This is a genomic window from Kitasatospora sp. NPDC086801 (assembly GCF_044745805.1).
In the GTDB taxonomy this organism is placed as follows: domain Bacteria; phylum Actinomycetota; class Actinomycetes; order Streptomycetales; family Streptomycetaceae; genus Kitasatospora.
Genome location: NZ_JBIVAX010000002.1, coordinates 238,382 through 352,394 on the forward strand (window position 1 = coordinate 238,382; position 114,013 = coordinate 352,394).

Annotated in this window: 102 protein-coding genes and 3 tRNA genes (1 of these 105 only partly in view); 34 read left to right on the forward strand and 71 right to left on the reverse strand. The window is 72.6% G+C overall.

The genetic code is table 11. The features are described from left to right. Positions 1 to 239: 239 nt before the first annotated feature. From dusB to ACIPLC_RS04465, 4 genes are all read right to left on the reverse strand, one after another. The gene (dusB, locus tag ACIPLC_RS04450; protein WP_400470996.1) at positions 240 to 1,409 is read right to left on the reverse strand and encodes a tRNA dihydrouridine synthase DusB; all 1,170 of its coding nucleotides are present in this window, start codon (positions 1,407 to 1,409) and stop codon (positions 240 to 242) included. Between the two features lie 77 nt (positions 1,410 to 1,486). Next, positions 1,487 to 2,275, reverse strand: coding sequence for a DUF4097 family beta strand repeat-containing protein (locus tag ACIPLC_RS04455; protein ID WP_400470998.1), 789 nt, complete (start codon positions 2,273 to 2,275; stop codon positions 1,487 to 1,489). Positions 2,276 to 2,277: 2 nt separating this feature from the next. Then, on the reverse strand, positions 2,278 to 2,922 hold the full coding sequence (locus tag ACIPLC_RS04460) for a response regulator (RefSeq protein WP_400471000.1): 645 nt from the start codon (positions 2,920 to 2,922) through the stop codon (positions 2,278 to 2,280). Next, positions 2,910 to 4,136: a histidine kinase gene (locus tag ACIPLC_RS04465; protein WP_400471002.1), complete on the reverse strand. Its 1,227-nt coding sequence runs from the start codon at positions 4,134 to 4,136 to the stop codon at positions 2,910 to 2,912. Before ACIPLC_RS04465 ends, ACIPLC_RS04460 begins: the two co-directional genes overlap by 13 nt. A gap of 135 nt (positions 4,137 to 4,271) precedes the next feature. On the opposite strand from ACIPLC_RS04465, the gene ACIPLC_RS04470 reads away from it, so the two are divergent. Further along, on the forward strand, positions 4,272 to 4,895 hold the full coding sequence (locus ACIPLC_RS04470; protein ID WP_400471004.1) for a hypothetical protein: 624 nt from the start codon (positions 4,272 to 4,274) through the stop codon (positions 4,893 to 4,895). Beyond that, positions 4,892 to 5,278 carry a hypothetical protein gene (locus tag ACIPLC_RS04475; protein ID WP_400471005.1) on the forward strand — a complete coding sequence of 129 codons (387 nt, stop codon included), beginning with the start codon at positions 4,892 to 4,894 and terminating at the stop codon, positions 5,276 to 5,278. The genes ACIPLC_RS04470 and ACIPLC_RS04475 overlap by 4 nt, the downstream gene beginning before the upstream one ends. Here the strand turns inward: ACIPLC_RS04475 and ACIPLC_RS04480 are convergent. Next, the gene (locus ACIPLC_RS04480) at positions 5,275 to 6,186 is read right to left on the reverse strand and encodes a helix-turn-helix transcriptional regulator (protein ID WP_400471007.1); all 912 of its coding nucleotides are present in this window, start codon (positions 6,184 to 6,186) and stop codon (positions 5,275 to 5,277) included. The genes ACIPLC_RS04475 and ACIPLC_RS04480 overlap by 4 nt on opposite strands. Before the next feature lie 102 nt (positions 6,187 to 6,288). Between ACIPLC_RS04480 and ACIPLC_RS04485 the strand changes: the two genes are divergently transcribed. Beyond that, positions 6,289 to 7,746, forward strand: a complete 1,458-nt coding sequence (locus tag ACIPLC_RS04485) for an MFS transporter (protein ID WP_400471009.1) — start codon at positions 6,289 to 6,291, stop codon at positions 7,744 to 7,746. Between the two features lie 214 nt (positions 7,747 to 7,960). Here the strand turns inward: ACIPLC_RS04485 and ACIPLC_RS04490 are convergent, their stop codons facing one another. Then, positions 7,961 to 8,551 (reverse strand): alpha/beta hydrolase, encoded by a 591-nt coding sequence (locus tag ACIPLC_RS04490; RefSeq protein ID WP_400471011.1) that lies wholly within the window; start codon positions 8,549 to 8,551, stop codon positions 7,961 to 7,963. Between the two features lie 25 nt (positions 8,552 to 8,576). Next, the gene (locus ACIPLC_RS04495; RefSeq protein WP_400471013.1) at positions 8,577 to 9,527 is read right to left on the reverse strand and encodes a phosphatidylinositol-specific phospholipase C; all 951 of its coding nucleotides are present in this window, start codon (positions 9,525 to 9,527) and stop codon (positions 8,577 to 8,579) included. 206 nt (positions 9,528 to 9,733) lie between these two features. Between ACIPLC_RS04495 and ACIPLC_RS04500 the strand changes: the two genes are divergently transcribed. Beyond that, positions 9,734 to 9,967 carry a hypothetical protein gene (locus ACIPLC_RS04500; protein WP_363620314.1) on the forward strand — a complete coding sequence of 78 codons (234 nt, stop codon included), beginning with the start codon at positions 9,734 to 9,736 and terminating at the stop codon, positions 9,965 to 9,967. Positions 9,968 to 9,970: 3 nt separating this feature from the next. Here ACIPLC_RS04500 and ACIPLC_RS04505 read toward each other — a convergent pair whose 3' ends face one another. From ACIPLC_RS04505 to ACIPLC_RS04515, 3 genes are all read right to left on the reverse strand, one after another. Further along, the gene (locus tag ACIPLC_RS04505) at positions 9,971 to 10,438 is read right to left on the reverse strand and encodes an NUDIX domain-containing protein (RefSeq protein ID WP_363620312.1); all 468 of its coding nucleotides are present in this window, start codon (positions 10,436 to 10,438) and stop codon (positions 9,971 to 9,973) included. Beyond that, complete coding sequence (locus tag ACIPLC_RS04510) at positions 10,425 to 10,880, reverse strand: DUF5919 domain-containing protein (RefSeq protein ID WP_400471015.1); 456 nt, start codon at positions 10,878 to 10,880, stop codon at positions 10,425 to 10,427. Before ACIPLC_RS04510 ends, ACIPLC_RS04505 begins: the two co-directional genes overlap by 14 nt. An 85-nt stretch (positions 10,881 to 10,965) precedes the next feature. After that, positions 10,966 to 11,325, reverse strand: coding sequence for a helix-turn-helix domain-containing protein (locus ACIPLC_RS04515; RefSeq protein WP_400471016.1), 360 nt, complete (start codon positions 11,323 to 11,325; stop codon positions 10,966 to 10,968). 61 nt (positions 11,326 to 11,386) lie between these two features. Here ACIPLC_RS04515 and ACIPLC_RS04520 point away from each other — a divergent pair, with 61 nt between their 5' ends. From ACIPLC_RS04520 to ACIPLC_RS04545, 6 genes are all read left to right on the forward strand, one after another. Further along, positions 11,387 to 11,764, forward strand: coding sequence for a hypothetical protein (locus ACIPLC_RS04520; protein WP_400471018.1), 378 nt, complete (start codon positions 11,387 to 11,389; stop codon positions 11,762 to 11,764). Beyond that, on the forward strand, positions 11,761 to 12,186 hold the full coding sequence (locus ACIPLC_RS04525) for a hypothetical protein (RefSeq protein WP_400471020.1): 426 nt from the start codon (positions 11,761 to 11,763) through the stop codon (positions 12,184 to 12,186). The genes ACIPLC_RS04520 and ACIPLC_RS04525 overlap by 4 nt, the downstream gene beginning before the upstream one ends. Beyond that, positions 12,183 to 13,253 (forward strand): methyltransferase, encoded by a 1,071-nt coding sequence (locus ACIPLC_RS04530; protein ID WP_400471022.1) that lies wholly within the window; start codon positions 12,183 to 12,185, stop codon positions 13,251 to 13,253. The genes ACIPLC_RS04525 and ACIPLC_RS04530 overlap by 4 nt, the downstream gene beginning before the upstream one ends. Before the next feature lie 107 nt (positions 13,254 to 13,360). Then, positions 13,361 to 14,062: a hypothetical protein gene (locus tag ACIPLC_RS04535; protein WP_400471024.1), complete on the forward strand. Its 702-nt coding sequence runs from the start codon at positions 13,361 to 13,363 to the stop codon at positions 14,060 to 14,062. A gap of 59 nt (positions 14,063 to 14,121) precedes the next feature. Next, a complete protein-coding gene (locus ACIPLC_RS04540) occupies positions 14,122 to 14,700 on the forward strand; it encodes an NADAR family protein (protein ID WP_400471026.1) in 579 nt (192 codons plus the stop codon). A 172-nt stretch (positions 14,701 to 14,872) separates the two neighbouring features. Continuing rightward, complete coding sequence (locus ACIPLC_RS04545) at positions 14,873 to 15,946, forward strand: hypothetical protein (protein WP_400471027.1); 1,074 nt, start codon at positions 14,873 to 14,875, stop codon at positions 15,944 to 15,946. Between the two features lie 102 nt (positions 15,947 to 16,048). On the opposite strand, the gene ACIPLC_RS04550 is transcribed toward ACIPLC_RS04545, so the two are convergent. Next, positions 16,049 to 17,431, reverse strand: a complete 1,383-nt coding sequence (locus ACIPLC_RS04550; protein ID WP_400471028.1) for a glycine--tRNA ligase — start codon at positions 17,429 to 17,431, stop codon at positions 16,049 to 16,051. Between the two features lie 191 nt (positions 17,432 to 17,622). On the opposite strand from ACIPLC_RS04550, the gene ACIPLC_RS04555 reads away from it, so the two are divergent. From ACIPLC_RS04555 to ACIPLC_RS04570, 4 genes are read left to right on the forward strand one after another with little or no spacing between them, the layout of a single operon-like run. Further along, the gene (locus ACIPLC_RS04555; RefSeq protein ID WP_400471030.1) at positions 17,623 to 18,600 is read left to right on the forward strand and encodes a metal ABC transporter substrate-binding protein; all 978 of its coding nucleotides are present in this window, start codon (positions 17,623 to 17,625) and stop codon (positions 18,598 to 18,600) included. Between the two features lie 17 nt (positions 18,601 to 18,617). Continuing rightward, positions 18,618 to 19,382, forward strand: a complete 765-nt coding sequence (locus tag ACIPLC_RS04560; protein WP_400471032.1) for a metal ABC transporter ATP-binding protein — start codon at positions 18,618 to 18,620, stop codon at positions 19,380 to 19,382. Next, positions 19,379 to 20,386, forward strand: a complete 1,008-nt coding sequence (locus ACIPLC_RS04565; RefSeq protein WP_400471034.1) for a metal ABC transporter permease — start codon at positions 19,379 to 19,381, stop codon at positions 20,384 to 20,386. Before ACIPLC_RS04560 ends, ACIPLC_RS04565 begins: the two co-directional genes overlap by 4 nt. 35 nt (positions 20,387 to 20,421) lie before the next feature. Continuing rightward, entirely contained in the window at positions 20,422 to 20,832 is a 411-nt protein-coding gene (locus tag ACIPLC_RS04570; protein WP_350878206.1) for a Fur family transcriptional regulator, read from the forward strand. 67 nt (positions 20,833 to 20,899) lie between these two features. Here the strand turns inward: ACIPLC_RS04570 and ACIPLC_RS04575 are convergent, their stop codons facing one another. The 4 genes from ACIPLC_RS04575 to leuA all read right to left on the reverse strand — a co-directional run bounded on the left by ACIPLC_RS04575 (position 20,900) and on the right by leuA (position 25,370). Beyond that, positions 20,900 to 21,739: an isoprenyl transferase gene (locus tag ACIPLC_RS04575; protein ID WP_400471036.1), complete on the reverse strand. Its 840-nt coding sequence runs from the start codon at positions 21,737 to 21,739 to the stop codon at positions 20,900 to 20,902. Between the two features lie 4 nt (positions 21,740 to 21,743). Next, a complete protein-coding gene (gene recO, locus ACIPLC_RS04580; RefSeq protein ID WP_400471038.1) occupies positions 21,744 to 22,490 on the reverse strand; it encodes a DNA repair protein RecO in 747 nt (248 codons plus the stop codon). 180 nt (positions 22,491 to 22,670) lie between these two features. Next, positions 22,671 to 23,213 carry a TerB family tellurite resistance protein gene (locus ACIPLC_RS04585; RefSeq protein WP_400471040.1) on the reverse strand — a complete coding sequence of 181 codons (543 nt, stop codon included), beginning with the start codon at positions 23,211 to 23,213 and terminating at the stop codon, positions 22,671 to 22,673. Between the two features lie 360 nt (positions 23,214 to 23,573). Then, on the reverse strand, positions 23,574 to 25,370 hold the full coding sequence (gene leuA / locus ACIPLC_RS04590; RefSeq protein WP_400471042.1) for a 2-isopropylmalate synthase: 1,797 nt from the start codon (positions 25,368 to 25,370) through the stop codon (positions 23,574 to 23,576). Positions 25,371 to 25,699: 329 nt separating this feature from the next. On the opposite strand from leuA, the gene ACIPLC_RS04595 reads away from it, so the two are divergent. After that, the gene (locus ACIPLC_RS04595; RefSeq protein ID WP_400471044.1) at positions 25,700 to 26,722 is read left to right on the forward strand and encodes a M4 family metallopeptidase; all 1,023 of its coding nucleotides are present in this window, start codon (positions 25,700 to 25,702) and stop codon (positions 26,720 to 26,722) included. Positions 26,723 to 26,852: 130 nt separating this feature from the next. Beyond that, positions 26,853 to 27,119 carry a protealysin inhibitor emfourin gene (locus ACIPLC_RS04600; protein ID WP_400471046.1) on the forward strand — a complete coding sequence of 89 codons (267 nt, stop codon included), beginning with the start codon at positions 26,853 to 26,855 and terminating at the stop codon, positions 27,117 to 27,119. A gap of 85 nt (positions 27,120 to 27,204) precedes the next feature. Here the strand turns inward: ACIPLC_RS04600 and era are convergent, their stop codons facing one another. From era to hrcA, 14 genes are all read right to left on the reverse strand, one after another. Further along, the gene (gene era / locus ACIPLC_RS04605) at positions 27,205 to 28,134 is read right to left on the reverse strand and encodes a GTPase Era (RefSeq protein ID WP_280676990.1); all 930 of its coding nucleotides are present in this window, start codon (positions 28,132 to 28,134) and stop codon (positions 27,205 to 27,207) included. Positions 28,135 to 28,193: 59 nt separating this feature from the next. Then, on the reverse strand, positions 28,194 to 28,352 hold the full coding sequence (locus tag ACIPLC_RS04610) for a hypothetical protein (protein WP_400471047.1): 159 nt from the start codon (positions 28,350 to 28,352) through the stop codon (positions 28,194 to 28,196). Positions 28,353 to 28,491: 139 nt separating this feature from the next. Continuing rightward, the gene (locus ACIPLC_RS04615) at positions 28,492 to 28,845 is read right to left on the reverse strand and encodes a cytidine deaminase (RefSeq protein WP_400471049.1); all 354 of its coding nucleotides are present in this window, start codon (positions 28,843 to 28,845) and stop codon (positions 28,492 to 28,494) included. 31 nt (positions 28,846 to 28,876) lie between these two features. Further along, complete coding sequence (locus tag ACIPLC_RS04620) at positions 28,877 to 29,422, reverse strand: DUF4383 domain-containing protein (protein WP_400471051.1); 546 nt, start codon at positions 29,420 to 29,422, stop codon at positions 28,877 to 28,879. Between the two features lie 44 nt (positions 29,423 to 29,466). Then, entirely contained in the window at positions 29,467 to 29,703 is a 237-nt protein-coding gene (locus ACIPLC_RS04625) for a hypothetical protein (protein ID WP_400471052.1), read from the reverse strand. A gap of 33 nt (positions 29,704 to 29,736) precedes the next feature. Then, a complete protein-coding gene (locus ACIPLC_RS04630; protein ID WP_400471054.1) occupies positions 29,737 to 31,062 on the reverse strand; it encodes a hemolysin family protein in 1,326 nt (441 codons plus the stop codon). A gap of 19 nt (positions 31,063 to 31,081) precedes the next feature. Beyond that, positions 31,082 to 31,576, reverse strand: a complete 495-nt coding sequence (gene ybeY, locus ACIPLC_RS04635; RefSeq protein WP_400471056.1) for an rRNA maturation RNase YbeY — start codon at positions 31,574 to 31,576, stop codon at positions 31,082 to 31,084. Between the two features lie 14 nt (positions 31,577 to 31,590). Then, entirely contained in the window at positions 31,591 to 32,709 is a 1,119-nt protein-coding gene (locus tag ACIPLC_RS04640; RefSeq protein ID WP_400332356.1) for a PhoH family protein, read from the reverse strand. Positions 32,710 to 32,885: 176 nt separating this feature from the next. Then, positions 32,886 to 33,809 carry a ribonuclease Z gene (locus ACIPLC_RS04645; protein WP_400471058.1) on the reverse strand — a complete coding sequence of 308 codons (924 nt, stop codon included), beginning with the start codon at positions 33,807 to 33,809 and terminating at the stop codon, positions 32,886 to 32,888. Positions 33,810 to 33,814: 5 nt separating this feature from the next. Further along, entirely contained in the window at positions 33,815 to 34,168 is a 354-nt protein-coding gene (locus tag ACIPLC_RS04650) for a histidine triad nucleotide-binding protein (protein ID WP_400471060.1), read from the reverse strand. Positions 34,169 to 34,287: 119 nt separating this feature from the next. Then, positions 34,288 to 37,536, reverse strand: coding sequence for a PDZ domain-containing protein (locus ACIPLC_RS04655; protein WP_400471061.1), 3,249 nt, complete (start codon positions 37,534 to 37,536; stop codon positions 34,288 to 34,290). A gap of 93 nt (positions 37,537 to 37,629) precedes the next feature. After that, positions 37,630 to 38,379, reverse strand: coding sequence for a 16S rRNA (uracil(1498)-N(3))-methyltransferase (locus ACIPLC_RS04660; RefSeq protein WP_400471063.1), 750 nt, complete (start codon positions 38,377 to 38,379; stop codon positions 37,630 to 37,632). Positions 38,380 to 38,554: 175 nt separating this feature from the next. After that, a complete protein-coding gene (dnaJ, locus tag ACIPLC_RS04665; RefSeq protein WP_400471064.1) occupies positions 38,555 to 39,694 on the reverse strand; it encodes a molecular chaperone DnaJ in 1,140 nt (379 codons plus the stop codon). Between the two features lie 75 nt (positions 39,695 to 39,769). Continuing rightward, the gene (hrcA, locus tag ACIPLC_RS04670) at positions 39,770 to 40,804 is read right to left on the reverse strand and encodes a heat-inducible transcriptional repressor HrcA (RefSeq protein ID WP_400471066.1); all 1,035 of its coding nucleotides are present in this window, start codon (positions 40,802 to 40,804) and stop codon (positions 39,770 to 39,772) included. Positions 40,805 to 41,067: 263 nt separating this feature from the next. On the opposite strand from hrcA, the gene htpX reads away from it, so the two are divergent. The 3 genes from htpX (at position 41,068) to ACIPLC_RS04685 (ending at position 43,519) form a co-directional block, all read left to right on the forward strand. Continuing rightward, on the forward strand, positions 41,068 to 41,988 hold the full coding sequence (gene htpX / locus ACIPLC_RS04675; RefSeq protein WP_400471068.1) for a zinc metalloprotease HtpX: 921 nt from the start codon (positions 41,068 to 41,070) through the stop codon (positions 41,986 to 41,988). A gap of 94 nt (positions 41,989 to 42,082) precedes the next feature. Beyond that, positions 42,083 to 42,667, forward strand: a complete 585-nt coding sequence (locus tag ACIPLC_RS04680) for a hypothetical protein (protein WP_400471070.1) — start codon at positions 42,083 to 42,085, stop codon at positions 42,665 to 42,667. A 24-nt stretch (positions 42,668 to 42,691) separates the two neighbouring features. After that, entirely contained in the window at positions 42,692 to 43,519 is an 828-nt protein-coding gene (locus ACIPLC_RS04685; RefSeq protein ID WP_400471072.1) for a DUF3097 domain-containing protein, read from the forward strand. A 6-nt stretch (positions 43,520 to 43,525) separates the two neighbouring features. Here ACIPLC_RS04685 and ACIPLC_RS04690 read toward each other — a convergent pair whose 3' ends face one another. Genes ACIPLC_RS04690 through ACIPLC_RS04700 form a run of 3 tightly spaced genes read right to left on the reverse strand, consistent with a single transcriptional unit; the run spans position 43,526 to position 47,392 of the window. Further along, complete coding sequence (locus tag ACIPLC_RS04690) at positions 43,526 to 44,083, reverse strand: Uma2 family endonuclease (protein ID WP_363588260.1); 558 nt, start codon at positions 44,081 to 44,083, stop codon at positions 43,526 to 43,528. Between the two features lie 41 nt (positions 44,084 to 44,124). Further along, complete coding sequence (gene hemW, locus ACIPLC_RS04695) at positions 44,125 to 45,354, reverse strand: radical SAM family heme chaperone HemW (RefSeq protein WP_400471074.1); 1,230 nt, start codon at positions 45,352 to 45,354, stop codon at positions 44,125 to 44,127. A 58-nt stretch (positions 45,355 to 45,412) separates the two neighbouring features. Further along, entirely contained in the window at positions 45,413 to 47,392 is a 1,980-nt protein-coding gene (locus ACIPLC_RS04700) for an AMP-dependent synthetase/ligase (protein ID WP_400471076.1), read from the reverse strand. 357 nt (positions 47,393 to 47,749) lie between these two features. Here ACIPLC_RS04700 and ACIPLC_RS04705 point away from each other — a divergent pair, with 357 nt between their 5' ends. Both ACIPLC_RS04705 and ACIPLC_RS04710 read left to right on the forward strand, forming a co-directional pair. After that, a complete protein-coding gene (locus ACIPLC_RS04705; RefSeq protein WP_400471077.1) occupies positions 47,750 to 49,483 on the forward strand; it encodes an ABC transporter ATP-binding protein in 1,734 nt (577 codons plus the stop codon). Positions 49,484 to 49,686: 203 nt separating this feature from the next. Next, on the forward strand, positions 49,687 to 51,585 hold the full coding sequence (locus tag ACIPLC_RS04710) for an ABC transporter ATP-binding protein (protein WP_400471243.1): 1,899 nt from the start codon (positions 49,687 to 49,689) through the stop codon (positions 51,583 to 51,585). Positions 51,586 to 51,741: 156 nt separating this feature from the next. Here ACIPLC_RS04710 and lepA read toward each other — a convergent pair whose 3' ends face one another. Then, a complete protein-coding gene (gene lepA, locus ACIPLC_RS04715; RefSeq protein ID WP_400471079.1) occupies positions 51,742 to 53,610 on the reverse strand; it encodes a translation elongation factor 4 in 1,869 nt (622 codons plus the stop codon). A 188-nt stretch (positions 53,611 to 53,798) separates the two neighbouring features. Here lepA and ACIPLC_RS04720 point away from each other — a divergent pair, with 188 nt between their 5' ends. The 3 genes from ACIPLC_RS04720 to ACIPLC_RS04730 all read left to right on the forward strand — a co-directional run bounded on the left by ACIPLC_RS04720 (position 53,799) and on the right by ACIPLC_RS04730 (position 55,759). Next, positions 53,799 to 54,104 carry an antibiotic biosynthesis monooxygenase family protein gene (locus tag ACIPLC_RS04720; protein ID WP_400471081.1) on the forward strand — a complete coding sequence of 102 codons (306 nt, stop codon included), beginning with the start codon at positions 53,799 to 53,801 and terminating at the stop codon, positions 54,102 to 54,104. Positions 54,105 to 54,367: 263 nt separating this feature from the next. Further along, positions 54,368 to 54,637: a 30S ribosomal protein S20 gene (gene rpsT / locus ACIPLC_RS04725; RefSeq protein ID WP_400471083.1), complete on the forward strand. Its 270-nt coding sequence runs from the start codon at positions 54,368 to 54,370 to the stop codon at positions 54,635 to 54,637. Positions 54,638 to 55,063: 426 nt separating this feature from the next. Next, entirely contained in the window at positions 55,064 to 55,759 is a 696-nt protein-coding gene (locus ACIPLC_RS04730; protein ID WP_400471085.1) for a hypothetical protein, read from the forward strand. A 180-nt stretch (positions 55,760 to 55,939) separates the two neighbouring features. Here the strand turns inward: ACIPLC_RS04730 and holA are convergent, their stop codons facing one another. Then, entirely contained in the window at positions 55,940 to 56,938 is a 999-nt protein-coding gene (gene holA, locus ACIPLC_RS04735) for a DNA polymerase III subunit delta (RefSeq protein WP_400471087.1), read from the reverse strand. A 151-nt stretch (positions 56,939 to 57,089) separates the two neighbouring features. Here holA and ACIPLC_RS04740 point away from each other — a divergent pair, with 151 nt between their 5' ends. Continuing rightward, positions 57,090 to 57,383: a hypothetical protein gene (locus ACIPLC_RS04740; protein WP_400471089.1), complete on the forward strand. Its 294-nt coding sequence runs from the start codon at positions 57,090 to 57,092 to the stop codon at positions 57,381 to 57,383. Positions 57,384 to 57,664: 281 nt separating this feature from the next. Next, positions 57,665 to 58,402, forward strand: a complete 738-nt coding sequence (locus ACIPLC_RS04745) for a chitinase (protein WP_400471091.1) — start codon at positions 57,665 to 57,667, stop codon at positions 58,400 to 58,402. A 213-nt stretch (positions 58,403 to 58,615) separates the two neighbouring features. Here ACIPLC_RS04745 and ACIPLC_RS04750 read toward each other — a convergent pair whose 3' ends face one another. From ACIPLC_RS04750 to ACIPLC_RS04820, 15 genes are all read right to left on the reverse strand, one after another. Then, positions 58,616 to 61,240: a ComEC/Rec2 family competence protein gene (locus ACIPLC_RS04750; RefSeq protein WP_400471093.1), complete on the reverse strand. Its 2,625-nt coding sequence runs from the start codon at positions 61,238 to 61,240 to the stop codon at positions 58,616 to 58,618. A gap of 105 nt (positions 61,241 to 61,345) precedes the next feature. Next, positions 61,346 to 62,350, reverse strand: coding sequence for a ComEA family DNA-binding protein (locus ACIPLC_RS04755; RefSeq protein ID WP_400471095.1), 1,005 nt, complete (start codon positions 62,348 to 62,350; stop codon positions 61,346 to 61,348). A gap of 177 nt (positions 62,351 to 62,527) precedes the next feature. After that, complete coding sequence (locus ACIPLC_RS04760) at positions 62,528 to 63,373, reverse strand: DegV family protein (protein ID WP_400471096.1); 846 nt, start codon at positions 63,371 to 63,373, stop codon at positions 62,528 to 62,530. Between the two features lie 174 nt (positions 63,374 to 63,547). Further along, complete coding sequence (locus ACIPLC_RS04765) at positions 63,548 to 64,339, reverse strand: hypothetical protein (protein WP_400471098.1); 792 nt, start codon at positions 64,337 to 64,339, stop codon at positions 63,548 to 63,550. Positions 64,340 to 64,690: 351 nt separating this feature from the next. Then, positions 64,691 to 67,573, reverse strand: coding sequence for a leucine--tRNA ligase (gene leuS, locus ACIPLC_RS04770; protein WP_400471100.1), 2,883 nt, complete (start codon positions 67,571 to 67,573; stop codon positions 64,691 to 64,693). A 376-nt stretch (positions 67,574 to 67,949) separates the two neighbouring features. Beyond that, complete coding sequence (locus ACIPLC_RS04775) at positions 67,950 to 69,254, reverse strand: hypothetical protein (RefSeq protein WP_400471101.1); 1,305 nt, start codon at positions 69,252 to 69,254, stop codon at positions 67,950 to 67,952. 97 nt (positions 69,255 to 69,351) lie between these two features. Beyond that, positions 69,352 to 69,424: transfer RNA gene (locus ACIPLC_RS04780), tRNA-Ala, on the reverse strand. Positions 69,425 to 69,789: 365 nt separating this feature from the next. Beyond that, positions 69,790 to 69,862: transfer RNA gene (locus ACIPLC_RS04785), tRNA-Ala, on the reverse strand. 43 nt (positions 69,863 to 69,905) lie between these two features. Next, a tRNA-Ala gene (locus ACIPLC_RS04790) sits at positions 69,906 to 69,978 on the reverse strand. Positions 69,979 to 70,153: 175 nt separating this feature from the next. Beyond that, positions 70,154 to 70,801, reverse strand: coding sequence for a histidine phosphatase family protein (locus tag ACIPLC_RS04795; RefSeq protein ID WP_400471245.1), 648 nt, complete (start codon positions 70,799 to 70,801; stop codon positions 70,154 to 70,156). Next, on the reverse strand, positions 70,798 to 71,256 hold the full coding sequence (rsfS, locus tag ACIPLC_RS04800; RefSeq protein ID WP_400471103.1) for a ribosome silencing factor: 459 nt from the start codon (positions 71,254 to 71,256) through the stop codon (positions 70,798 to 70,800). The genes ACIPLC_RS04795 and rsfS overlap by 4 nt, the downstream gene beginning before the upstream one ends. Before the next feature lie 129 nt (positions 71,257 to 71,385). After that, positions 71,386 to 73,251 carry an LCP family protein gene (locus ACIPLC_RS04805; protein ID WP_400471105.1) on the reverse strand — a complete coding sequence of 622 codons (1,866 nt, stop codon included), beginning with the start codon at positions 73,249 to 73,251 and terminating at the stop codon, positions 71,386 to 71,388. A gap of 12 nt (positions 73,252 to 73,263) precedes the next feature. Continuing rightward, the gene (gene nadD / locus ACIPLC_RS04810; RefSeq protein ID WP_400471107.1) at positions 73,264 to 73,896 is read right to left on the reverse strand and encodes a nicotinate-nucleotide adenylyltransferase; all 633 of its coding nucleotides are present in this window, start codon (positions 73,894 to 73,896) and stop codon (positions 73,264 to 73,266) included. A gap of 124 nt (positions 73,897 to 74,020) precedes the next feature. Further along, a complete protein-coding gene (locus ACIPLC_RS04815; protein ID WP_400471109.1) occupies positions 74,021 to 74,176 on the reverse strand; it encodes a hypothetical protein in 156 nt (51 codons plus the stop codon). 151 nt (positions 74,177 to 74,327) lie between these two features. After that, positions 74,328 to 74,474, reverse strand: a complete 147-nt coding sequence (locus ACIPLC_RS04820) for a hypothetical protein (protein WP_400471111.1) — start codon at positions 74,472 to 74,474, stop codon at positions 74,328 to 74,330. A gap of 248 nt (positions 74,475 to 74,722) precedes the next feature. Here ACIPLC_RS04820 and ACIPLC_RS04825 point away from each other — a divergent pair, with 248 nt between their 5' ends. Continuing rightward, positions 74,723 to 75,817: a M48 family metallopeptidase gene (locus ACIPLC_RS04825; protein WP_400471113.1), complete on the forward strand. Its 1,095-nt coding sequence runs from the start codon at positions 74,723 to 74,725 to the stop codon at positions 75,815 to 75,817. Positions 75,818 to 75,884: 67 nt separating this feature from the next. On the opposite strand, the gene ACIPLC_RS04830 is transcribed toward ACIPLC_RS04825, so the two are convergent. Continuing rightward, complete coding sequence (locus tag ACIPLC_RS04830) at positions 75,885 to 77,291, reverse strand: DUF2079 domain-containing protein (protein ID WP_400471115.1); 1,407 nt, start codon at positions 77,289 to 77,291, stop codon at positions 75,885 to 75,887. A gap of 129 nt (positions 77,292 to 77,420) precedes the next feature. Between ACIPLC_RS04830 and ACIPLC_RS04835 the strand changes: the two genes are divergently transcribed. Continuing rightward, positions 77,421 to 78,098 carry a response regulator transcription factor gene (locus ACIPLC_RS04835; RefSeq protein WP_400471117.1) on the forward strand — a complete coding sequence of 226 codons (678 nt, stop codon included), beginning with the start codon at positions 77,421 to 77,423 and terminating at the stop codon, positions 78,096 to 78,098. Further along, a complete protein-coding gene (locus tag ACIPLC_RS04840; RefSeq protein ID WP_400471119.1) occupies positions 78,088 to 79,668 on the forward strand; it encodes a sensor histidine kinase in 1,581 nt (526 codons plus the stop codon). Before ACIPLC_RS04835 ends, ACIPLC_RS04840 begins: the two co-directional genes overlap by 11 nt. Before the next feature lie 6 nt (positions 79,669 to 79,674). Here the strand turns inward: ACIPLC_RS04840 and ACIPLC_RS04845 are convergent, their stop codons facing one another. From ACIPLC_RS04845 to ACIPLC_RS04895, 11 genes are all read right to left on the reverse strand, one after another. Further along, a complete protein-coding gene (locus tag ACIPLC_RS04845; protein WP_400471121.1) occupies positions 79,675 to 80,733 on the reverse strand; it encodes a hypothetical protein in 1,059 nt (352 codons plus the stop codon). A gap of 116 nt (positions 80,734 to 80,849) precedes the next feature. Beyond that, positions 80,850 to 81,428 carry a hypothetical protein gene (locus tag ACIPLC_RS04850; RefSeq protein WP_400471123.1) on the reverse strand — a complete coding sequence of 193 codons (579 nt, stop codon included), beginning with the start codon at positions 81,426 to 81,428 and terminating at the stop codon, positions 80,850 to 80,852. A gap of 121 nt (positions 81,429 to 81,549) precedes the next feature. Next, complete coding sequence (locus ACIPLC_RS04855) at positions 81,550 to 82,872, reverse strand: glutamate-5-semialdehyde dehydrogenase (RefSeq protein ID WP_400471125.1); 1,323 nt, start codon at positions 82,870 to 82,872, stop codon at positions 81,550 to 81,552. Between the two features lie 158 nt (positions 82,873 to 83,030). Continuing rightward, entirely contained in the window at positions 83,031 to 83,555 is a 525-nt protein-coding gene (locus ACIPLC_RS04860; protein WP_400471127.1) for a hypothetical protein, read from the reverse strand. A 168-nt stretch (positions 83,556 to 83,723) separates the two neighbouring features. Next, the gene (gene proB / locus ACIPLC_RS04865) at positions 83,724 to 84,860 is read right to left on the reverse strand and encodes a glutamate 5-kinase (protein WP_400471129.1); all 1,137 of its coding nucleotides are present in this window, start codon (positions 84,858 to 84,860) and stop codon (positions 83,724 to 83,726) included. A 400-nt stretch (positions 84,861 to 85,260) separates the two neighbouring features. Beyond that, entirely contained in the window at positions 85,261 to 86,742 is a 1,482-nt protein-coding gene (gene obgE / locus ACIPLC_RS04870; protein WP_400471131.1) for a GTPase ObgE, read from the reverse strand. Between the two features lie 100 nt (positions 86,743 to 86,842). Further along, positions 86,843 to 87,100, reverse strand: a complete 258-nt coding sequence (gene rpmA / locus ACIPLC_RS04875) for a 50S ribosomal protein L27 (RefSeq protein ID WP_344342406.1) — start codon at positions 87,098 to 87,100, stop codon at positions 86,843 to 86,845. 14 nt (positions 87,101 to 87,114) lie between these two features. After that, positions 87,115 to 87,432, reverse strand: coding sequence for a 50S ribosomal protein L21 (rplU, locus tag ACIPLC_RS04880; RefSeq protein WP_188307842.1), 318 nt, complete (start codon positions 87,430 to 87,432; stop codon positions 87,115 to 87,117). 233 nt (positions 87,433 to 87,665) lie between these two features. After that, a complete protein-coding gene (locus tag ACIPLC_RS04885) occupies positions 87,666 to 91,289 on the reverse strand; it encodes a ribonuclease E/G (protein ID WP_400471134.1) in 3,624 nt (1,207 codons plus the stop codon). 431 nt (positions 91,290 to 91,720) lie between these two features. Then, positions 91,721 to 92,482, reverse strand: a complete 762-nt coding sequence (locus tag ACIPLC_RS04890) for a TIGR03936 family radical SAM-associated protein (protein ID WP_400471136.1) — start codon at positions 92,480 to 92,482, stop codon at positions 91,721 to 91,723. 219 nt (positions 92,483 to 92,701) lie between these two features. After that, positions 92,702 to 94,630 (reverse strand): TIGR03960 family B12-binding radical SAM protein, encoded by a 1,929-nt coding sequence (locus ACIPLC_RS04895; protein ID WP_400471138.1) that lies wholly within the window; start codon positions 94,628 to 94,630, stop codon positions 92,702 to 92,704. A 449-nt stretch (positions 94,631 to 95,079) separates the two neighbouring features. On the opposite strand from ACIPLC_RS04895, the gene ACIPLC_RS04900 reads away from it, so the two are divergent. Beyond that, positions 95,080 to 96,372 carry a M14 family zinc carboxypeptidase gene (locus ACIPLC_RS04900; RefSeq protein WP_400471140.1) on the forward strand — a complete coding sequence of 431 codons (1,293 nt, stop codon included), beginning with the start codon at positions 95,080 to 95,082 and terminating at the stop codon, positions 96,370 to 96,372. Between the two features lie 128 nt (positions 96,373 to 96,500). Here ACIPLC_RS04900 and rodA read toward each other — a convergent pair whose 3' ends face one another. The 8 genes from rodA to ACIPLC_RS04940 form a co-directional block, all read right to left on the reverse strand. Next, positions 96,501 to 97,700 carry a rod shape-determining protein RodA gene (gene rodA, locus ACIPLC_RS04905; RefSeq protein WP_400471142.1) on the reverse strand — a complete coding sequence of 400 codons (1,200 nt, stop codon included), beginning with the start codon at positions 97,698 to 97,700 and terminating at the stop codon, positions 96,501 to 96,503. Next, on the reverse strand, positions 97,697 to 100,057 hold the full coding sequence (gene mrdA / locus ACIPLC_RS04910) for a penicillin-binding protein 2 (protein ID WP_400471144.1): 2,361 nt from the start codon (positions 100,055 to 100,057) through the stop codon (positions 97,697 to 97,699). Before mrdA ends, rodA begins: the two co-directional genes overlap by 4 nt. 69 nt (positions 100,058 to 100,126) lie before the next feature. Next, on the reverse strand, positions 100,127 to 100,765 hold the full coding sequence (gene mreD, locus ACIPLC_RS04915) for a rod shape-determining protein MreD (protein ID WP_400471146.1): 639 nt from the start codon (positions 100,763 to 100,765) through the stop codon (positions 100,127 to 100,129). Positions 100,766 to 100,768: 3 nt separating this feature from the next. Further along, entirely contained in the window at positions 100,769 to 101,719 is a 951-nt protein-coding gene (gene mreC / locus ACIPLC_RS04920) for a rod shape-determining protein MreC (RefSeq protein ID WP_400471147.1), read from the reverse strand. A 95-nt stretch (positions 101,720 to 101,814) separates the two neighbouring features. Further along, positions 101,815 to 102,840: a rod shape-determining protein gene (locus tag ACIPLC_RS04925; RefSeq protein ID WP_400471247.1), complete on the reverse strand. Its 1,026-nt coding sequence runs from the start codon at positions 102,838 to 102,840 to the stop codon at positions 101,815 to 101,817. A 318-nt stretch (positions 102,841 to 103,158) separates the two neighbouring features. Next, positions 103,159 to 103,572: a nucleoside-diphosphate kinase gene (gene ndk / locus ACIPLC_RS04930; RefSeq protein ID WP_400471149.1), complete on the reverse strand. Its 414-nt coding sequence runs from the start codon at positions 103,570 to 103,572 to the stop codon at positions 103,159 to 103,161. A 109-nt stretch (positions 103,573 to 103,681) separates the two neighbouring features. Continuing rightward, complete coding sequence (locus ACIPLC_RS04935; protein WP_400471151.1) at positions 103,682 to 104,032, reverse strand: DUF4233 domain-containing protein; 351 nt, start codon at positions 104,030 to 104,032, stop codon at positions 103,682 to 103,684. 1 nt (position 104,033) lies between these two features. Further along, positions 104,034 to 105,425 carry a bifunctional folylpolyglutamate synthase/dihydrofolate synthase gene (locus ACIPLC_RS04940; RefSeq protein WP_400471153.1) on the reverse strand — a complete coding sequence of 464 codons (1,392 nt, stop codon included), beginning with the start codon at positions 105,423 to 105,425 and terminating at the stop codon, positions 104,034 to 104,036. A 174-nt stretch (positions 105,426 to 105,599) separates the two neighbouring features. Between ACIPLC_RS04940 and ACIPLC_RS04945 the strand changes: the two genes are divergently transcribed. The 3 genes from ACIPLC_RS04945 (at position 105,600) to ACIPLC_RS04955 (ending at position 110,059) form a co-directional block, all read left to right on the forward strand. Then, positions 105,600 to 107,033 carry a glycosyltransferase gene (locus tag ACIPLC_RS04945; RefSeq protein ID WP_400471155.1) on the forward strand — a complete coding sequence of 478 codons (1,434 nt, stop codon included), beginning with the start codon at positions 105,600 to 105,602 and terminating at the stop codon, positions 107,031 to 107,033. A 125-nt stretch (positions 107,034 to 107,158) separates the two neighbouring features. Continuing rightward, positions 107,159 to 108,349 carry a non-hydrolyzing UDP-N-acetylglucosamine 2-epimerase gene (gene wecB / locus ACIPLC_RS04950; protein ID WP_400471157.1) on the forward strand — a complete coding sequence of 397 codons (1,191 nt, stop codon included), beginning with the start codon at positions 107,159 to 107,161 and terminating at the stop codon, positions 108,347 to 108,349. 171 nt (positions 108,350 to 108,520) lie between these two features. Then, positions 108,521 to 110,059, forward strand: a complete 1,539-nt coding sequence (locus ACIPLC_RS04955) for a chitinase (protein WP_400471158.1) — start codon at positions 108,521 to 108,523, stop codon at positions 110,057 to 110,059. Between the two features lie 18 nt (positions 110,060 to 110,077). Here the strand turns inward: ACIPLC_RS04955 and ACIPLC_RS04960 are convergent, their stop codons facing one another. Beyond that, entirely contained in the window at positions 110,078 to 110,599 is a 522-nt protein-coding gene (locus tag ACIPLC_RS04960) for a hypothetical protein (RefSeq protein ID WP_400471160.1), read from the reverse strand. Between the two features lie 316 nt (positions 110,600 to 110,915). After that, positions 110,916 to 113,555, reverse strand: a complete 2,640-nt coding sequence (locus ACIPLC_RS04965; protein WP_400471162.1) for a valine--tRNA ligase — start codon at positions 113,553 to 113,555, stop codon at positions 110,916 to 110,918. A gap of 184 nt (positions 113,556 to 113,739) precedes the next feature. Between ACIPLC_RS04965 and ACIPLC_RS04970 the strand changes: the two genes are divergently transcribed. After that, positions 113,740 to 114,013, forward strand: partial view of a hypothetical protein gene (locus ACIPLC_RS04970; RefSeq protein ID WP_400471163.1) — the start only. The gene runs 578 nt beyond the window's last position; the window shows 274 of its 852 coding nt (coding positions 1-274); the start codon lies at positions 113,740 to 113,742; the stop codon falls past the right edge of the window.

Sequence of the window (114,013 nt, forward strand, 5' to 3'; positions counted from 1 at the left end):
GACCTGTCCATTTCGTCCACTGACCCACCATCAGACTCCACCGCATGTGGCAAGCGTCACCAGCGCATCTCACCGGTCGAACGTAGCCCGCCTCAGCCGATCGTCGCACTCCGTCCAGAAATGTGCCCGTTCCGTGACGTCCGACCGCCGAAAAGGAGCCCTCCTGTCCAGATTGGACAAGAGGGCTGGGACCGAGTGGCAGTGAGCCCGAGAGGGCCGATTTCGCCGCTATGGACAGATCACCCGCCAGAGGTGTCCGATTCGGCGTCCATGCCCGGTCGGGCACAGTCGTACGGATCGTCCAACCAGCCCTCGGGCAGAACCACCCGGTTGTTGCCGGCAGTACGCCCGCGCGGGCCGTCCGCGCCGGCCGGCCAGGGCTGGGACTGCTCCACCAGGGCGAGGGTTTCGGCCAGCTCGACCAGGGAGGAGGAGTTGGCGAGCTTCACCCGCAGCTCCGAGCCGACAGAGAAGCCCTTGGTGTACCAGGCGACGTGCTTGCGGAAGTCGATCACGCCGCGCGCCTCGTCCCCGATCCACTCGCCGAGCAGCTGCGCGTGCCGCACCATCGCCCGCGCCACGTAGCCGAAGTCCGGACGGGCGTAGTCGACCTCGCCCTCGAAGATCGAGACCAGGTCCCTGAACAGCCACGGCCGGCCCAGGCAGCCGCGGCCCACCACGACCCCGTCGCAGCCGGTCTCCCGCATCATCCGCAGCGCGTCGTCCGCCGACCAGATGTCCCCGTTGCCCAGCACCGGGACGTGCGCCGGAACGGACTCGCGCAGCCGGGCGATCGCCGACCAGTCGGCCGTCCCGCCGTAGTGCTGGGCGGCGGTGCGCCCGTGCAGGGCGATCGCGGCCACACCCTCCTCGGCGCCGATCCGACCGGCGTCCAGGTAGGTGAGGTGGTCGTCGTCGATGCCCTTGCGCATCTTCATGGTGACCGGCAGCTCACCCGCGTTGGCCACGGCCTCGCGCAGGATCTCGCGCAGCAGGTTGCGCTTGTACGGCAGCGCGGAGCCGCCGCCCTTGCGGGTCACCTTGGGGACGGGGCAGCCGAAGTTGAGGTCGATGTGGTCGGCCAGGCCCTCGTCCGCGATCATCCGGGCGGCCTTGCCGACCGTCACCGGGTCCACGCCGTACAGCTGGATCGAGCGCGGCTTCTCGCTGGCGTCGAACTTGATCAGCTGCATGGTCTTGGCGTTGCGCTCGACCAGGGCCCGGGTGGTGATCATCTCGGAGACGTACAGGCCCTTGCCGCCGCTCTGCTCGCGGCAGAGCGTGCGGAACGGCGCGTTGGTGATGCCGGCCATCGGCGCCAGCACGACGGGCGGCCACACCTGGATCGGGCCGATGTCCAGCGGCGCGAACTCGGCGTCGGGCGCGGTGGGTGCGGGCGTGGCTGTCATGCGCGGCTGACCTCGGGGCAGGGGATCGGGACTCTCCATTGTCCCCCACCCGGGTCACCGGCCGTCTCCGGGAGTTCCTAGCCCGCCTCGACCGTGATCGAGCCCGAGGTGACCGAGCCGTGGATCCGGTTCGGGCTGGCGGAATCCGCCAGGCTCGGGTCGACGTGGCGGCTGCCGCTGCCGACGTCGCCGCTGAAGCCGTAGCGGGAGTCCCGCGGCAGGGTCAGCTTCACCGAGCCGGACGTGCTCCTGGTGTCCACCGCCCGCGGCGCCTTGGAGAAGGCGAGGTCGACCGACCCCGAGGTGGTCTCCGTGTCCACGCGCTCCGAGCTCAGATCGGTGCCCTGCACCATCCCGGAGGTGACGTGCGCGTACACCTCCCCGGACGTGCCGATCAGGTTCAGCGCGCCCGAGGTGAGGTCCATCCGGACGGCGCCGCTCAGGCCCCGCACCTCGACGCTGCCCGAGCTCAGCTGCCCCGACACGTCGGTGCCGGCCGGCACCTCCAGTTCGATCTGGGCGCCGCAGCCGAAGTCGGCGAACGGCAGGATCTGCCGGCACTCCATGCCGACCGTGAGCACGTCGCCGTCGAAGGTGGTCGACACCGAGGGCTTGCGCACCATCCAGTCCAGGTTCTGCCGGACCACCACATGGCCGTCCCGGCCCGCCCTGACCCGCACCGAGGCGCTGCCGGTGTCCAGCCGGAGTTTGTGGATGGTCACGTTGTACGGCTGCGTCGAGGTCGTCCGCTGCTGCACCACCATCGCCCAGGTCTGCAGCCCGCCGCCGATCATCACGATCGCGAGCGCGAGCGTCCCGGTGGTCCACCAGGCCTTCCGCCCCCATGCCTTCGTCGGTCCGTCCATGGCTACCCGACCTCCAGGAACCGCAGCACCGCCAGCACCCGGCGGTGGCTGTCCTCGGCCGGCGGCAGGTCGAGCTTGGTGAGGATCGAGTTGATGTGCTTGGCCACCGCGCTGTCGCTGACCACCAGGGCGGCCGCGATCGCGGCGTTGGAACGGCCCTCCGCCATCAGGCCGAGCACGTCCCGCTCGCGCGGGGTCAGCTTCTCCAGCGGGTCCCGGTGGCGGCGCACCAGCAGCTGGGCCACCACCTCCGGGTCCAGCGCGGTGCCGCCCGCGGCGACCCGCTGCAGCGCCTCCACGAAGTCGTCCACGTTGGCCACCCGCTGCTTGAGCAGGTAGCCGACGCCGCTGGTGTTGGTGGCCAGCAGGTCCGCGGCGTAGCGCTCCTCCACGTGCTGGGAGAGCAGCAGCACGGCGACCTCCGGCCACTGCTGGCGGATCATCAGTGCCGCCTTCACGCCCTCGTCGGTGAAGCCCGGGGGCATCCGGACGTCCGCGACGACCACCTTCGGGCGGTGCTCCTCGACGGCGGCCAGCAGCTCGGTGGCGTCCCCGACGGCGGCCACGACCTCGAAGCCCACCGCCTCCAGGACCTTGACCAGGCCGACCCTCAGCAGGACCGAGTCCTCGGCGATCACAGCGCGCACGGCAACTCCACGGTGATGGTGGTGGGGCCCCCGAGGGGGCTGAGAACGGACAGCGTGCCGTCGACCGAGGCGGCGCGCTTGCGCAGACCGGTCAGCCCGGTGCCGCGCGAGGCGTCCGCCCCGCCGACGCCGTCGTCGCTGATGACCAGGCGCAGCCGGCCGCCGGCCGTCCGCACCGAGAGGTCGACCCGCTGGGCGCGGGCGTGCTTGGCCACGTTGGTCAGGGCCTCGGAGACGGTGAAGTAGGCGACCGCCTCGACGGTCGGGGCGACCGGCTCGGCGAGGTCGACGTCCAGGCGCACCGGCAGCGGGGCGCGGGCGGCGATGCCGGACAGCGCCGCGTCCAGGCCGCGGTCCTCCAGGACCGCCGGGTGCAGGCCGCGGACCAGGTCGCGCAGCTCGTCGATGGCCGCCTGCGCCTCCTCGTGCGCGTCCACGATCACCTGCATGACCTCGGGCGGGACGTCCTTGAGGGTGCGCCGGGCCAGGCCCAGGTTCATCGCGAGGGAGGTGAGGCGCTGCTGGGCGCCGTCGTGCAGGTCGCGCTCGATCCGGCGGCGCTCGGCGTCCACCGTGTCGACCAGCCCGGCCCGGCTCTCGGCGATCTCCTCGACCCGCCGCTCCAGCGCCTCCGCCCGGTTGGGGCCGAGCAGCAGCTGCGCCGTGCGCACCTCCAGCCAGGCCGCCAGCGCCGCCAGCCAGGGCATCACGGCCAGCAGCAGCACCCCGGCGACCGTGATCGCGACATCCAGCCCGGCCAGCTCCGAGCGCAGCGTGCTGCCGACGGGCATCAGCCAGACCCAGCCGTACACGCTGGCCATCACCACGCCGGCGCCCCAGGCGTACAGCACCACCAGCGCGCCCGCCGCCAGCAGCGGGCCGGCCAGCAGGTGGTGGACGGCCTGGCGCCAGGTCAGGCCCAGCAGCAGCCGGCCCGGCAGCCAGGCCCAGGGCTCGCCGGGGCGCGGCGGCGGCACCTCCACCCCGCGCAGGACCCGCAGCCGGCCGCGCTGGGCGGCGGTGAGCGGGCGCGTGCAGATGAGGACCAGGGCCGTCATCGGGAAGAGCAGCTTGGACTCGGTGACGGCCAGCCAGACCGGCAGGGCCATCGGGAGGCCGGCGGCTATGAAACGGGTGTCCCGCCAGGCCTCGGGCGACCACGGGGGGCGCCGAAGGCTCCTGACGAGCGCTCGGCGCAACGTGGTGGAGGGCATGACCGACAGCGTAGGGCGCGATGATCAACGGCCGCCATGAAGGGGGGCTCACGGTCGGGGTGTATCTAGGTACACCCCGGATTCGGAGCACGGCACCACCGACAGCGGCCCATGATCGACGGGAAGCTTGACGGCATGACGAGCACCGCATCGCACTCCGCCACCCCGCCGCACCGGCGGCCCGTCCCCGGGAGCCACGGGGGTGTTCCCGGGGACGCGCTCCGCCGGACGGCGGGGCCGGAGGGGGCGCTGCCGGTCGGGGCCGGGCCCTGGTCGGTCCGCAGCCTGGTCGGCCGCCGTGGCCGCGCCGCGCTGGAGGTGTACCAGGACGGCGAGTTGGCCGATGTCCTGGTCGCCGCCAGGCTCACCCCGCAGCTGCTGCGCGGTGCTCGTCGCAGCCCGGCCGGCGGGCGGGCGTCCCACGTGCTCGCCTGGGGCCGGCTGGCGGCCGACGGCAGCGTGCCCAGGGTGGCGTTCACCGTCAGGCGGCTGGCCCGGCCGTTCCGGTCCGCCGAGTCGCTCCGGTCCGTGCGGCCGTTCCGGTTCGCCGGGTCGCTCCGGTCCGCCGGGTCGCTCCGGTTCGAGCGGCCGGCGGTCGCCGGCGAGGTGGTCACGGTCGCCGGGCGGTTCTGGCTCGCCTGGGCCGAAGGCCCGTACGCCGGGGTGCTGGTCCGGCACCCCGGCGGGGACACCACCGAGCGGCAGCCGCTGGAGCGGGTGCGGCGCCGGGGCGAGGTCGCGGCCGGAGGGGCGGCATGAGCACCGCCGTCCTCGCCGGCCGCCCGGCCGCCGCCCTCGTCCTGCCCGCCCGTTTCGAGCGGGTGCCGGTCACGGCCGCCGTCGCACTGCTGCCCTGGCTCGCGGTCCTCGCCGCCTGCCACGAGACTCCGTGGGTCGTGCTCGACCTGCTGGAGTTCTCCGCGCTGCTCTCGCTCGACGCCCTGCTGCGCCGGCGCAGCGCCGCCGCCTGCTGGGCCGGCGGCGCGGTGGCCCTGCTGCTCGCGGGGGACGCGCTGGCCGACATCGCCTGCGCCGGCCCGGGCCACGCGGTGCTCGCCGCCCTGGTGATGGCGCTCTGCGTCGAACTGCCGCTCGCGGTGGTGTGCGTGCTGCTCGGGCGTGCCGTCCTCGCCCCCCGTTAGAAGCCGTCGGGCAGGCGGTTCATCAGCTCGCGGGTCTCCTCGTCCAGCGGGGTGTAGGTGATCATCCTCGTCCCGAGTCGGGGGCCGAGCCAGAAGTTGGTGTACTCGCAGCGCAGCAGTCCGACGCCCGGCACCTGGAACCGCTTGATCCCGTTGCCCGGCCGCATCACCTCGTGCCGCTGCCAGACCTCCGCGAAGTCCGGCGAGGCCTTGAGCAGCCGGGCCAGCAGTGCCTTCCAGGCGGGCTCCGCACTGTGGTCGGCCATCGCGGCGCGGAACCGGGCCACCATGCCGAGGCGTTCGGTCCGGTAGTCGATCAGCACCTCGCGGAACCGCGAGGGGGTGAACGCCAGCCACATCAAGTTGCGGTCCCCGGGCGGAAGTTCGTTGAGGTCGCCGACGATCGCGGTGTACTGGGCGTTGTACGCGAGCACGTCGTAGCGGGCGTTGACCGCCGCGGCCGGGTACGGCGACATCTGCTCCAGCACCAGTCGCACGCTCTGGGTGACCGAAGGGCACTCCTTCACCGGCGCCGGATCCTCCGCGCCGGCCAGGGTGAACAGGTGCGCGCGCTCGCTCGGGTCCAGCAGCAGGGCGCGGGAGACCGCGTCCAGCACCTGGGTGGACACCTGGATGTCCCGCCCCTGCTCCAACCACGTGTACCAGGTCACCCCGACGGCGGCGAGCTGCGCGACCTCCTCGCGGCGCAGCCCCGGCGTGCGGCGGCGGCCGGTCGGGGGCAGGCCCACCTGCTCGGGTGCGATCCGCTCGCGGCGGCTGCGCAGGAAGGCCGCCAGGTCGTACCGGCGGGCGTCGTCGGGGGTGGTCCGGGCTTGCGCGACCGGGGCCGTCCGGGCTTGCGCGGCCCGGGTGGTGCGGGCTTGCGCGGCCGAGGTGGTGAGGCTCATGGTTCCTAGCATGCGCCAGCCCGGAGCCTGTTGCCAGGTACTTCTTATACCTGGATAACCACACTCTGGTACCAGGGTACGGCCAGGCGGATCGTAGGACCCGTGACCCAACAACTCGCCGTCGCCCCCGACCCGGTCCGCGCCGCCACCACCCCCGGCGCCGCAGCCGCCGCCGACACCCCCTCCCTCGGCACCGCCGGGCTGGTCACCGTCCTGCTCGGGGCCTTCCTGCCGATGCTCGACTTCTTCATCGTCAACGTCGCCCTGCCCACCATCGACCACGACCTGGCCGCCGGGCCCGCCGTCCTCGAACTCGTCGCCGCCGGCTACGGCATCGCCTTCGCCGTCCTGCTCGTCCTCGGCGGGCGCCTCGGTGACATCTTCGGCCGCCGCCGGCTCTTCGTCGTCGGCGCCGCCACCTTCGCCCTCACCTCGCTCGCCTGCGGCCTCGCCCCCGGCGCCTGGACCCTGGTCGCCGCCCGCGCCGCCCAGGGCGCCTCCGCCGCGCTGCTGATCCCGCAGGTCCTCGGCACCATCACCGCCGCCACCGACGGCGCCCGGCGCGGCCGCGCCCTCAGCATCTACGGCGCCGTCGGCGGCATCTCCGTGGTGATCGGGCAGGTGCTCGGCGGCATGCTCGTCGCCGCCGACCTGTTCGGCACCGGCTGGCGCTCCGTCTTCCTGCTCAACGTGCCGTTCGCGCTGTTCGCCCTGGTCCTCGCCGTCCGCTACGTCCCGGAGAGCCGGGCCACCCAGGCCGCCCGCGTCGACGTGCCCGGCACCGTCCTGCTCACCGCCTCGCTGCTCGCCCTGCTCGTCCCGCTGATGGAGGGCCGCGCCGCCGGCTGGCCGCTCTGGTCCTGGGTGCTGCTCGGGCTGTTTCCCGTCCTCGCCGCCGCCTTCGTCCTGGTCGAACGCCGGGCGGAGCAGCGCGGCGCCACCCCGCTGGTGCCGCCGTCCCTGCTGCGCATCCCCGAGATGCGGCGCGGCCTCGGCATCGCACTGCCCTACTTCAGCGGCTTCGGCGGCTTCATGTTCGTCATCGCCGTCGCCCTCCAGCAGGGCCTGCACCTCGGCCCGGTCGCGGCCGGCTGGGCGCTCGTCCCGATGGCCGTCGGCTACTTCACCGCCTCGCTCTCCGGCCCCCGGCTGATCGGCCGCTACGGCAGCCGGGTGCTGAGCGCCGGCGCCGTCATCCAGGCCACCGGCCTGGCCACCCTCGCCGTCACCGTCCTCGCCGACTGGTCGCACTTCTCCCCGCTGCGGATGGCGCCCGGCGTCGCCCTCGCCGGCATCGGGCAGGGTCTGATCGGCACTCCGCTGTTCCGCGTCGTCCTCTCCAAGGTGCCCGCCACCCGGGCCGGCGTCGGCAGCGGCGTCCTGGCCACCAGCCAGCAGTCCAGCCTCGCCCTCGGCGTCGCCACCCTCGGCACCCTCTACCTGTCGCTCTCCCCCAGCCTCGGCATGGACCGCGCCCTCGCCCTCTGCCTGGGCCTCCAGCTCATCGGCTCCTTCGTCATCCTGTACCTGACCACCCGCCTCCCCCGCTCCATCGGCTGAGCCCGCCCGGGTCACGGGCCACGGCGACGGCGACGGCCTCGCGATCGACACCCGACCGCGGGGCCGCCGCCACGTCGCGCCAAGGTCCTGCACCGCCCGGACACCGGCGGACCTGCCCTCACCTGCGACACCCGCACCACCGACGCCGAAGAGCAACCCGCCGCCTGGGCCGCCCACCCCGGTTCGGCGTCCGCCGACCGCCTCCGGGCGCTCTCTAGACGTCGAGCGAGCCGACGAAGCGGTCCAGCCTCGAGACGACCTGCCGCAGCACCCCGGCCGACCCCACGGGATCATCCGCCAGCTCAAGGGCGTGATCCGCCGAGGGCACCTCCAGGACCTCGTGCCCCACCGACTCGGCGACCTGTCGATCCCACAGCTTGTCGGCGCTCCCACCGACCAGGAGCGTCGGCGCTTCGGATCGGCGGAGCGAGCGGGCCACCTGGTCGAGGGTCAGGACGGGGGTCAGCCAGGCCGCCGCCATCCTCCGATCGGCTGCGATGCCACAGGCGAGCGAGCCCAAGGACTTGCCGACGAGAAGACGGCAGGCCCCCTCCTCGGCGGCGACGGCCTGGCCGACCTGCCGCTCGACCCAGGCGATCCGGTCGTCCACGGTGAGCCCGGGGAAGTCGTCCGGCACCTGCCACCACAACTCCTGCACCGTCCATCCGTGGTGGAGGAGCACGGCACGGGCAAAGTGGAGCAGCGGCCTCGCGGGCGAGTACCCGACCCCGGGGACGACGAGTGCGACGCGGTCGGGGTCGCCGTCGAAGCGGGTGGGGCCGGCGAAGGGCAGGGAAGCAGGCATGACGGCAGGCTACCCAGCGGCCCGGTCAGCGGCCGATGAAATTCTTGTCGATGAGCAGTTGCAGGACGTCGGTGTGGAAGTCGGGGAAGTCCATCGGGACGATGCCGAAGTGGGCGGGCTGCTGGCGGCGGGCGTTCAGGTAGTCGCGGACGGGGGGCATGATGGCGGCCGCGTTGACCTTGGGCCAGCCGCCGTTGGCGTAGCTCGTGAAGTTCACGTACATCCGCGGGGAGCCCTGGTCGAGGAAGGCATGGTCGAACCAGTCGACGACGGCCTGGGACTTGGCGGCGAGGCTGATGCCCTGGAAGGTGTCCTGGGTCGCGAACCAGGTGTTGGTGCCGCTGGACCACTGGATGACGGACCACGGGTTGCCGAAGTCGGCGGCGAGGACGATCCGGCCACGGGCCTGGCCGAGGGTGGGCCACGAGGGGTTCGTCCAGAACAGGCCCCGGTAGCCGAGGTCGTCCAGGTAGTGGTTGATCCGGCGCTGGAACTCGGTGTCGTCGAGCCGGTTCCCGCCCGCGTACTCGTTCCTGACCCGCATGACCAGGCCCTCGCGCGGGTTGGCGGCGAGGAAGGCGCGGCACTGGTCGAGGACGTCCTGGAGACGGACGTACTGGTAGTTGTCACTGTGGTAGATGCCGAGTTCGTCGGCGGTCCCGGCGAGTCCGTTGCAGCGGATGTCGAGGAAGCGGATGCCGCGCTGGAGTTGCCCGGGCACGCCCCAGTTCTGGGTGTGGGACCACTCGGTGCCGTGCATCGGGTCGGTGCAGCAGGAGTCGTGGGTGCCGGGGATGGTCAGGGCGGTCAGCGGCGTGGCGTCGTCCAGGGCGCTCATCCAGGAGGACGGGCTGACGGTGGCGGCGGGTGCCGCCGCTGCTGCTGCCGCCGCGTCCGGGCTGAACGCGGCGGCGGCCAGGAGGGCGCCGCCGGCACCGGCTCCCCAGCGCAGGACGTCACGACGGGTGGGGCTCATACGGACTCCTCACATCGACATCTGGAAGGGGGAGTTGTCATGCCCCCTCCCCGATCTGCTCGATGGGACGGGCCCCGAAACCCGTGGCGCGCGGCACGAGAAGTCGGTCTGGTCGACTTCTCGTGCGGCGGGTCAGGTGGAACTGACCCTTCCGTGGAGATGGTTCGTCATGGGACGATCCAGGACCGGGGGAAAGGTGAGACCTCATGACCTTCGTCATCGCGTTCCTGGTCTCACTCGTGGCCGCCATCATCGGCACGACCGTCCTCCTGGGCCGCCGAGAGCGGGCCCGCAGCGGCCACTCGGACGACACCGAGGGGCTGCTGATCGAACACCAGCGAACCGCGCACGCCGCCCAACTGCGCGGGACCTACTCCAGCCAGGCCGTCCACCACGGCACCGGACTGATCAGCGACGACCTGCACAAGCACTACTCCTAGGCCTCAGCGCACGACGGGGGTGCGGCCGCTGCGCCAGTCGGCGAGGCGCTTGCGGATGCTCGGCACCATGGGCAGGCCGTCGGCATCGGCTGGGGAGAACCAGCCGACCTCGAACGACTCGCCGGAGACTCGGAGTTCGCCACCCAGCGGCTCACCGAGCAAGCAAATGGAGAACTCCTGCCGCACCTCGCCGTCGTCATAGGCGAAAACATGGCCAGGGTCGGTGTAGGTGCCCACAATGCCGGTGATGACGACGTCGATACCGGTCTCCTCACGGGTTTCGCGGACGCCGCAGTCCGCGAGGGACTCCCCGAGCTCCATCTTTCCGCCGGGCAAGGCCCACATGCCGTTGTCGGTACGACGCTGAAGGAGTACGCGGCCATCGCCGTCGACCACGACGACAGAGGCCGCCGGCACCAGGCTGTTTGCCTTCGGCGCATGCGGGTCGTTCTCGAAATCACGCCTGGCCATGCGCAGCCACCTCCCAGATGCTTCGACCTCGGCTCCACAACTCTTCGACATGATCCGCGAATCGGTCGAACATGCCATCCGACTGGGTGCGTCGAAGATGGAACATGGGCGAGTCGTGGCCGACCCTGCGGGCAAGGATCGGAGTCACCAGCATCTCGTCATCGAACCGGAAGACAGACAGGTTCACATGCCCGGTCTCGAACCGACCCTCGACGTTCGAGACATCTCGCAATCGCTCCAACTCGCTGATGGTCACAGCGATCCGTGTAGCCAGCGTGAGGGGAACGCCCTCCTCAAACTCACGGGCTCTCGTCACTGGACTGTCAGGATCACCGATGAGGAATCTCACACGACAGCCCCCCTGAGCCTTCCGCCGCAACGCACCGGCAAGGTTCGCCTGCTCAAGCCACAGGAAGTAGTTGGTGTAGCCGGCGAACGTCAACTCACGCTCGGCCTTGGTAATCAGCGATCGCCAGAGCGAGGACGGCGCCGCCGAGCGGTACGGAAATACCTGGACAACCTCTCGGTCAGGGCCCAGTCCTAAGGGTCAAGCGGGCAGTAGTAGGCCACAAAGCGACTTCCTCCTCACCTAGCGCCCTACAAGCCGCCCATCGATGCCGAGCATGGGGAGTACGGCCGGGATCGGCGATCCATCGGCTGACGGTCTTGGCGTCGACTCCACACGCCTCAGCCAGCTGCGCTTCCGTCATCTTGGCACTGGCCAAGGCGCGCCGAAGACCATGGTTCATATTCCATCTCCGCAGCACATCGGGGACGGGACGAACCATAGCCGCGAAGTGTCCCAAACGTCCCGCAAACACAGTAGGAACGGCCCACGCCAAGGTGGAGCATCGAATCGTGATCGAGTGATGACACAGCGCGATCATTGCCGGTCAGTCGATTGCCATATTTCCGGACAGTCTCGTCACGCAAGGAAATCCGAACGCCATGGCTTCCATGCTCAGAAAAATCACCGCCGAGGACCGCCGCGAGGCCGCCGACGCCCTCGACGACCTCAAGGCGACCCTCGCCTACGCCGGTACCCAACTCCCCTCCCCCGGAATCGACTGGGCGTGCGCCTCCGTCACCGGCATCGTCCTGATCGACCTCGGCGCCGCCCCGACCTCCGTAGTCGTCCAGATCGTCGACGTGCTCCGCGCCGGCGTCCGCGCCCGTCGCGAGCAGGCCGACCAGCAGCCGTGGCACCCCTCCGTCGGTGCGACCGTCACGCTCAACGCGGCGGGCGGCGTGCCCCTCGCCGCCAAAGTCGTGGGTGCGAACGGGAAGTTGGTCACCGTGCGGCTCGACAGCTGGCTCACCCCGTGACGGCCGCCACCCCCACCGCCCCCGACGCCGCTCTCGTCCACGACAGCCGCACCGGGCGACTCGGCGTCGTCATGGACCTCGTCGCCGGCCTCCTCCACCTCCGCCCTCCCCATGGCGGCGTCGAGTGGACGGCCCGACCCGAGGACATCGGCCTGCCGCCCCCGCAGAACTCGTGGCGCTACCGACCCGCCCCCACCCCGACCCGCCCCCACCCCGCCCTGGTCGCCGCCGCAGCGTTCTCCATCGCGACCGGGGCGGGCGCAGGGGCACTCGCCTCCCGCCCGCTTCGCCACAGCGACCCCGGCATGGCGAACCTCTTCTTCCTCCTCGTACTCTGCGTTGTCACCGTGCTGGTCAACTCCGCACTCAGCAAGGCGATCCAGCACAGACGTACACACCCGCCCCAGGAGGGAGAACCGTGACCCCGGACACCGCCGCCGCGCGCCGAACACTCGCCGACCGGCTTGAGGCGGACGGCGCCCTGACCAGCCCGGCACTGCGCGCCGCCGTGGAGGCCGTGCCCCGGGAGCCGTTCCTGTGGCCCGGGGTGTTCGTGCCCGCCGGGCGCCGTTGGCGGCCGGTGACCGAGCTCGGCGCCGACCCCACCGAATGGGTCGAACTCGCGCACTGCAACCGGTCGTTGGTCACCCAGCTCAACGGGCAGCTGGCCGCCGACCAGGTCTCCGCACCCGTCCGGGGCTTCCCCACCGCTTCCACCACCGCCCCGGCCGCCACCGTCCGCATGATCGACGCCCTGGGCGCCGAGGACGGGCACACCGTGCTGGAGATCGGCGCCGGCGCGGGCTACTCGACCGCCCTGCTCCACCACCTCGTCGGCGAGCGCAACGTCACCACCGCCGAGGGCGACCCCGAGGTCACGCACGACCGGGTGATCGCCACCCACGCGGTGCGCCGTATCCCCCACGCCTGGGTGCGGCAGACCAAACCCGGCGGCACGATCCTGGCCACGGTCGGCACCTGGCCCGAGGGCGCCGGCCTGGCCAGGGTCACCGTCCACGCGGACGGCACCGCCGACGGCCGGATCATCGGCCGCTCCGCCCTCCCTCCCGTCCGGCCCGATCGCCCGGCGCCCCCGGTCGGCAACCTCACGGCCTGGGCGGCAGCCGCCGAGCCGAAGCGACTGGCGCACGCCTCCCCCACCCTCCTCAACGAACCGACGCCGGCCCTCCTCACCCAACTCTCCTTCCCAGACGCAAATTTCACCGTCTCAATCGGGGAGGATCTGGAGTCGATCTACTGCCTGTCCACCCCCGGATCCGTCGCCGAGGTCGCCGACGACACCTACGGCTGGGCGGTCCACCAGAGCGGCCCGGTCGCCCTGTGGGACGAGGTCGAGCGGGTCCTCACCGCCTGGCAGGAGGCCGGGCGCCCCGACCTCACCGCCGTCCGCCTGCGGATCACCGACCGGGCGACCCACTACTGGGTCGACGGCCACCCCGCCCTCCGCTGGGAGCACACCACTACCTGACGGCTCGACAGAACACCTCCGGGAATCGGGTGATCTCGGGACGGCAGGGCCAACCGATGGAATGCTGTGGCTCGGTCCGACCACCGCAACCACCCGGGGAGTCACCCATGCCACTGTTCGGCAGCCGCAAGAACCTTCCGAGGCCGCTGTGCGACGAGCACGGCCCGTGCCAGGCGCTGGCGAACATCTCGGTCTTCGAGGTCCGGGACCGGCTGCGGCTCCTGATCACCAAGAGCCGTGGCCTGGGGCCCGATCCGATGGCGCGGCAGATCGACGACGAGTTGTCGGTCGTCCTCTGCGTGGACGCCGGCAAACGGGCCGGCAAGACCGAGGCCCTGTCGATAGCCGAACACGCCGCCGACCAGTGGAGCATCAGCCGGGCCGAGCTGTGGGAGCGGGCCTTCGCGAACCTGGCCACCGAGCAACTCAACCGGCAGGTCTTCGACGCGTCCAACGGCGACACCATCCACACCGTCAACGGGATGGGGGCCTGGCCCGGAGCCGCCCACGCCCTGCGTCTGGAGAACGCCCTGGGAGGGGGCATCGAGCTGCCCAACGGGGCCCTGGTCGCCCTGCCGACGAACAACGCGCTCTGCGCGGTCCCGATCCGCACCAGCCTGTCGCTGAACGCCATCCGCTTCCTGATCGACCTGTCGAAGGAACTCGCGGCCGGCGATCCGGCCCCGTTGACACCGTCGCTCTTCTGGTACCGGGACGGCTGGATCGAGAACCTCAACGTCGGCTCGGACGGCATGATGCGGGTGTCTCCCCGCTTCCGGGACATGACGAACACGCTGCCCGCCGGCTGACCCGACCGGTCACCGAAAACCCGCTGGCCCGGCAGCCCCCTTTGCGTCAGAATGACGATATGAGCGAGATGCATGCGGGGAACCCTGCCGACGTCCGCAGCCGGGACGAGCTGGCGGCGCTGGTGGCCGCCGGGGCACGGCCGAAGTGGCTGATGTTCTGGGGGCACACCGAGCGGAAGGGCGGGGGGACGCGGCAGGAGTGCCTGAGTCAGTGGTGGCCCGGGGATTTCACCGTCGACGGGGTGGCGTACGCGAGTGCCGAGCACTGGATGATGGCGGGGAAGGCCCGGATGTTCGGGGACGAGGCCGCCGAGCAGCGGGTGCTGGCGGCCCGGACGCCGGCCGAGGCGAAGAAGCTGGGGCGGCTGGTCAAGGGCTTCGACGAAGACACCTGGACCGCCGGCCGGTTCGAGCTGGTCGTCGAGGGGAACGTCGCGAAGTTCGGGCAGGACGAGGCGCTGCGCGGGTACCTGCTGGGCACCGGCGACCGCGTCCTGGTCGAGGCCAGCCCGGTGGACCGGATCTGGGGCATCGGGCTCGCGGCCGACGACATCCGCGCCGAACGGCCGGGCGAGTGGCGGGGGTTGAACCTGCTCGGCTTCGCACTGATGGAGGCGCGGGCGCAGTTGGCCGCGTGAGGGCGGTCGTCGTGCCGCAGAGCGCGACCGGCGCACTTCTCGCAACGACCGCCGTCTGCGCGCTCCTTGACACCAGTCGCGCACGACTGGACGTGCTCCCTTAACTCCCCCGCCATATAACAACACCAGGATGTCCCGCAGTCAGGGGCGAGATGGACGGGGTGGGGCGAACATGCACATGCGGCCGACGGCACGATCCGCAGGCCAAGACCCGGAGGGCGAGCAACAGGCGCACGAACTCCGGGCGGAGCTGGACGAGTTACTCCGCGCGAGCCGCTACGCGAGCCAGCGGGAGCGGCGGTTGAACGAGGCGATCCGGGCCGCGCCGGGCCGCCAGCGGCCGGACGGGGACCTGCTGCGGCAGCTGGCCCAGGCGCGCACCCTGCGCGAGGGCCTGGGCGCCCGCTGCCTCCAACTGAGCGACCAGTTGGAGGCGTTGGAGAACCGACTCAGGCACCGACAGCCACCCGCGGAGCCGGCGGCCCAGGCACCGCCGCCCCCGGCCCGCCCCGACATCGGCGCCCTCGCCGAGCGGGTGTCGGCCCTGCACCGCGCCGGCGCCTTCACCGAGGCGACGGAACTGCTGTCCCGGGCGGCCACCGCCCTCGATCCGGCGGACGCCGCGCTGCTGGTCGGCATGCTCTCCCAACGCGGTCCGACGGGCGCCTCCCTGCACCTGGCCAAGAGCGCCGCGCAGTGTGCCCCGGAGCAGGCGGTGGCGATGCTGGCGGAGTTGCGCGCGCTGGGGCTGGCGGAGGAGGCGGCGGAGCTGTTCCACGCGTTCTGGGGCTATCCGGCGTCGGTGCTGCCCGCCCTGCTGGCGGCGCTGGAGCGGGCCGGGCAGAGCGCGGACGGCGCGACGCTGCTGTGGGAGTGGGGTTCGGCGCCGACACCGGAGCTGACGGCGCTGGCGACCGGCCTTCAGCGCACGGGTCGGCACGCCGACGTGCGGACGCTGCTGCGCCAGGCGGCCGGCCGGCCGACGGCGGATCTGGCCGCGCTGGCGGCGGATCTGCCGGCCGAGCTCGCGACCGTCCTGCTGCACGAACTGGCGGCCCTGCGCCCGCCGGTGGAACTCGTCCGGCTGGCGGCCGCGTTGGACACCAGTCCGGAGCTGTACGGGCGGCTGCTCGCCGCGCTGCTCGCCGACGGCGCCCGGCACCGGACGACCCTCGCCGCCCTGCGCAGCGCCGGCCTGCCGACCGAACCGGCCGCGACCCCCCGGTCCCGCTGGGGCAGGCGGTAGCGCGGACGGTGAGCAGAGGGCGGAGACGACGGGAACACGCGGGAGCCCCCGCCCGCCCCGACGGAAAGGGGCGAGCGAGGGCTCCCGCAGAGCGAAGCGGGCTCAGCAGCCGATCAGCCGCGCCGCCAGGTACGCCTTGACCTGGTCGAGCGAGACGCGCTCCTGCGACATGGTGTCGCGGTCGCGGATGGTCACCGCGTTGTCCTCAAGGGTGTCGAAGTCGACGGTGACGCAGAACGGCGTGCCGATCTCGTCCTGGCGGCGGTAGCGCTTGCCGATGGCGCCGGCGTCGTCGAACTCGACGTTCCACGCGGTGCGCAGGTCGGCGGCGAGGCCGCGGGCCTTCGGGGAGAGGTCGGCGTTGCGCGACAGCGGCAGGACGGCGACCTTGACCGGGGCCAGGCGCGGGTCGAGCCGCATGCCGACGCGCTTCTCCATGACGCCCTTGGCGTTGGGCGCCTCGTCCTCGAAGTAGGCGTCGATCAGGAAGGCCAGCATGGCGCGGTTGAGGCCCGCCGCCGGCTCGATGACGTACGGGAAGTACCGCTCGCCGGACTCCTGGTCGAAGTACTTGAGGTCCTGGCCGGACGCCTCGCTGTGCACCCGCAGGTCGTAGTCGGTGCGGTTGGCGACGCCCTCCAGCTCGGAGAACTCGCTGCCGCCGAAGTTGAAGCGGTACTCGATGTCCACCGTGCGCTTGGCGTAGTGGGAGAGCTTCTCCTTCGGGTGCTCGAAGAAGCGCATGTTCTCGGTGCGCAGGCCGAGGTCGACGTACCAGTCCCAGCGCTGCTGGAGCCAGTACTCGTGCCACTGCTCGTCCTCGCCCGGCTTGACGAAGAACTCCATCTCCATCTGCTCGAACTCGCGGGTGCGGAAGATGAAGTTGCCGGGGGTGATCTCGTTGCGGAAGCTCTTGCCGGTCTGGGCGATGCCGAACGGCGGCTTCTTGCGCGACGTGGTCTGGACGGCCTTGAAGTTGGTGAAGATGCCCTGGGCGGTCTCGGGGCGCAGGAAGGCCAGGCCGCTGGCCTCCTCGGTGACGCCGAGGTGGGTCTTCAGCATGCCCGAGAAGTCCTTGGGCTCGGTGAACTGGCCCTTGGTGCCGCAGTCGGGGCAGTTGACGTCCTTGAGGCCGTTCGGCGGCGGGAAGCCGTGCTTGGCCTCGTACTTCTCCTCCAGGTGGTCGGCCCGGTGGCGCTTGTGGCAGGAGAGGCACTCGGTCAGCGGGTCGTTGAAGGTGGCGACGTGGCCGGAGGCCTCCCACACCTCGCGCGCGAGGATCACCGACGAGTCGAGTCCGACGACGTCCTCACGGGCCTGGACCATCGCGCGCCACCACTGGCGCTTGATGTTCTCCTTGAGTTCGACGCCCAGCGGCCCGTAGTCCCAGGCGGCACGCGTGCCGCCGTAGATCTCGCTGCAGGGGTAGACGAAGCCACGGCGCTTGCTCAGGCTGACGATCGTGTCGATCTTGTCGGCGGCCACAGTGCTCTCTTCAGTACGTACGGCACGGTCAGGGCACGGCTGGTTGCGCGTACCCGAATACCTCAGGTTACCGGCCAGATGGGTACGGGGTTCAAATCGGTATCGTCCGGCCTCCCCCAGCCATCGCCACCTGCCGTTCACCCATCCGAGTGAGTTGACAATCATTTCCAGATAAGATGAGAATGATTGTCATGATGATCGGACGACGTACCCGCAGCTCCATAGCCCTCGCCGCCACCGCCCTCACCGCCTCCCTCGTCCTGACCGCCTGCGGTGGCAGCAGCAGCAGCGCCCAGAGCGTCGACGGCAAGCTGAAGGTCGTCGCCTCCTTCTACCCGATGGAGTACCTGGCCCAGCAGATCGGCAAGGACCACGTCGCGGTCACCGACCTCACCGCGGCCGGCGTCGAGCCGCACGACCTGGAGCTCACCGCCAAGCAGGTCGCCACCGTCCAGAAGGCCGACGCGATCATCTACCTCAAGGGCCTCCAGCCCACCGTCGACCAGGCCGTCGGCCAGTCCTCGGCCGCGCACAAGATCGACGCCACCGCCGCCAGCCCGCTGGTCGACCACCACCTCGACGAGGGCACCGCCGAGGCCGACGGCCACCAGCACGACGGCCCGGCCGGCGACCCGCACATCTGGCTCGACCCGACCCGCTACGCGGCGATCGCCAAGAGCGTCGGCGACGGGTTCGCCCAGGCCGACCCGGCCCACGCCGACGACTACCGCAAGAACACCGACGACCTGGTCGGCCGGCTGACCACGCTGGACCAGGAGTTCCGGGACGGCCTGAAGGACACCACGTCCAAGACCTTCGTCACCAGCCACGCCGCCTTCGGCTACCTCGCCGACCACTACGGCCTCACCCAGGTCGCCATCAACGGCGTCGACCCCGAGTCCGAGCCCACCCCGGCCCGCCTCGCCGAGGTGCAGAAGGCCGCCAAGGACAACGGCGTCACCACGATCTTCTTCGAGACCCTGGTCAGCCCCAAGCTCGCCGACACCGTCGCCAAGGACCTCGGCCTCAAGACCGCCGTGCTGGACCCGCTGGAGGGCGTCAAGGACCCGTCCAAGGAGGACTACCTCTCGGTCATGAAGCAGAACCTGGCCAACCTCCGGACCGCCCTCGGCGCGAGCGCCCCCAGCGCCCCTGCCACCACCAGCTGACGGGACGACAGCACACCATGACCCACCCGATACCCCCGGCCGTCCGCCTCCGCGACGCCGTCGCCTCGCGCGGCGGCCGGCCGGTGCTGCGCGGCGTCGACCTCACCGTCCAGCCCGGCGAGGTGGTCGCCCTGCTCGGCGCCAACGGCTCCGGCAAGTCCACCACCGTCAAGGCCGTGATCGGCTCCGTCCCGCTGGAGCAGGGCACGCTGGAGCTGTTCGGCGTCCCGCAGGCCGGCTTCCGCGCCTGGCACCGGATCGGGTACGTCCCGCAGCGCACCACCGCCGCCTCCGGCGTCCCGGCCACCGTGCGCGAGGTGGTCTCCACCGGACGGCTGCCGCAGCACCGGCTGCTGCCGTTCCGCCGCCGGGACCGCGCTGCGGTGGACCGCGCGCTGGCCGCCGTCGGCATGCTGGAGCGGGCCGGGGACGGCGTCGCCGACCTGTCCGGCGGCCAGCAGCAGCGGGTGCTGATCGCCCGCGCCCTGGTCGGCACCCCCGACCTGCTGATCATGGACGAGCCGATGGCCGGCGTCGACGCCGCCAGCCAGCAGGTGCTCGCCGACACCCTGCGCGCCGAGGTCGCCCGCGGCGCCGCCGTCCTCCTCGTGCTGCACGAACTCGGGCCGCTGGAACCGCTGATCGACCGCGCCGTGGTGCTGCGGGACGGCTGCGTCGCGCACGACGGCCCGCCCGTGCCCAACACCGGCCTGCACGCGCTGCCCGGCCACGACCACGTCCACCCGCACGCCGACCACACCCCGCCGAGGCTGCTGGCATGACCGAGATGCTCTCCTACGACTTCATGCAGCGCGCCCTGCTCGCCGCCGTCCTGGTCGGGATCACCGCCCCGGCCGTCGGCATCTACCTGGTGCAGCGCCGGCAGGCCCTGATGGGCGACGGCATGGGGCACGTCGCGATGACCGGCGTCGGCCTCGGCTTCATCTTCCAGACCAGCCCGGTCTGGATGGCCGTGCTGGTCTGCGTGCTCGGCGCCGTCACCATGGAACTCGTCCGCTCGCGCGGCAACCAGCGCGGCGACATCGCGCTGGCGATGCTCTTCTACGGCGGCATGGCCTGCGGCAAGCTGCTCGTCTCGCTCTCCGCCCAGGCCGGCGCCGGCTCGCTGGAGAGCTACCTGTGGGGCTCCATCCTCACCGTCGCCCCGGCCGACCTGATCACCATCGCGGTGCTCGGCGCGGTGGTCGTCGCGGTCACCGTCGGCCTGCGCCGCCAGCTCTTCGCGATCTGCCAGGACGAGGACTTCGCCCGGGTCACCGGCCTGCCGGTGCGCACGCTCAACCTGCTGCTCGCGGTGATGGCCGCGGTCACCGTCACCGTCGCGATGCGGGTGGTCGGACTGCTGCTGGTCAGCGCCCTGATGGTGGTCCCGGTGGTCGCCGCCCAGCAGCTCACCCGGTCGTTCGCCGCCACCCAGGCGGCCTCGATCGCGCTCGGCGTGGTGGTCTCGCTGGCCGGCGTCACCGGCTCCTACCACCTCAACGTGCCCTCCGGCCCGGCCATCGTGCTGCTCGCCATCGCGGTCTTCGCGGTGTTCAGCCTGCTCGCCGCACCGCTCGCCCGGCGGCGCCACCGCAGGGGCGCCGCGGACCCCGGGCCGAAGGTCTGCGACGTCGTCCTGCCGGAACAACTCCCGGGGCAGATCCCGGGGCAACTCCCGGAACAGTTCCCGGGGCAGATCCCGGGGCAGATCCCCGGGCAACTCCCGGGCCGGGGTTCCTCCGACGCGATCACTCCGGAGCGGGGGGCGGGGCTGGCACAATGAGGTGCGAGACGCCCACCACCCCAGGAGGACCCACGGTGACCACCGCAGGCCCGTCGCCGCGCGCCCGCTCGACCCGGCAACGGGCCGCCGTCTCGGCGGCCCTGGACGAGATCGAGGACTTCCGCAGCGCGCAGGAGCTCCACGACATGCTCAAGCACCGCGGGGACTCCGTCGGTCTGACCACGGTCTACCGCACCCTCCAGTCGCTCGCCGACGCCGGTGAGGTGGACGTGCTGCGCACCGCCGACGGCGAAGCCGTCTACCGCCGGTGCAGCAGCGGGCACCACCACCACCTGGTGTGCCGGCACTGCGGCGCCACCGTCGAGGTGGAGGGTCCGGCGGTGGAGCGCTGGGCCAACGCGGTCGCCGCGGAGCACGGGTTCAGCGACATCGCGCACACCCTGGAGATCTTCGGCACCTGCGCGGAGTGCGCCAAGAAGGCCTGAGCAGCGAAGCAGCGGTACGGCGAAGGGCCCGTGGGAATCGCTCCCACGGGCCCTTCGCCGTACCGCGTCAGCGCTGGGTGGGCAGGTCCAGCGGCTCGGGCACCTCGTTCGGGATCGCCCCGCCGAAGCGGCGGTCGCGCCTCGCGTACTGCTCGCAGGCGCGCCAGAGGTCGCGGCGGTCGAAGTCCGGCCAGAGCACGTCCTGGAACACGAACTCGGCGTACGCGGACTGCCAGAGCAGGAAGTTGGAGGTGCGCTGCTCGCCGCTGGGGCGCAGGAACAGGTCCACGTCCGGCATGTCCGGGTGGTACATGTACTTGGCGAGGGTCTTCTCGTTGACCTTCTTCGGGTCCAGCTTCCCGGCGGCGACGTCGGCCGCGAGGGCCGCCGCGGCGTCCGCGAGCTCGGCCCGGCCACCGTAGTTGACGCACATGTAGAGCGTGACGGCGTCGTTGCCCTTGGTCTGCTCCTCGGCGACCTGGAGCTCCTGGACGACGCTCTTCCACAGCTTGGGCATCCGGCCCGCCCAGCGGACCCGCACGCCCATCGCGTCCATCTCGTCGCGGCGGCGGTGGATGACGTCCCGGTTGAAGTTCATCAGGAACTTCACCTCGTCGGGCGAGCGCTTCCAGTTCTCGGTGGAGAACGCGTACAGCGAGATGTTCTTCACGCCGAGCTCGATCGCGCCCTTGAGGACGTCCAGCACGACGGACTCGCCGACCTTGTGGCCCTCGGTGCGGGGCAGTCCGCGCTCCTTGGCCCAGCGGCCGTTGCCGTCCATCACGATGGCGACGTGGCCGGGGACCAGCTCACCGGGGATCTTCGGCGGCTGTGCGCCACTGGGGTGCGGGGTCGGGGGGAGGTACTCCCTCTGTTTGCCGCCGCCGAAGAGCCGTCGCGCTGCCATGTGCTCACTTCTCCACGTATCTCATCGAGCGGATGCCCCGCTCCAAATGCCACTGCAGATAGGCCGCGACCAGGCCGCTGCCCTCCCGCCAGTACCTCGGCTCGCAGGAATCGGCCGTCTGCCAGTCCCCTGACAGCAGCGCCCCGAGCAGTACCAGTGTCTCAGGGGAGGGTACGGCACATCCGGGCACTCGGCAGTCCGGGCAGAGGACCCCGCCTGCGGGAAGGGAGAAGAAACGGTTCGGCCCCTCCAGACCACACTTGGCGCAGTCCGTGAAGCTCGCGCCGTACCCGTTCACCGCGAGCGAGCGCAGCAGGAAGGCGTCCAGCACCAGGTGCGACTCGTGCAGCCCGGCCGCCAGCGTGCGCAGGCCGCCCACCAGCAGCAGGTACTGCTGGACGGCCGGCTCGCCCTCGTTCTCGGCGAACCGCTCGGCCGTCTCCAGCATCGCCGTCCCGGCGGTGTAGCGGCCGTAGTCGGTGACGATCGGACCGCCGTACGGCGCGATCGTCTCCACCTGGGTGCACAGCGGCAACCCGCGGCCGATCAGCTCACTCCCCCGGCTGAAGAACTGCACGTCCACGTGCGAGAACGGCTCCAGACGGGCGCCGAACTTGGACTTGGTCTTGCGCACCCCGCGCGCCACCGCCCGCACCTTGCCGTGGTGCCGGGTCAGCAGGGTGATGATCCGATCGGCCTCGCCGAGTTTCTGCGCCCGCAGCACGACGCCGTCGTCCCGGAAAAGACTCATGGGAGCCATTCTCCCCCAGCCACTGACAGCCGTGTTGCCCGCACCGGGTCCGTGGGGGAGGACCGAGCAGTGCGGGTCACGGCGGGCCCGGAGGGGGATTCGGGCCCGTTTTGTGGGGGATCGGAGATGGCTCGGGGGCCTGCGGAGCAGGCCTGGCGGCTCTGGTGCTGCGGAGGAGGTCTAGTAGGGAGCCCGGGTCGCCGCCTCCAGCAGCGCCCCGACCCGGGACTGCGGAAGGTCCAGACAGCGCCCGACCGCGGCCAGCGCCTCGCGCTCCTGCGGCAGGTAGCGCCCGTCGGACAGGGCGATCGCCGCGCCCTGCAGCAGCAGCCGCTCCCGCCCCTGGTGGGCCAGGTGCGGGGCGAGCGGTTCGAGCACCGCGTGCAGTTCCACGGCCAGGCCGCCGGCCATCCCGTGGGCGTCGTAGAGTTCGCCGCCGAGCCCGGACAGCGCGGCGAGCGCGGCCAGCACCTGGGCCTCGCCGCAGTCCTCGAACCCGGCCTCGCGCACCGCCGTGCAGGCCGCCTCGCGGGCCGCGCGGTGGGCGGTGCCGCCGGCCGCGAGCAGGGCCAGCGCGATGGTGTACTGCGCGTCCCGCAGCATCGCGCCGAGCCGTACGGAGGTGGGCTGTTCCAGGCTCTCGACGCCGTAGCGGCCGTGGCAGCTGGTGCACTGCACGCTGCCGATCACCGGGCCGAGCGGGACCACCGGGGTCCCCAGCAACCGCAGCCACCGTCGGCCGTGCTGCCGGCGGTAGTTGCGGTCCCCGCCACAGCCCGGACAGAAGAAGTCACCGAGAACGTCAGTCCGCCACCGCGGGCGAACACCCCACAACCTGGTCACGGCGCCACTCCCCAGACATGGCAGACGGCCTGCACAACAATGGGCAGGTCACGCGACCGGACACCGAGGCCGTCCCACCGACCCGGCTTTCCGGTGGATTGATGTTGCCATGGTTACCGGCACGTGTCAGTACCTCGAACGGCTTCCGACCCGAAAAAATGTGGCGCAGGACACAGCGACCCCCAGGCGCGGCGAAGGGCCGCCCCGGAGGACGGCCCCGCCGTATGCCACTCGTACGAACTACCCGCGCTGCGCCCGGTTGACGGCGCTGATGATCGCCTTCAGCGAGGCCAGCACGGTGTTGCCGTCGATGCCGACGCCCCACAGCACCTTGCCGTCCACCGCGCACTCGACGTACGCGGCGGCCTGGGCGTCGCCGCCCTCGCTCAGCGCGTGCTCGGCGTAGTCCAGGACGCGGACGTCCAGGTCGATCCGGGCCAGCGCGTCCGTGAAGGCGGAGACCGGGCCGTTGCCGACACCGGTCAGGGTCACCGGTACGGAGTCCACCATCGCGCCGGCGATCAGCGCGTCCCGGCCGTCCTCGGTGGTCAGGGTGCGCGAACCGCTCAGCGAGATCCGGCCCCACGGGTTGTCCGGGGTCGGCAGGTACTCGTCCTCGAAGACCCGCCAGATCTCGGCCGGGGTGACCTCGCCGCCCTCGGCGTCGGTCTTGGCCTGGATGATCCGGGAGAACTCGATCTGCATCCGGCGCGGCAGGTCCAGCTTGTGGTCGTTCTTCAGGACGTACGCCACACCGCCCTTGCCGGACTGGCTGTTGACCCGGATGACCGCCTCGTAGGTGCGGCCGACGTCCTTCGGGTCGATCGGCAGGTACGGCACGCCCCAGGTGTGCTCGCCCACCGGGACGCCGGACGCCGCGGCGTCCGCCTCCAGGGCGTCGAAGCCCTTCTTGATCGCGTCCTGGTGCGAGCCGGAGAAGGAGGTGTACACCAGGTCGCCGGCGTACGGGTGGCGCGGGTGCACCTCCATCTGGTTGCAGTACTCGGCGGTGCGGCGCACCTCGTCGATGTCGGAGAAGTCGATCTGCGGGTCGATGCCCTGCGAGAACAGGTTCATGCCCAGGGTCACCAGGTCGACGTTGCCGGTTCGCTCGCCCTGGCCGAACAGGCAGCCCTCGATGCGGTCCGCGCCCGCCATGTAGGCCAGTTCGGCGGAGGCCACGGCGGTGCCGCGGTCGTTGTGCGGGTGCACCGACAGGCAGACGAACTCGCGGCGCGACAGGTTGCGCGACATCCACTCGAACTGGTCGGCCTGCACGTTCGGGGTGGCCCGCTCGATGGTGGCGGGCAGGTTCAGGATGATCTCGCGGCCCTCGCCCGGCTGCCAGACGTCCATGACCGCCTCGCAGACCTCCAGGGCGAAGTCCAGCTCGGTGTCCACGAAGATCTCCGGCGAGTACTGGTAGCCGAAGACGGTGTCCTCGCCCAGCAGCTTCTCGGCGTACTCCATCACCAGCCGGGTGCCGTCGACGGCGATCGCCTTGGTGGCGGCCCGGTCGTTGCGGAACACCACCCGGCGGAACAGCGGCGCGGTCGCGTTGTACAGGTGGACGGTCGCGCGCGGGGCGCCGACCAGCGACTCGACGGTCTTCTCGATCAGCTCCTCGCGGGCCTGCGTCAGGACCGAGATGGTGACGTCCTCGGGGATCGCCCCCTCCTCGATCAGCGACCGCACGAAGGCGTGGTCGGTGGCGCCGGAGGACGGGAAGCCGACCTCGATCTCCTTGTAGCCCATCGCGACCAGCAGGTCGAACATCTTGCGCTTGCGGGCCGGGGACATCGGGTCGATCAGCGCCTGGTTGCCGTCCCGCAGGTCGGTGGAGAGCCAGCGCGGCGCCTTGGTGATCACCTTGCTCGGCCAGGTGCGGTCCGGCAGGTCGACGGTGTCGAACGGCAGGTAGCGCCCGTACCGCATGCCGGAGGGCAGCTGGCGCACGGAGGCGGCGATGATCGGGGTGGGACGGTCGACGAAGGCGCGACCGGCGGGGATGGGCGCGGCGGAGCTCTGCTCGGTCATGGAACGACTCTCGGCTTCCTGTGATGCGTGGTGCGGGGCGGGTCGGGGTGGTCGACACCGACTGGCCGGCAGCTGCCGCTCACGACCCTCCGTCGGATCGCCGGATGACGCGCACAGCTCGATCCCCGCGGCGAGGGAGCCGGCCCTGTGGACTACAGGCCCTCGACGCGGCAGCTAAGAAGAAGCAGCCCGTTGCGCATGATGGCCCCAGCGTAACCCAGGGGCGCGCGCCCCCGAAGTGATCCGGACCACCGTTCCACCCCTTGAGACGCCGACCGGTCACGCCCAGGGTGGTGACAACCGGTCATCGAGGCCTCACCCTGGGCCACATGACTGCAGCAGTACCGATCTGCGCGATCGTCCCGCCGTACGTCCTGGACCGCCTCGCCGAGGCCGGTCACGAGCCCGCCGTCCGCTCCCTCCTGCTCGACACCGCGCACCGCGCGGCCCGCCTCACCGCTCCCCCGCCCGCCGGCACCGGCCCGGCGCCCAGCCGGGTGATCGCCGACACCGCCCACAGCCAGCGGCTGCCCGGCCGCACCGTCCGCACCGAGGGCCAGGCCCCGGTCGCCGACCAGTCCGTCAACCACGCCTACGACGGCCTCGGCGACACCTTCGCGCTGTACGCCGACGTCTACGGCCGCCGCTCGATCGACGGCCAGGGACTGCGCCTGGACGCCACCGTGCACTACGGCCAGGACTACGACAACGCCTTCTGGAACGGCCACCAGATGGTCTTCGGCGACGGCGACGGCGAGATCTTCGGCGACTTCACCGCCTGCGTCGACGTCATCGGCCACGAACTCACCCACGGCGTCACCCAGTTCACCGCCGGCCTGGAGTACCAGGACCAGCCCGGCGCGCTCAACGAGTCGGTCTCCGACGTCTTCGGCTCGCTGGTCAAGCAGTACGCGCTGCACCAGGACGCCGCCCACGCCGACTGGCTGATCGGCGCCGGGCTGCTCGCCCCCGGCATCCAGGGCGTGGCGCTGCGCTCGCTGAAGGCCCCCGGCACCGCCTACGACGACCCCCGGCTCGGCAAGGACCCGCAGCCCGCGCACATGCGGGACTACGTGGACACCGCCGACGACAACGGCGGCGTGCACATCAACTCCGGCATCCCCAACCACGCGTTCTACCTGCTGGCCACCGCCCTCGGCGGCCAGGCCTGGGAGCGCGCCGGGCGGATCTGGTACGACGCCCTGACCGGCCGCCAGCTGACCGCCGGCGCCGACTTCACCGCCTTCGCCCGGGCCACCGTGGCCGCCGCCAAGGCCCGCTACCCCGACCAGTCCTCGGTCGCGGACACCGTGACGGCCTCCTGGGCGCAGGTGGGCGTCAGCCCCGGCTGAGCCCGGACCGGACTCCTGCCGGGCCCTCGACCCCGGCCGGGGTCCGGTTGAGACCAGGTTCAGCCGGGCTTAAGGTCACGGTCCGGGAAAAGCCCGGCAAACTCCCGCCCCTGGTACCACCATGGACACCATGCGTATCCAGGTGACCCGGACCGGCGGCCTCGCGGGGATCGTCCGCCACGCGGAACTCGACACCGTCGACCGCACGGACGCCCCGCACGTCCACGCGCTCGCCCGCGAGGCCGTCGCGGGCGGGCTGCGGGCCCCCTCGTACGGGGTGCCGGACGGCTTCCACTACGAGATCACCGTCGACGGCCGGACGGTCTACTGCGCCGACCCGAAGCTCACCGACTCGCAGCGCGAACTGGTGTCGCTGGTCCTGCGCGAGGGCGCGTAGTCCCGCCGGCCCGCCGGCCCACCGGTCCACCGGCCGGCCGGACACGCCGAAGGCCCGCCCGATCCGGGCGGGCCTTCGCCAGGGCTCAGAAACCGAGCTTGCGCAGCTGCTTCGGGTCGCGCTGCCAGTCCTTGGCCACTTTGACGTGCAGGTCCAGGTAGACCGGCGTGCCGAGCAGCGCCTCGATGTGCTTGCGGGCGGTGGTGCCGACGTGCTTGAGCCGCGCGCCCTTGGCGCCGATGACGATCGCCTTCTGGCTCTGCCGCTCGATGTAGACGTTGGCGTGGATGTCCAGCAGCGGGCGGTCCGCCGGGCGGCCCTCGCGCGGGAGCATCTCCTCGACCACGACGGCCAGCGAGTGCGGCAGCTCGTCCCGGACGCCCTCCAGGGCGGCCTCGCGGATCAGCTCCGCGACCATGATCTGCTCGGGCTCGTCGGTGAGGTCGCCGTCCGGGTAGAGCGGCATGCCCTCCGGCAGCAGCTTGGTGATCAGGTCGGCGACCAGTTCCACCTGCTTGTCGCCGACGGCCGAGACCGGGATGATCTCGGCCCACTCGATGCCGAGTTCCTCACCGAGCTGGTGGACGGCGATCAGCTGCTCGGCGAGCCGCTTGGAGTCGACCAGGTCGGTCTTGGTGACGATGGCGACCTTGGGGGTCTTCTTGATCTCGGCGAGCTCCTTGGCGATGAACTTGTCGCCGGGGCCGAGCTTCTGGTCGGCGGGCAGGCAGAACCCGATCACGTCGACCTCGGCCCAGGTGCTGCGGACCAGGTCGTTGAGGCGCTCGCCGAGCAGGGTGCGCGGCTTGTGCAGACCGGGGGTGTCGACCAGGACGAGCTGGGAGTCCGGGCGGTGCACGATGCCGCGCACGGTGTGCCGGGTGGTCTGCGGGCGATCGGAGGTGATCGCGACCTTCGTCCCCACCAGAGCGTTGGTCAGGGTCGACTTGCCCGCGTTGGGTCGGCCGACGAAGCACGCGAAGCCGGAGCGGTACGAGGAGGAAGGGGCACTCATGTGCTCCATTCTCCCTGATCACCGGAGTCGCGCTGTCCGGGCCCGTCCGCACCGCCCGATCAGCCCTTGCGGCCGCCCCGCGAGACCAGCGACATCACCACCAGCAGGACCAGGAAAGCGACCGAACCCCAGAGCCAGTACGGCGAGCCGGTCTCCTGCCACTTGCCCATCCCCATCACGAACAGCAGCAGCCCGGCGAAGAACGCCACCGCCCCCATGTGCCCAGCCCCCTCACCGAGTTCACTCCCCCGGTGAGACTATCTGCTGAGTTCGGGCAGGTGTTCGCCAGGCCGCCGCCATCGCCCACCGCGGCGGGCCCCAGCGGCCCCGGAGGGCCCCAGCGGGCCCCAGCGGGCCTCAGCGGGCCTCGGCCGCCACCCGCAGCGTCCCGTCCACACCGGCCAGCAGCACGGGCGTCCCGGCCCCGCCGAGGTCCCGGACGGCCGCCAGGTCGGCCTCGGCCGGCTGCTCCGCCTCGCTCACCACGGCGGCCGCCTCCAGCGACTTCGCACCGCTGGCCACCGCCATCGCCACCGCCGTCTGCAGCGCGCTCAGGTGCAGCGACTCCAGCGCGACCGTCCCGGCCACGTACGTCCGGCCGGTCTCGTCACGCACCGCGGCCCCCTCGGCGACGCCGTTGCGGGCACGGGCCGAGCGGGCCAGGGTGATGATCTTCTTGTCTTCGGGGTCGAGTTCGACGATGTCACTCATGCCGCCGAGCATAGGCGGCCCCCGCAGCGGCTCAGTGGCCGACCGGGTGGGTCGGACCGGGGTTCGGGTTGAGGACCTTGACGAAGGTCTTCGGCCCGGACGGCCTCGCCGTCTCGTGCTCCGCGCGCTGGCGCCAGAACGGGTTGTCGTGCGGCAGGTGGCTGCTCACCCGGCCGTACATCCCGAAGGCCGTCAGGATCACCCCGAAGATGAAGGCGAACAGCACGTTCGACATCCGGAAGTTCAGGATGTTGGCGTCCGGCCGCCCGAGCACCACCAGACCGTAGAAGCCGGACAGGACGAACAGCACGCCGACCACCATGTTCAGGGTGGACGCGAAGTTGCCGCCGATCACCGCCCCCGCCACCAGGATCGCGCCCGCCACGATGGACAGGATGCTCAGCGCCCCGTTGGTCGACAGCCCGGCGATCCGGTCACCGTGCGTGGCCAGGAAACCCGGGTGGTCGGCCAGTCCCAGGCACCCGAACACGATCAGGAAGATCCCCCCGAGCCCCGCCCCGATCCGCCACACCGTGGCGAGCCGGCTGTTCACGGGCAGTTCGTCTTGCAGCTTCATGGCGACCTCCACCACGGCGTGGCTGGCCTGTCGGCCCAGCCGGCCTAGCTGTAGGGATGGCTCCCCTGCATGTGCGGCACCTCGTGCATGTAGAGCGAACCGCACTGCTGGCAGCAGCGCAGCCCGGTGCCCCACTCCTGCTCGGGCCGCGTCTCGGCGTCGTCGGCCATGCTGCGGCCGCAGAGCGCCACCGCGGGGTCGGCGTCGCGGACCACGTGCCAGACCTTGACCCCGCCGGTCGCACCCTGCGGGCCGTACTCCGCGCGAAGTTGATGCGTCATGCTGTCCATGGTCGCTCCGCCGGGGCGCGACCGCTACTCGCCGGGCTCCGCCCCGGTCTCCGCGGCCTTGCGGACCGGGGTCGCGACCATCGAGCCGATCCGGTTGCGGCGCCCCGCCGAGGACTCGGCGGTCAGCAGGATGCCGGTCAGCCCGGTGCCGGCCGGCTCGGGCAGCGGGATCTCGCAGGCCGAGCCGGGGATCGGCACCCGGCCGAGGTGCTTGGCCAGCAGGCCGCCGACGGTCTCGACGTCCTCGTCCTCCAGCTCGATGCCGAACAGCTCGCCCAGGTCCTCCACCAGCAGCCGGGCGGTGATCCGGTACGAGCCGTCGCCGAGGTCCTCCACCGGCGCGATCTCCCGGTCGTACTCGTCGGTGATCTCGCCGACGATCTCCTCCAGGACGTCCTCGATGGTGACCAGGCCGGCCGTGCCGCCGTACTCGTCGATCACGATCGCCACGTGCGAGCGGCGCTGCTGCATCTCCCGCAGCAGGTCGCCGGCCGGCTTGGAGTCCGGCACGAAGACGGCCGGGCGCATCACCGCGCCGACCTCCTCGGACTCCGCCTCCCGGTTGATGTGGGTGCGCCGGACCAGGTCCTTCAGGTAGACGATGCCGACCACGTCGTCCTCGCTGTCCCCGACCACCGGGATCCGCGAGAAGCCCGAGCGCAGCGCCAGGGTGAGCGCCTGCCGGACGGTCTTGTGCCGCTCGATCATCACCAGGTCGGTGCGCGGCACCATCACCTCGCGGACGATGGTGTCGCCCAGCTCGAAGACGGAGTGCACCATCCGGCGCTCCTCGTCCTCGATCAGGTCGTCCTTCTCGGCGAGGTCGACCAGCGCCCGCAGTTCGGCCTCGGAGGCGAACGGCCCCTCCCGGTAGCCCTTGCCCGGGGTCAGCGCGTTGCCGAGCAGGATCAGCAGCCGCGGGATCGGGCCGAGCACCGCGGCCAGCGGCAGCAGCACGAAGGAGGCGGCGGTCGCGGTGGTGAGCGGGTGCTGGCGCCCGATCGTGCGCGGCGAGACCCCCACCGCGACGAAGGACACCAGCACCATCACGCCGAACGCCAGCAGCACGGCCTGCCAGATCGGCTCCACGTTGCGCACGCACACCACGGTGACCAGGACGGCCGCCGCCATCTCGCTGGCCACCCGGATCAGGGTCGCCAGGTTGAGGTAGCGGATCGGGTCGGAGGCGACGGTCAGCAGCCGCGCCGAGCCGCGGCGCCCGGCCCGCACCGCCTCCTCCGCCCGGAACCGGGAGACCCGGGAGATGCCCGCCTCGGCGCACGCGGCCAGCCAGCCGAGGACGACGAGCAGCACGGCACCGAGGATGAAGCTCGTACTCTCACCACTCACAGGGGTTCGGGCTCCGCGCTCAGTGGGTGGTGGGGGCCGGGGAGAGACCACCGAGGCCCCGGCCCGCCCGCCAGTCGTCCAGGATGCGCTTCTGGAGGGCGAACATCTCCTCCTCCTCCTCGGGCTCCTCGTGGTCGTACCCGAGGACGTGCAGCACCCCGTGGACGGTGAGCAGTTGGAGCTCCTCGTCCATCGAGTGCTGGGAGGGGGCCGCCTTGCCCTGCTGCTCGGCGACCTCCGGGCAGAGCACGATGTCGCCGAGCAGGCCCTGCGGCAGCTCCTCGCCCTCCTTGCCGGGGCGCAGCTCGTCCATCGGGAAGGACATCACGTCGGTGGGTCCGGGGAGGTCCATCCACTGGATGTGCAGCTCCTCCATCGCCGCTCCGTCCACCAGGATCACGGACAGTTCGGACTGCGGGTGGATCCGCATCTTGTCCAGGGCGAAGCGGGCGACGTCGAGGATGGCTTCCTCATCGGCGTCCCAACCGGACTCGTTGGCGATGTCGATCGACATGACGGGCTACGTACTCAGCTTTCGGTGCGATGGGATTGTCGGGGTGCGCGGGAGCCGCGCCGCTGGGCCGGCTTGCGGGCGGGCGAGGAGTTCTCCTCGGCCTCCTGCTTGGCGTCCCAGCGTTCGTAGGCGTCCACGATCCGGCCGACCAGCTTGTGGCGGACCACGTCGGTGCTGGTGAGGACGGAGAAGTGGATGTCGGGCACGTCGGCCAGGATGTCCTGGACGACCTTGAGGCCGCTGCGGGTGCCGCCCGGGAGGTCGATCTGGCTGGTGTCGCCGGTGACCACCACCCGGGAGTTGAAACCGAGGCGGGTGAGGAACATCTTCATCTGCTCGGGCGAGGTGTTCTGGGCCTCGTCCAGGATGATGAAGGCGTCGTTGAGGGTGCGGCCGCGCATGTACGCCAGCGGCGCGACCTCGATGGTGCCGGCCGCCATCAGGCGCGGGATGGAGTCGGGGTCCATCATGTCGTGCAGCGCGTCGTACAGCGGGCGCAGGTACGGGTCGATCTTCTCGTAGAGGGTGCCGGGCAGGAAGCCCAGCCGCTCCCCCGCCTCGACGGCCGGGCGGGTCAGGATGATCCGGTTGACCTCCTTGGCCTGGAGGGCCTGGACGGCCTTGGCCATCGCGAGGTAGGTCTTGCCGGTGCCGGCCGGGCCGAGGCCGAAGACGATCGTGTGCTTGTCGATCGCGTCGACGTAGCGCTGCTGGTTGAGGGTCTTGGGGCGGATCGTGCGGCCCCGGTTGGACAGGATGTTCGCGGTGAACACCTGGGACGGCGCCGGGCTGTCCGGGTCCTCCGCGGCACCGCGGAGCATGGCGATGGAGCGCTCCACGGAATCCTCCGTCAAGGGCTGGCCGGTGCGCAGCACCAGCATCATCTCGGTGAAGAGCCGCTGCACGAGGGCGACCTCGGCGCGCGCTCCGGTGGCGGTCACCTCGTTGCCGCGGACGTGGATGTCGGCGGCGGGGAAGCCCTGCTCGATCACGCGCAGCAGCGAGTCCGCCGTGCCGAGCAGGGTGACCATCGGGTGCTTCTCGGGGATGACGATCCGGGCGCTGACGCGACCGTCGCCGGCCGGTTCGGGGCGCGACTGTCCGTTCGTACGGGTCTGCGATGTGTCACTCATAGGTCGGCGCTGGGCCTGCCTCATCCCATCCGTGGTGTCGTGTGCCGATCGGTCTCTCCGGGGCACCAGGGTACGCCGCGCACGTGGCCGCCGCGGCGGGCGGCGGGGCCGCACCCGACGATGCTGCGGCAGATCGGGGGCGGGCGCGAGCGCTTTTCACGGGCGGTGTGCCGGGCTCACGGCTGGCGCCGGACGGGCACGGGCACCCGGGCGAGGTCGGTGGCGAGCACCAGCTCGCCGTCGAAGTGCTGGCGGGCGTCGGCCAGGTGCTGGCCGAGGTCCGGGTAGCGCTGGGAGAAGTGGGTCAGCACCAGGGTGCGCACCCCGGCCTCGGCGGCGGCCTTGGCGGCCTGCCCGGCGGTGAGGTGGCCGTGCTCCTCGGCGAGCCGGGCGTCGGCGTCGGCGAAGGTCGACTCGACGACCAACAGGTCGACGCCCTCGGCGAGTTCGTGCACGCCGTCGCAGAGCCGGGTGTCCATCACGAAGGCGAAGCGCTGGCCCGGCCGGGGCTCGCTGACCTCCTCCAGGGTGACCCGCCGGCCGTCCGCCTCGATCACCCCCTCGTGCTGGAGCCGGCCGACCGCGGGGCCGAAGACGCCCAGCGCGGCGAGGCGTTCGGGCACCAGGCGGCGGCCGTCCGGCTCGGACAGCCGGTAGCCGAAGGACTCCACGGGGTGGGACAGCCGCACGGCGTCCAGCGCGAAGCGGGCGCCGGGCGCGGGCAGCGGGCCCGGCTCGTCGATCGGCCGGGGCCGCAGGACGGCCGTCTCGTGGTAGGCGGTGGCGTGCCGCAGCCGTTCGAAGTAGACCTCCCCGGAGGCCGGGAAGTAGACGTCCACCGGGTGCGGGACGCGGTCCAGGTTGATCCGCTGGATCACCCCGGCGAGGCCCAGGCAGTGGTCGCCGTGGAAGTGCGTCACGGCGATCCGGGTGATCTGGGTGGCCGAGACGCCGGCCAGCAGCATCTGCCGCTGGGTGCCCTCGCCGGGGTCGAACAGCAGGCCCTCGCCGTCCCAGCGGAGCAGGTAGCCGTTGTGGTTGCGGTGCCGGGTGGGCACCTGGCTGGCGGTGCCGAGGACGACGAGTTCGCGCTGTGACACGTAGGTCAGACCATGCTCTCGGTCATCGGCTTGCCGCCGAGCACGTGGACGTGGGCGTGGAAGATCGTCTGGCCGGCGCCGGCCCCGGTGTTGAAGATCAGCCGGTAGTCCTCGACGCCCTCGTCCTTGGCCACCGCGCCCGCCTCGGCGAGGAGTTCACCGGCGAGCTCCGGCTCGGCGGCGGCCAGCGCGGCGGCGTTCGGGTAGTGCACGTGGGGGATGACCAGGACGTGCAGCGGCGCCTTGGGGGCGATGTCGCGGAAGGCGAGGACGCGCTCGGTCTTGCGCACCACGGTCGCCGGGATCTCGCCCGCCACGATCTTGCAGAACAGGCAGTCGGGCTGCGGCTCGCCGGCCATCGGCTTCTCCTCGGTTCGTGTCTGGTCTGGGGCCGTACGGGCGCAGCCTAGCGGGAAGTCGGCCCGGCCGACCTCCCGTTCGGCTGCGCTCCCGCCCGCCGGGGCGGCGGGGACGCGCCCTACGCCCAGGGCATCGGCGGGGCCGTCCGGGGCGGGGCCGCGGCGAGCGCGGCGAGGGCGATCCGGACGCCCTCGGCCAGCTGCGGGTCCTCGCCGGCGGCCCACTGGTGCGGGGCCATCGGCACCTCGACGTCCGGGTCGACGCCGTGGTTCTCCACGCCCCAGCCGTGGTTCTCCAGCCAGTACGCGTACTTGGGCTGGGTGACCAGGGTGCCGTCGACCAGGTGGTAGCGGCTGTCGAAGCCGATCACCCCGCCCCAGGTGCGGGTGCCGACCACCGGGCCGATGCCGAGCGTCTGGATGACGGCGTTGACGATGTCGCCGTCCGAGCCGGAGAACTCGTTGGCGAGCGCGACGACCGGCCCGCGCGGGGCGTCGAGGGGGTAGGGCACCGGGTGGTCGGTGTCCCGGATGGCGTTCCAGCCGACGATCCGGCGGGCGAGCTTCTCGATCACCAGCTGCGAGGTGTGGCCGCCGCGGTTCTCCCGGACGTCGACGATCACGCCGTCCCGGGCCATCTCCACGGCCAGGTCTCGGTGGATCTGCGCCCAGCCGGCCGACTGCATGTCGGGGATGTGCAGGTAGCCGAGCCGGCCACCGGACAGCTCGCGCACCGCGGCCCGCCGCCCGGCCACCCAGTCGTGGTAGCGCAGCGGCTCCTCGTCGGCGATCGGGACGACCACCGGGTGGCGCCGGTCGGTGCCGTCCTTGCCGGCCACGGTCAGCTCGACCGGCTGCCCGGCGGTGCCGGCCAGCAGCGGGGCCGGGCCGGTGACCGGGTCCACCGGGCGGCCGTTGACGGCGAGGACGGCGTCGCCCGGGCGGATCGCGGCGCCGGGCGCGGCCAGCGGTGAGCGGGCCCGGGGGTCGGAGGACTCGCCGGGCAGGATGCGGGCGATCCGCCACCGGTCGCCGTCCTTGGCGAGGTCCGCGCCGAGCAGGCCCTGGCGCCGGGCGGGCTCGGTGTACCGGCCGTACGGGATGACGTAGGCGTGCGAGGTGCCGAGTTCGCCGTGCACCTCCCAGAGCAGGTCGACCAGGTCGTCGTGCGAGCCGAGCCGCTCCACGAGCGGCCGGTAGCGGTCCAGCACGCCAGCCCAGTCGACGCCGCCGAGGTCGGGGCGCCAGTAGTTGTCCCGCATCAGGCGGCCGTTCTCGGCGTACATCTGCCGCCACTCGGCGGCCGGGTCGACGGTGACCCGCAGCCGGGCCAGGTCGACGCTCACCTCGTCGTCCTCGCCGCCCGCCTTGTGCTCGGCCGGGACGATCCGCAGCTCGCCCCCGTCCAGCACGGCCACCCGGGTGCCGTCCCCGCTGACCGCGAAGCCGTCCACGCCGTGCACCAGTTGCTCGACGCGGCGCTTCCTCAGGTCGAAGCGCTCCAGCACCGGCCGGGGCCGCTCGTCCTCCGGCGAGGCCGCCCCGTCGCCGAGTTCGCCGAGCAGCGGGGCGCGGGTCCACAGCAGGCCGTCCTTGGCGGCCTTGAGCACGTCGAACCGGCCGCCCTCGACCGGGAACGGGACGATCCGGTCCGCGATGCCGTCCAGGTCGACCCTGGTCACCGGTACGGCGGCGGCCTCCTCGCCGTCCGCCTTCCTGCCGCGCGGCTCGTCCTCCTCCGCGCCGAGCGGGCGCCCGGCCCGCTGCGGTCCGAACGGGGACGGCGTGTCGGCGGCCAGCGTGATCAGGTACGGGCGGCAGCCGTTGGGGAACGACAGGTCGAAGACGTGCGAGTCGTAGACCGGGTCGAAGTTGCGCACCGACAGGAACGCCAGGTAGCGGCCGTCCGCGGTGAAGGCCGGCGAGGTGTCGATGAAGCGCTGCTGGGTGACCTCCCCGACCGTCCGGGTGGCCAGGTCGGCCAGCACGATCTGGCGCAGCGAGTACGGGCCCAGCCGGTGCGCCGGCCGCGACCAGGCCAGCCAGGCCGAGTCCGGGCTGAAGGCCAGCCCGCTGACCTCGCCGTCGGTGCTGCGGTCCAGCTCGTGCACGGTGCCGTCGGCGAGCGCGACCAGCAGGACCCGGCCGTCGTGCACGCCGAGCGCGGCCTGCGCGCCGTCCGGGGACACCGCCAGGGAGTTGACCCGGCCGATCCGCCCGGCGGCCAGCCGGCGACGCTCGGCGCCCTGGACGTCGGGGGCGAACTCCAGGGCGTCCTCGCCCTCGGCGTCGGACACCCACAGCACGCCCTGGGCGCCGTCCTCGCCCGGCACCACCCGGGCCAGCCGCCCGCGCACCCCCGGCGTCTCGTCCAGCACCCGGGCCGGGCCCTCCCGGTGGGTCAGCCAGTGCACGTCGCCGCGCACCACCACGGCGCCGGCCCGGCCGGTGCGGTCGGGGGCGGCGGACTCCAGCCAGTGCGCGGCGTGCACCGGGCGGGGGCGGCGGCCGCTGCGCGGGCCGGCCAGCCGGATGTCGAGGCGGCGGGGCGCGGCTCCCGCCAGGTCCTCCAGCAGCCAGATGTCGCCGGCCCGGTGGAAGACCACCCGGGTGCCGTCGGTGGTGGCGTTGCGGGCGTAGAAGCCGTCCGGGTCCGTGGTGTGGCGGCGCAGGTCGGAGCCGTCCGGGCGGCTGGAGTACAGCTCGCCGACGCCCTCGTGGTCGGAGAGGAAGGCGATCCTGCCTCCTGGCAGGAGGGGGCCGGCCACCCACAGCGGAGAGTCGAGCTGGCCGTCCAACTCCTCGTGGACGCGGACGAATTCGTCCCGGCCGATCCACAACTTGCCCGCCCGGCCGCCCCGGTAGCGCTTCCACCAGGCCGGTTCGCGGTTGTTGACGGTGCCCAGCAGCACGCGGTCGCCGCCCGGCTCGAAGGCGAGCCCGCCGATCGGCCCGTACGGCAGCCGCACCGACTCGCCGCCGTCCAGCGGCACGGCGTGCGCCCAGCTGCGGCGCAGGGTCGCCTCGCCGGCGGTGGTGAGGGCGATCGGGCGCCCGTCGGCCGTCCAGCCCCGCACCTCGGTCTGGTCGCTGCCCCAGTGGGTGAGCCGCCGGGACGGGCCGCCGTCCACCGGCACCACGTGCACCTCGGGCGCGCCGTCCCGGGTGGAGGTGAAGGCGATGTGCCGCCCGTCGGGGGCGAACCGGGGGTGGTGGACCGGCAGGTGATCGGCCGTCAGCCGCCAGGCCCGGCCGCCGTCCAGCGGGGCCAGCCAGACGTCGTCCTCGGCGACGAAGGTGACCAGGTCACCGTGCAGATGGGGATGGCGCAGGTAGGCGCCCGCAGAGGTGCTCAGGGGTTCCGTCACGCGGTCAGCGTAGGCACGTACGCGCACGACGCGCGCCGGTTTCCGCAGACTCCGGCCCCACCGGCGGGCGCGGCCCGATCCACGGGAAGTGCCCTACGACCAGCGGCCGGTGCGCCCCAGCAGCAGGGCGCCGGCGGCCACCCCGGCGGTGGAGGTGCGCAGCACCGAGGGGCCCAGCCGGTACGGTCCGGCGCCCGCCTCGGCGAAGGCGGCCAGCTCCTCCGGGGAGACCCCGCCCTCCGGGCCGACCACCAGCACCACGTCCCCGGCCCCGGGCAGCGCGGCCAGCGCCAGCGGCTCGGCGCCCTCCTCGTGCAGCACGGCGGCGAACGCGGCCCCGGCCAGGAGCGGCGCCAGCTGCCGGGTGGTCGCCGGCTCGCGCACCTCGGGGAAGCGCAGCCGACGGGACTGCTTGCCCGCCTCCCGGGCGGTGGCCCGCCACTTGGCGAGCGCCTTGGCGCCCCGGTCGCCCTTCCACTGCGTGATGCAGCGCGAGGCGGCCCACGGGACGATCACGTCCACGCCGACCTCGGTCATGGTCTCCACCGCGAGCTCGCCGCGGTCACCCTTGGGCAGCGCCTGGACGACGACGATCCGCGGTACCGGCTCGGGCTCCCGGCGGACGGCGGCCACCGTGACGTCGATCGCGTCCTTGCCGAGCACCGCGGCGACCGTCCCGTCCACCCCGAGGCCCAGCCCGTCGGCGAGGGTCACCGCCTCGCCCGCCGCCAGCCGCTTCACCGCGGCCGCGTGCCGCCCCTCCGGCCCGTCGAGGCGCACCACGGAGCCGGGCGTGGCAGCGGCGATCCGCTCGGTCTCGACGACGAAGACGGGGGCGGTCATGCGGGGAACCTCCGGGGGTGGGAGCGGATCGGGAACGCGAAAGGGGTGCCGGGGCAGGACCCCGGCACCCCCGCGCGGACGGCCCGGACAGGCCTAGGGCGGGTCTGACAATTCCCGCCGGGCACGCGACGCCGCGCGCTGATCCGACGCGAATTGTCAGACCCGCCCTGGGGGCCTATCGGCCGTTGAACGCGTCCTTGAGGCGCGAGAACAGGCCCTGCTGGCCCGGCGCGAACTGGCCGGACGGCCGCTCCTCACCGCGCAGCACCGCGAGCCGGCGCAGCAGGTCCTCCTGCTCGGCGTCGAGCTTGCTGGGCGTCTGCACCTCGACATGCACTATCAGGTCGCCCCGGCCGCCCCCGCGCAGGTGCGTGATGCCGCGGCCGTGCAGCGGGATCGACTGCCCGGACTGGGTGCCGGGCCGGATGTCGACCTCCTCCAGCCCGTCCAGGGTCTGCAGCGGCACCTGGGTGCCCAGGGACGCCGCCGTCATCGGGATGGTGACGGTGCAGTGCAGGTCGTCCCCGCGCCGCTGGAAGACGGTGTGGGTGGTCTCGGCGATCTCGACGTACAGGTCGCCGGCCGGGCCGCCGCCGGGGCCGACCTCGCCCTCGCCGGCCAGCTGGATCCGGGTGCCGTTGTCGACACCGGCCGGGATCTTGACGGTCAGGGTGCGCCGGGCGCGGACCCGACCGTCGCCGGCGCACTCCGGGCACGGGGTCGGCACGACGGTGCCGAAGCCCTGGCACTGCGGGCAGGGGCGGGAGGTCATGACCTGGCCCAGGAACGACCGGGTGACCTGGGAGACCTCGCCCTTGCCGCGACACATGTCGCAGGTCTGCGCGGAGGTGCCAGGGGCCGCGCCCTCGCCGCTGCACGTGGTGCAGGTGACGGCGGTGTCGACCTGGAGTTCCTTGGTGGTGCCGAAGGCGGCCTCCTCCAGGGTGATCTCCAGCCGGATCATGGCGTCCTGGCCGCGGCGGGTGCGCGAGCGCGGGCCGCGCTGGCCGGCCGCGGCGCCGAAGAAGGCGTCCATGATGTCGGAGAAGCCGAAGCCCGCCGCGCCCGCGCCGAAGCCGCCCGCGCCCCCGCCACCCGGCGAGAGCGGGTCGCCGCCGAGGTCGTAGACCTGGCGCTTCTGTGGGTCGGAGAGCACCTCGTAGGCGGCGTTGATCTCCTTGAAGCGCTCCTGCGTCTTCGGGTCCGGATTGACGTCCGGGTGCAGTTCGCGTGCCAGGCGCCGGAAGGCCTTCTTGATCTCGTCCTGCCCCGCATCCCGTCGGACGCCGAGTACCGCGTAGTAGTCCGTGGCCACCAAATGCTCCGCTTGTTCCGCCTGTAGTAGTGCTGCGACTGGACACCGCCGCCGGAGGTCCGACGGCGGCCTGTGCTACGACTCGGCCAGGATCTGACCCACGTACCGCGCCACCGCACGCACCGCCCCCATTGTGCCCGGATAGTCCATCCGGGTCGGACCGATCACACCCAGTTTGGCCACGCTCTCGTCGCCCGAACCGTAACCGACCGACACCACCGAGGTGGAATTCAGCCCCTCGTAGGCGATCTCCCGCCCGATCCGGACCGTCATCGCGGCGTCCGCCGTCTCACCCAGGAGGCGGAGCAGGACGACCTGCTCCTCCAGGGCTTCCAGCACCGGCTGGATGGTCAGGGGGAAGTCGTGCCCGAAGCGGGTCAGATTGGCCGTGCCGGCCAGCATGATCCGCTCCTCGTTCTGTTCGGCGAGCGCTTCGAACAGCGTCGCCAGGACCGTGCTGACGGTCGGGCGGTCCGGCTGCTCGAAACCCGCCGGGAGCTCCTCCAGGAACCCCGGCACGTCCGGCAGCCGCTGGCCGACGGCCCGCACGTTGATCCGGGCCCGCAGGTCCGCCAGGACCGTCTCGCCGACCGGGCCCGGGCAGTCCACCATCCGCTGCTCGACCCGGCCGGTGTTGGTGATCAGGACCAGCATCACCTTGGTCGGGGCCAGCGCCACCAGCTCGATGTGCCGGACCGTGGACCGCGACAGCGAGGGGTACTGCACCACCGCGACCTGCCGGGTGAGCTGGGCGAGCAGCCGCACCGTCCGCATGACCACGTCGTCCAGGTCGACGGCGCCGTCCAGGAAGTGCCGGATCGCCCGGCGCTCGGGGGCGCTCATCGGCTTGACCTCGGCGAGCTTGTCGACGAACAGGCGGTACCCCTTGTCGGTGGGGATGCGCCCGGCGCTGGTGTGCGGCTGGTGGATGTAGCCCTCCTCCTCCAGCGCCGCCATGTCGTTGCGGACGGTCGCCGGGGAGACTCCGAGGTTGTGCCGCTCCACCAGGGCCTTGGAACCGACCGGCTCCTCGGTGCCCACGTAGTCCTGGACGATCGCGCGGAGCACGGCGAGCTTGCGGTCGTCCAGCTGGCGAACCTCACCGGCCATGGGGCACACACCTCCGTCTTCGCACGTTGTCCGTTCGTGTCACGCATGCTGCTGCCCGCTCCGGGACGACCCCGGCTCCGGCACCCGCTTTGGCACTCTGAACGTGCGAGTGCCAAAACCGTACCTGCCAGTGTAAGGCCCGGGCCCAACGGCAGGAACGGCCCGGCCGGAGTGATCCTGCCCGCAGTTCCCGGCGCGGGGGTGGTGCCGTGGGGCCGTCCGGGTGGCAGCATCGAAGACGACGGCGAATGGAGGAGCAAGCAATGTCGAGCTCGGGCCAGCACACCCGTTTCGCGCCCGACCGCGGTCTGACCGGCCGCATGGTCGTGACGATGTTCGTGATCGGGCTGCTGTACGTCGGTTTCACCGGTCTGCTGATCGTGCTGCTGCGCGGCGCCTGGCCACTGATCGTCCTGATCTCCGGCGGGCTGTTCGTGGCCCAGTTCTGGTTCAGCGACAAGATCACCGAACGGGCGATGGGCGCCCACCAGGTGACCCCTGAGCAGTACCCGCAACTGCACGGCACCATCGACCGGCTCTGCGCGCTGGCCGACATGCCCAAACCCCGGGTGGCGGTCGCCGACAACGACATGCCGAACGCCTTCGCCACCGGCCGCAACCCGCAGAACGCCGTGGTGTGCGTCACCACCGGCCTGCTGCGCCGGCTGGAACCCGAGGAACTGGAGGGCGTCCTCGCCCACGAGCTGTCCCACGTCGCCCACCGGGACGTCGCGGTGATGACCATCGCCGGCTTCCTCGGCGTCCTCGCCGGGGCCATGACCCGGATCGCCGTGTACGGCGGATTCATGGGCGGCAACCGCAACAGCAACGACCAGAACGCGGCGATCGCCGCCCTGATCATCCCGCTGGTGTCGATGGTCGTCTACGCCATCAGCTTCCTGCTCACCCGGCTCCTCTCCCGCTACCGGGAACTCGCCGCCGACCGCGCCGCCGCCCAGCTCACCGGCCGGCCCAGCGCCCTCGCCTCCGCGCTCACCAAGGTCACCGGCCAGATCGCCGCCATCCCCAGCAAGGACCTGCGCCAGGCGCAGCCCTACAACGCCTTCTACTTCGCCCCCGCGCTGAGCGCCCGGGAGACCGCCTCGCAGCTGTTCTCCACCCACCCGACGCTGGAGAAGCGGCTGGAGCAGCTGGCGAAGATCTCCGAGCAGCTCGGCCGCTGACGCCCCGCCCGCTGCCGCCCTCCTACGGCCCTCCCCCCAGCCCTCCTCCAGCCCTCCCGACTCCCTCCCGACTCCCTCCTCCGAAAGGATCGCCGTGGGAATCCTGGACACCCTGTTCGGGCGCACCAAGCCCGTCAAGCCCGACCTCGACCAGTTGTTCGGCGTCCCGTCCGCCGCCCTCACCCTGGAGGCCGCGGCCGGGTTCACCCCCACCGGGCTCGGCTCGGTCTGCTTCGCCGCCGTCGAGGGCGCGGCCTTCGTCCAGGTCGAACAGCAGGTGCGGGCGCTGCTCGACGCCGACACCGAACGCGGCGGCGTCCCGGTGGAGGCCTCCAAGGACGGCTACGGCTACTCCTGGCTGCTCGCCCGGCACACCCCCGAGGAGCTGCCGGAGCTGGTCAACGACCTGCACGCGGTCAACAGCGAGCTGGAGGCGAACGGCTTCGGGCCGCAGCTGCTCTGCTCGCTGGTCGGCTTCCGCAACCCGGAGGGGCAGCCGCTGGCCCTGGTCTACCTCTACAAACGCGGCACCTTCTACCCCTTCGCTCCGATGCCCGGCGGCGGGGAGCGGCGCAACAGCCCGCTGGAGCTCCAGGTCAACGCGATGCTGGGGAACGACCTGCGGCTGGAGAAGGACCTCACCCGCTGGTTCCCGGTCTGGGGCGCGCCGGGCCTCTGACGGTCCGTCCGTATAGTCGCTTTCATGCACAGCCGCCAGTACGGACCCGACCTGACCCCGCCGTGGAAGAAGCAGTCGCCCGCCCCGGAGGTGAGCGCCGAACGGGACCTGGTGGTGGAGGAGGCCGCCACCGGCTTCTGCGGCGCGGTGGTGCGCTGCGAGAAGACGGCCGAGGGCTTCACCGTCACCCTGGAGGACCGCTTCGGCAAGCACCGGGTGTTCCCGCTGGTGCCGCGCGGCTTCCTGCTGGAGGGCCGGACGGTCACCCTGGTGCGCCCGGCCGGTCCCGCGCCCGCCCGCGCGCCGGGCCGCACCGCCTCCGGCTCGGTCGCCGTCCCCGGCGCCCGGGCCCGGGTCGCCCGCGAGTCGCGGATCTACGTCGAGGGCCGGCACGACGCCGAACTGGTCGAGCGGGTCTGGGGCGACGACCTGCGGATCGAGGGCGTGGTCGTCGAGTACCTGGAGGGCGTGGACGACCTGCCCGCGATCGTCGCCGACTTCGCCCCCGGCCCGGGGCGGCGCCTCGGCGTCCTGGTCGACCACCTGCTCCCCGGCACCAAGGAGCACCGCATCGCCGCCCAGGTCACCGGCGACGCCGTCCTGGTCGTCGGCCACCCCTACATCGACATCTGGCAGGCCGTGAAGCCCGCCTCCGTCGGCATCCCCGGCTGGCCCGCCGTCCCGCGCGGCGAGGAGTGGAAGGAGGGCGTCTGCCGCCGCCTCGGCTGGCCGGTGAACACCCCCGCCGCCTGGAAGCGGATCCTCTCCACGGTGGACAGCTACAAGGACCTGGAGCCGGAACTGCTGGGCAAGGTCGAGGAGTTGATCGACTTCGTGACGGTTCCGGAGTGAGGCCGATCAGACGTACTGCTGAAAGTCCGTGGTGTCCAGATCGATCTCAAGCAGGCTGACGGGGACGGGCTCGCCGAACTTGCTGGTCCGCTCGGACATGTACCTCGGGAGGCCGGACCCGGGATCCCTACCCAACTCGGTCAGCAGCACGCAGACCCCCTTGATCGGGTCCACGATCAGGTACGCGGGGACGGAGCCCTCGGCGTAGAGCTCCCGCTTGGTCCGGTAATCACGATCGACACTGGTCTTCGACACCACCTCGACCACCAGGGTGACGGCGGGCGACGGCAGCAGTCGTCCGTGCTCCTGGACCGCCCCGCGTTCGAAGACGACCAGGTCTGGCTGGGGTTCGCTCGCCTGGCCGGGGATCCCCAGGTCCTGGGTCGTGAGTGGACGCCACCGACCGTACGGAAGCTGGTGCTGAATCGCCAGGACGATGAGATTGTGGACCATGTCAGGCCCCGCCATCATCACGATTTCCCCCCTGATGAGTTCGGCCTTGATGCCCTCCGGCACCTCCAGGTTCTCGAAGATCCCGGTCATCCGATCATCGATGGCGGTCATCGCACGCTCCCTCCGACGGCTGACACCCACGTTAACGAATGTCAGTCCACCAGGTCACGTACGACCGCGTCGGCGAGCAGCCGGCCCTGGAGGGTGAGGACGGCGCGGCCCTGGGCGTACGGCTCGGCGGCGAGGAGGCCGTCGGCGAGGTGGCGGGCGGCGGCGTGGCGGCCGGTGTCGGTGAGGAGGGTGAGCGGGATGCCCTCGGCGAGGCGCAGTTCGAGCAGGATGCGCTCGACCCGGCGGTCCTCCTCGGCGAGGACCTCGCGGCCCTGGGCGGGGGTGCGGCCCTCGGCGAGGGCCTGGGCGTAGGCGGCGGGGTGCTTGGCGTTCCACCAGCGGACGCCGCCGACGTGGCTGTGCGCGCCGGGGCCTGCGCCCCACCAGTCGGCGCCGGTCCAGTACAGCTCGTTGTGGCGGCAGCGGCCCTCCGGGGTGGTGGCCCAGTTGGAGACCTCGTACCAGGTGTAGCCGGCGGCGCTGAGGGCCTGTTCGGCGATGAGGTAGCGGTCGGCGTGCACGTCGTCGTCGATCATCGGCAGTTCGCCGCGCTTGACCCGGGCGGCGAGCTTGGTGCCGTCCTCGACGATCAGGGAGTACGCGGAGACGTGGTCGGGCCCGGCGCCGATGGCGGCGTCCAGGGAGGCGCGCCAGTCGCCGTCGGACTCGCCGGGGGTGCCGTAGATGAGGTCCAGGTTGACGTGGTCGAAGCCGGCGGCACGGGCCTCGGCGACGCAGGCCTCGGGGCGGCCCGGGGTGTGGTGGCGGTCGAGCAGCTTCAGGACGTGCGGGCGGGCGCTCTGCATGCCGAAGGAGACCCGGTTGTAGCCGCCCTCGCGCAGTTCGGCCAGGTAGGCCGGGTCGACGGACTCCGGGTTGGCCTCGGTGGTGACCTCGGCGCCCTCGGCGAGCCCGAACTCCTCGCGCAGCGCGGCGAGCATCTTCACCAGGTCACGGGCGGGCAGCAGGGTGGGGGTGCCGCCGCCGAGGAAGACGGTCTGCACCGGCAGGTCGACCGGGCCGAGGACCCGGCGGGCCAGCCGGATCTCGGCGACCACGTTGTCCGCGTAGGTCTCCTGGGAGGCGACGGCCCCGGAGGAGCGCAGCTCGGTGGCGGTGTAGGTGTTGAAGTCGCAGTAGCCGCAGCGGCTGGCGCAGTACGGCACGTGCAGGTAGAAACCGAACGGCCGCTGCCCGAGACCGGCGCGGGCGGATGCGGGCAGGGAACCGTCGGACGGCACCGGTTCGCCGTCGGGGAGTGCGGAGGGCATGACCCCATTGTCCCGTACGGCTCACCCGAACCGGTGAGCCGTACGGGAGCGGGGCCGATCAGGCCTCGTTGGCGCCCGCGTACATCGCGGTGACAGCGTCCGCGTAGGTCCGCTCGACCACCGGGCGCTTGATCTTCAGGCTCGGGGTGAGCTCCCCGTGCTCGATGTCGAGATCGCGCGGCAGCAGGTGGAACTTCTTGATCGTCTGCCAGCGCTGGAGGTCGGCGTTGAGTCGCTTGACGAAGCCCTCGATCAGCTGGTGCACCTGCGGGTCGGCGGCCACCTCGGCGTAGGACTTGCCCTTCAGCCCGTGCTCGGCGGCCCACGGCATGATGACCGACTCGTCCAGGCCGATCAGCGCGGTGCAGAAGTTGCGGCCGTTGCCGATCACGAGGATGTTGCTGACGAACGGGCAGACCGCCTTGAACCTGCCCTCGACCTCGCTGGGCGCGACGTACTTGCCGCCGGAGGTCTTGAACAGGTCCTTCTTGCGGTCGGTGATCCGCAGGAAGCCGTCGGGGCCGAGCTCACCGATGTCCTCGGTGTGGAACCAGCCGTCGGCCTCCAGTACCTCGGCGGTCTTCTCGGGCAGGTCGTGGTAGCCGCGCATGACGCCGGGGCCGCGCAGCAGGATCTCGCCGTCCTCGGCGATCCGGACCTCGGTGCCGGGCAGCGGGCGGCCCACGGTGCCGATCCGGATGTCCTCCTCGCGGTTGACGCAGGAGCCGGCGCTCGTCTCGCTGAGGCCGTAGCCCTCCAGGATCGGCACGCCGGCGCCGAGGAAGAAGTAGCCGATCTCGGGCGCGAGCGCGGCGCTGCCGGAGACGGCGCCGCGCAGCCGGCCGCCGAAGGCCGCGCGGATCTTGGCGTAGACCAGCTTGTCGGCCAGGCCGTGCTGGAGCCTGAGGCCCAGCGGAACGGTGCCGGCGCCGGTGGCGATCCGGCTCTCCTGGACGGCCCGGGCGTGCTCGCGGGCGACCTTGGCGGCCCACCGGAAGATCTTGTACTTGGCACCGCCCTCAGCCCGGGCCCGGCCGGCGATGCCGTTGTAGACCTTCTCGAAGATGCGCGGCGCCGAGGCCATCACGGTCGGCCGGATGACCGGCAGGTTGTGGATGATCCGGTCGACCCGGCCGTCCACGGCCATCACGTGGCCGGTGGCGATCTGGCCGGAGATCAGCGTCTTGCCGAACACGTGCGACAGCGGCAGCCACATGAACTGGACGTCGTCGGAGCGCAGCAGTCCGCTGGCCTCCTGGGCCCGGGCCTCGTACGCCCAGCAGTCGTGCACCAGGCGCACGCCCTTGGGGCGGCCGGTGGTGCCGGAGGTGTAGATCAGGGTGGCCAGTTGCTCCTTGTCGAGCGCGGCGACGGCCTTCTCGACCGCGTCCGGGTGCTGGTCCAGGTACTCGGCGCCGCGCTGCTCCAGTTCGACGAGGGTGAGCACGGTGAGGCCGTTCAGGCCGTCGGCCCCGGGGGCACCGGCCTCGGAGTCGGCAGTCTCGGCGGTGCCGGCCTCGGCGGTGCCGGCCTCGGGGGCGTCGAAGAGGATGACGGTCCGCAGCTCGGGCAGGTGGCCGAGTTGGTCGACGGCCTTGGCGAGTTGGGCGGCGTTCTCCGCGAACAGCGCCCTGGAACCGGAGTTGGAGAGGATGAACGCGGTCTCGTCGGCGTTGGTGCTGGGATAGACGGTCGTGGTGGCGGCACCCGCGCACATGTTCCCGAGGTCGGCGATGATCCATTCGAGCCGGGTCGAGGAGGCCAGCGCGACCCGGTCCTCCGGCTGGATGCCGAGCGCCATCAGGCCGGCGGCCACCGCCTTGACCCGGGCCGCGGTCTGCGCCCAGGTGAGCGAGCGCCACTGCTCGGCGCCGGGGGCGCTGTCCGCGGCGTGCTCGTCGACCGGGGCGGGGTAGCGGTAGGCCTCGGCGTTCGGGGTGGCGGCGACCCGCTCCAGGAAGAGGTGGGCGACGGAGGCGGGACGCCCGGCGACCAAGTCGGCACTACCGGAGTCGATCAGGGACTGCGCGGAACTCAACGAGGACCTCCGGGGGCGGGTGGCCGTCTGAGGGATTGTCGCGGCGCCCGTGGGGGCGGTCGCCGGGCCCCCGGTCAACCCAGGCGGTACCGGCGAGTAACAAGGGGGCAATCAGCAGCCTAGGGGGAAACCGGTCATTCCGTAAGAGGGCGGGACCGGTCGGCACACCGCCGCGCCGCCGGTGCCCGCCGACGCCCCCGCGCGGGCCCCGGGTGAACCCGTGCAACCGGGCCCGCCGTACGGTTCGGCAAAGGACTGGGCAAACCTACGATCCACAGCCTGTGAATCGCCTGTACGAGTCCACCGAAGAACGAGAATTGGGATGCGAATCCACCCGTCGACGACAAGAGTGTGCCAGTGCTGATCAGACTGCTCAGGGCGTACCTGCGCCCGTACTCCCGACCGATCGCGCTGCTCGTGGCGCTCCAACTGGTGTCCACCCTGGCGGCGCTCTACCTGCCGACGCTCAACGCCGACATCATCGACGACGGCGTGGTCAAGGGCGACACCGGCTACATCCTGCAAGTGGGCGGGGTGATGATCGGCGTCACCCTGGTCCAGGCGCTCTGCTCGATCGGCGCCGTCTACTACGGCTCCCGGACGGCCATGGCCTTCGGCCGGGACGTCCGCGCCGCCGTCTTCGACCAGGTGCAGAGCTTCTCCGCCCGCGAGGTCGGCCAGTTCGGCGCCCCTTCGCTGATCACCCGGACCACCAACGACGTCCAACAGGTCCAGATGCTGGCCCTGATGAGCTTCACGCTCATGGTGGCCGCCCCGATCATGTGCGTCGGCGGCATCATCATGGCCCTCAACCAGGACGTGCCGCTGTCCGGCCTGCTGCTCGCGGTCATCCCGCTGCTCGGCGTCGTCGTGCTCCTCCTGGTCCGCGCGCTGCGCCCCAAGTTCCGCAGCATGCAGACCCGGATCGACACGGTGAACCGGGTCCTGCGCGAGCAGATCACCGGCATCCGGGTCATCCGCGCGTTCGTCAAGGACGACCACGAGCAGGCCCGCTTCGCCCAGGCCAACGGGGAGCTCACCGACACCGCCCTCCAGGTCGGCCGGCTGATGTCGTTCATGTTCCCGGCCGTGATGCTGGTCGTGAACGTCTCCAGCGTCGCCGTGCTCTGGTTCGGCGCCCACCGGATCGACAGCGGCGGCATGCAGATCGGCGCGCTCACCGCGTTCCTCTCCTACCTGATGCAGATCCTGATGAGCGTCATGATGGCCACCTTCATGTTCATGATGGTGCCGCGCGCCGAGGTCTGCGCCGAGCGCATCGAGGAGGTCCTCGGCACCTCCTCCAGCGTCGTCCCGCCCGCCGCGCCGATCACCGAGGTGCTGCGCCGCGGCAACCTGGAACTGCGCGACGTCGACTTCCGCTACCCCGGCGCCGAGGCCTCGGTGCTGCGCGGCATCGCCATCACCGCCCGCCCCGGCGAGACCACCGCCGTCATCGGCTCCACCGGCAGCGGCAAGTCCACCCTGCTCGGGCTCGTGCCCCGGCTGTTCGACGCCACCTCCGGCCAGGTCCTGCTCGACGGCGTCGACGTGCGCGAACTCGCCCCCGAGACGATCGCCGAGAGCGTCGGCCTCGTCCCGCAGAAGCCCTACCTGTTCTCCGGCACCGTCGCCAGCAACCTCCGCTACGGCCGGCCCGACGCCACCGACGAGGAGCTCTGGCACGCCCTGGAGATCGCCCAGGCCAAGGACTTCGTCCAGGAACTGGCCGAAGGCCTGGACGCCCCGATCGCCCAGGGCGGCGGCAACGTCTCCGGCGGCCAGCGCCAGCGCCTGGCCATCGCCCGGGCCCTGGTCCGCCAGCCCGACGTCTACCTGTTCGACGACTCCTTCTCGGCGCTCGACTACGCCACCGACGCCAGGCTGCGCAAGGCCCTCGCCCGCGAGACCGCCGACGCCACCGTGCTGATCGTCGCCCAGCGCGTCTCCACCATCCGCGACGCCGACCGGATCATCGTCCTCGACGAGGGCGCGGTCGTCGGCACCGGCACCCACGGCGAACTGATGGCCGACAACCCGACGTACCGGGAGATCGTGCTCTCCCAGCTCACCGAGCAGGAGGCGGCGTGACCACCCCCGGCAAGCCCGACACGGACACCGAGACCGCGGACACCAGAACTACGGACACCAGGACCACGGACACCAGGACCACGGACACGGACACCAAGACCGCAGACGCCGAGACCACGGACACCACGGACGCCGAGACCGAACTGCCCAGCGACTCGCAGGCCGCCGCCGCCCGCCGCGGCCCCGCCGGACCGGGCCGCTTCATGGGCGGCCAGGGCACCGAGAAGTCCATGGACTTCAAGGGCTCCGGCAAGCGACTGCTCGCCCTGCTGCGCCCCGAACGCAGCCTGATCTCCGGCGTGCTGGCCCTCGGCGTGCTCAGCATCGGCTGCGCCGTCACCGGCCCCAAGGTGCTCGGCAACGCCACCGACCTGATCTTCGCCGGCGTCGTCGGCGCCCGCTTCGAACCCGGCGCCTCCAAGACGCAGGTCATCGAGGGGCTGCGCGCCCACGGCGAGGGCGGCGTCGCCGACCTGCTCTCCTCGGTGGACTTCACCCCCGGCCAGAGCATGGACTTCGGCGCCATCGGCACCGTCCTGCTCTGGGTGCTGGTCATCTACCTCGCCTCCGCCCTGTTCGGCATCGTCCAGGGCCGGCTGGCCACCACGGCGATCCAGCGGGCCGGCTACCGGCTGCGCCAGGACGTCGAGGCCAAACTCGCCCGGCTGCCGCTCAGTTACTTCGACAAGCAGCCGCGCGGCGAGGTGCTCAGCCGGGTCACCAACGACATCGACAACATCAGCCAGTCCATGCAGCAGACCATGGGACAGGTCGTCAACTCGCTGCTCACCGTGGTCGGCGTGCTGGCGATGATGTTCTGGATCTCCCCGCTGCTCGCCGTGATCGCCCTGGTCTCGGTGCCGCTGTCGGTGGCCGTCGCCGCCAAGGTCGGCAAGCGGGCGCAGCCCCAGTTCGTCCAGCAGTGGAAGTCCACCGGCCAACTCAACGCGCACATCGAGGAGATGTACACCGGCCACAACCTGGTCAAGGTGTTCGGCCGCCAGCGCGAGTCCGCCGAGACCTTCCGCGAGCACAACGAGGCGCTGTACACCTCCAGCTTCCGGGCGCAGTTCATCTCCGGGATCATCCAGCCCGCGATGATGCTGATCGGCAACCTGCAGTACGTGCTGGTCGCGGTCGTCGGCGGCCTGCGGGTGGCCAGCGGCGCGCTGTCCATCGGCGACGTGCAGGCGTTCATCCAGTACTCGCGGCAGTTCAGCCAGCCGCTCACCCAGGTCGCCAGCATGGCCAACCTGGTGCAGTCCGGGGTCGCCTCCGCCGAGCGCGTCTTCGAACTGCTGGACGCCCCCGAGCAGACCCCCGACCCGGCCGTGTCCGAGCGGCCCGACACCATCCACGGCCGGGTCGCCTTCCAGGACGTGTCCTTCCGCTACGACCCCGAGAAGCCGCTCATCGAGGACCTCTCGCTCAAGGTCGAACCCGGCCAGACCGTCGCCATCGTCGGCCCCACCGGCGCCGGCAAGACCACCCTGGTCAACCTCCTGATGCGGTTCTACGAGGTCAGCTCCGGGCGGATCAGCCTCGACGGGGTCGACGTCTCCGCGATGTCCCGCGAGGAACTGCGTTCCGGCATCGGCATGGTGCTCCAGGACACCTGGCTGTTCGGCGGCACCATCGCCGACAACATCGCCTACGGCGCCCAGGGAGCCACCCGCGAACAGGTCATCGAGGCCGCCAGGGCCGCCCACGTCGACCGCTTCGTGCGCACCCTGCCGGACGGCTACGACACCGTCATCGACGACGACGGCGCCGGCGTCAGCGCAGGCGAGAAGCAGCTGATCACCATCGCCCGGGCATTCCTCGCCCAGCCGTCGATCCTCGTCCTGGACGAGGCGACCAGCTCCGTCGACACCCGCACCGAGGTGCTGATCCAGCGGGCCATGGCGCGACTGCGCACCGGCCGCACCAGCTTCGTGATCGCGCACCGGCTCTCCACCATCCGGGACGCCGACGTGATCCTGGTGATGGAGAACGGCTCGATCGTCGAACAGGGCTCGCACGACGAGCTGATCGCCGCGGACGGCGCCTACGCGCGGCTGTACCAGGCGCAGTTCGCGGAGGCCGTGGCCGAGGTGGACTGACCGTCGCACACCGCGTGCCGAGCCGGGGCGGGCCCCAACCGCCCCGGCTCTGCGCGTTCCCGGGGGCGTTCGCGACCGCGCGGCCGTGACCGACGACCGGGAGACGAGGAAGGGCCCGGGCGGTCTGCTCGCCCGGGCCCTCTCACACGCCTGTGGTTACTTCTTTTCCTTCGGCGTCTCGGCGTCGGTGGACAGCGCGGCGATGAAGGCCTCCTGCGGGACCTCCACGCGGCCGACCATCTTCATCCGCTTCTTGCCTTCCTTCTGCTTCTCCAGCAGCTTGCGCTTGCGCGAGATGTCACCGCCGTAGCACTTGGCGAGGACGTCCTTGCGGATCGCGCGGACCGTCTCACGGGCGATCACCCGGGAGCCGATGGCCGCCTGGATCGGCACCTCGAACTGCTGGCGCGGGATGAGCTTCTGCAGCTTGCCCGCCATCATCACGCCGTAGCCGTAGGCCTTGTCCTTGTGCACGATCGCGGAGAAGGCGTCCACCGCGTCGCCGTGCAGCAGGATGTCGACCTTCACCAGCTGGGCGGACTGCTCGCCGATGGGCTCGTAGTCGAGCGAGGCGTAGCCGCGGGTCTTGGACTTCAGCTGGTCGAAGAAGTCGAAGACGATCTCGGCGAGGGGCAGGGTGTAGCGCAGCTCGACCCGGTCCTCGGACAGGTAGTCCATGCCCTGCAGGTTGCCCCGGCGGGCCTGGCAGAGCTCCATGATCGCGCCGACGAACTCGTTGGGCGCCAGGATGGTGCCGCGCACGACCGGCTCGTACACCTCCGCGAGCTTGCCCGTCGGGAACTCGCTCGGGTTGGTGACGGTGTGCTCGGTGCCGTCCTCCATGATCACCCGGTAGACCACGTTCGGGGCGGTGGAGATCAGGTCGAGGTTGAACTCGCGCTCCAGGCGCTCCCGGATGATCTCCAGGTGCAGCAGGCCGAGGAAGCCGCAGCGGTAGCCGAATCCGAGCGCGACCGAGGTCTCCGGCTCGTACACCAGCGCAGCGTCGTTCAGCCGCAGCTTGTCCAGGGCGTCGCGCAGCAGCGGGTAGTCCGAGCCGTCCAGCGGGTACAGGCCGGAGAACACCATCGGGCGGGGCTCCTTGTAGCCCCCCAGCGCCTCGGTCGCACCCTTGTGCATCGAGGTGATGGTGTCACCGACCTTGGACTGCCGGACGTCCTTCACCCCGGTGATGATGTAGCCCACCTCGCCGACGCCCAGGCCGTCGGCGACCTTCGGCTCGGGCGAGATGACGCCGATCTCCAGCAGCTCGTGGGTGGCGCCGGTGGACATCATCGCGATCCGCTCGCGCTTGGTGAGCTGCCCGTCCACGACACGCACGTAGGTGACCACGCCGCGGTAGGAGTCGTACACCGAGTCGAAGATCATCGCGCGGGCCGGGGCGTTCTTGACGCCGACCGGGGCCGGGATGGTGTTGACGACGTGGTCCAGCAGGTCCTCGACGCCGAGGCCGGTCTTGGCGCTGACCTGCAGCACGTCCGAGGGGTCGCAGCCGATGATGTGTGCGATCTCCGCCGCGTACTTCTCCGGCTGGGCGGCCGGCAGGTCGATCTTGTTCAGCACCGGGACGATCGTGAGGTCGTTCTCCAGCGCCAGGTACAGGTTGGCGAGGGTCTGCGCCTCGATGCCCTGGGCCGCGTCGACCACCAGGATGGTGCCCTCGCAGGCCGCGAGGGAGCGGGACACCTCGTACGTGAAGTCCACGTGGCCGGGCGTGTCGATCATGTTGAGGATGTGCGTCGTCCCGGCATCCGGACCGGTCTTCGGCGCCCACGGGAGGCGGACCGCCTGCGACTTGATGGTGATGCCGCGCTCGCGCTCGATGTCCATGCGGTCGAGGTACTGGGCACGCATCTGCCGCGGGTCGACGACGCCCGTGATCTGCAGCATCCGGTCTGCGAGCGTCGACTTGCCGTGGTCGATGTGGGCGATGATGCAGAAGTTGCGGATCAGCGCCGGGTCGGTACGGCTGGGCTCTGGCACATTGCTGGGGGTCGCGGGCACCTTGGTCCGATTCTCCGTTGGTCCGGGGCCGGGGGTGTCCTGGTCATCGCTGACCGGTTTTCCCGGGGACCGGACAGTCTCGTCCGATCGAAATAGTTCCTCCCATCTTCCCACGACCACGGCGCGGGCCGCCGTTCGGTCCGCCCCGAACCTTCTCCGGCCCCGCGCCAGGCGGCAGGATGGCCGCCATGATCCTGGAAAGCGCCCTGCTCGACGTCCTGCCCGGCCGGGAGGACGAGTTCCTCGCCGCATTCGCCGAGGCCCGTCCGCTGATCGCCGTCCAGCACGGCTTCCGCTCCCTGGAACTACGGCGCCGCCTCGACGAGGGGCACGGCCCGCGGTTCCTCCTCCAGGTGGAGTGGGAGACGCTCGCGGACCACACCGAGGGGTTCCGCGGCTCGGCCGAGTACCAGCAGTGGCGGGACCTACTGCACCGCTTCTACCGGCCGTTCCCGGAGGTCGAGCACTACGGGGAACCGGTGCTCAGCGCGTAGGCCAGCGCGCAGGCGGTTCCTGCGTTCCTGCGGTTGCTGCGGTTCCTGCGGTTGCTGCGGCTGCTCGGGCGGTGCGGTTGGGCAGGCGGTGCGGCTTGCGCAGGCGGTGCGGTTGGGCAGGCGATCGCGCAGCCGGTTTGGGGCGGGTGGCGGGCCCCTGGTAGCGTGGGCTGCTGCACCTGGCCCCGGCATGCCCTCTCAGCTGCCCGGCGGCCGCGCGGTGCAGCCCGTTCAATCCTTTTAGACAAGACTGAGGCTCCTTCGTGGCGAACATCAAGTCCCAGATCAAGCGCAACAAGACCAACGAGAAGGCGCGCCTGCGCAACAAGGCCGTCAAGTCCTCGCTGAAGACCGCCCTGCGCAAGGCCCGCGAGGCCGCTGCCTCCGGTGAGACCGAGAAGGCCACCGAGCTGGCCCGCGCCGCCTCCAAGGCGCTGGACAAGGCCGTGAGCAAGGGCGTCATCCACGCCAACCAGGCCGCCAACAAGAAGTCGGCCATCACCAAGCGCGTCAACGCGGCCGCCCAGGCCTGACGCCCCGGGGGCCACGGCCCCCACCGCCTCGGGACGGACCCGGCCCTCTACCCGGACCCCTGAGGCGCGCGAGACTCGCACCGCACGCGGCCTGCGTTCGCCACGCGGGTGCGGTGCACGAAGCAGTACGACAGGCGCCGTAGTCGGCCTCTTCCCCAGAGGCCCACTGCGGCGCCTGTCGCGTTCCGTGGCCCGGCCGCTATCGTCGGTCACGCGCGACCGGGGTGCGGGGAGCAGCTCGGCGCCGGGCCCGAGGGGGACTTCATGACGACGCCGCCACCGCCACCACGATCACAGCCACAGCCGGCGGCGCCGAACGGGGCGGGGTACGGCTTCCCGCAGCAGGCGCCGGGGACGGGCGCGCCGGGGCTCCGAGCGCCGACGCAGGGCTTCGGACCGCCGCCCGGGCTGCCCACCGCGCCGGGGATGCCGCCCACGCTCGCGCCGGGTGGTGGCGGCACACCGCCACGCTCGGGCGGCAACCTGCGCCGCAACGCCGTCTGGGCCTTCGCCGGCGCGCTGCTCGCCTCGGCCGGCTGGGCGACCGCCGTGCTGGTCGTGCCCGACCTGGTCAGCACCGACGCCTCGGCGCGCAGCACCGGCAGCTACCACGTCACGGACGATCTCTGCGCCACCGGGAGGCCGAACGACCTCCTCAAGATCTACAGCTCCTCGGACACCAGCTCGCCGACCCACCACAGCGACCGGCACCCGGCCCTGGACAGCATGACCTGCTCGATGTCGCTCAAGCGCATCGGCGACACCGCCTCCACCAGCGAGTACGCCTCCGTCTACCTGCGCGCCGACCTGCACAGGGCGGTCAACCCCGCACCGGAGTTCGCGGCCGCCAAGGAGGCCTACCGGGCGCGGGACTACCAGATCAGCGACATCCCGGGCCTCGGCGAGGAGGCGTACTTCCTCTACAAGGACGACCCGGGGGCCTCGGACAAGACGTGGCACAGTGTCAGCGCCGAAGTGGACGTCCGCGACGGCGGGATGACGTACTACATCTCCTGGAACGGCAGCTACACGGAGGGCAAGAGCAAGGTGCCGACCAAGGAGGAACTCCGGACGGCCCTGCAGGCCGACACCTGGGAGACCGTCCGCTCGATGAGCAAGTAGGCGGGGCGGCGAGCAGGCGGGTCGGCGGGTCGGTGAGCAGGCGGCGGGGCGGCGAGCAGGCGGGTCGGCGGATCGGCGGGGCGGTGAGCAGGCGGCGGGGCGGCGGGGCGGTGAGCAGGCGGCGGGGCGGTGAGCAGGCGGATCGGCAGGTAGCCGGGTCCGCCCCCGGTGGCCGTGCCGTCAGTACGCCGGGCGGGACCCGGCCCGAGCGGCCCGGGCGACGGCCACCACCGCGCGCTCCAGCGCGAAGGCCGGATCGTCCGAACCGCCCTTGACGGCGGCATCGGCCTGGGCGATCGCGGTCAGCGCGGTGGCCACCCCGTCGCCCGTCCAGCCGCGCATCTGCTGGCGCACCCGCTCGACCTTCCACGGCGGCATGCCCAACTCGCGGGCCAGGTCGGCCGGACGCATGTTCCGCCCGGTGGTCGCCAGCCGCCCGATGCTGCGCACGCCGGAAGCCAGCGCGTAGGTGATGCCGGTCGGCGGCTGCCCCACCGCCAGCGCCCAGCGCAGCCGCTCCAGCGCCTCCGCCGCCCGGCCGGTGACCGCCAGATCGGCCACCTCGAAGCCCGTCGCCTCGGCCCGGCCGCTGTAGTAGCGGGCCACCACCGTCTCGTCGATCGTTCCCTCGACATCCGAGGTCAGCTGGCTGCACGCGGCCGCCAGCTCGCGCAGGTCGCTGCCGAGCGAGTCCAGCAGGGCCTGGCAGGCCTCCGGCGTGGCCGAGCGGCCCAACGTACGGAACTCACCCCGGACGAAGGCCAGCCGCTCGCTCGCCTTGGTCAGCTTCGCGCACGCCACCTCGCGACCGCCCGCCTTGCGCCCGGCGTCCAGCAGACCCTTGCCCTTGGCCCCGCCCGCGTGCGCCAGCACCATGATCACTTCTTCGGCCGGCGCCTCGATGTACGCCTTGACCTCCTTCACCGAGTCGGCGGAGAGGTCCTGCGCGGCCCGGACCACGATCACCTTGCGCTCGGCGAACAGCGACGGCGTGGTCAGCTCGGCCAGACTGCCCGGCTGCAGGCCACCGGGTGGGATATCCCGTACGTCGGTGTCCGGGTCCGCCGCCTTCGCCGCCGCCACCACCTGGGCGACCGCGCGGTCCAGCAGCAGCTCCTCCTGGCCGACCGCGAGGGTCAGCGGGGCGAGCAGGTCGTCGGGTGCACTCTTCCTGGCCATCGCCTACCAGCATCCCACGGGGCGCCGACACTCCCGCCCGGGGCGACCCCGGCCTCCCCCGACCCGGCCGCCCCTGCCCGCCCTGGCCTCTCCGGCCCGCCCTGCCCCACCTGCCCGACCGGGCGGACCACCCGACCTGGAGAATGGCCCGGTGACCGAGAACCACACCACCGACCTGCCGGACATCAACGACCCGCACGCCCGGCAACTGCTCGTCCTGCCCGACCGCGACGCCGCCGAGGATGCCTCCGAGGAGCTCAGCGCCGCCCACCCCGACCTCGGCGAGCTCGACCTCGTCCGGGACGCCCTGGCCGGCGAGGACGACGCCGAGGACGCCCAGTGGCTGGTCGTCGTCGAGCCCCCGGAGGACGGCTGGACCCCGACCCTGCTGCACGCCCTCGACACCCTCGCCGCCGAACACGAGGGCTGGCGCGAGGAAGGCTGACCCCGACGGCCGGGCCCCGGCCCGGCCCGGAACCTTCGACGGGGAACGGACCCCGGGAACGGCGCTGCGCCCCGCCCGGCCACCCGCCCGGGGGGGCGGGCCGGGCCGTCAACCCACGAATGAGCCGCCCCTCCATCGAGTGATCAACCGTCAATTCGACGCCTCCTCACACCAAGCGCGTGCCATGCTGCGGACGTTGCTTCGTCCGCGAATCTTTGAGCATCCGAGTCAGCTGCCCTCAGAGACTCAGCGGCTCGGTCCACGCCACCGAAGGAGTGCAGATGTCGGTATCCCACGCCCTGTCCCGGACCCGGTCCCGCGTTCTGGCCGTGCTGAGCGCCGCCGCCGTCGCGAGCGGGTTGGCGGTCGCCGTTCCGGCGACGCCCGCCTCCGCCGACGGGTTCGTGGTCAGCGAGGCCCAGTTCAACCAGATGTTCCCGAACCGGAACTCCTTCTACACCTACGACGGTCTGGTCAATGCGCTGAGCGCCTACCCCGGGTTCGCCACCACCGGCGACGACGCGACGCGCAAGCGGGAGGCGGTCGCGTTCCTCGCCAACGTCAGCCACGAGACCGGCGGTCTGCAGTACGTCGTCGAGCAGAACACCGCCAACTACAGCCACTACTGCGACGCCTCGCAGCCCTACGGCTGCCCGGCCGGCCAGAGCGCCTACTACGGGCGCGGCCCGCTCCAGATCAGCTGGAACTTCAACTACAAGGCGGCGGGCGACGCCCTGAACATCGACCTGCTGGACGACCCGTACCAGGTGGAGCGGGACTCCGCCGTCTCCTGGAAGACCGGCCTCTGGTTCTGGGACACCCAGAGAGGCGCCGGGACGATGACCCCGCACGACGCGATCGTCAACAACCAGGGCTTCGGCCAGACGATCCGCAGCATCAACGGCGCCCTGGAATGCGACGGCCAGAACCCGGACGAGCGCAACGACCGCATCAACCTCTTCCAGAACTTCGTCGGCGTCCTCGGCACCGACGTCGGCGGCGGCAACATCTCCTGCTGACCCGGTCGGCCCGGCGAACGGCGCACGCTCGACGGTCCGGAGCGGCGCACCGCCACGGGCACCCATGCCGCGGCGCGCTCCGGACGTCCCCGGAGCGCGCCGCTACCGTTCTCCGGGCCCCGCCCCCCCGCCCCCCTCCCTCCCTCCTCCCTCCTCCCCACCCCAACCCCTTTCCCTTCCCCACCTGATGGTTGGGAGGAGAGGAGGGCGGGGTCAGCCGGGCGGGGCCCGCGGGGTGTGCGAGCCGTACTCGGTATGGGAGTTGGGTGCTCCGTGCGCAGCGCGCGAACGGGGCTTGCGCGCCTCGTGCGAGGCCTGCGGGTGCACGGACACGCCGAGGACCGCCGGCGAGTCGCCCGTCACCGCGATGTCGCCCACCCGATCGGTGCGCAGCACGCTCGCACCCAGCGCGCGCAGCCGGTCCACCGTCCGCGCGGAGGGATGCCCGTACGCGTTTCCCTCACCGCACGAGATCAACGCCACCCGGGGACGCAACGCACCGGTCAAGTCCCAGTCCTGATGCGCCGATCCGTGGTGCGCCACCTTCAGGACGTCCACCCGCCCCAACCGGCCCAGCAGCGCCGACTGGGCGGGTGGTTCGAGGTCCCCGAGCAAGGCCATCCGCAGGCCGCCCGTCACCGACACCACCAGCGCGACACTCGCGTTGTTCGCCCCCGGCGCCTCGGCAGCCGACCCGGCGTCGGGCCAGACCACCTCCCAGGACAACCCCGGGCCCACCGAGCGCCGTTCACCGCGCCCCGCACGCAGCAGCGGGACACCGGCGCCGACCGCCCAGCCCGCCACCCGGGCCGCCTCACCCGGTGGATCGTCCAGGGTCGTGCCCTCGATCGCACCGACCCGCCGGCCCCGCACCACCCCCGGCACACCCTCGACGTGATCGGCGTGGAAGTGCGTCACCAACAACAACGGGACCTCCGTGACCCCCAGATCCCGCAGACACCTGTCGGCCGCGTTCGGGTCCGGCCCCGCATCGACCACCACCGCACTGTCCGGTGCACCGGTCGCGAGCACCAGCATGTCCCCCTGGCCGACGTCGCACATCACCATCCGCCACCCCGGCGGCGGCCAGCCCGTGGCGATCCGGGTGAGCTGCGGTGGCCGCAGCAGCACGGCCAGCAGGACCACGAGCAGCACCCCCGTCACCACCACCCGCACCCACCGCCGCCGGGCGCGAACGGAATCGCCGGACCGCACCCGGCGCGGCACCACGAGCGGCAGCGCCCAGCAGGCCGCCAGGGTGACCAGCGCGACCGTGGCCGTCCCGAACCACCCGCCCGGCCAGGAGAGTTGGCCGCCCGGCAGTTCGGCGCCGCGCCGCGCCACCAGGGCGAGCCAGCAGACCGGCACTCCGGCCGGCTCCGCGAGCAGGCGGGCGAGATCCGGGAGGATCGGCTGCAGCACGAGCACCCCGAAGCCGAGCAGGGTCGCCGGGGCCACCGCCAGTTCGGCCAGCAGGTTGCACGGGATCGCGACCAGGCTGACGTGCCCGGACAGCACCACCGTCACCGGTGCGCACAGGGCCTGGGCGGCAGCCGTCGCCGCCAGGGCTCCCGCCAGCTGGTGCGGCCAGCGCCGGGACCGCAGCGCCTCGGCCCAGTGCGGCCCGAGGACGAGCAGCCCGGCCGTGGCGAGCACCGAGAGTAGGAATCCGAAGGAACGCGCCAGGAAAGGGTCGAGCAGGACGAGCACCAGGACCGTCCCGGCGAGCGCGGGCACCGCCTGCCGGGGGCGGCCGGTGGCCAGCGCGAGCATGCCGATCAGCCCCGTCCCGGCCGCGCGCAGCACGCTGGGCTCCGGCCGGCAGACGGTGACGAAGGCCAGCGTCAGCGCCGTCCCGAGCAGCGCGCTGGTGCGCAGCGAGAGCCCCAGCACCGCGGCCAGCCCGCGTCGTTCCGGGGTCCCGGCCTGCCCCGGGGCGCCCAGCAGCGCACCGAGGACGATCGCCAGGTTGGCCCCGCTCACCGCCACCAGGTGCACCAGATCGGTGGCCCGGAAGGCTTCCTCAAGGTCGTCCGGCAGTCGCGAGGTGTCCCCGACGACCAGGCCCGGGAGCAGCCCGCGCGCGTCCGGTGGGAGCCCGTCGCTGGCCGTGCGCAGACCGGCCCGCAGCCGCCCGGCGATCCGCTGCGGCAAGCTCGGCGGCGAGAGGTGCCGGGGCGGGCCGTGGACGACCAGCAGCGCCGCGCACTCGGTGTCGTAGCCGTCTCCCGCGGGCCGTACCTCGGCCTCCACCGCCAACCGCTCCGACGGGAGCAGCCGCTGCCAGGCCCCGGACTCCGCGCCCCGGACCATGACGGTCACCGGGGTCCGCGTCCGGGTGCTCCCCCCGTCCGGCAGGAGCGTGACCCGGTCGGCCACCGCGTCGACGGTGAGGAGGGTCTGCCCGCCGACGGTCCCGCCCCGGGCCGCGTGGGACTTCGGGTCCCCGGAGACGGTCAGTTCCACTTCCACCACCCGGGCGGGCTCGCCCGGGGATCGCGCTGGGGCGTGCTCGGCCGCGCGGACGAGCTCCGGCAGCGGCCCCCGGTGCAGATCGGCGGTGTGCAGCGGGGTGGCCACCGCGGCCGCGGCTCCGGTGAGCAGGACGGCGGCCAGGGCCACCGCCGCTTCACGTCGGTGTAGGACCGCGGGCCTGGCGAGCAGCAGGACGGCCGCCAGCGCGGCGGCACCCGCCAGGCCGAAGGCGAGGACGTCGTGCCCCGGTTCCAGGCCGAGGAGCGCGGCCGTCACCACCCAGGCCGAGACGGCGGGAAGCAGCAGCCGGAAGTCGGCGCCGGTGGAGCGGTTCTGCAGGTTCGGGTCGGTGGTGGCGGGCACGGCGGTACCTCCCTTCGGCGGGTGGCGGCGACGGACGAACGACGACGGACGGGCGAACGGGGGACGGACGAACGACGACGGGCGGGCGGACGACGGGAAGGGAGGTCAGAGGGTCAGCAGCGGGCGGAGTTCCGCGAACGTGCGCGCCCCGACGCCGCTGACCTGCCGGAGCTGGTCGAGCGTGCGGAACGAGCCGTGCGACGTGCGGTAGGCGAGGATGCGCTGGGCGAGGGTCGGGCCGACCCCGGGGAGGGTGTCGAGCTGTTCGAGGCTGGCGCGGTTGAGGCTGACGGGCGGTCTGGGAGTGCCCGCCGCCGGCGGTCCGTTGCCGGCTCCGGCGCCCGGGGCGGAGGCCTGAGCCGGCTCGCCGACCAGGATCTGTTCACCGTCCGTCAGCACCCGGGCCAGGTTGAGGCTTCGGGTGTCCGTCTCCGGCAACGGGCCGCCGGCCGCCCGTAGGGCGTCGGCCACCCGCGAGCCGCCGGGCAGGGTGTGCAGGCCGGAGAGGTGGACCCGCCCGCCGATGTCGACCACGACGACCGGCCCGCCCCCGGGGCCGACGGGATCGGCCGCCGCAACCGAGGCCGACCCCGAGCCTGACCCCAAGCCCGAGCCCGGGGCCGGAGTCGGCACGGACGCGGATGCCGCCCCCTCCGCCCCCTCCGGCCCCGGTGAGGCCGGGGCGGACGCCAACGCCGGCACGGCGACCGCCTGCGGTCTGGCCAGCCAGAAGTGCTGCACGGCGTAGCCGACCGCGAACAGCAGCAGGACGGCCAACCCGGCCACCGCCCGCCGGTCGAGTGCCGTCGCCGAGCCGAATCGAAGGCGCGACCCTGCCCCCGGCGCCGGCGGGTCCACGTCACCGCCCATCCCAACCGGCACCAACGGCACAGGCGGCGCAGGCCCCGCCGACGGAGGCCGCTCCCCCGCCGCGGCACCGGAGCCCACCTGCCCGCCCGCCCCGGCTCCGCCCCCGGCCCCAGCTCCCGCCGCATCGCCCGCCGCATCGCCCGCGACGCCGCCCCCGACCGGCAGCAGCGCCGCCATCCGCAGCCGGACGGTCTCGTTGATCTCGTGGCGCTTCGCCGCGCCCAGGCCCAAGGTCGTCATGCCGAGGACGGTAGGAGTCCTCGGCAGAGTGCGCAGAAATTACCGAAACCCTGTGGATAACCCAGGAGTTGTGGATAAAACAGCTCACTCACGCGAGTGATCGGATCCACCCCGAGTTGACCAGGGCCCTCTCAAGGCAACTCGACCAGAGCCCGCGACGCGGCGCGACCAGCCCCCTCAGCACGGCGCGACGACCACCGCGAGCAGCCCGGGCCCGACGTGCGCACCGATCACCGCCCCCACCTCACCCACGTACAGCTCCCGCAGCCCCGGCACCCGCGCCCGCAGCCGCTCCGCGAGCGGCTCGGCCCGTTCCTCGGCCGCCAGGTGGTGCACGGTGATGTCGACCTCCCCGTCCCCCGACCGCTCGACCGCGATCTCCTCCAAGCGCGCGATCGCCCGCGACGCGGTGCGCACCTTCTCCAGCGGTTCGATCCGCCCCCCGTCCAGGTGCAGCAGCGGCTTGACCGCCAGCGCCGACCCGAGCAGCGCCCGCGCCGCCCCGATCCGGCCGCCCCTGCGCAGGTGTTCCAGGGTGTCGACGTAGAAGAACCCGCTGGTCACGGCCGCCCGCCGGGTGGCGGCCTCGGCCGCCGCCGGCAGGCTCCGCCCGGCCTCGATCGCCTCGGCCGCCGCCAGTACCGCGTACCCGAGGGCCATGCCGACCAGTCGGCTGTCCACCACCCGCACCGGTACGGGCGCCTCGGCGGCCGCCAGCCGGGCGGCCTCCACCGTGCCGGACAGTTCGCCGGAGATGTGCACCGAGACGATGCCCTTCGCCCCGGCCTCGGCGGCGGCCCGATAGGCGGCGGCGAAGGTCTCGGGGTTCGGCCGGGAGGTCGTCACCCGCTGCTTGTCGCGCAGCGCCTCGGCGACGTCCTTGGGGGAGATCTCGACGCCTTCGCACAGGACCGAGTCACCGACCGCGACGCTCAGCGGGACCACCGTGATCCCGTACCGGTCGAGGGTCTCCTGCGGCAGATAGGCCGTGGAGTCGGTGACAAGTGCGAGGTCAGAGGGCATGAGGCGGAGATTACTCCCCGTTCGTCCGGGAGGACAGCGCCCGGGTGCGAGCCCCGAAGGGCCCCGGGGACGGCACCGAAGCGCGGTCGCAACGCCCGCCGAAGCACGGTCGCAGCGCCGCCGCAGCACCGCCGGCACCCGGCCCGGAGCCGCCCCGCACCGGCGCGCGCAGGCTCAGCCCGCCGTGGGCCCCGCCGACGGCTTCCGCAGCCGCTGGGCCAGCTTGGCCAGCGGGTCGGCGAGCCCGAGGAGTTCCTCGGCGCCCGGGCGCCCCTTCCCGTCCGTCAACCCGGCCCGCGCAGCGCCCCCGGGGGCCGCCCCCGAACCCGAACCCGAGGACGCGGAGGAGGCGGCGGCAGAGGCGGCAGAGGCGGCAGCGGACCCGGAGGAGGACGAGGACGAAGGCCCCTCCGAGGTGTCCCAGTGCCGCAGTGCTCCCGCCTCGCTCTCGCACTCCTGGCTGAGCCGGCCCAGCTCGTCGTCCGCGAACCGGTGCATCCGGTCCTGCGCGGCCCAGCGCATGGTCTCCGCCGAGTGGGTGATCCGTTCGGCACGTTCGCGCAGCTCCGGCAGCTTGGCCGCGATCCGCGCGGTGTCCGGCTCGCGTTCCAGCATCCGCAGTTCGCCGTCGAGTTCGGCGGCGTGCGCGTCGAGCCTGCCGAGCAGGGCGAGGGCCTCGCCGAGCTGGCCGTCCTGCGGGAGGCCGCTCTCCAGTACCTGCCGGGTGCCGTCGAGCGAGGTGCGCAGGCCGAGCCGGACGGCGGCGATCTGGCCGGGCGGTCCGACCTTGGTGAAGGTCTTCGCCTTGAGGGTGGCGTTCTCCACGGCGCGCCGGGCGTTGGCCTCGTGCCGCCCGATCTTCGTGGCGACGGCCTTCGCCGCCTTGACCGTGCCGATCACGGCCAGGGCGAACGCCGCGATCCCGAAGAGCAGGACCAGGCCGATCATCACGCCGAACGCGTCCATCGCGAGCCACCTTCCGCCACCGTTTCGGCCCCCACCGGACCCAACGCGGGCCGTACTGCCGAGGGTTCCACGGTAGCCGCAGGATCGGGCCCGAGGCGGGCCGAACGGTCCCGGGCGGCGGAGATCAGGGACAGATCGGGGATCTCCCCGAGGGTTCGCTGGTGCCCCCGGGCCCCTGGGCACGAGCAAGGGCGGGCGCCCCGAAGGACACCCGCCCCATCGGCCTCAGCCGGCCGACCTCAGCCTCAGCTTCAGCCCGCCGGCACTCAGCCAACCGACAACCAGCCCACCGGCCTCAACCTCAGCCCCGGCCCCGGCCTCAACCCCGGCCTCTCAGCCCCAGCCCCGACCTCAGCCGGTAACGATGTTCACCAGCTTCGGCGCCCGTGCGATCACCTTGCGCACCGGAGCGTCGCCGATCGCCGCGACGACGGCCGGGTCGGCCAGCGCCAGCGCCTCCAGCTCGGCGTCCGAGATCGTCGGCGCGACCTCCAGCCGGGCCTTCACCTTGCCCTTGAGCTGCACCACGCAGGTCACCGTCTCGTCCACCACGTACGCCGGGTCGGCGACCGGGTAGTCGGTGTGCGCCAGCGATTCGCCGTGGCCCAGGCGGCGCCACAGTTCCTCGGCGATGTGCGGGGCCAGCGGCGCCACGACCAGGACCAGCTGCTCGGCCACGGCACGCGGCGTGGAGCCGCGCTTGACCAGGTAGTTGTTCAGCTCGATCGCCTTGGCGACGGCCGTGTTGAACCGCAGCCCGGCCATGTCGCCGCGGATGCCGTCGATCGCCTTGTGCAGGGCGCGCAGCGTCGCCTCGTCCGGCTCCTCCTCGGTGACGACGAGGTCGCCGGTGGTCTCCGAGACGATGTTGCGCCACAGCCGCTGCAGGAAGCGGTACGAGCCGACGACGGCGCGGGTGTCCCAGGGGCGGGAGACGTCCAGCGGGCCCATGGACATCTCGTACAGGCGCAGCGTGTCGGCGCCGTACTCGTCGGCGATGTCGTCAGGGGCGACGGCGTTCTTCAGGGACTTGCCCATCTTGCCGGCCTCGCGCTTGACGGCCTCGCCCTGCCAGAAGTACTGGCCGTCGCGCTCCTCGACCTCGGCGGCGGGCACCGGGAAGCCACGCTCGTCGCGGTAGACGTCGGCGGTGATCATGCCCTGGTTGAACAGCTTGTGGAACGGCTCGACGGACGAGACGTGGCCCAGGTCGTGCAGCACCTTGTGCCAGAAGCGCGCGTACAGCAGGTGCAGCACGGCGTGCTCGGCACCGCCGACGTACAGGTCGGCGCCACCGGCAGGCTTGTTCGCGGTCGGGCCCAGCCAGTACTTCTCGTTGGCCGGGTCGACGACCGCCGAGGAGTTCGACGGGTCGACGTAGCGCAGCTCGTACCAGCACGAACCCGCCCAGTTGGGCATGGTGTTGGTCTCACGCCGGTACGTGCGAACGCCGTCGCCCAGGTCCAGTTCGACGTTGACCCAGGCCTCGTTGCGCGACAGCGGGGTCTTGGGCGAGGAGGTGGAGTCGAACGGGTCGTAGGTGTGCGGCGAGTAGTCCTCGACCTCGGGGACCTCGACCGGCAGCATCGACTCGGGCAGCGCGTGCATGACGCCGTCCTCGTCGTAGACGATCGGGAAGGGCTCGCCCCAGTACCGCTGGCGGCTGAACAGCCAGTCGCGCAGGCGGTAGTTGACGGTGCCCTCGCCGATGCCGCGCTCGGCCAGCCAGGCGGTGACGGCGGCCTTGGCGTCGACGACGCTCAGCCCGTCCAGCGTCAGCCCGTCCCGGGCGGAGTTGACGATGACGGAGTCGTAGGTGTCGAAGGCGTCGTCCCAGGCGGCCGGGTCCTCGCCGCGCCCGTCGGTGGGCTGGACGACGCAGCGCATCGGCAGCGCGAAGGCGCGAGCGAAGGCGAAGTCGCGGTGGTCGTGGGCGGGGACGGCCATGATGGCGCCGGTGCCGTAGCCCATCAGCACGTAGTCGGCGATGAACACCGGGACGGACGCGCCGCTGACCGGGTTCACGGCGTAGGCGCCGGTGAAGACGCCGGTCTTGACCTTGGCCTCGACCTGCCGCTCGACGTCCGACTTGGCGGCGGCGGTGGCGCGGTAGGCGGCGACGGCCTCGGCGGGGGTGGCGGCGCCGCCGGTCCACTCGGCGGGCACGTCCTCGGGCCAGGCGGCCGGGACGATCGAGTCGACCAGGCCGTGCTCGGGGGCCAGCACCATGTAGGTGGCGCCGAACAGGGTGTCGGGCCGGGTGGTGAAGACGGTGATCTTCTCACCGGAGCCGACGGCGAAGTCGACCCGGGCGCCCTCGGAGCGCCCGATCCAGTTGCGCTGCTGCAGCTTGATGGCCTCGGGCCAGTCCAGCAGGTCCAGGTCGGAGATCAGGCGGTCGGAGTACGCGGTGATGCGCATCATCCACTGGCGCAGGTTGGACTTGAACACCGGGAAGTTGCCGCGCTCGGAGCGGCCGTCCGCGGTGACCTCCTCGTTGGCCAGGACGGTGCCCAGGCCGGGGCACCAGTTGACCGGCACCTCCTTGGAGTACGCCAGCCGGTACTCGCCCAGCAGTTCGTCGCGCTCGGCGGCGGACAGGGCGGCCCACGGGCGCCCGTCCGGGGTCGGCTTCGCGCCGGACTCGAAGCGGGCGATCAGCTCGGTGATCGGGCGGGCCCGGCCGGCCTGCTCGTCGTACCAGGAGTTGAAGATCTGCAGGAAGATCCACTGGGTCCAGCGGTAGTACTCCGGGTCGATCGTGGAGATCGAGCGGCGCGGGTCGTGGCCCAGGCCCAGCCGGCGCAGCTGCTGGCGCATGTTGGCGATGTTGGCCTCGGTGGAGACCCGCGGGTGGGTGCCGGTCTGCACCGCGTACTGCTCGGCGGGCAGGCCGAACGCGTCGTAGCCCAGCGTGTGCAGCACGTTGTGGCCGGTCATCCGCTGGTAGCGGGCGTAGACGTCGGTGGCGATGTAGCCCAGCGGGTGGCCGACGTGCAGGCCCGCGCCCGAGGGGTACGGGAACATGTCCATGATGAAGCTGTGCGGCTTCGCGGCGACGTCACCGGCCGCCGGGTCGGCCAGCGCACCGGCGGGGTTGGGGGCGTTGAAGGTGCCCTCCTTCTCCCAGATGTCCTGCCAGCGGGACTCGATCTCCGCCGCCAGCGCGGCGCTGTACCGGAACGGCTCGGTCACGGTCTCGGCCGTGCCGGACGCAGGGGTCGTCTCGCTCATGGTCCTTCAAGCTCCATTGATGTCAGTTGGCGAACCGCGCACACGGCCGGCCCGTGAACGGGGGCGGAAAACAAAAAATCCCCTCGCAGGAGGGGACGCCACGCCGACTCCGGCACCGCCCGAGGCGCAACCGGTCCTGGTCAGCGCGGCCGGCTAAGGAGCAGGCGCACGGTTCGCATGGGCTCAGGGTACCGCAAGCAGGTCAGCGCGCTCCCGGGTGTCCACCGGGGCCGGACGGCACCCGGCCCGCCCCGCACGGGCCCCACCGACCGCCCTGCCGCGCGCAGACCGCCCCGCCGTGCACGGGCCTCACCGCCCCGCCGACGCCGCCCTCACCGCCCTCACCGCCCTCACCGCCCTCACCGCCCCGCCGCCCTCACCGTCCCGCCGACGCCGCCGCCCTCGTCGCCGCGTCGAAGTCGCGCAGCGCCCGCGCCAGCCGCTCGGACTGCATGCCCGCCGCGAGCGCCCGGGCGAGCGACGCCGTACGGGCGGCCTCCCGCTGGTCGCCGAGGCGCCGGTGGGTCTCGGCGAGGCGGACCATCAGCAGCGCCTTGGACCGCCCGCGGCCGGCCCCCAGGCCGGCGACGGCCTCGGCGAGCAGCGCCTTGGCCATCCGGTGCTGGCCGAGTGCCAGGCGGCCCTCCCCCACCATCCCGGCGAGTTCGGCGCGGGCCTCCGCCGTGCCGGGCACGCCGTCGAGTTCGGCGAAGGCCCGGGCGGCGGCGGCCTCGGCCTGTTCGGCCTCGCCCCGGCGGCCGTGCGCGCGGGCGATCCGGCCGAGTTGCCGGGCCCGCCCGGCGGGGCTCAGTACGGAGCCGTGCCGCGCCAGGGCCGTGTTGAGCGCGGCGACGGCGTCCAGGCCGCGCCCGCCGGTGCCCTGGGTGGCGAGCACCACCAGGCCGCCGAGCACGGCGACGCCGAGCCGGGCGTCGCCGCTGACGTGGGCGGCCCGCAGGGCGGCGACGAAGGCGCGCTGGGCGGCCGCGTCGTGGCCGAGGTCGTACGCGGCCCAGCCGGCCAGCCGGGCGAGCCGGCTGGCCGTGCCGTACAGCTCGCGGCCGACCCGTTCGTCGTAGGCGCCGAGTTCCAGCAGCTTGGCCAGCATGGCGAGTTCGGCCCGGGTGGGGCCGAGGACGAGTCCGCCGCCGCAGGAGCGTTCGAGCCGCTGCTTGCTGCGGTAGGACAGGCCGAGGTCGCCGACGAGGCCGGGGTCGATGCGCAGCGCGCCTTCGCCGCCCCCGACGGGCGGGGGCGGGGAGGCGAGCCGTTCGGCGGCCTGGTCGAGGTCGGCGCCGCGGAAGAGGTCGGTGAGGCGGACGGGCCCGGCGTCGGTGGCGGCCTCGCGCAGCGCGGTCTGGGCCGTGTCGGCGGTCCACGGGTCGGTGAGCAGCCGGGGAGAGAGGATCTTGGCGCCGCGGTGGCCGCCCATCCGGCCCCAGAGCTGCTCGTAGGTGACGGCGATGCCGAGGGTGCGGCTGAGCACTTCGCAGACGGTCTGGTCGTGCGGGCTGCGCGGCACCATGCCGCGGTCGCGCCACTTGTAGGGGGCGGTGGAGCTGATGGCCAGGCCTGGCGGCAGGGCGAGGCTCACCTCGCGGGCGAGCCGTTCCGGACTCCAGCCGAGCTGGTGCAGTATCCGGGCCAGTTCCTCGTTCCGCCTTCGCTCCAGATCGGCCATGGCACGACGGTAGCGGTCTTTCCGGCTCTCCCGCCGGTGGCATGAGCAGAACGCCGAAGGGCCGCCTCCCATTTCGGGAGGCGGCCCTCGACTGCTGTGGAGCTACGGGGAATTGAACCCCGGACCTCTTGCATGCCATGCAAGCGCTCTACCAACTGAGCTACAGCCCCTTGACCTGCGATGTCACCGGGGGCTTTCGACCGTTTCCGTCCGGTTTCCCTCGGCGACATCGACTACTTTACACGGTCCCGGGGGTGCTCCACGAATCCGTTCCCCGGGGCCGGCGTTCCCGTTGCCCGGGGCCGGCCTTCCCCTTCCCCGGGGCCCGCGTTCCCGCCCCTCAAGGTCCACGCTCCCGCTCCCCGAGGCCTGCGCCCCACCCCGCGCCCGCCACCCGCCACCCGCCACCCGCCACCCGCCGACTCGGCGGCCGGGACCGGAGCCGGGGCCGAAGCCGGCAGGCCCCCGGAGCAGCGCCCAGCGCCCGGCAACGCGAGAGGCCGCCACCCGATGGGTGACGGCCTCTCGACTGCTGTGGAGCTACGGGGAATTGAACCCCGGACCTCTTGCATGCCATGCAAGCGCTCTACCAACTGAGCTACAGCCCCGCGACACGGGCGCTCCTGATCGAACAGGATCACTGGTGCGGAGTGGAGCTACGGGGAATTGAACCCCGGACCTCTTGCATGCCATGCAAGCGCTCTACCAACTGAGCTACAGCCCCGCACTCACCGGATTTCCCGCTTCCCTTCCGGGCCGCGTTCCTTCCCTGCGAACGAGGAAGACTCTAGCTGGTCAGGCCCGGAACTGCGAAATCCGCCCCTGCAAAGCTCCTGCGAGCCCCCGGGCAAACCCCCTGCGTGCCCGCCACCCCACCCACCCCACGACGCGCCCGTCGCTCAGGTGTCGTCGCCGATGACCGGCTGCGGGAGCGTGCCCGCGTTGTGCTCCAGCAGGCGCCAGCCGCGCGCCCCCTGCCCGAGCACCGACCAGCAGCAGTTGGACAGCCCCCCGAAGCACTCCCACTGGACCGGGTCCAGGTCCAGCAGCCGCCCGAGCATGGTGCGGATGGTGCCGCCGTGGCTGACCACCACCAGCGTCCCGTCCTCCGGCAGCTTGTCGACGGCCTCCAGCACGACCGGCACCGAGCGGTCGGCGACCTCGGTGGCCAGTTCGCCGCCGCCGCGCCGCACCGGCTCGCCGGCCGCCCAGGCCGCGTACTCCTCCGGGTGGCGGACGCGGATCTCGGCGTTGGTCAGGCCCTGCCAGGAGCCCGCGTAGGTCTCCCGCAGGCCCTCGTGGTGCTGCACGTCGAGGCCGGTGACCTTGGCCAGCTCCTCGGCCGTGCGCTTGGCCCGGGTGAGGTCGGAGGAGATCAGCAGGTCGGGGCGCAGGCCGGAGAGCAGCCGGGCCGCCCGCTGGGCCTGCAGGACGCCCTGGCCGGTCAGTTCGATGTCCGTGGTGCCCTGGAAGCGGGACTCCAGGTTCCAGGAGGTCTGACCGTGGCGCCAGAAGACGATGCGCGGTCCCCGCCCGTCCCGGCTCAGTGCAGGTCCTCGGGCTTGCCGAAGTCGTCGGCCGGGGCGACGGCGTTGCCGGCCTCGTCGGTGTGGGCGTCGGGCCGGTTGCGCGAGGCCAGGGCGTCCTCGGGCAGCGGCAGCTCGGGGCAGTCCTTCCAGAGGCGGTCCAGCGAGTAGAAGGAGCGCTCCTCGGAGTGCTGGACGTGCACGACGATGTCCAGGTAGTCGAGCAGGATCCAGCGGCCGTCGCGCTCGCCCTCGCGGCGCACCGGCTTGATGTCCAGCTGCTCGCGCAGCTGGTCCTCGATCTCCTCGGCGATCGACCGGACCTGGCGGTCGTTGTTGGCGGAGGCGATCAGGAAGGCGTCGGTGATCGACAGCACCTCGCTGACGTCGAAGGCGATGATGTTGTGCGCGAGCTTGTCGGCCGCCGCCTGCGCGGCGACGGTGATGAGCTGCTGGCTGTGGTCGGTGACGGTCACGGTGTTCTTCCGGCTCGGCGGCTTGGGGGCGACCCCTGGCTCCCGGCCGGGGGTCGCCTTCCAGGATCTCACGCCGCCCGGGCGGCCCCGGAACGCTTTTCCGGGGCCGCCCGGGCCGGAGGCCGCGGCCTACTGGCTCTTCGGCGGCTGGTAGTCCTTGCCGAGCACGACCACCAGGTCCGCGTTCTGGGCGTCGCCGACCTTCTTCGCCGCCGTGTCCGGCAGGCCGAGGCTGATCGCCAGCGACTTCGCCGCGGCCTGCCGGGCGTCGTCGGTGTAGCGGATCTCACTGGTGGCCTGCGCCGCGGTCTTGGAGCCGCCGGGCAGGAAGGTCAGGCCGGAGTTCACGATCTGGACCTGTGCGGCGGCCGCCGCCTGGTCGTTGCCGGTGGCGTCCTGGAGCGAGACCCGGGCGGGGGCGTCGGCGGAGGCCGCGGACTTCACGGTGCCGCCGAGCACGTCCTTGACCTGCTTGCCGGCGGTGGCCTCGTCCAGGCCGCCGTCCGGTTTGACGGTCAGCGCGGTGGTGCCGAGGTGGCCGTCCTTCGCCTGCTGGGCGAGCTGGGCGAGCACCCCGGCGAGGGCGTCCTCGGGCAGCGAGGGGTCGAGCACCGCGTTCATCCGGTGCACGTCGTCCTTGGCGTCCTTGAACTCGGTGGGCATGGCGCGCACCAGCGCGTCCATCACCTGCCCGAACCGGGCCAGTTGGGCGTCCCGGTTCTCGCCGGACGCCTGGAGGGTGGCGTACGCGACCGCGGCCTTCCCGTTCAGCAGGGTGTTCTTGCCGGCCGCGGACAGCAGCTTGCCGTCCGGCTTGCCGCCCTCGTGGGTCTCGGCGTTGGTGTCCACCCGGACGCCGCCGAGCTGGGAGACCAGCATCTCCAGGTAGGGGGTGTCCAGCCGCCAGGTGCCCGCGACCGGGGCGCCGAGCACGGTGGACAGGCCGTCGCGGGTCGCGGAGGCGCCGATGCTGTCCATGGCCTGGCCGACGGTGGTGACCGGCGGGTCGCCGGGGCCGGGCAGCCGCAGGGTGTCGGGCAGCAGCAGCACGGTGCCCTTCTTCCCGGTGGAGTCGTTGACCAGCAGCGCGCTGGAGACCTTGCCCTGGAGGTCGCGCAGGTGGAGCACGTTGACCTGGCGCGGGCCGGCCGCGCTCGCCGCGGTCTGCTTGTCGCCGGTGAACCAGAGGTAGCCGCCGGTGCCGGCCGCCGCGAGCGCCACCACCGCGCCGAGGCCGATCAGCCGGTTGCGCAGCCGGCGGCGGCGCTCAGCGCGCACCTCGCTGCGGGACTCGGCGAACTTCAGCCAGTCGATGACGTCCTCGGACTCCTCCGCCTCCTCGTCGACGAAGGTGAACTCGTCCGTGGGGTAGTCGTCCTTGGCCGCCTTGCCGCCGGCCTTGCCGGCCCGGGCCCCGCCGACCAGTTCGGACGGCGGCTCGGGCTTGGCGTCCGCCGCCCCGGCGGCGGGCCGGGGCACGCGCGGGCGCGACGGCGCGGGGGCGACGGGCGCGGGGGCGACGGGCGCGGGGGCGACGGGCGCGGGGGCGACGGGCGCGGGGGCGGGCGCGACGACGGCCTCGGGCCCGGCCGCCACCGGCTCGCCCGCCCCCGGCGCGGCCGGGTAGGCCTGCTGCTGGTAGCCCCCGCCGGCCTCCGGCCGGGGGGACCCCCATTCCCCGTACGCCGGGTCCTGGTAGCCGTAGCCCCCCTGCTGCTGGTACGCCTGCACGGGCTGCCCGTACTGGTCGTACTGCTGCTGCTCGTACTGCTGCTGCGGGGGCTGCTGGTACGCCTGGTACGGCTGCTGCTCCTGGTAGCCGTACGGGTCCTGGGCGTACACCGGCTGCCCGTACTGGTCGTACTGCTGCTCGTACTGCTGTTGCGGAAGCTGCTCGGGCTGCTGCTGGTAGCCCTGGTACTGCTGGTACTGCCCGGTCGACCAGTCCTCCGGCTGCTGCTGGTGCTGCTGGCCTCCGCCGCTTCGCTCAGTCACGCCCGCTCCTGGTCAGGTCCGGTGCGGCGCGTAGAGCGCCCGCTTGTCGATGTAGCGGACCACGCCGTCCGGGACGAGGTACCAGACCGGCTCGCCCTTGGCGACCCGGTTGCGGCAGTCCGTGGAGGAGATGGCCAGCGCGGGGACCTCGACCAGGGAGACCCCGCCGACCGGGAGCCCGGCGTCCGACAGGATGTGTCCCGGGCGGGTGCACCCGATGAAGTGGGCGAGCGAGAAGAGCTCTTCGGAGTCGCGCCAGGACAGGATCTGGGCGAGCGCGTCGGCGCCGGTGATGAAGAAGAGGTCGGCGTCCGGGTGCTCGGCGCGCAGGTCGCGCAGGGTGTCGACGGTGTACGTCGGGCCCTCGCGGTCGATGTCGATCCGGCTGACCGAGAACTGCGGGTTCTCGGCGGTGGCGATGACCGTCATCAGGTAGCGGTCCTCGGCCGGGGTGACGTGGCGGTCGCTCTTCTGCCACGGCTGCCCGGTCGGCACGAAGATCACCTCGTCCAGGTGGAACGCGCTCGCCACCTCGCTGGCGGCGACCAGGTGGCCGTGGTGGATCGGGTCGAAGGTGCCGCCCATCACCCCGAGGCGCTTCTTCACCGGTTCCGGTCCGCCGGGATTCCCGGCCTGCTCTCCCATGCCGCCACACCTTACGCGACGCCCGTTACGGTGCGGGAACGCCCGGGTGGGGGTTGTCCGGAGACGCGTGAGGGAGCGGCCGGCCGGTGCGCCGGACGCTCCCCGAGCGGCCCCGGGAGGCGGCTCAGCGGTCCCGGTTGAAGCGGGTGGTCACGAAGAGCAGGAGCGCCAGGATGAACAGTGCGGCGCCACCCGTCAGGTACGGGTTCAGGCTCTCGTGGTTGCCCCCCTCGCCCTCGGCGAGCAGGTTCAGGACGGGGAGTGCGGCGGCAGTGTTCATGGTCGGCGGGACCTTCTCGGCTCGGGTGAACGGACCAGGGGTTCTTCCGGGCCGATGAAGGCCCACCTGTCATCGTACGGGGGCTTACCCGGCAACCGCTCGGCGGCCCACCGCCGCTGACCGGGCGTGAGCCCGAGCGGGGCGACGGTGCTCAGTTGCCGCGGAAGGCCCGCGCCATGATCCAGACCAGCAGGCCGACGCCGACGAACGACGCCACCACGATGATCCGCAGGAACAGGCCCGGACCGGCCTCGTCCGAGATGGGTGCGGCCAGGCTGACAAGCGCGTCGGTGGACATCTGCGGGGCTCCTCGAACTGCTCGGTACCGCGGCCGGGTCCGGTCTCGGTTCTCCAGGGCATTCAGGGTAAACCGGCCTCACGCCGGCGCCGCCCACCGGCCCCTGCGGCGTGGCCCGGCCCGCGCGTACGCTGGCCACGGGGACGAGTACGCAACCGCGGACGTTGCAAGGACAGTCGTTGCAGGCGAAGACCAGCGGGGGCCGGCCGCCGAGCCGGGGCCGCCGTCGACCAGGAGGTACTCAGACCATGACCGACCCGACCGCGAAGACCCCGAGCCGACGGCGCCAGCGCTTCCCCGACATCTCCACCCGCGCCTGGGAGCACCCCGCGGACCGCTCCGCCCTGGTCGCCCTGCGCAAGCTCACCGGCTTCGACGAGGTCCTGAAGAAGCTCGCCGGGCTGGTGTCCGAACGCTCGATCCGGCTGATGTTCCTGGCCACCGCCGTGAAGACCTCCGAGCGCCAGTTCCCCGAGCTGTACGACATGGTGCGCGACGCCGCCTACGTGCTCGACCGGGAGCAGGTCCCGGACCTGTACGTCACCCAGGACCCGACGGTCAACGCGTACTGCATCGGCATCGACACCCCGATCATCGTGATCACCAGCGGCCTGGTCGAGCTGCTCGACGAGGAGGAGCTGCGCTCGGTCATCGGCCACGAGGTCGGCCACGCGATGTCCGGCCACGCGGTCTACCGGACGATGCTGATGGTCCTCACCAACATCGCCACCCGGGTCGCCTGGATACCGCTCGGCAACCTGGCGATCATGGCGATCGTCACCGCGCTCAAGGAGTGGTTCCGCAAGGCGGAGCTGTCCAGCGACCGGGCCGGCCTGCTCGCCGGGCAGGACCTCCAGGCGTCCATGCGCGCCCTGATGAAACTGGCCGGCGGGCACAACCTGGCCGAACTGAACGTCGACGCCTTCCTGGAGCAGGCCGAGGAGTACGACAAGGCCGGCGACCTGCGCGACGGCGTCCTCAAGCTGCTCCAGTTGCTGCCGCAGAGCCACCCGTTCGCGGTGGTGCGGGTCGCCCAGCTGAAGAAGTGGGCGGAGAGCGACGAGTACCGCTCGATCCTGGCCGGCGCCTACCCGCGCCGCGCGGACGACCCGGACACCTCGGTCGGCGAGCAGTGGAAGGCCGCCGCCGACCACTACACGACCTCGGTGAAGGAGAGCAAGGACCCGCTGATGGGCCTGATCCGCGACGTGGCCGGCGGCGCCGCGACCGTCGGCGGCAAGCTCCGCGACACCTTCGCCGACACGTTCACCGGCGGCTCCCGCGGCGGTTCCGCCACCCGCGAGGACGGCCGCACCGACCGGGGCGAGCGCACCGACGGTTGACCCGCGCGCCCGCGCCGACGGCCGGTGCCCCCCGCCCGGGGTCACCGGCCGTCGGCCTGCCGGGCGCCTACCCCCGCTGCCAGTGGTACACCACCACCCCGGCCCCCGCGGCCACCCGCCGGTAACCGCCGCCGTCGACCAGCCCGGCCAGGAACCGCCGCTGCTCCTCCTCCGGCACCGGGAAGTCGTCCAGCTCGTCCAGCACCGCCACCCACTCCGCCACCGGCCGCCCCCAGCCGCCCGGCCCGCCCGCCCCGCCCGGCCCGTCCGGCGGCGTCAGGTACGGGAACAGCGACACCGTGCAGCGCCCGGTCAACTGCGGCGCCAGGTGGTTGGCGGCGGCCACCCGGGCGCCGTCCGGGACGACCGCCAGCACCCGGCGCACCTGCGCCGCCCGCCCGTCGCCCCGCCAGGCCTCCCCCGACAGCACGCCCGCCACCGGGCCGGTGGCGGTCAGCGCCACCGTGACGGCCAGCATCCCCGCCGCCACCGGCAGCCCCCGGCCCGGGCGCAGACGAAGGCGCGCCCCCCGCAGCAGGCCCGCCCCGTGCAGCCCCGCCGTGAACAGCAGTGGCATCAGCACCGCGTCGTAGTGCTGCCCGGTGCGCCAGAACGCCGGATTGACCACCCAGAACCGGGCCGCCAGCAGCACGCCCGGCAGCAGCACCAGCGGCGAGCGCAGCGCCAGCAACGTCGGCGCCAGCAGCAGGAGGACGGTCAGCGCCTTGACCTCCGGGAACAGCAGCCGGACCACCGGGTTCCCGCCGCCGGGCTCCCCCATGTGCGCGTACGTGTACTCGCCGCCCGGGTTCACCCCCGGGATCACCACCAGGGTGACCAGCAGCCCGGCCGCCACCGCCGCCAGCACGGTGGCCGCCCCCAGCCGGCGCCGCCCGCGCCACCACACGTAGCCGCCGACCGCCGCGACCAGCAGCGCCTGGTCCTCCTTGACCAGCAGCAGCGGCAGCGCCCACGCCACCGCCGGGCCGTACCGCTCCCGGGCCAGCGCCACCACCGCGGCCGCCGCGAGCGGCACCGCGAAGGCCACCTCGTGGAAGTCGAACGCCACCGCACTCTGCAACCCCGCCGACAGCCCGTACGCGACCCCGGCGACCGCCCCGCCCGCCGGCCCCAGCACCCGCACCCGCACCGCGTACGCCGTCACCGGCACCGCGGACAGCGCCACCAGCAGCGCCTGCGCCACCAGCAGCGTCCCGGCACCCGGCCAGAGCCGGTAGAACGGCGCCAGCACCGCCAGCACCGGGCTGAAGTGGTCGCCCAGGAGGTTGAAACCCGCGCCCTTGAGCGCGACCACCGGCGCTTCGAGCCGGGAGTAGGCGCGCACCGCCTCCTCGAAGATGCCCAAGTCGAAACCCGAACTCTCCAACCGGGCGTGCCGGGTGAGCGAGACGGCCGCGTACAGCGGGGCGAACAGGGCGGCCACCGACCACGGCAGCACACGTCGGAAATCCATGGTCCGGACGCTAGGAATTCCGCACTGAAGGGAAACTGAGGAAAGCTGAGGAAAACTTCAGCTCGGATATCCCGGGCAAGCCGGTCAAGGCCGTTGCGGGAAAACGTAATTCCACCAAGGATGGGCGTCATGCGGCTACTGATCGTCGAGGACGAGGAGCGGCTCGCGCAGTCCCTGAGGCAGGGACTGGCGGCCGAGGGATACGCGGTCGACCTGGCGGCCGACGGCGTCCAGGGGCTCGAACTCGCCCTCGTCGAGCCCTATTCGGTGATCGTGCTCGATCTGATGCTGCCCGGCCTCAACGGCTTCAAGGTCTGCCGCGAACTGCGCGGCGCCGGGAATTCCGTACCGATTCTGATGCTCACCGCGAAGAACGGCGAGTACGACGAGGCCGAGGCGCTGGACTGCGGCGCCGACGACTTCCTCAGCAAACCGTTCTCCTACGTCGTGCTCACCGCCCGGCTGCGCGCCCTGCTGCGCCGCGGCGCCGTCGCCCGCCCACCGGTGCTCGCGGTCGGCGCGCTGCGGATCGACCCGGCGGCCCGCCGCTGCACCGCCGCCGACCGGCAGGTCCGGCTCACCACCAAGGAGTTCGCCGTGCTGGAGTGCCTGGCCCACCGACCCGGCGAGGTGATCCCCAAGGGCGGCATCCTGGACACCGTCTGGGACGCCGCCTTCCGGGGCGACGTGAACATCGTCGAGGTCTACATCGCCGCCCTGCGGCGGAAACTGAACGTGCCCGGCATCGGCTGCCGGATCGAGACGGTGCGCGGCGCCGGATACCGGCTGGTGCCCGATGCGCACTGACCGCCTCCGCCCGCTGCTGCGCCCCTGGCACCGCTCCTCGCTCCGCATCCGCGCCGCCCTCGGCGCGGCCCTCGCCTCGGTGCTGGCCTTCTCGGTGGCCAGCCTCTGGGTCGGCGGCGCGGTCCACGACCAGTGGACGGCCGTCACCGAGAAGCAGGCCGAGCGCAGCATCCAGCTCGTCACCCACGACATACCCGGCGGTTCACAGACCTGGGTCGAATCCCTGCAGGAGTCCTTCGCCCTGGTCCTGGCGGACGGACGGCTGGCGTTCCCGGTCCGCCCCTGGGATGCCGGTCGCGTCTGGAACGACACCCGCACGAACGTCTCCTGGGTCCAGGCCAGCACCCTGCTGGAGGAGTACGCCGGTCTGCCGGTCGAACCCTTCACCAAGATGCCGTCCTACCCCCAGAACGCCAACCCGGGCCGCACCGACCGGATCCGGATCCACCTGCCCGTCCACACCCGGCTGTGGCACCCGCCGCGGAGCGGCCCCGACCTCACCGGCCGGGACGTCACCCTGCTCAAGCGGATCACCGACCAGGCGTCCTCGGAGGCGCTGGAGAAGTACACCGGCATCGCGGGCCTGCCGGCCCAGCGCGTCACCGTCTACCTGCTGGTCAACCCCACCGCCGCCGACCAGGCCGAGGACCGGACCACCGGCATCCTGCTGCGCTACGTGCTGCCCGCCGCGACCCTGTTCACCGCCCTGATCGCCTGGCTGGTCACCGGCCTGGCGCTGCGGCCGGTGGAGTCGATCCGCCGGGGCATGGCCCGGATCGGCGCCGGCGCCTTCCACGAGCGCGTCCCGGTGCCGCCCTCGCGGGACGCCATCGCGCGGCTGGCCGAGACCACCAACACCACGCTCGGCCGCCTGGAACACGCGATCGACGAGCAGCGCCGGCTGGTCTCGGACGCCTCGCACGAGCTGCGCAGCCCACTGGCCGCGCTGCGCAACTCGCTGGAGGTGCCGCTGGCCCACCCGGCGGGCGTGGAGTGGCCGCAGGTGGTGCGCGACGCGCTCACCGACACCGAGCGGCTGCAACTGCTCACCGACGACCTGCTGCTGCTCGCCGCCGTCGAGGAGCCCGCCGGGCCGCTCGGCGGCGAGCCGGTGGACCTCGCCGACCTGGTCGGCGAGCAGATCGGCGAACGCACCCACCTGCCCTCCGGCGGGCCCGCCTTCCTGGCCGTCTCCCTGGAGCCCGCACCCGTCCCGGGCAGCGAACTGCGGCTGGGCCGGCTGGTGCGCAACCTGCTCGACAACGCCGCCCGGCACGCCCGCACCGCCGTCGCCGTCTCGGTGACCGTCGAGGACGGGCACGCCGTGCTGACCGTCACGGACGACGGCCCGGGCATCCCGCCGGAGGACCGGGAGCGGGTCTTCGACCGGTTCGTCCGGCTGGACGACGCCCGCTCCCGCGACGCCGGCGGCGCCGGCCTGGGCCTCGCCCTGGTCCGCTCGATCGCCCGCGGCGTCGGCGGCACCGCCGCCTTCACCGACCCGCCGTCGCCCGGCCCGGGCGCCCGCGCGGTGGTCCGAATCCCGCTGGCCCCTGAGGGCACGCCCTAACACGCCCTAAGGCGCCAACACCCCGCACACCTGCCAGGCCGGCTGCGCGTGGTTGCCCGGGTCGATCGGCGCCGGCGGCGGGACCTGGGTGCCCTGCGGGGTGGCCAGCACCGGCTGGAGGAAGCCGGCCATCGAGGTGGTGCAGGGCTCCGGCCCGGCCTGGATCACCGAGTCCACCAGCCGCAGCTGCGCCGAGGCCAGGTCGACCCGGTCGAACTGGAAGGTCAGCTGCCGCCGGACGGTCTCCAGGGTGACCGGCGCACCGGCCGGGGCCCCGGCCGGCTTCAGCGCGTAGACGAAGGTGTGGTCGGTGGTGATCTGCAGCGTGCCGCCGTCGGCCTCGTCGATCCGCATCGCACCGGTCACCTTCACGGTGTCGGCGGCCAGCGCGACCTGCGCCGGGTCGAAGCGGACCACCCAGCCGGTCAGCGCGTGGTGCCGGTCGTCGACGGGCTGGGTCACGCTGGCGTCGAACTGGGCCTGCTCCCCGGGGGTGACGAAGGCCCGCACGTCGGCGGTCGCGCCCTGGACGAGGGTGGCCGGGGCCAGCGAGGAGGCCACCAGGTAGCGCTGGACGGTGTCGAGCGCCTTGGTGACCTCGACCCGGCTGAAGTGCCCGGTGGCGGCCCCGGTCGGGGTGCCCAGTCCGATCGCCCCGTCGCTGTACCCGACCGGCAGCGCGGCGAACGGGTTGGCCGGGTCGGCGACCGGCCGGACCACCGAGGCCGGGCTCAACGCGACCAGGCTGACGGTCAGTTGGCTGCCCTCGGGCCGGGCCGAGATCCGGTTCGGCGAGCTGACCCCGAAGTACACCGCGGCCCCGAAGGCCAGCAGGACGAGCAACAGCAGGGCGAGCGCCTGCCGGGGCACACTGCCCAGCGGGCCGAACCGCACCCGCGGCCGGGTGGCCCGGCCGAAGGACCCGGCCAGCCGCTCCTGGGCGGACAGCTCCTGGATCCGGGCAGCCCGGACGAACGATTCGTCGAAGACGACGGACCGGTACTCGTCCTCATTGCCGGAACCACCGTCGGGCGCACCCTCAGGAGGCTCTCGCGGGTCACCCATGACACCAGGGTAAGACGCACCCCCGCCCCGCCACGAGAGTGCTCCCGCAGATTCCCGGGAACGCCCCGCGACCACCCGCCCCGGCGCGCACCACCCCCGGAGCGTGTCCTACGGCGTCACCCCGCGGGTGCGGTGACCACGAGCGACGGCTCGGCCGGCGCGGGCCCCGGGTCGGTCCCGGGGCTGCTGCTGCCGGACTCCGGGCGCCGGGGCGCGCCGGAGGAGCCGCCCACGCCCTGGTAGATCGCCGCGACCGCGACCGCCACCAGGCTCACACCCATGATCACGGCGAGCACCCAGGCCACCGGCCGGTGCCAGCGCTGCTGGGCCACGTACCGCCCGCGCGCACGCACCGGGTCGTAGCCGCGTCGGCGGCGGCCCGGGCGGCCGGTCGCCCGGCCGGGGCCCGACCAGGGATCGGGGTAGAGATGGTCGTCGTCGCGTCCGCTCGGGTGCGGGCGCAGCTCCAGCGGCAGCCCGTCCCCGGCCGTGACGTCATAGCCCCAGCCCGGGCCCGCGGTGTCCGGCTCGAACCGGGCCTCGGCGGCGGCGAGCTGCCGCTCCTTGGCCGTCGGCTCGTGCACGGCGGCGGACCGGACGAAGGCCTCATCGAAGACCACGGTGGCGAACTCGTCGTCCGCACCACCGTGGTCGGCGCCGTCGGGGTACGGCGAGCCCCCCACATCGTCAGCCACGGCTTCAGCGTATTACCGGGCGGCCGATTTGTCTGTGGCTCATCGCAGTTGGTCCGTCGCACGTGTGACGCGGACCGCTGCGGACCGCCCCGGCCCGGCCGGCCCGCCGCGCGGGCCCCGCTCAGCGCGCGTCCGCGTCCCCGCCCACGGTCTGCGTCGCCTCGCCGCGCACGTGCCCGTCACCAGTGACGATGTACTTGGTGCTGGTCAGCTCGGGCAGACCCATCGGGCCGCGGGCGTGCAGCTTCTGGGTGGAGATGCCGATCTCCGCGCCGAAGCCGAACTCGGCGCCGTCGGTGAAGCGGGTGGAGGCGTTGACGGCCACCGTGGTCGAGTCGACCAATCGGGTGAACCGCCGGGCGGCGGCCTGCGAGGTGGTGACGATCGCCTCGGTGTGGCCGGAGGACCAGCGGCGGATGTGCTCCACGGCGGCGTCCAGCGAGGGCACCACGGCCGCGGCCAGGTCGTAGGACAGGTACTCGGCGCCCCAGTCCTCGTCGGTGGCGGGCACCGCGGTGGCGGCGCTGCCCTCGGCGGCCTTGAGCACCGCGTCGTCGCCGTGCACGGTCACCCCGGCCTCGGCGAGGGCGGCGAGCGCGAGCGGCAGGAAGGCGTCCGCGACGTCCTGGTGGACGAGCAGCGTCTCGGCCGCGTTGCAGACGCTGACCCGCTGCGCCTTGGAGTTCAGCAGGATGCCGACGGCCATCGCCAGGTCGGTCTGCGCGTCCACGTAGACGTGGCAGTTGCCGGTGCCGGTCTCGATCACCGGCACGGTCGAGCCCTCGACCACCGTACGGATCAGCGAGGCCCCGCCGCGCGGGATCAGCACGTCGACCAGACCGCGGGCCCGCATCAGCTCCTGGACGGAGTCCCGGCTCTCGCCCGGGACGAGCTGGACGGCGTCGGCGGGCAGCCCGGCCGCGGCGACCGCGTCCCGCAGGACGGCGACCAGCGCGGTGTTGGAGCGGTAGGCGGAGGCCGAGCCGCGCAGCAGCACGGCGTTGCCGGACTTGAGGCAGAGCGCGGCGGCGTCCACCGTGACGTTCGGCCGGGCCTCGTAGATGATGCCGACCACCCCGAGCGGCACCCGCACCTGGCGCACGTCCAGGCCGTTGGGCAGGGTGTAGCCGCGCAGCACCTCGCCGACCGGGTCGGGCAGGCCGACGACGTCGCGCACGTCGGAGGCGATCGCGGCGATCCGCTCGTGGTCGAGGCTCAACCGGTCGATCACCGACTCGGCGGTGCCGGCCTCGCGGGCCCGGGCCACGTCCTCGGCGTTGGCCGCGGTGATCTCGGCACTGCGGGCCACCAGGAAGTCCGCGATCGCCAGCAGCGCGGCGTCCTTCGCCTTGCGCGGCAGCGGGGCGAGCGCGGCGGCGGCCTCCCGGGCTCGGCGCGCTACGGCGAGGACGGGGCTGTCGGCGGTGGCGAGGTCGCTGGTCATGCGCCAAGGGTAGCGACTGCGCCGGGGCCGCCGAGCGGCCATTTCGCCCGGTGAGACGGCATCTCCCCCTGCGGCCCACCCGCCTCCGGGGCGCCCCCGGGAGCCGGCCCGGCCCCTCGGTACGGGCGCACCCCGCCCAGGTACGGGCGCATCCCGCCTCAGTACGGGTGCACCCCGCCCAGGTGCGGCGGCGGATCACCGAAGCCCTCCGCCACCCGCTTGTGGTACGTCGCCCGGTCGACCACCTCCAGGCCGACGATCTCCCACGGCGGCAGGTTCGCGGTGACCTTGTGCTCGCCCCACAGCCGCAGCGCGATCGCCGCCGCGTCGTGCAGGTCCCGGGCCTGCTCCCAGTACCGGATCTCGGCGTGGTCGGCGGCGTAGCGGGCGGTGAGGAAGAACGAGTGGTCGTGCGCCAGCCGCTCCAGCGAGGCGCGCAGCGAGGACAGCGGGGTGACCTGCCCGGACACGCTCAGCACCACGTGCCAGAGCCGGGCCTGCTCGGGCACGGTGGGCGGCTCCCCCGCGTCCGCGCGCTGCGACCACGGCCTGCGCATCGCGCCGGGCCCCTGCGGCGGCGGACCGGCCGGCTCGGCGGGTCCGTCCCCGCGTCCGCCGTCGATGCTGGTCAGCCGCCGGCCCGCCGTCCCTGCGGTCAGCGCTGCCTCGCGCCTGCGTTCCACCGGCGGCCTCCTGTTCGGCGATGTCGTGTCGTCCCCCATACCGGCCCCGCCGGCCCGCGGCCGACCGGTACGGCTGCACCGCTCCTCGCCCGCGGCCGGGCCGCTCCCCGTGCGGAGCGGCCCGCCGACCTCGCTCTGCCGGTCGGCCCGAACCGGCACACCGGCCGGTCAGCCGCGCAGAACGACCAGGTCGTCGCGGTGGACGACCTCGCGCTCGTACGCGGCGCCGAACTCCTGGGCCAGGTCGCGGGTGGACCGGCCGAGCAGGCGGGGCAACTCCCTCGCATCAAAGTTGACCAGTCCGCGAGCCACGATGTGGCCGTTTTCGGCAAGAAGGTCCACCGGATCACCCGCCGCGAACTCCCCGTCGACCTTGGTGACCCCGGCGGGCAGCAGCGAGGCGCCGCCGGAGACGACGGCCGTGACGGCGCCCGCGTCGAGGTGCAGGGCGCCGCGCGGGCTGCTCGCGTGGGCCAGCCAGAGCATCCGGTCGGAGGTGCGGCTGCCGGTGCGCAGGAACAGGGTGCCGGTGCGCCGTCCGGCCAGCGCGTCGGCGGCCTGGCTGGCGGCGGTGAGCACCACCGGGATGCCCGCGCCGGTGGCGATCCGGGCCGCCTCGACCTTGGTGACCATGCCGCCGGTGCCGACGCCGGCCTTGCCCGCGCTGCCGATCTGGACGCCGTCGAGGTCGTGCGGGCCGCTCACCTGGTCGATCCGGCTGGTGCCGGGCCGGGCCGGGTCGCCGTCGTAGAGGCCGTCCACGTCGGAGAGCAGCACGAGCAGGTCGGCCCGGACCAGGTGGGCGACCAACGCGGCCAGCCGGTCGTTGTCCCCGAACTTGATTTCGGCGGTGGCGACGGTGTCGTTCTCGTTGACGATCGGCATCGCGCCCATCGCCAGCAGCTGGTCGAGGGTGCGGTAGGCGTTGCGGTAGTGGGCGCGCCGGCTGGCGTCCTCGGCGGTGAGCAGCACCTGGCCGACCCGGATGCCGTAGCGGGCGAAGGAGGCGGTGTAGCGGGCGACCAGCAGGCCCTGGCCGACGCTGGCGGCGGCCTGCTGACGGGCCAGGTCCTTGGGCCGCTTGTCCAGGCCGAGCGGGGCGAGGCCGGCGGCGATGGCGCCGGAGGAGACGAGGACGACCTCGGGCGCCTCCGGGCGGCTGCGCACCTTGGCGAGCGCGTCCACCAGGGCGTCGACCCGGTCGGCGTCCAGGCCGCCGGCCGCCGTGGTGAGGGAGGAGGAGCCGACCTTGACGACGATCCGCCGGGCGGTCAGCACCTCCTCGCGCAGTGAGTCCTCGCTCATCTCGCTGTACGCCCTTCCGGTGTGGTGCGGGTGCGGCGGGCCGGGCCCGGCCGTCAATCCCGAAATCTACGCGATCCGCGCAGGTCGCCCGCAGGGTGTTTCACCGGCTGGACCCGCCCCGGTCACGGCGCCGCCGCAGCCGCCACGCCGGTCCGGACGGCCGGTATGGTCCCTGACCGCACGCCGGATCGGGGGACGGCTTCCTGCCCGCCGGACCCATTCGTCCTCGACGCTTCCCGTCACCGACCCGACCGTCCCGCTGAAGCTCCGGACCGCCCGGGCGACGTGACGCTCCGTCAGATCCGAGCGACGACCGGACACGCGAACGGCCCCCGCCACCCCGGAGGGTGGTGGGGGCCGTTCGCACCGACCGGCTCGGGGCGCACCCCGGCCGGCCGGGTCACTCCTCGTCGTCGTCTTCGCTCTCGACGGCGACCTGGCGACCGCTGGACAGCGCCTCGAAGGCGAGGAACTCGGCCTCGGCCGCGTCCCGGCCCTTCTCCTTCTCCCGGCGGCGGTCGACCGCCGGGCGCGGGCTCTCCAGGCGGTGGTCCTCACCGCGGCGGCCGAGCATCTCGGCGCCGGCGGCCATGGTCGGCTCCCAGTCGAAGACGACGGCGTTCTCGTCCGGGCCGATGATGACGGTGTCGCCCTCGTGCGCCCCGACCTTCCACAGCTTGTCCTCGACGCCGAGGCGGGCCAGCCGGTCGGCGAGGTAGCCGACGGCCTCGTCGTTGGAGAAGTCGGTCTGGCGGACCCAGCGCTCCGGCTTGATGCCGCGGATGCGGTAGGCGCCGTCCTCCTCGGTGATGGTGAAGCCCTCGTCGTCGACGGCCTTGGGCCGCAGCACGATCCGGGTCGACTCCTCGACCGGCTTGGCGGCGCGCGCCTCGACGACGATCTGCGCCAGCGCGAAGTTCAGCTCGCGCAGGCCCTTGCGGGAGGCCGCGGAGACCTCGAACACCCGGTAGCCGCGCTCCTCCAGGGACTCCCGGGTGAGGTCGGCGATGTCCTGGCCGTCCGGCACGTCCACCTTGTTGAGCGCGACCAGGCGCGGGCGCTCCTCCAGGCCGCCGTACTCGGCCAGCTCGGCCTCGATGGTCTCCAGGTCGGTCAGCGGGTCGCGGCCGGGCTCCAGGGTGGCGCAGTCCAGCACGTGCACCAGCACCGAGCAGCGCTCGACGTGCCGCAGGAACTCCAGGCCGAGGCCGCGGCCCTGGCTGGCGCCGGGGATCAGACCGGGCACGTCGGCGATGGTGTACACGGTGTCGCCGGCGGTGACCACCCCGAGGTTGGGGATCAGGGTGGTGAACGGGTAGTCCGCGATCTTCGGCTTGGCCGCCGAGAGGACCGAGATCAGCGAGGACTTGCCGGCGCTCGGGTAGCCCACCAGGGCCACGTCGGCGACGGACTTGAGCTCCATCACGATGTCCCGGGCCTCGCCGGGCTCCCCGAGCAGCGCGAAGCCGGGCGCCTTGCGGCGGGCCGAGGACAGCGCGGCGTTGCCGAGGCCGCCGCGGCCGCCCTGGGCGGCGACGAAGCTGGTGCCGTGCCCGACCAGGTCGGCCAGCACCTCGCCGTTGCGGTCCAGCACCACGGTGCCGTCCGGCACCAGCAGGACGAGGTCCCCGCCGTCCGCGCCGGTGCGGTGGCCGCCCGCGCCGGGCTTGCCGTTGGTGGCCTTGCGCTTGGGCGAGTGGTGGTACTCCAGCAGGGTGGTGATCTGCGCGTCGACGGTGAGGATGACGCTGCCGCCCTCCCCGCCGTTTCCGCCGTCCGGGCCGCCGAGCGGCTTGAACTTCTCCCGGTGCACGGAGGCGCAGCCGTGGCCCCCGTTACCCGCGGCGACGTGAAGTTCGACGCGGTCCACGAAGGTGGTCATGGTGTGCCTCCAGTGTGCGAAAGTCTGCTTCTACCTGCGTAAAGCATGAAGGGTGGACCGGAACATTCCGGCCCACCCTTCACTGTGAGTCTGGTGTGACTCAGGCCTCGACGGCCACGACGTTGACGACCTTGCGGCCGCGACGGGTGCCGAACTGCACCGCACCGGCGGTCAGCGCGAACAGGGTGTCGTCGCCACCGCGACCGACGCCCGCACCCGGGTGGAAGTGGGTGCCGCGCTGGCGCACGAGGATCTCGCCGGCGGAGACGACCTGGCCGCCGAAGCGCTTCACGCCGAGGCGCTGGGCGTTCGAGTCACGGCCGTTACGGGTAGAGCTTGCGCCCTTCTTGTGTGCCATATCTCGCTATCCCCTTACTTGCTGACCGAGTCGATGCTGGTGATGCGCACCGCGGTGTGCTTCTGACGGTGACCCTGGCGACGGCGGTAGCCGGTCTTGTTCTTGTAGCGCAGGATGACGATCTTGTCGCCCTTGGTCTGGTCGACGACCTCGGCGTGAGCCTTCACACCGGCCAGGACCCACGGGTCGGACGTGACGGCCTCGCCGTCGACGACCAGGATGGTCGAGAGCTCGACCGAGTCACCCGGCTTGGCCTCGATACGGTCGATCTCCAGCACGTCGCCGACGGCGACCTTGTGCTGGCGGCCGCCTGCGCGAACGATCGCGTACATGCGGTACCTGCTTTCCTTACTCGGTCGGAACTCCCGACGCCAGCCACCTGGGTACGGACACAGGGGCCTCTCCCCGCCCGCTGCCGCGCGAACGCGGCGCTTCGGGAAGGTGATGTGCTCGGGAGCGTGTGGCGTAGACACGCCGAGGGTCAAGAATACGGACCGGCCGCCCGGGGGGCAAACCGGCCCGTACGGCCCGGGGCGGGAAGGGTCCCGCCCCGGGCGCGTGGGCACTACTCGGCCGCCGTATCACCGTCGGCGGCCGCCGCCTTCTTGGCCGCCGCGCTCGTCCGCTTGGTCGCGGTCTTGCGGGCGGTGGTCTTCTTGGCCGCCGTGGTCGTCTTCTTGGCGGCGGTCTTCTTCGCGGCGGTCTTGCGGGCGGCCCGCTTCTTGGGCGCCGGAGCCTCCTCCGCGGGCGGTTCCTCGGCCGCGGCCTCGGTGGCCGAGGCCTCCTCCGCCGGGGCCTCCTCCGCCGGGGCCTCGACGGCCGGGGTCTCCTCCGCGGGCGCCTCGACGACGGCCTCCGCGGCCTCGACGGCCTCGGGAGCCACCACGGCCGGGGCGGCCGGGGCGGCGGCCTCCAGGGCCGCCTCCAGCGCCGCGTCGGCCCGCGCCTGGAGCACCACGATCTCGGCCTCGCCCGGCGCACCGGCCGGAGCCGTCGCCTTGCGGACCGCGCGGCGGCGGGTGCGGCCGGCCGGGGCCGCCGGGGCGGCGGGGATCTCGACCAGGTCCGGCTGGGCGGCCGGGGCCTCCTCGACGGACTCCGCCTCGACGCCCGGGACCTCCAGGGCCAGCTGGCCCTCGATCTCCTCGCGCACCGGCTCGGCCTCGACGACCACCTCGGCCACCTCGGCCACCGCGGCCTCGACGGCCTGCGGCTCCTCGGCGGCCGCCCCGCCCTTGCCCCGGCGGCGGCGCTTGCTGCTGCCCGCGGCCGCCTCGGCCGACACAGCCGGGGTGTGGACGTGGGCGCTCGGCTGCTCCATGTGGACGATCACGCCGCGGCCGTTGCAGTGCACGCACGGCTCGGAGAAGGACTCCAGCAGGCCCTGGCCGACCCGCTTGCGGGTCATCTGGACCAGGCCCAGCGAGGTGACCTCCGCCACCTGGTGCTTGGTCCGGTCCCGGCCCAGGCACTCCAGCAGGCGGCGCAGCACCAGGTCCCGGTTGGACTCCAGCACCATGTCGATGAAGTCGATCACGATGATGCCGCCGAGGTCGCGCAGCCGCAGCTGGCGCACGATCTCCTCGGCCGCCTCGATGTTGTTGCGGGTGACCGTCTCCTCCAGGTTGCCGCCCTGACCGACGAACTTCCCGGTGTTGACGTCGATGACGACCATCGCCTCGGTGCGGTCGATCACCAGCGACCCGCCGCTGGGCAGCCAGACCTTGCGGTCCAGCGCCTTCATCAGCTGCTCGTCGATCCGGTAGGTGGCGAACACGTCCACCTCGGAGGTCCACCGCTGGAGCCGCCCGGCGAGGTCCGGGGCCACGTTGGAGACGTAGTCGTGGATGGTGCTCCACGCCTCGTCGCCGGAGACGATGACCTTGGTGAAGTCCTCGTTGAAGATGTCGCGGACGACCCGGACGGTCATGTCCGGCTCGCCGTACAGCAGCGCGGGGGCGTTGCCGGTCGCGGCCTTCTTCTGGATGTCCTCCCACTGCTGCTGCAGCCGCTGGACGTCGCGGGTCAGCTCCTCCTCGGAGGCGCCCTCGGCGGCGGTGCGCACGATGACGCCCGCGTCGTCCGGGACGATCTTCTTGAGGATCTGCTTCAGCCGGGCGCGCTCGTTCTCGGGGAGCTTGCGCGAGATGCCGGTCATCGAGCCCTCGGGCACGTACACCAGGTAGCGGCCGGGCAGCGAGATCTGGCTGGTCAGGCGGGCGCCCTTGTGGCCGATCGGGTCCTTGGAGACCTGCACCAGCACGGACTGGCCGGACTTCAGCACCGACTCGATCCGGCGCGGGCCGCCGTGGCCCAGCGCACCGAAGTTGACCTCGCCGGCGTACAGCACGGCGTTGCGGCCCTTGCCGATGTCGACGAAGGCGGCCTCCATCGACGGCAGCACGTTCTGGACCTTGCCCAGGTAGACGTTGCCGACGTACGAGGTGGCCTGCTCCTTGTTGACGTAGTGCTCGACCAGCACGCCGTCCTCAAGGACGCCGATCTGGGTCCGCAGGCCGTTCTGGCGCACCACCATGACGCGCTCGACCGACTCGCGGCGGGCCAGGAACTCGGCCTCGGTGATGATCGGCACCCGGCGGCGGCCCAGCTCGCGGCCCTCGCGGCGGCGCTGCTTCTTCGCCTCCAGACGGGTCGAGCCCTTGATGGACTGCACCTCGTCCGGGTCGAAGGACGGCTCGGTGGAACGACGGCGCGGCTCGCGCACCTTCACCACCGTGCGGACACCGTCCTCGGTGGTCTCGGCGGTCTCGACGGCACCGGCCTCACCGCTGCGGCGGCGACGACGGCGACGACGGCGCGACGAGGACAGGCCGGCGGCCAGGTCGTCGTCGTCCTCGACGTCCTCCTCGACGTCCGCGGCCGGCTCCTCGACGACGGACTGCCCGGTCTCGACGGCCTCGGCCTCGAACTCCTCGGCCTCGCCACGGCGACGACGGCGGCCGCCCCGACGGCGACGGCGCGACGGACGACCGTCGTCCTCCCACTCGCCCTCGGTCTCCGGACCGGCGACGGGGGCCTCAACGACGGGCGCCTCGACCGGCACCTCGACGACCTTCTGGACCGCCTTCGCCTTCTCGACGACCTTGGCCTTCTCGACGGCCCTGGTCTTCTCGGCCTTCTCGGCCTTCTCGACGGCCTTCGCCTTCTCGGCAGCCCTCGAACGGCTCGGCGGCTGCACCCGCACCGAGGTGCGCACCCGGCGGCGGCGGCCGACACCGCTGTACTCGAACTCCTCCTCCTCTCGCTCGGCGGCGGCCGGAGCCTCGACCGGCGCCGGGGCGGCGGCGGGCTGCTGCTGCGCCTGCGGCTGCGGCTGCGCGGCGGGGGCGACGAAGGGGGCCGGCTCCTGGAACACCGGAGCCTGGAAGATCGCGGTGGACGGGCGGACCGCGCGACGGCGCACCCGGTGGGTCGGCTCGGCGGCCGGCTCCGGCTGGACGGCCGGCGCGGGCTGGACGGCCACGGCCTCCTCGACCGGCTCCTCCTCGGCGGGCTCCTCCGCGACGGCGGGCTCCTCGACCGGGGTCTCGACGACCGGCGCGGCCTCGACCACCCGGCGGCGACGGGCCCGGCGGGCCGGTGCGGCGGGGGCCTCCTCGGCGACCGGCTCGGCGGCGGGGGCCTCGACGACCGGGGCCGCGGCGGCGGGCGCCTCAGCCGGGGTCTCGGCGGCGGCCGGCGCCCCGGCGGGCGCCTCGGCGCGCTTGCGGGTGCGACGGGCCCGGGCGGGCTTCTCCGCCTTCTCGTCCTTCTCGGCGGCCGGCTCGGCGGCCTTCTCGACCGTCTTCGCGGTCGCCTTCGCGGCGGTCTTCGCGGTGGTCTTCTCGACGGCGGGCGCCTCGGCGGCGGCCGGCTCGGTGATCACGACCGGGGTCGCCTCCGGCGTTCCGGCGGGCGCCTCGGCACGCTTGCGGGTCCGGCGGGCCCGGACCGGCTTCTCGGCCACCGGCTCGACGGCCGGTGCGGCCTGCGCCTCGGCGACGGGCGCCTCGGCCGGGACGACCGTCTCGGCCGCCTCGGCGGCCGCGCCCTGCGGGGTGCCCGCCGGGCGGGACACCGCACGGCGACGGCGGCGCGGCGGCGCCGCGGCGGCGCCCTCACCGCCGGTCGGGGCGGTTTCGTTCTGTTCCGTCGCCGCGTTCTGCTGCGGATCGGTGTTATCGAGCATGCGGGTGGATCTCCCGTCAGGCCCCCGGGCTCCACATCCGGGCACGGCACGGCACCCGTGGCCGGCCGGCATCGCGACGATGCTCGGGCCGGACCCTTTCACGGTGCCGCCGCGCGGACGCGAGGCCGCACAGGGGCTCGTAGTCTCGCTCGGCGCCCCGCCGCTCGGCGGGGTGTCGAAAGTCTTCTGGTCTGACCAGTCTTCTGAGGTTTTCCCAAGCTGCGCCGTTCCCCAACCCCGGGTGGCTCCCGGACGGGGTTCCCGGGCCCATCGACCGTCCTGGTCGGCGGGCCTCAGGTGGCCGGCTGTGCTGCGACGACGCTCGCTCCCCTGGGGAGCCGCGGGAACCTGGAGGACCGTCGGGCCCAGTGAGGCACTGGGCCCGGCCTCCGCCCGTCAGGCGGACGCGGCCCCGCGCACCCCGGCGGCTGTCAGCCGGCCGGGGCCGCGACGCGGTCGAGCGCCAGCGGGTCGGTCACCGTGCCGGACTCCTCGTCGAGCGGCCCCTGCGCCAGCCTGGTCACCTCTGCGGGGACCGGCGGCGCCAGGTCGGCCGTCACACGGAGACCGGACAATACGTCGTCGGGTCGTACGGCGGGTGTGGCGTGTCGTACTACCAGCCGCAGTATCGCACAGGGACGGCCGGTCCGAACATCGCGGTCCGCTTCGGCCACCGTGTCCGCACCGTCGACGACCTGCGGCGCGACGAGCTCGAGCGCCGCCACCGGACCGCGCGCGTCGAAGACCCGTACGCCGTTCTTGGTCAGGCGTTCGACCTCGACCCGCTCCGCGGCGAGGAACACCGCGACCGCGCGGGCGGCCTCCTGCGGCTCGACGCCGTCGAGCCGGAGCAGCCATTCGGAGGCCTCCAGGCGCTCCACGAAGTTCGGCGTCCGGACCTCGACCGCGTCGATCACGTCCAGGCCGGTCGGCAGCGACTCGTCCAGCTGCGCCCGCAGTTCCTCCGGGTCGCGGAGGGCGGCCAGGCCGATCTCCAGGTATTCCGCCTCGCTCGCCACCCCGGTCGGGGCCGCGTTGGCGTAGGACACCTTCGGGTGCGGGGTGAAGCCGGCCGAGTAGGCCATCGGCACGGCGGACCGGCGCAGGGCGCGCTCGAAGGCGCGCTGGAAGTCACGGTGGCTGGTGAAGCGGAGCCGGCCGCGCTTGGTGTAGCGGAGACGGATCCGCTGCACCGTCGGCGCGGGCGGGGGACCGTCGGGCGTACGGCGTGCCAGGGTCGCTCAGTCCTTAGTCAGTTGTCCCCGTCCGGCGCGACGGCTGCCGCCGCTGTCCGGACTCTGTCACCTCAAAGGGTACGCGCCCCGCCACCCCCCTCGTTCCGCCCCTGGTCAGCCGCGCACCGACACCCCCGGCCGGAACGGTCCGACCGGGGGGCGAGGCGCGCTGAAGGACTACTTGCCGACGACGCTCAGCGGCAGCAGCTTCTTCCCCGTGGGGCCGATCTGGATCTGGAGGTCCATCTGCGGGCACACGCCGCAGTCGAAGCACGGGGTCCAACGGCAGTCGTCGACCTCGACCTCCTCCAGGGCGTCCTGCCAGTCCTCCCAGAGCCAGTCCTTGTCGAGGCCGCTGTCCAGGTGGTCCCAGGGCAGCACCTCCTCGTAGGTGCGCTCGCGGGTGGTGTACCAGTCGACGTCGACGCCGGTGCCGGCCAGGCCCTTCTCGGCGGAGGCCATCCAGCGGTCGTAGGAGAAGTGCTCGCGCCAGCCGTCGAAGCGGCCGCCGTCCTCGTAGACGGCGCGGATGACGGCGCCGATGCGGCGGTCGCCGCGGGACAACAGGCCCTCGACGATGCCGGGCTTGCCGTCGTGGTAGCGGTAGCCGATGTTCTTGCCGTACTTGCGGTCGCCGCGGATCGAGTCGCGCAGCTTGGCCAGCCGGGCGTCGGTGGCCTCGGCGGACAGCTGCGGGGCCCACTGGAACGGGGTGTGCGGCTTGGGCACGAACCCGCCGATGGAGACGGTGCAGCGGATGTCGTTCTGGCCGGTGACCTCGCGGCCCTTCTGGATGACGTTCTTCGCCATCTCGCCGATCTGGAGCACGTCCTCGTCGGTCTCGGTGGGCAGGCCGCACATGAAGTACAGCTTCACCTGGCGCCAGCCGTTGCCGTAGGCGGTGGCGACGGTGCGGATCAGGTCCTCCTCCGACACCATCTTGTTGATCACCTTGCGCATGCGCTCACTGCCGCCCTCGGGGGCGAAGGTGAGGCCCGAGCGGCGGCCGTTGCGGGACAGCTCGTTGGCGAGGTCGATGTTGAAGGCGTCGACGCGGGTGGACGGCAGCGACAGGCCGATCTTGTCGTCGCTGTAGCGGTCGGCCAGGCCCTTGGCGATGTCCCCGATCTCGGTGTGGTCGGCGCTGGACAGCGACAGCAGGCCCACCTCCTCGAAACCGGTCGCCTTCAGCCCGCGCTCCACCATCTCGCCGATGCCGGTGATGCTTCGCTCCCGCACGGGGCGCGTGATCATGCCGGCTTGGCAGAAGCGGCAGCCGCGGGTGCAGCCGCGGAAGATCTCCACGGACATCCGCTCGTGCACGGTCTCCGCGAGCGGGACGAGCGGCTGCTTCGGGTAGGGCCACTCGTCGAGGTCCATCACGGTGTGCTTGGACACCCGCCACGGCACGCCCGGGGCGTTCGGCACGACGCGGCCGATCCGGCCGTCGGCCAGGTACTCCACGTCGTAGAACTTCGGCACGTACACCCCGCCGGTACGGGCGAGGCGCAGCAGCAGCTCGTCGCGGCCGCCCGGGCGGCCCTCGGCCTTCCAGCCGCGGACGAGCTCGGTGATGTCGAGCACGGCCTGCTCGCCGTCGCCGACCACCGCGCAGTCGATGAAGTCCGCGATCGGCTCGGGGTTGAACGCGGCGTGGCCGCCGGCCAGGACGATCGGGTCCTCGTCGGTGCGGTCCTTGGCCTCCAGCGGGATGCCGGCCAGGTCGAGCGCGGTCAGCATGTTGGTGTAGCCGAGCTCGGTGGAGAACGACAGGCCGAACACGTCGAAGGCCTTCACCGGGCGGTGTGCGTCCACGGTGAACTGCGGGACGTCGTGCTCGCGCATCAGCGCCTCGAGGTCCGGCCAGACGCTGTAGGTGCGCTCGGCCAGCACGCCCTCACGCTCGTTGAGCACCTCGTAGAGGATCATGACGCCCTGGTTGGGCAGGCCGACCTCGTAGGCGTCGGGGTACATCAACGCCCAGCGGACGTCGCAGGCGTCCCAGTCCTTGACGGTCGAGTTGAGCTCGCCGCCGACGTACTGGATCGGCTTCTGGACGTGCGGGAGGAGGGCCTCCAGGCGTGGGAAGACCGATTCGACAGTCATGTACTAGGAACCCTTACGACGTGATTCGGTGCCGCGCGCATCGGCAGGCGACGGCGGGGAGGGGTGACCCTCAAGGGTAGCCCAATCCGGGGAACGGCCCGCTGGCTCACCTCCGGGCTCACCGCCGCCCTGCCCAGGAACCCGCCCGCGCTCCGGCGCGACCGCTCCGGCCCGACCCGCCCCGGCACGCGCAGTGCGCGCCCGCCGCCCGGCGCCGTCCGCCGTTGACATGCCCGGACCGCCCGTGCGGTACTGACAGGGCCCCGCCAGAGACCTCTGCACCCCTTCCGGGCAAGGGAGTTGGGCCGTACGCTCAACCCTCGCCGACTCCTCCCCCCGGCGACCCGTCCCCGGCGCGCGGGGGCCCCGCAGGCCGCGTCCGGCGGCGCCCCCGCGCGCCCCGGCGGCCCGACGACGCCAGGCGGCCGCGGACACGCCCTAGGAGAGCCATGACCGACACCGACCGGCGGGTCCGCCCGCCCCGGCCCCTCGGCAGCCGGCCGGCCCGCTACCCCGCGCCGGCCCAGGCCGAGGCCGCGGCCCGGCGGCTCGCGCTGCGCCACCCGGAGCGGTGCCGGCTGCGCGAGGTGGGCCGTTCCCGGGCCGGGCGCCCGCTGCTGCTGCTGTCCGTCGACCGGGGCCCGCGCACGGTACTGGTCGTCGGCGGCCCGCACCCCAACGAGCCGATCGGCACGGCCGGCGCCCTGCGGCTGGCCGAGGTGCTGCTGGCGCGCCCCACCCGGCCCGGCCTGTCCTGGCACCTGCTGCTCTGCCTGGACCCGGACGGCGCCGCGCTCAACGCGGGCTGGCTGGACGGGCCGCTCACCATGCGCCGGCACTACGAACACTTCTTCCGCCCCTCGTTCGAGGAGCAGCCCGAACTGCTGCCGGCCGCCGACACGGGCCGGCCCCCGATGCCGGAGAGCCTGGCGCTGACCGGCCTGATCGACGAACTGCGCCCGTTCCTGCAGTGCTCGCTGCACGGCGTGGACTTCGGCGGCGCCTTCATCCAGCTGACCGCCCCGGTGGCCGGGCTGCCCGAGCTCTTCGCCGCCTCGGTGCGCCGCACCGGCATCCCGCTGGACGTCGACCCCTTCGACGCGGTCGGCTGGGCCAGCCCCTCCCCCGGCACCTACCTGATGCCCTCGGCGGACGGCGCCGGCCGGTCGCGGGCGCTGCCGGACGAGCCGGAGCTGTCCACCTGGTCGTACGCCGGCCGCCACGGCGGGGTGACGGCCGTGCTGGAGGTGCCGATGTGGGCCGTGGACGCGGTCGGCGACGGCCGTCCGCACCCGGCGGTGGACCGGGTGGTCGGCGCCGCGGCCCGGACGCTGCGCGAGCGCGCCGAGGAGCTCTCCGGGCTGCTGGCCCACGTGCCCGCGCACCTCCGGGCGGCGCACGGCGCGCTGGTGCGCGCGGCCGGGTTCACCCTGGAGTTCTGCCCGTCGGTGGCGGACGAGTGGCTGGCCCGCTGGTGCGCCGAGCCGCTCACGGTGTCCCGGGTGACCACCGCCGGGATCGTCGCGGCCCGGATCCCGCTGCGGGTGGCGTCGACGGTGCTGCGGCTGCTGGCGGACACCGGCGGTCCGGCCGTGGAGGCGGCCCGGGTCCGGGCCCGCGGCATCGTCACCGAGAGCCTGGACCAGTTGCACCACCGCTTCGGCGCCCGCTGGGTGCCGGTCCAGGAGCAGCTGACCCACCAGGTCCGCGCGGCACTCACCGCCGCCGACTGCCTGCGCTGACCAGGACCGAGGCCCACAACCCGCGCCAACAATCCAGGCCAACAACCCTCCCACTGCGCCCAGTTGAGAAACGCCGAGGGCCGACCCGAGAGGTTCTCGGGTCGGCCCTCGGCGGGCGGACGGTCGGCTCAGGCCGCTATCGGCCGCTGACTGCGGACCGCCTGGAGCAGCCCGATCGCGATCCAGACCGCGAACATCGACGACCCGCCGTAGGAGACGAACGGCAGCGGGATGCCCGCCACCGGCATGATGCCCAGGCACATCCCGATGTTCTCGAAGGCCTGGAAGGAGAACCAGGCGATGACCCCCGCGGCCACGATCGTCCCGTACAGGTCGGTCGCCTGCCGGGCGATCCGGCAGGCCCGCCACAGCACCACGCCGACCAGCAGGATGATCGCCAGCGCCCCGACGAAGCCCAACTCCTCACCGGCCACCGTGAACACGAAGTCGGTCTGCTGCTCCGGCACGAACTGCCCGGTGGTCTGCGTCCCGTGGAACAGCCCCTTGCCGGTCAGCCCGCCCGAGCCGATCGCGATCCGGGCCTGCGCGGTGTTGTAGCCGACGCCGGAGGGGTCCAGCTGCGGGTTGGCGAAGGCCGCGAAGCGGTCGATCTGGTACTTGCTCAGCACCCCGAGCTTCCAGATCGCCACGCACCCGCCGGCGCCCGCCACCAGCAGCCCGAGCACCCAGCGGTTGGCCGCCCCCGAGCCGAGCAGGATGCCCAGCACGATCGCGGCCATCACCATCACCGAACCGGCGTCCGGCATCAGCAGCACGACGCACATCGGCAGGAAGGCCCAGACCAGGCCGCGGAACACCGCCCGGTGCGAGGGGTACTCCCGCTCCCCCGCGTCCACCTGGTCCGACAGCACGACCGCCATCGCCAACACGATCGCCAGCTTCGCGAACTCGGCGGGCTGGATGGAGAAGCCGCCGCCCAGCTGGATCCAGGAGTGCGCGCCGTTGATGGTCGAGCCCAGCGGGCTGAGCGTGGCGAGCAGCATCAGGATCACGCCGACGTACAGGAACGGCACGAGGGTGCGGAAGCGCCGGCTCCCTATCCCTATCACCACCGAGCACAGCACCAGCCCGACGACCAGGTTGGTCAGGTGCCGGTACAGGAAGTACTGCGGGTCACCGTGGGTGAGCGAGTCCCGGCCGCGGGTGGCCGACCAGACCAGCAGGGAGCTGCCGAGCGACAGGGCCAGCGCGGCGAGCAGCAGTATCCAGTCCAGCCGCCACAGCGGGGAGTCCTTGGCCAGGGCCTTGGAGACCCCGCTGCGTTGCGGGCTCAGCCGCAGCTGCCGGTAGGAGCCGTAGGAGGTCATGCCCGCCCCCTTCCCGGGCCGCGGTTCGGTTCCAGCGCGGCGTCGGCCGCGGTGCCCAGGGCGGGCCGGTCGTTCGGCTGCGCCGGGTCCAGGAAGGTCGGCGCCGGGTCCAGGAAGGCTGACCCCGGGTCCAGGAAGGCCGGCGCCGGGTCCAGGAAGGCCGGCGCCGGGCCGGGCACGCCCTGTGCCTGGTCCAGCGGCGCCAGGAGGGCCGGGGCCGCGGCGGCCTGCGCCGGGTCGACGGTGTAGGCGGCCGGCTTGACGATCGCGGTGCCGTCCGGGTTGAACTTCGGCAGCTCGGCCTGCGGCACGGGCAGCAGCGCCTTGCCGTTGTCGATGTTGCCCTTGTCGTCGACGCCGTACAGCGCCTGGTAGATCCGGCGGATCGCGTCGCCGGAGCCGCCGGAGCCGGTGCCGCCCTGGCTTATCGTCATGACGACCGCGTAGTCCTTGCTGTACGTGGTCAGCCAGGAGGTGGTCTGCTTGCCCTCGACCTCGGCGGTGCCGGTCTTGGCGTGCAGCTCGATCTTGTTCTGCGGCCAGCCGGCGCCGGAGAACTTCCAGGCGGCGGTGCCGCCGGTGATGACGCCCGCGGTGGCCTGGTCGATGTAGCTCAGCAGCTTCTGGCTGCCGGGGAACTTGCCGTCCTCGTGCGGGGCGATCTCGCGGACGAGGTCCCCGCTCGGGCTTATCACCGCCTTGGCGATGGTCGGCCGGTAGAAGGTGCCGCCGTTGGCCAGCGCCGAGTAGATCCGGGCCATCTGGACCGGAGTGACGAGCGTGTCGCCCTGGCCGATCGCGAAGTTGACGGCGTCACCGGCGCGCATCTGGTAGCCGTCGACGCAGTTCTCCTTGGCGATCTGGTCGGAGAAGCTGGTGCCGCCCTTCTGCGCCTGCGCGCACCAGGCGTCCTTGTTGTTGTCGTAGAAGGACTGCTTCCACTGCCGGTCCGGCACCCGGCCGGTGACCTCGCTGGGCAGGTCGATGCCGGTCTTGGCCCCGAGGCCGAACTGGTGGGCGGTCTTGAAGAACCAGTCGCCCGGCTCCTTCTTCGGCTTGATGCCGCCGTCCTTCATCCACTGGTCGTACGCCAGGCCGTAGAAGACGGTGTCGCAGGAGACCTCCAGCGCCTTCTCCAGGGAGATGGAGCCGAAGTTCTCGCTCTCGAAGTTCTTGAACTCGCGGCCGCCGATGGTCATGGCCTTCGGGCACGCGTACGTCCCGTCCAGCGAGTAGCCGGCCTCCACGGCGGCGGTGGTGGAGACGACCTTGAAGGTCGAGCCGGGGGCTGACTGACCCTGTATGGCCCGGTTCAGCAGCGGGAAGTTGGAGTCCTTGCTGGTCAGCGACTGGTAGTCCTTGCCGGTGATGCCGCCCACCCAGAGGTTGGGGTCGTAGGTCGGCGCGCTGGCCATCGCGACGATCCGCCCGGTGTGGACGTCCATCACCACGGCGGCACCGGAGTCGGCCTCGTAGTTGCGGTTGGTGATCTTGTCGAAGGTCTTCCGGGCGTCGGCCATGGCCTGCGCCAGGTTGTCCTCGACCACCTTCTGCACCCGCGCGTCGATGCTGGTGACCAGGTTGTTGCCGGTCTGCGGGGCGGCGGCGCCGGCGGTGCCGATCACCCGGCCGAGGTTGTCCACCTCCAGCTGGGTGATGCCGGCGGTGCCGCGCAGGTCGCGGTCGTACACCGATTCCAGGCCGGCCCGGCCGATCTGGTCGGCCGGCAGGTAGCGGTCCAGGCCGGTCTTGGAGGCGGTCTTGCTGACCTCCTCGTCGGTGACCGGCGAGAGGTAGCCGAGCACCTGGGCCATGTTGGCGCCCTCGGCACCGGTGTAGCGGCGCACGGCGGTGGGCTGCGCGGTGACCCCGGGGAAGTCCTCGCGGCGCTCCATTATCTGCATCGCCTGCTGGGTGGTCGCCTCCTTGGTGACCGGGATCGGCTGGTAGGGCGAGCCGTTCCAGCAGGGCTGCGGGGTCTTGGCGTCGCAGAGCCGGACCTTCTCCTGCACGTCCTTGGCCGGCATCCCCAGCACGTCGGCCAGCCGGCCGAGCACCGCCTTGCCGCCGTCCCTCTGCTGCAACAGCGAGGTGCGGCTGACCGAGACCACCAGCCGGGCCTCGTTGCCGGCCAGGATCCGCCCGGAGGCGTCCAGGATCTCGCCGCGGACGGCCGGTTCGACCACCTCGCGGATGTGGTTGCCGGTCGCCTTGGCGGTGTAGACGCTGGCGTTGCGGATCTGCAGGTACCACAGCCGCCCGCCGAGGGTGGCGAGCAGCGACAGGACCAGGATCTGCAGCACCACCAGACGGATCGTCACCCGCCGGGTACGGCCGGTCTCGGGGATGTTGCTCACGTCTCGTGCGCTCCAGGATGCGGGAAGTCGGGAGGTCGGGGGCCGGGCCGGTCAGGGCGGCCGGGCCGGTTACGGGCGCCGGGCGAAGCCGGGCACGCGCCGCTTCTTGTAGGACGGGCCGGCCGAGACCTCACGCGTGGTGCGGTAGCGGGCCAGCGCGCCCAGACCGGGACCGCCCTCGTCGTCGTCGCTGGCGGTCACCGGGTCGCGCCCGAAGCGGCGGCCGACCAGCATCACCAGCGGCACCACGAACGGCGCCAGCAGCACGTCGTACAGCAGGGCGCTGACCACCAGGCCGCCGAGGCCGACGTGTCGGGCCGCGGTGTCGCCGACCAGGGCGCCGACCATCGCGTACAGCAGGGTGGAGGCGACCGCCGCGGCGCCCACCACCACCAGCGCGCTGGACACCGACCGCTGGCGGCCGTGCTCCGGGCGCAGCAGCCCGGCGGCGTAGCCCATCAGGCAGAGCACCAGCGCGTAGCGGCCGATCGCGTGGTCGGAGGGCGGCGCGAGGTCGGCCAGCAGGCCGGCCGAGAAACCGACCGCGCAGCCGCCGGACGGCCCGTAGACCATGGCCAGGCCGACCACGACGAGCAGCAGTATGTCCGGGGTGGCCCCCGGGAGCTGGAGCCGGCCGAAGACGCTGACCTGGAGGATCAGGCCGAGCAGGATCAGGGCGGCGGAGACGGGGATGCGGGCGAGGCGCATGGCTCAGTTCCCCCCAGTGGGCTTGGCGGGCGGGGCGGCGGGCGCGGTCGGGGTCTGGGCGGGAGCGGCCGGGGCCTGGCCCTGTCCCTGGGCGGGGGCCGGCGGCAGGACGCCGTCGCGCGGGTCGGTGCGCGGCGGCACGACCACCACGCCGACCAGGTCCAGCCGGGTGAACTGGACGAAGGGCTCGACCAGGATGGTCTTGGTCAGCTGGCCCGGGGTGGCCTCGACCTCGACGACCTTGCCGACCGGCACGCCGGGCACGAACGGGCGGCCGCTCTGCGAGCCGAAGGTGACCAGCCGGTCCCCGGCCTTGACCTGGGCCTTGCCGTTGAGCAGCGAGACCTTCATCGGGCTGGTGCCGCCGCCGGAGGCGAAGCCGATCTCGCCGGTGGCCTCCAGCCGGGTGCCGGCCGAGAAGCCGGGGTCGGAGGCGAGCAGCACGGTCGCGGTGGTCGGGGCGACGATGGTGATCCGGCCGACCAGGCCCTGACCGTTGATCACCGTCATGTCGCGGGTGAGGCCGTCGTCGCTGCCGGCGTCGATGGTGATGGTCCAGGAGAAGCCCTGGGCCGGGCCGATCGCGATGACCTGGGCGGCCTTGACGGTGTAGCCGCCGGCGCCGGCGGTGCGCAGCAGGTCGTCGAGCTGCTTGGTGCGCCCGGAGGCCATGTCGGAGGAGGCGAGCTTCTGCCGCAGTTCGGCGTTCTCGCGGGCGAGCTGGTCGGTGCGGCCGTTGTTGGTGGCGGCGTCGCGGAAGGCCCGGACGGTGTCGGCGACCGGGTCGACGACGGTGGCGGCGCCGCGCTCGACCGGGCCGAGGACGCTGGCGGCGGCGTGTCGGGCACCGCCGAGGGGCGAGCTCTCACCGCCCTTGATGTCCACGGTGATGAGTGCGAAGGCGACGGCCACCAGCAGGATGAGCAGTAGCCGGCTCTCTCGTGTGTCCCTCACGGTGCTGGTACTGCCCCTTCGTACCTGGTCGGCCGCCCGGGCTGTGGGGCCCGGGCGGCGGCCCGTTCAGTTGAGTGTCGGATGTCTCGGATGTGCTAACGGCGCGGGGAGGCATCCAGTACCTGCTGGAGCGCCTCGAACTCCTCGACGCACTTGCCGGAGCCGAGCGCGACCGAGTCGAGCGGGTTCTCGGCGATGTGGATCGGCATGCCGGTCTCGCGGCGCAGCCGCTCGTCGAGGCCGCGCAGCAGGGCGCCGCCGCCGGTGAGCACGATGCCGCGGTCCATCACGTCGCCGGCCAGCTCGGGCGGGCACTGGTCGAGGGTGGTCTTCACGGCGTCGATGATCGAGTTGACCGGCTCGTCGATGGCCTCGCGGACCTCGGCGGCGGAGATGACCACGGTCTTGGGCAGGCCGCTGACCAGGTCGCGGCCGCGGATCTCGGCGTGCTCGTCCTTCTCGCCCTCCATGCCGAAGGCGCTGCCGATGCTCATCTTGATCTGCTCGGCACTGCGTTCGCCGAGGAGCAGCGAGTACTCCTTCTTGATGTGCTGGACGATCGCGTTGTCCAGCTCGTCGCCGGCCACCCGGATGGACTGGGCGGTGACGATGCCGCCGAGGGAGATGACCGCGACCTCGGTGGTGCCGCCGCCGATGTCGACGACCATGTTGCCGGTGGCCTCGTGGACGGGCAGCCCGGCGCCGATGGCGGCGGCCATCGGCTCCTCGATGATGTGCACCTGGCGGGCGCCGGCCTGCGAGGAGGCCTCGATCACGGCGCGGCGCTCGACCCCGGTGATGCCGGAGGGCACGCAGACCACGACCCGGGGGCGGGCGAGGTAGCGGCGGCGGTGGATCTTGAGGATGAAGTAGCGGAGCATCCGCTCGGTGATCTCGAAGTCGGCGATCACGCCGTCCTTGAGCGGGCGGATCGCGACGATGTTGCCCGGGGTCCGGCCGATCATCTTCTTCGCCTCGGCGCCGACCGCCAGGATGCCGCCGGTGTTGGTGTTCACCGCGACGACGGACGGCTCGTTGAGGACGATCCCCTTGCCCCTGACGTACACCAGCGTGTTGGCAGTTCCAAGGTCGATCGCCAAGTCGCGGCCGATGAACGACAGGTTGCTCGCCATGGGGTGTGGTTGCCTTCCCGGGCTCGGAGTTCATGGGGGTGGGACGAGAGCGCGCCCACGCTCGGGCGGAGCCAGCTGAGCTGCCTTACCGGGCCCTTGAGTCGCGTCCATCGTAGTCACGCGGCGCGGTACGGACGTCGATGCGGGGCATACCGTCCATTGTCCGGAGCGTGTTCGCTTCTCCGGGCATTGGGACGCCGTGTCGGCGTCCGTGGTTGCTTATTTCACGATAAAAGTGCCCCGGCCGGGCCAATGGTCCCGACCGGGGCAGTGCCAAGGTCCCGCGGGCGTGGCGCCCGGGCTGGCTCAGGCGTGCGCCGGGAAGAAGATCTTGATCTCGCGCTCGGCCGACTCCGGGGAGTCCGAGGCGTGGATCAGGTTCTCGCGGGTGATCGTCGCGTAGTCGCCGCGGATGGTGCCGGCCCCGGCCTCCAGCGGGTTGGTCGCACCGGCCAGCATCCGGATGCCGCGGACGACCTCCTCACCCTCGACGATCATGGCGATCGACGGGCCGGCGGTCATGAACTCCAGCAGCGGCTCGTAGAACGGGCGGCCGACGTGCTCCGCGTAGTGCTGCTCCAGCGTCGCCCGGTCGAAGGTGCGCAGTTCGACGGCGGTGAGCCGCCAGCCGGCCTTGCGCTCGATGCGGCTGATGATCTCGCCGGCCAGGCCGCGCTGGACGGCGTCGGGCTTGAGCAGGACGAGAGTGCGCTGGGACACGGTGCGTCTCCTGGGGATTCGGTGCGGCAGACAGTCGGGCCGACGGGCGGGAGCCGACACGGCAGAGATTACCTTGCGTGTGCGGCGTGTCGGCCCGCCGGTCCGGGCCCTAGACCGGTACGGCAGCCGCCTCCGCGGCGGCCCGGGCGGCCTTGAACTCGTCCACCTTGCGGCCGTAGTGCACCGAGCACCACCACAGGCCGGCGAAGACCACACCGAGGCCGAACATGGTCGGCAGGATGAAGCCGCTGGCGATCAGGCCGATCTGCAGCGCCCACCCGACGGCCACCGCGCCGGGGCGGTTGATCATGCCGCAGAGCGCGATGCAGAGCGCCATGACGATCCCGGTGACGATCCAGATCGTGGCCGTGGAGACGCTGGAGAGCTGCATGGCGACCAGCCCGGCGAACATCGCCAACAACGCCTCGCCGATCAGGGTCGAGGAACAGAGCGTCCTCATGTCACTTCCTCCCGAGCAGCAGGCGGGCCTCGCCCACCGTGACGACCGAACCGGTGACCAGCACCCCGGCGCCGCCGAGGTCGCCCTCCTCCTCGGCGAGGGTGACGGCGGCGGCGATGGCATCGTCGAGCCGGGGCTCGACCTGGACGCGGTCCTCGCCGAAGATGTCGACGGCCAGCGCCGCCAGCTCGTCGACGTCCAGCGCGCGGTGGGTGGAGTTCTGGGTGATCACGACCTCGGCGAGGATCGGCTCGAAGGCCTCCAGCACGCCGGCCACGTCCTTGTCCCCGGAGGTGCCGATCACGCCGACGAGCCGGGTGAAGCCGAAGGACTCGCCGAGGGCGGCGACGGTGGCGCGGGCGCCGTGCGGGTTGTGCGCGGCGTCCAGGATGATCGTGGGGCTGCGGCGGACGACCTCCAGGCGGCCCGGCGAGGAGACGCCGGAGAAGCCCTGGCGGACCTTGTCCACGTCGAGTTGCCCGCCGCGGGCGCCGCCGACGCCGAAGAAGGCCTCGACCGCGGCCAGCGCCAGCGCCGCGTTCTGCGCCTGGTGCTCGCCGTGCAGCGGGATGAAGACGTCCTCGTACTCCTCGCCGCCGAGCCCGCGCAGCGTCACCAACTGGCCGCCGACGCCGAGCTCACGGCGGATCACGCCGAACTCCATGCCCTCGCGGGCGACCGTGGCGTCGACCTCGACGGCACGCCGCAGGATGTTCTGGGCGGCGTCCAGCTGCTGCTGGGCGACGACGGCGACGGCGCCGGACTTGATGATCCCGGACTTCTCGACCGCGATCTCGCCGGTGGTCTCGCCGAGCTTGTCGGTGTGGTCCAGCCCGATCGGGGTGATCACGGCGACGGCGGCGTCGATGACGTTGGTGGCATCCCAGGAACCGCCCATGCCGACCTCGACCACGGCGACGTCCACGGGGGCGTCGGCGAAAGCGGCGTAGGCCATGCCGGTCAGCACCTCGAAGAAGGACATCGGCACCGGCTGCGCCGCGTCGACCATCTGCACGTACGGCTCGATGTCGCGGTAGACCTCGACGAAGCGCTCGGGGGTGATCGGGGCGCCGTCCAGGGTGATCCGCTCGGTGACGCTCTCCACGTGCGGGCTGGTGTAGCGGCCGGTGCGCAGTTCGAAGGTGTTGAGCAGCTGCTCGATCATCCGGGCGGTGGAGGTCTTGCCGTTGGTCCCGGTGATGTGGATGGAGGGGAAGGACCGCTGGGGCTGGCCCAGGATGTCCATCAGCGCCTCGATCCGGTCGAGCGAGGGCTCCAGCTTGTTCTCCGGCCAGCGCTTGGAGAGTTCCACCTCGACATCGCGCAGGACGTCGCCGGTGTCGCCGTCGGCGGGGCGGAGGGTGTACGGGTTCGGGTCGGCCTTGTCGCTCACGACCACAGTCTACGGAGCGTCGGCGGGCCGTCCTCACGGGGTGAGAACGACCACTTTGGTCGGACTTTCCAGTTTGCCCCCTTTACTATCTCTTTAGCGAGTTTGATCCGTAATGAAGCAGCGATTCGCAGCCCACGGAGCCGCGCAGCCTTTGATCACGAGGAGCCCCACGCCATGCCCGACGTTCTGCACGAGTGGATCGTGCTCCGCCAGGACGCCATCGTCTGGTTCGCCGGACTGGTCTCACTGGCACTCGTCGGCTACATGGCCTTCGTCTTCGGACGCTTCCTCGTGTACTGGGCCGGCTCCCGGCACGCCTTCCGGTACAACCGGCCCGCCGACCCCGGCGACCCGGCCGCCTTCCAGTGGCACCTGGTGATCCCCTGCCGCGACGAGGAGGCCGTGGTCACCCAGACCCTGGCAGGCCTGCGCGAGAGCGCGCCCGAGGCCCACCTGTGGGTGATCGACGACGACAGCGAGGACGCCACCCGCGACCTCGTGCTCGCCGCCGCGGCCCACGACGACCGCGTCCACCTCGTCCAGCGCCGCCGCCCGCACGCCCGGATCGGCAAGGGCGCCGCCCTCAACGCCGCCTACCGCGAGATCACCGCCTGGCTGCCCGAGGACGCCGACCGCGCCCGCGTGGTGATCGGCGTGGTCGACGCCGACGGACGGCTCGACCCCGGCACCCTCCCCCAGGTCTGCAACGACAAGGCGCTCGGCCGCCCCGACACCGGCGCCGTCCAGATCGGCGTGCGGATGCGCAACGCCGACGACGAACTCCCGCTGCCCGGCCGCGGCCGCACCGCCAACGCGTTCGCCCGCGCCCTGGTCCGGATGCAGGACGTCGAGTTCCAGGCCAACAACGCCGGCATGCAGCTGCTGCGCCGCCGCACCGGCAGCGTCGGCCTCGGCGGGAACGGCCAGTTCGTCCGCCTCACCGCCCTCGACTCGCTCACCGCCGAGGAGGGCCGGGCCGGCCGCCCCTGGCCCGAGCGCGCCCTGCTGGAGGACTACGAGTCCGGCCTCGACCTGCGCCTGGCCGGCTGGCGGCTCACCCACGTCACCGAGACCCAGGTCTCCCAGGAGGGCCTGATCTCGCTGCGCCGCTTCCTCACCCAGCGCACCCGCTGGGCCCAGGGCAACATGCAGTGCCTGCGCTACACCGGCCGGGTGCTGCGCTCCCCCTTCTACAGCTGGTCCGGCAAGGCCGAGGTGCTGTACACCTTCCTCCAGCCCGTCGTCTGCGTGCTGCTGGTCCTGCTGTTCCCGCTCTCGCTCGCGATCACCACCGCCGGGCTGGTGCTCTTCCCCGCCGAGACCACCGACTTCCACGTCAGGTTCGGCCCGTGGATGCTGCTCGCCTTCGCGATCGCCACCCTGCCGATGGTGTTCTGGGGCTTCGCCTACCGCCGGCTCGTCCACCCCGACCGCGGCCGGCTCACCGGACTGCTCTGGGGCGTCCTGATCTGGCTCTACGCCTACCACCTCTTCGTGGTCGCCGCCCGGGCCGCCGCCCGGATGCTGCTCGGCCGCAACGGCTGGGCCAAGACCCGGCGCAACGCCGAGAAGGTCGCCCTCGGCGCCCCCACCGCCCTTGAGTCCTGAGCCTCGGTCCTGAGCCTCGGTCCTGAGCCTCGGTCCTGAGCCTCGGTCCTGAGCCCCGCGCCCGAGCCCCGCGCCCGAGCCCCGCGTCTGAGTCCTGAGCAGCCCCACCCCCTCGGAGCCTCCCCATGAGCACGTGCCTTCCCCCCGCCAGCGTCGCCGTCGTCCTCGGCACCCGCCCCGAACTGGTCAAGCTCGCCCCGCTGATCCACGAACTCGGCGACGCCACCCGTCTGGTGCACACCGGCCAGCACTGGGACGAGGCGATGTCCGGCCGCTTCCTGCGCGACCTCGACCTGCCCCGCCCGGAGCTGCTCACCGGCGTCGGCGGGCGCCCCCGGGCCGGCCAGATCGCCCAGTCCCTCGGCCAGCTGGACGCCGCCTTCGCCGAGGACCGCCCCGCCGCCGTGGTCGTCCAGGGCGACACCAACGCCACCCTCGCCGGGGCGCTGGCCGCCAACGCCCGCGAGATCCCGCTGGTGCACGTCGAGGCCGGGCTGCGCAGCTTCGACCGGGCGATGCCCGAGGAGCACAACCGGGTGATGGTCGACCACGTCTCCGACCTGCTCTGCGCCGCCACCGAGGACAACGTCGCCAACCTGCGCGCCGAGGCCCTCGCCGAGGAGCGGATCGCGCTCACCGGCAACACCGTCGTCGAGGTGGTCCGCCGTCAGCTGCCGGCCGCGGCCGACCGCACCGCGCTGCTCGCCGCGCACGGGCTGCGCCCGGACGGCTACGTGCTGGCCACCGTGCACCGCCCGGAGAACACCGACACCGCCGGGGCGCTGGGCGCCGTGCTGGCCGAACTGGACCGGATCGCCCGGGCCGGCACCCCGGTGCTGTTCCCGATGCACCCGCGCACCCGGGCCGCCGTCGAGCGCTTCGCGCTGGACGCCCTGCTGGAGCGCCTGGCCGTCACCGGGCCGGTCGGGTACGCCGACTTCCTGGGCCTGGCGAGCCACGCCGCGCTGCTGGTCTCCGACTCCGGCGGCGTGCAGGAGGAGTGCACCGTGCTCGGCCGCCCGCTGCTGGTGGTGCGCCGCTCCACCGAGCGCCCGGAGGCGGTGGCGGCGGGCTTCGCCGCGCTGGTGGGCCCCGGCGAGGACCTGGGCGAGCTGGCCCGGACCTGGCTGGCCGACACCCCCGAGCGGCTCGCCCGGCTCGCGGCCACCCCGAGCCCGTACGGCGACGGCCTGGCCTCGGCCCGGATCGCCGCGCTGACCGCCGCGGTCGCCGAGCCGGCCGAGGCCGGGGCAGCCGACGCCGGAGCGGCCAAGGCCGGAGCAATCGGCTCCGGAGCCCGGCCGCTGGCCGCCTAGCGCCCTCTTGACAGCCGGATTGGTCTACTCCACCTTGTGAGGCAAGTCTCCTTCCCCGACAGGGACTTGAGTTGTCGGTAGCTCCCGCACGCGCACCATCGACACCCCGGACGGCGTTCCACCCCCACCACCCAGGCGCGCCGCCGGGCCTCCCCCACAGGAGATGGAGTCATGCCACCTGCCCGACACCGGCGCCCGCGCGCCGTCCACACCCTGCTCGCCGGGGCCGGCGCCATCGCCCTCGGCCTGAGCGGGCTCGTCCTCGCCACCGGCACCGGCGCCCAGGCCGCCGACCCCGACCTGGTCACCAACGGCGGCTTCGAGACCGGCACCCTGTCCGGCTGGTCCTGCGGCAACGGCGCCGTCCAGAGCGCGACCGTGCACTCCGGCCGCTACGCCCTGCAGTCCACCCCGGGCAACGGCGACACCGGCGAGTGCACCCAGACCATCGCCGTGAAGCCCTCCTCGACGTACACGCTGAGCTCCTGGGTCCAGGGCTCGTACGTCTACCTGGGCGCCCGCGGCACCGGCGGCACCGACCCCGGCACCTGGACGAACTCCACGGGCTGGGCCCAGCTGAGCACCGGCTTCACCACCGGCCCGGGCACCACCAGCGTCACCGTCTACCTGCACGGCTGGTACGGGCAGCCCGCCTTCCTCGCCGACGACGTCTCGCTGATCGGTCCGGGCGGCCCGCAGCCCTCCCAGAGCCCGACCGTCACCACGTCCCCGAGCCCCACCGGCACCGGCAGCCCCTCCCCCACGGACACCGGCACCGGCAGCCCGACCGCCACCTCGACCGGCAAGCCGCCCGGCCTGCCCAAGCACATCCTGACCGGCTACTGGCAGAACTTCGACAACGGCGCCACCGTCCAGCGGATCAGCGACGTCCCGGCCGCCTACGACATCATCGCGGTCTCCTTCGCCGACGCCACCAGCACGCCGGGCGGGCTGGGCTTCACCCTGGACCCGGCCCTCTCCTCCCGCCTCGGCGGCTACACCGACGCCCAGTTCAAGGCCGACATCGCGGCCAAGCGGGCGGCCGGCAAGAAGGTGGTGCTCTCGGTCGGCGGGCAGAACGGCACGGTGTCGGTGAGCGACCCGACCTCGGCGGCCAACTTCGCCGGCACCGCCTGGGGGCTGATGCAGGCTTACGGCTTCGACGGGATCGACATCGACCTGGAGAACGGCGTCAACGCCGCCTACCTGGGGCAGGCGCTGCACTCGCTGGCGGCGAAGAGCGGCAGCGGGTTCATCCTCACCATGGCGCCGCAGACCATCGACATGCAGTCGACCGGCATGGAGTACTTCAAGCTGGCGCTGAACGTGAAGGACATCCTCACCATCGTCAACATGCAGTACTACAACTCCGGTGCGATGAACGGCTGCGACGGCAACGTCTACTCGCAGGGCACCGAGAACTTCCTCACCGCGCTGGCCTGCATCCAGCTCAAGGGCGGGCTGCGGCCCGACCAGGTGGGGCTCGGGGTGCCGGCCTCCACCAGCGCGGCGGGCGGCGGGTACGTCAGCCCGAGCGTGGTCGACGACGCGCTGGACTGCCTGGCCGCCGGCACCAACTGCGGCAGCTACAAGCCCGACACCACCTGGCCGGGCATCGGCGGGGCGATGACCTGGTCGACCAACTGGGACGCCACGGCGGGCAACCCGATCGCGGGCACCATCGGCGCGCACCTGCACGCCATGCCGTGACACCCCCCGGGCTGGGGCTCAGACCCCGGCCCGGGCCTCCGGGACGTGCGCCCCGGGCCCACCGTGCCGGCGGCGCAACTCGGCGGTGATCTCGGTCAGTTCGCCCTCGGGCAGCAGCGGCAGCATCATCGCGACGCCCTGCAGCAGGCCGCCGAGCAGGAAGGTGGTGTCGGCGGTCGAGGCGACCAGGCCGCGCACCTCGGCCACCTCGCCGGCGGCCACCGCCTCGATCAGCCGGGCGGCGTCCGCACTCTCCTCGTCCACCGCGACCGCACCGTTGTCGGCCGGGGCGCGCCGGGCCATCGCCCGCAGCACCCGGTCACCGACCTCGGGTGCGTACGCCTTGCGGACGGCCTCGGCGGCGATCCAGGCGAGCAGGGTGGTCACCTCGCGCTCGGCGTGCTCGGCGAGGAGCAGGTCCAGCTCGTGGTCGAAGGCGAGCTGGTTGCCGTGGCGGAACGCCAGCAGCAGGGTCGCCGCCCTGGCCTTGGCCTCCTCCACCGCCTCGGCAGGCAGTTCGTCGGCCAATTCCTCGGTCACCACCACGCCGTGCCCTCCCGTCCGTCGGCTCAGCAGGAACGCTCAGCAGAATCACCCGTCGGAAACTCCGTGCACACCGTACACATCCGACCTGCAAACTTCCGCGAAACCGCGCGGGCAAGACCGGAATGAATTCGGGCGGAATAGGACCTCACCCGGTCCAGGATGAATATTCGCCGGAAGGGAGCAATGTTGCTGGGCTATTAGGCGTAGCAAAAAGAACACCGCCGCCGCGCCCGCGCTGCGCCGGCCGAAACGCCGGAGGGGCCGCACCCCGCGCGTCGCGGAGTGCGGCCCCTCACGGACCGGTGCGGGCTCAGCCCTGCGGCAGCGCCGCGAGCTGGGCGGTGATCCGGGCGATGTCGGCCTCGGCGGCCTCCTGGCGGCCCCGGATCTTGGCGACCACCTCGTCCGGCGCCTTGGCGAGGAACGCCTCGTTGCCGAGCTTGGCCGTGGTCTGCGCCTTCTCCTTCTCGGCGACCGCGAGGTCCTTGGCGAGGCGCTTGCGCTCCGCCGCGACGTCGATGGTGCCGGAGAGGTCGAGCGCGACGGTGGCGCCGGCGACCGGGAGCGAGGCGGTGGCCGCGAAGCCCTCCTCGGGGACGGTCAGCCGCAGCAGCGAACGGATCGCGTCCTCGTGGACGGCCAGCACGGTGCCGCCCAGCTCCAGCTTCGCCGGGACGCGCTGCGCGGGCTGCAGGCCCTGGTCCGAGCGGAATCGGCGGACCTCGGTGACCACCTGCTGCAACGTGGCGATCTCGGCCTCGGCGGCGGTGTCACGGAACCCGCCGTCCGTCGGCCAGTCGGCGACCACCAGCGACTCGGCGCCGGTCAGTGCCGTCCACAGGGCCTCGGTGACGAACGGGACCACCGGGTGCAGCAGCCGCAGCGTGGTGTCCAGCACCTCGCCGAGCACCCGGCGCGCGGCGTCGGCCTGCGGGCCGCCCTTGGCCAGGGTGGTCTTGGAGAGCTCGACGTACCAGTCGAAGACCTCGTCCCACGCGAAGTGGTAGAGCGCGTCCGAGGCCTTGGCGTACTCGTAGTCGTCGTAGAGCGCGTCCACCTCGGCGACGGTGGCGTTCAGCCGCGACAGGATCCAGCGGTCCACCGCGGTGAGCTGCTCCGGCGCGGGCAGCGGGCCCTCGACGGTGGCGCCGTTCATCAGCGCGAAGCGGGTCGCGTTCCAGATCTTGTTGCAGAAGTTGCGCGAGCCCTTGACCCAGTCCTCGCCGATCGGCACGTCGGCGCCCGGGTTGGCGCCGCGGGCCAGGGTGAAGCGGACGGCGTCGGCGCCGTAGGCGTCCATCCAGTCCAGCGGGTCCACGGCGGTGCCCGAGGACTTCGACATCTTCTTGCCGAACTCGTCGCGGACCAGGCCGGTCAGGGCGACGGTCTTGAACGGCGCCTCGCCGTCCATCGCGTACAGCCCGAACATCATCATCCGGGCGACCCAGAAGAAGATGATGTCGTGGCCGGTGACCAGGACGTCGGTCGGGTAGAACTTCTCCAGATCCGGGGTCCGCTCCGGCCAGCCGAGCGTCGAGAACGGCCACAGGCCGGAGGAGAACCAGGTGTCCAGGACGTCCGGGTCCTGGTGCCAGCCCTCACCGGTGGGCGGCTGCTCGTCCGGACCGACGCAGACGACCTCGCCGTCCGGGCCGTACCAGACCGGGATCCGGTGGCCCCACCACAGCTGGCGCGAGATGCACCAGTCGTACATGTTGTCGACCCAGTCGAAGTAGCGGCGCTCCAGCTCCTTCGGGTGGATCTCCACCTTGCCGTCGCGCACGGCGTCGCCGGCGGCCTTCGCCAGCGGCTCGACCTTGACCCACCACTGGAGCGACAGCCGCGGCTCGACCACGGTGTGGCAGCGCGAGCAGTGGCCGACCGAGTGCATGTACGGACGCTTCTCGGCGACGATCCGGCCCTGCTCGCGCAGCGCACCGACCACGGCCGAGCGGGCCTCCAGCCGGTCCAGGCCGAGGAAGGGGCCGTGCACGGTGATCGCACCGCGCTCGTCCATGATGCTCAGGTTCGGCAGGTTGTGGCGCTGGCCGATCGCGAAGTCGTTGGGGTCGTGCGCGGGCGTCACCTTGACGGCGCCGGTGCCGAACTCCGGGTCGACGTGCTCGTCCGCGACGACCGGGATCTCACGGTCGGTCAGCGGCAGCTTGATGGTCCGGCCGACCAGGTGCCGGTACCGCTCGTCGTCGGGGTGGACGGCCACGGCGGTGTCGCCCAGCATCGTCTCGGCCCGGGTCGTGGCGACGACGATCGAGTCCTCGCCCTCGCCGTAGCGGATCGAGACCAGCTCGCCGGGGACCTCCTCGTGCTCCACCTCGATGTCGGACAGGGCCGTGAGGCAGCGCGGGCACCAGTTGATGATGCGCTCGGCCCGGTAGATCAGGCCGTCGTCGAAGAGGCGCTTGAAGATGGTCTGGACGGCCTGCGAGAGCCCCTCGTCCATGGTGAAGCGCTCGCGCGACCAGTCCACGCCGTCGCCCAGGCGGCGCATCTGGCCGAGGATCCGGCCGCCGTAGTTCTCCTTCCACTCCCAGACCTTCTCGACGAAGGCCTCGCGGCCCAGGTCGTGGCGGGACAGGCCCGACTCGGCGAGCTGCTGCTCCACCTTGTTCTGGGTGGCGATGCCCGCGTGGTCCATGCCCGGCAGCCAGAGCGTCTCGAAGCCCTGCATCCGCTTGCGGCGGGTCAGGGCGTCCATCAGCGTGTGCTGGAAGGCGTGGCCCAGGTGCAGGGCCCCGGTCACGTTCGGCGGGGGGATGACGATGGTGAACGGGGGCTTGTCGCTCTTGGCGTCCGCGGTGAAGTAGCCACGCTCTACCCAGCGCTCGTACAGCTCGCCCTCTACGTCCGCGGGGGTGTAGGTCGTCGGGAGGGTCGCTGCTTCGTCCCCGGCAAAGGTGCTCACGGGGCGCTGGTTCGTCGTGTCGGTCACGACGCACAGTTTACGTAACCGCAGGCCCGTGTTACGAACCGCTTTCGCTGCGCGGACGCGCCCCGCCCGAACGGCTCGGTGACGGACACCGTACGGTACCGTTCCCGGACACTCGTCCGGTTTCCGTACGGACACGGACGACACGACGACAGGCCGCGGGTGCGGCGGGGGAGCACGGACACAGATGTACGGCCAGGACCAGCAGTATCCGCAGGGACAACCGCAGGGACAACCTCAGCCATACGGGGGGCAGCCCCCGTACGGCCCGCCGCAACCGCCGCCGCCCTACGGCGCCGCGCAGCCGCAGCCCCAGTACGGCTACCCGCCGCAGGACGGCCAGCCCTACGGCGCGCCCCAGCCGCCCTACGGCGCCCCGCAGCAGCCGTACGGCACCCCGCAGGCCCCGTACGGGCAGCCGGGCTACCCACCGCCGCCGAAGAAGGGCCGGACCGGCCTGG

Coding starts and splice junctions, on each gene's coding strand:
- ACIPLC_RS04500 (WP_363620314.1), top strand. CDS start 9,734: ATGACCTTCGTCATCGCGTTCCTGGTCTCACTCGTGGCCGCCATCATC.
- ACIPLC_RS04720 (WP_400471081.1), top strand. CDS start 53,799: ATGATCCTGGAAAGCGCCCTGCTCGACGTCCTGCCCGGCCGGGAGGAC.
- holA (WP_400471087.1), bottom strand. CDS start 56,938: ATGGCCAGGAAGAGTGCACCCGACGACCTGCTCGCCCCGCTGACCCTC.
- ACIPLC_RS04560 (WP_400471032.1), top strand. CDS start 18,618: ATGACCCACCCGATACCCCCGGCCGTCCGCCTCCGCGACGCCGTCGCC.
- hemW (WP_400471074.1), bottom strand. CDS start 45,354: ATGCCCTCCGCACTCCCCGACGGCGAACCGGTGCCGTCCGACGGTTCC.
- ACIPLC_RS04650 (WP_400471060.1), bottom strand. CDS start 34,168: ATGGCCGGCGAGCCGCAGCCCGACTGCCTGTTCTGCAAGATCGTGGCG.
- rplU (WP_188307842.1), bottom strand. CDS start 87,432: ATGTACGCGATCGTTCGCGCAGGCGGCCGCCAGCACAAGGTCGCCGTC.
- nadD (WP_400471107.1), bottom strand. CDS start 73,896: ATGGGAGAGCAGGCCGGGAATCCCGGCGGACCGGAACCGGTGAAGAAG.
- ACIPLC_RS04600 (WP_400471046.1), top strand. CDS start 26,853: ATGCGTATCCAGGTGACCCGGACCGGCGGCCTCGCGGGGATCGTCCGC.
- ACIPLC_RS04835 (WP_400471117.1), top strand. CDS start 77,421: ATGCGGCTACTGATCGTCGAGGACGAGGAGCGGCTCGCGCAGTCCCTG.
- ACIPLC_RS04545 (WP_400471027.1), top strand. CDS start 14,873: ATGCACATGCGGCCGACGGCACGATCCGCAGGCCAAGACCCGGAGGGC.
- proB (WP_400471129.1), bottom strand. CDS start 84,860: ATGAGCGAGGACTCACTGCGCGAGGAGGTGCTGACCGCCCGGCGGATC.
- ACIPLC_RS04900 (WP_400471140.1), top strand. CDS start 95,080: ATGACCGACACCGACCGGCGGGTCCGCCCGCCCCGGCCCCTCGGCAGC.
- ACIPLC_RS04820 (WP_400471111.1), bottom strand. CDS start 74,474: ATGTCCACCGACGCGCTTGTCAGCCTGGCCGCACCCATCTCGGACGAG.
- ACIPLC_RS04935 (WP_400471151.1), bottom strand. CDS start 104,032: ATGAGGACGCTCTGTTCCTCGACCCTGATCGGCGAGGCGTTGTTGGCG.
- leuS (WP_400471100.1), bottom strand. CDS start 67,573: ATGAGCGAGACGACCCCTGCGTCCGGCACGGCCGAGACCGTGACCGAG.
- ACIPLC_RS04730 (WP_400471085.1), top strand. CDS start 55,064: ATGCCGCCCACGCTCGCGCCGGGTGGTGGCGGCACACCGCCACGCTCG.
- ACIPLC_RS04660 (WP_400471063.1), bottom strand. CDS start 38,379: ATGACCGCCCCCGTCTTCGTCGTCGAGACCGAGCGGATCGCCGCTGCC.
- ACIPLC_RS04710 (WP_400471243.1), top strand. CDS start 49,687: ATGGGCGGCCAGGGCACCGAGAAGTCCATGGACTTCAAGGGCTCCGGC.
- era (WP_280676990.1), bottom strand. CDS start 28,134: ATGAGTGCCCCTTCCTCCTCGTACCGCTCCGGCTTCGCGTGCTTCGTC.
- ACIPLC_RS04470 (WP_400471004.1), top strand. CDS start 4,272: ATGACGAGCACCGCATCGCACTCCGCCACCCCGCCGCACCGGCGGCCC.
- ACIPLC_RS04490 (WP_400471011.1), bottom strand. CDS start 8,551: ATGCCTGCTTCCCTGCCCTTCGCCGGCCCCACCCGCTTCGACGGCGAC.
- ACIPLC_RS04945 (WP_400471155.1), top strand. CDS start 105,600: ATGCCCGACGTTCTGCACGAGTGGATCGTGCTCCGCCAGGACGCCATC.
- mreD (WP_400471146.1), bottom strand. CDS start 100,765: ATGCGCCTCGCCCGCATCCCCGTCTCCGCCGCCCTGATCCTGCTCGGC.
- ACIPLC_RS04755 (WP_400471095.1), bottom strand. CDS start 62,350: ATGACGACCTTGGGCCTGGGCGCGGCGAAGCGCCACGAGATCAACGAG.
- ACIPLC_RS04555 (WP_400471030.1), top strand. CDS start 17,623: ATGATGATCGGACGACGTACCCGCAGCTCCATAGCCCTCGCCGCCACC.
- ACIPLC_RS04825 (WP_400471113.1), top strand. CDS start 74,723: ATGACCGACCCGACCGCGAAGACCCCGAGCCGACGGCGCCAGCGCTTC.
- ACIPLC_RS04760 (WP_400471096.1), bottom strand. CDS start 63,373: ATGCCCTCTGACCTCGCACTTGTCACCGACTCCACGGCCTATCTGCCG.
- ACIPLC_RS04640 (WP_400332356.1), bottom strand. CDS start 32,709: ATGAGTGACACATCGCAGACCCGTACGAACGGACAGTCGCGCCCCGAA.
- ACIPLC_RS04840 (WP_400471119.1), top strand. CDS start 78,088: ATGCGCACTGACCGCCTCCGCCCGCTGCTGCGCCCCTGGCACCGCTCC.
- wecB (WP_400471157.1), top strand. CDS start 107,159: ATGAGCACGTGCCTTCCCCCCGCCAGCGTCGCCGTCGTCCTCGGCACC.
- ACIPLC_RS04480 (WP_400471007.1), bottom strand. CDS start 6,186: ATGAGCCTCACCACCTCGGCCGCGCAAGCCCGCACCACCCGGGCCGCG.
- ACIPLC_RS04505 (WP_363620312.1), bottom strand. CDS start 10,438: ATGGCCAGGCGTGATTTCGAGAACGACCCGCATGCGCCGAAGGCAAAC.
- ACIPLC_RS04575 (WP_400471036.1), bottom strand. CDS start 21,739: ATGGCAGCGCGACGGCTCTTCGGCGGCGGCAAACAGAGGGAGTACCTC.
- ACIPLC_RS04615 (WP_400471049.1), bottom strand. CDS start 28,845: ATGAGTGACATCGTCGAACTCGACCCCGAAGACAAGAAGATCATCACC.
- ACIPLC_RS04540 (WP_400471026.1), top strand. CDS start 14,122: ATGAGCGAGATGCATGCGGGGAACCCTGCCGACGTCCGCAGCCGGGAC.
- ACIPLC_RS04845 (WP_400471121.1), bottom strand. CDS start 80,733: ATGGGTGACCCGCGAGAGCCTCCTGAGGGTGCGCCCGACGGTGGTTCC.
- ACIPLC_RS04775 (WP_400471101.1), bottom strand. CDS start 69,254: ATGGCCGATCTGGAGCGAAGGCGGAACGAGGAACTGGCCCGGATACTG.
- ybeY (WP_400471056.1), bottom strand. CDS start 31,576: ATGTCGATCGACATCGCCAACGAGTCCGGTTGGGACGCCGATGAGGAA.
- ACIPLC_RS04955 (WP_400471158.1), top strand. CDS start 108,521: ATGCCACCTGCCCGACACCGGCGCCCGCGCGCCGTCCACACCCTGCTC.
- htpX (WP_400471068.1), top strand. CDS start 41,068: ATGTCGAGCTCGGGCCAGCACACCCGTTTCGCGCCCGACCGCGGTCTG.
- ACIPLC_RS04465 (WP_400471002.1), bottom strand. CDS start 4,136: ATGCCCTCCACCACGTTGCGCCGAGCGCTCGTCAGGAGCCTTCGGCGC.
- ACIPLC_RS04535 (WP_400471024.1), top strand. CDS start 13,361: ATGCCACTGTTCGGCAGCCGCAAGAACCTTCCGAGGCCGCTGTGCGAC.
- rpmA (WP_344342406.1), bottom strand. CDS start 87,100: ATGGCACACAAGAAGGGCGCAAGCTCTACCCGTAACGGCCGTGACTCG.
- dusB (WP_400470996.1), bottom strand. CDS start 1,409: ATGACAGCCACGCCCGCACCCACCGCGCCCGACGCCGAGTTCGCGCCG.
- ACIPLC_RS04515 (WP_400471016.1), bottom strand. CDS start 11,325: ATGATCGCGCTGTGTCATCACTCGATCACGATTCGATGCTCCACCTTG.
- ACIPLC_RS04685 (WP_400471072.1), top strand. CDS start 42,692: ATGCACAGCCGCCAGTACGGACCCGACCTGACCCCGCCGTGGAAGAAG.
- ACIPLC_RS04475 (WP_400471005.1), top strand. CDS start 4,892: ATGAGCACCGCCGTCCTCGCCGGCCGCCCGGCCGCCGCCCTCGTCCTG.
- ACIPLC_RS04690 (WP_363588260.1), bottom strand. CDS start 44,083: ATGACCGCCATCGATGATCGGATGACCGGGATCTTCGAGAACCTGGAG.
- ACIPLC_RS04625 (WP_400471052.1), bottom strand. CDS start 29,703: ATGACGCATCAACTTCGCGCGGAGTACGGCCCGCAGGGTGCGACCGGC.
- recO (WP_400471038.1), bottom strand. CDS start 22,490: ATGAGTCTTTTCCGGGACGACGGCGTCGTGCTGCGGGCGCAGAAACTC.
- ACIPLC_RS04455 (WP_400470998.1), bottom strand. CDS start 2,275: ATGGACGGACCGACGAAGGCATGGGGGCGGAAGGCCTGGTGGACCACC.
- ACIPLC_RS04565 (WP_400471034.1), top strand. CDS start 19,379: ATGACCGAGATGCTCTCCTACGACTTCATGCAGCGCGCCCTGCTCGCC.
- ACIPLC_RS04495 (WP_400471013.1), bottom strand. CDS start 9,527: ATGAGCCCCACCCGTCGTGACGTCCTGCGCTGGGGAGCCGGTGCCGGC.
- ACIPLC_RS04855 (WP_400471125.1), bottom strand. CDS start 82,872: ATGACCAGCGACCTCGCCACCGCCGACAGCCCCGTCCTCGCCGTAGCG.
- ACIPLC_RS04815 (WP_400471109.1), bottom strand. CDS start 74,176: ATGAACACTGCCGCCGCACTCCCCGTCCTGAACCTGCTCGCCGAGGGC.
- ACIPLC_RS04765 (WP_400471098.1), bottom strand. CDS start 64,339: ATGGACGCGTTCGGCGTGATGATCGGCCTGGTCCTGCTCTTCGGGATC.
- ACIPLC_RS04745 (WP_400471091.1), top strand. CDS start 57,665: ATGTCGGTATCCCACGCCCTGTCCCGGACCCGGTCCCGCGTTCTGGCC.
- ACIPLC_RS04595 (WP_400471044.1), top strand. CDS start 25,700: ATGACTGCAGCAGTACCGATCTGCGCGATCGTCCCGCCGTACGTCCTG.
- rodA (WP_400471142.1), bottom strand. CDS start 97,700: ATGACCTCCTACGGCTCCTACCGGCAGCTGCGGCTGAGCCCGCAACGC.
- ACIPLC_RS04895 (WP_400471138.1), bottom strand. CDS start 94,630: ATGACTGTCGAATCGGTCTTCCCACGCCTGGAGGCCCTCCTCCCGCAC.
- leuA (WP_400471042.1), bottom strand. CDS start 25,370: ATGACCGAGCAGAGCTCCGCCGCGCCCATCCCCGCCGGTCGCGCCTTC.
- ACIPLC_RS04520 (WP_400471018.1), top strand. CDS start 11,387: ATGGCTTCCATGCTCAGAAAAATCACCGCCGAGGACCGCCGCGAGGCC.
- hrcA (WP_400471066.1), bottom strand. CDS start 40,804: ATGGCCGGTGAGGTTCGCCAGCTGGACGACCGCAAGCTCGCCGTGCTC.
- ACIPLC_RS04885 (WP_400471134.1), bottom strand. CDS start 91,289: ATGCTCGATAACACCGATCCGCAGCAGAACGCGGCGACGGAACAGAAC.
- ACIPLC_RS04830 (WP_400471115.1), bottom strand. CDS start 77,291: ATGGATTTCCGACGTGTGCTGCCGTGGTCGGTGGCCGCCCTGTTCGCC.
- ACIPLC_RS04620 (WP_400471051.1), bottom strand. CDS start 29,422: ATGAAGCTGCAAGACGAACTGCCCGTGAACAGCCGGCTCGCCACGGTG.
- obgE (WP_400471131.1), bottom strand. CDS start 86,742: ATGACCACCTTCGTGGACCGCGTCGAACTTCACGTCGCCGCGGGTAAC.
- ACIPLC_RS04610 (WP_400471047.1), bottom strand. CDS start 28,352: ATGGGGGCGGTGGCGTTCTTCGCCGGGCTGCTGCTGTTCGTGATGGGG.